A 115343-nucleotide genomic window follows, 5' to 3' on the forward strand; every position below is an offset into this window, starting at 1 on the left:
GCTCGATGGCCAATCGTTCGCATCGCGCCTTGACTTTATCGAACGCGTCGCCTCATTTGAAGCCGGCGATGAAGTCTCTGTCACGCTTGAACGTGACGGTCGCGAACGTGAGGTCGATACGCTGATTCAACCGATTGACCGGAGCGGGGACCGGGTCGGGCTTGGGATTTATGAGCCGCTGCCCGTCCAGGACGTGCGCACGGACCCGGACGTCTCGTTCGAACTGACGAACGTCGGCGGACCGTCGGCCGGCCTCATGTTCACGCTCGAGATTTTTGATCAGTTGACGCCGGGCGATTTGACGGGCGGTGCCGTCATTGCCGGAACGGGAACGGTCGATGAGTTAGGGAACGTCGGGCCGATTGGCGGGGCATGGCAAAAAATCGTAGCTGCGGACGAGGCTGGGGCATCCGTGTTCTTCGTGCCGGCCGGGTCGAACTACGACGAGGCGATGGAGTCGCTCGACCGACTTGAGAGCGACATTGAAGTCGTTCCCGTCAAGACGGTCGAGGAAGCCATCGATTATTTAGAATCGATGAATTGAGGAGTTTGCATATGTTCGACGAGTGACCGATTTCCGAGCGGAAGGCGATACGCCTCGGTCACTCGAGCCTCGAACGCAAGATTGGGATGGTACTTGCTGAGGAGCGGTACGTCTTTTTTTATGTCCTTTAACACAGTGCGCCCGATCGTGTTGAACGCGAGCGGACGGATATACGGTACGTCGTCGAACCGTTCCGGCAACTCGTCCTGTCGCCAATGGATGAGGATGGCGACGAGCGCGCGTTGGATGGACGTCCGGGTATAACGTCTCGTCAATAAGCGGGCGAGCGCCTGTTCGAACGTCGGCTCGAGCCCGGCTTGAATCAAGCGGGGCGACAGCGAGCTGTCGATACCGACGAGTTGCTCAAGTACGTCTTTCGGGGTCGTCCGCAACTTATATTGAAGGACGGGCCAATAAAGTGACCAATGCGCCATCGGATTGTCCTGAAACAGCGTTCTCGTGGCGTCAGGGACGGCCCGGACCATACCTGACTCTAAGTAGTGGGCGCGCACGCCCGTGGCCGACATGACGTCTGAGACGCTCGGGTCATGGTATCCGGCCCCGAGACGGCGAATCGTGTGCAGTTCGATGGACGTCGCCGCTTTCGCGTAGTGATAGGCGAGAATGTTGTTCGGGAGCGTCAAATCAAAGTCGGGATAGAGTGACCCGAACGCCTCGCTCGACGCCTTGGCGGAAGAACGTCCATTGTCCAACGCTTCTTTGAACGCCGTCTGATAGGCTGGAGTCGCTTCGATGTTGGCCGCCGCCGCCTGGGTAACGGCGCTGATGTCGCCGCTCTCGCTACCGAAGGACAGCGTTTGACAACGTACGCGCTCGGCGATGGCGACCGCGGCGCTCGCGAACCGGTCGGCCCGGTGCACGCCGAAACGCGTCGGGAGTTCGATGACGAGGTCGATCGCGCCCGTTTGGACGGCGGCGCGGGCCCGGCTCCATTTGTCGAAAGCTGCCGGCTCGCCGCGCTGGGTGAACTGGGCACTCATGACGGCGATGACAGCGTCAGCGTCGGTTTCGATCCGGGCTCGTTCCGCCTGATGGAGGTGCCCGTTATGGAACGGATTGTACTCGGCAATGATGGCCGTTTTTCGCATAAAATTACTCCTTTGCATTGTCGATTGGATTGGTGTAAGATGGATAAGTACGCTTTGGCAAAGCGCCGTCGTCAACTGATTTTAGTGTAAAGAAAAAACATTGACAAAACAAGTTGGCCTATCTATAATTCATATTGTTGCAATTGAGGTGATTCGGATGAAGTGGTCTATTGCACAGCTACTTAAGCTACGAAACCAGGGTGACAGTTTTACCATCGATGAGATGGTCGAACTACCAGAGCTTACTCAGCTCCATCCGGATATCCGTTCGATTCGTCCGGTGCATGTGCACGGGAATGCGTCGTTCACATCTAATCAAGTTACATTCAATCTGAAGATTCAAGGTGACCTGACGTTGCCAGATGCGCGTACGTTGGATGATGTCATTTATGAATTCGATATTGAATCGCTCGAGCCTTTCTTTTTGGAGAATGGGCGTTATACGGAGCAATTCGATGATGTCAATTTGCCAGAAGGAAATACGATTGATCTGCGACCGATCGTAAAAGAGCTCATCATGTTAGACGTCCCAATGCAAATCTTTGGGAACGAAACAGACAAAACTCAGGTTGAAGGGGAAGGCTGGTCCGTCATTGACGAGCAGCCGGACGACCAACCAAAAATTGACCCGCGCCTCGCGGGGCTCGCTGACTTGTTCTCTAAAAAAGAGGACGAGAACGGCTAACTTTTCAAGGAGGTGGACAACGATGGCAGTACCATTCCGTAGAACGTCGAAAACTCGCAAACGTCTTCGTCGTACTCACTTCAAACTCAACGTACCTGGTATGAACGAGTGCCCGAACTGTGGCGAAATGAAGCTTTCTCACCGTGTATGCAAATCTTGCGGACACTACAACGGTAAAGAAGTAACAAGCAAATAATGCGAAAAGAAGCGGTCTCCTCGGAGGCCGCTTCTTTTTTTATTTTTGGGTCGTGGAAACAGATTGTGGTAAACTTTTCAGTGCAGACTAGACGTGGAGGGATGGCCAATGAAGCCGATTAAACGAATTGGGATTATCGGGAACGGCGCCGTCGGCATGTTGATGGCTTCGCTGTTCGAACCGGACTATACGGTGACGCTCTATGGCCGTGTCGACGAGGCATCGACTGTGACGATCGAACGTACCGGCGTCACGCAGGGAACGGTTCAGGTTCGCCTCTGTCCGGTGACGAAAATCATTGAGACGGAGCAGGACGTGTTCTTTGTGACGACGAAAGCGCATCAGGTCGAGGTGGCGACGGAACGATTGTCCGGCGACGTACCCGTATTCATCTGTTCGAACGGAATCGCGCATCTCGACTATGCACGTACGAAAGGATTCCACCTCGGTGTGGTCGAACATGGTGTGAGCCGCGATGGCCATCGGCTTCAGCATACCGGGCTCGGGCGCATCCGCATCGGCAGCCTCGGCTCGCTCGAAGAGATGTCGTTCAACGCGTCACCGCTCACTGTCGTCTGGGAGACGGATATCGAACAAGTCGTCACCGAGAAACTATTCGCCAACGCAATCATCAATCCGATTACGGCGCTCTGCCGTGTCGAGAACGGCGCGGTCGCCATACCGCCTTGCCGCGATATCGCGACGGCGATTTACGAAGAACTGACGATGTTGTTCGACCGTCACGTCCCGTATACATATATCGACACGATTATCGACAAGACGGCACACAATCGTTCTTCGATGCTACGTGACATCGAGGCGGGGCGCCAGACCGAGGTCGACGCCATCTTGACGCCGCTCTTGAAACGGGCCGACGAACGAGGCGTCACATTGACCGTCATTCCGGTCATGCAAAAATTAATTTTAGGAGCGAGCGTATCGTGCTAGTGTATATCGTTTCATTTCCACTCGTCATTTGGTTTATGGTGTATATGATACTTAGAAAAATTATGCCGAAATCGGTTAATACGTTCAAACTCGCCTGTGACGCCGGCGTGATCCTTTGGTTTTATGCATGTGCGGTTCTGCTCGAAGCGATTGTCGGGATCGATTTGATCTGGCTGTTGCTTGCGGTCTGTGCCGCCATCTTCCCGGCCAACGCGATTTGGCAACGGATTCGCCATGAGGATGTCGTCTATTCGAAGATGTTCGTGCACGGGTGGCGTTTGTTGTTTTTAGTGCTCGTCCCGGCCCACATCGTCTTGTTTACGATCGGCATCGCACGAGAGATGATGTATTAATCGTTTGAAAGGAAGTCGTTATACGTGAGGATAGAGTCGCTAGACGCCATGTACGCCCCGTCGTCTCCGATGATGCAAGTGGAGACGGGCTATTCGAAATGGTTGGACTATACAGGGATGGATGAGCTCGAGGTGAGGGCGGATGAACTGATGAACCGTTCCTTCACGCATTTGCCCGCGCTCGTCGACATTTTGCGAGACCAACAAACAGTCCACGGTCCGATTTCTCCCGAGCTCGAATCAAAACTCGAAGCGTTGGCCGCCGGTGAGGCGTTCACGATGGTGACCGGGCAACAAGTCGGGGTGTTCGGCGGTCCGTTGTTCGCGGTGTATAAACTGTTGACCGTGCTGAAGAAGGCCAAACAGGCGGAAGCGAAATTGAATAAACCGGTCCTCCCGATTTTTTGGATGGCGACGGAGGATCACGACTATGCAGAAATTAACCACGTCTTCGTGAGCCAGCCGCTGTCGCGTCAATTGCGCAAAGAAGCGTTGTCGACCGTCCCGCTCGCCGGAAAGGCGTCGGTCGGGGAATTGGAGTTCGATCGCCTTAAAATCGAACTCGTGCAAATGTTGCAACGCCTCTTGTTATCTGAGACGGAGACGCGTTACACGACGACGCTCTATCATGAGCTCGTCGATGTGATTCAAGCGAGCCACTCGTTCGCCCAATTCTTCGGTCAGATGATGCGACGGTTTGTCGGTAAAGACTTCATCCTGTTCGACCCGCACCAACCGGAAGTCCGGGCCCTCGAGCGCGACGCGTTCAAACGCTTGATCACGGAACACGACCGCCTGCATGCGGCGTTGCACGATTCGTTCGAGGATGGGATGCCGACCGTCGAGTTGAATCGCGAAGCGGCCCATTTGTTCTATCACGATGGGACACGCGAACTGTTGACGAAGCAGGACGGGCTCTTTACGACGAAGCGGGGACACCGCTTCACGGAGGCCGAGCTAATCCAACAAGTGGAAACGCACCCGGAGCGGTTCTCGAATAACGTCGTGTCCCGCCCGCTCATGCAGGACCACTTGTTCCCGACACTCGCCTATATTGCGGGTCCCGGTGAAATCGCCTATTGGCTTCAACTTCGGCCCTTGTTCCACGTCCTCGATTGGAAGATGCCACTTTTGCTTCCGCGGCTCGGGGCCGTGCTCGTTTCGACGAACGATGAGAAGAAGCTCGCCCAAGAAGGCGTGACGCTCGTCGACTATTTGGCGGACCCGTTACCGGACCATACGTTCGACGACGAAGCGTTCGACCAAAACCTGTACGCGTATCGGACGCTCACGGAAGCGATCGGACGCGAGGCAGGCAAGCACGGGCACCGGTTTGATGCGAAGGCACGTCACGTGCTTGAACGTCTCGGCGACGAGATGCGAGCCGAAGCGAAACGCGACCAATACCGCTTGAATAGTCGACGGATTCATCTATCGACACGGCTCTTGCCGATGGACGCCCCGCAAGAACGGATTTGGTCGATGGTCCCGTTGTTGAACCGTCACGGTCTCGATTTATTCGAGCGCTTGCGACGGTATTATGAACAAGCTGATTTCGAGCGATGTTTGGTCAAATTGTAACCGAAATGAGTTCGATGGAGATGGTTCCCAGAAATTTGTGGGAACCATTTTTTGTTTGTTACCTTTTTGTTTCCTCTTTTCACTAAAAAGCTATGCGGCGCTTGACATTTTTATGATAAAGTAAACGTAATAAAATAGTTGAAAAATGTAGGTTGAGAGGGTTTTTGTATGTTTGAGCATGAAACGGTATTAAAAATGGAGTCCATTGAGGGATTAAATATTAAGCCAGACGGGATTTATGTCGATTGTACGTTAGGAGGAGCCGGTCACAGCGAAGAAATCGTCAAGCGTTTGACGACAGGCCATCTATACGCCTTCGACCAAGACGACGTCGCGCTCAAGCACGCGAGTGAGCGGCTGGCTCCATATGAGGACCGGGTTACGTTCATTAAAAGCAACTTCGTCCATTTGAAAGACGAACTGTTGGCGCGGGGAATCACTCAGGTCGATGGGGTATTGTTCGACCTTGGCGTGTCGTCGCCGCAGCTCGATGAGGCCGAACGTGGCTTTAGCTACAATTACGATGCACCGCTCGATATGCGGATGGACCGTTCACGCGAGCTGTCCGCGTATCACGTCGTCAACGAATGGCCGTTCGGAGATCTTGCCCGCATCTTCTTTACATACGGGGAAGAAAAATTCTCCAAACAGATTGCGCGCAAGATTGAGCAGGCCCGTGCCGTCAAACCGATTGAGACGACGTTCGAACTCGTCGAATTGATTAAAGACGCGATTCCGGCGCCGGCCCGACGAAAAGGCGGTCATCCTGCGAAGCGGACGTTCCAAGCCATTCGCATCGCCGTCAACGATGAGTTGAACGTGTTCGACCGTGCCGTCCAAGACGCAATCGACATGCTCGCCATCAACGGACGCATTTGCGTCATCACGTTCCACTCGTTAGAAGATCGAATTTGTAAGCAAGTATTTAAAGAGAAAAGCCAGCATCCGCCGTTACCACCCGGATTGCCGGTCATCCCGAAAGAGTTTGAACCCGAACTGAAATTGATCACGCGCAAGCCGATCACAGCCGGGGACGACGAGCTCGAAGGCAACCGCCGGGCCCGTTCTGCCAAACTCCGGGTCGCAGAAAAACAAAAATAGACTGTACGTAGGAGGGATACCTGATGCCAGAAGCTGCTCGCAAGGCTCTGCAGCCTCAAGTTACGCCGAATCGAAATCCGATTCCGCAAGAACGACCAATACCAGCTCCAAAACGACGTACGTTGACTTTGTTCGAATCCATCCTGTACCCGACCATGATTGGTTCAGTTGTCCTGTTCGGTGGCATCACGGTATCGAAACATAATGAAGCGTACAACATCATGCGCGATACGGCTCTGATCACACAAGAGACGAACACGATCGCCAAAGAGAATGAAGAATTGAAGTATGAGATCGCCCAACTAAGCTCACCTGAGAGAATCTATGCGATTGCTGAAAAGCTCGGAATGCAATTCAATGAGAACAACGTCAAGGTGATTGACTGATGAATTCTCTACAACAGAGTAAAAAAAGAGTGGCGTGGGTGGCGATTGTTTGCTTCACACCACTCTTTTTATTTTTTGTCGGTTGGTTCTTCTATTTGTCCGTCTTCCAGACGTACAAAGGAGAGAACATGCTCGCGTTCGCCGAGGAAGAGCGTTGGAAAGCGGTCAGTACGCTAAAAGCGGAGCGGGGCGAGATTTATGACCGGTTCGGACAACCGATCGCCATCAATATCCCTTCGTACCGAATCGTGGCCGTGTTGAAACTCGGCGGCGAGCGGGTCGAGGACAAGACGCTCATGCCCGATGAGTTCGCCGAGGCTGCGAAGCAGCTCGCGACCGTCATACCGATGGCCGAAGCCGACATTTTAAAGCGACTCGAGCAGAACAAAGATCGCGGTCAAATCGAGTTCGGTGTTCCAGGGCGCGATTTGACGGTCGATCAAAAAGAAGAGATTGAAGCGTTCGAGATTCCAGGGGTCACGTTCGTGGAAGAACCGAAGCGCTACTATCCGAACAAAGTGTTCGCTTCAAGCGTCGTCGGCTACGCCCAGAAAATCGACCAGAACGGACGGATCGAACTCGTCGGTGAGCTCGGCATCGAAAAATCACTCAACGACGTCTTAAGTGAGTCGTACGGGTTGTATCGGTTCGAGAAAGACTTGGCTGGACGCCAAATCGTCTCGAGCGACGAGCAATTGAAGATCGACCCAGAAGACGGGGCCGACGTGCAACTCACGCTCGACCACCGGATTCAACAGCTGCTCGATACGAAAATGGAAGAGCTGTATCAAGAATACAAGCCGAAGAATGCGACGGCGATTATCATGGACCCGAAGACCGGCGAAATCATCGCCTTGTCGGACCGCCCTTCGTTCGACCCGAACACACGCGAAATCAGCTCGTATAGCAACTTCTCGGTGTCATCCCGCTTCGAGCCGGGATCGACGATGAAAATCTTCACGTTGGCCGCCGCCATCAACGAAGGCGTTTATAATCCGAATGAACTGTATAAATCGGGATCGTACAAGTATGGCAAGACCGTATTCAATGATTACAACATTACCGGATGGGGTACGATTCCTATGGTAGAAGGCGTCTGGCACTCGTCGAACGTCGCGTTCTCGATTCTCGCGAACGAGCGTCTCGGCTTGAGCCGCTACGAGGACTATTTCAACGCCTTCAAGTTCGATCAACGCACGGGCGTCGATTTACCGGGTGAGGTCAACAGCCAATTCGATTTCGAGAGCCCGTTGAACGTCTTGATCACGGCATGGGGCCAATCGACGGCCGTCACGCCGATGCAGATATTACAAGCGACGTCGGCCATCGCGACCGATGGGACGATGAAGCAACCCCATGTCATCAAGAAAGTCGTCAACCGTGAGACCGGTGAAACGATTCGGACGACGAATCCAAAAATCGTCGGACAACCGATCACGGCCGAGGCGGCCAAACAGACGCGGGAAGCGCTCGATGGCGTCGTCAACAGCGATGTCGGGACGGGGCAATTGTACGCCCTCGACAACTATCGCGTCGTCGGTAAGACCGGAACGGCGCAAATCGCCGAGAACGGGAAGTACTTGAGTGGACAATACATCCATTCGTTCGTCGGCATGGCGCCGGAAGACGACCCGGAACTCGTCATGTATATCGCCGTCGACCGTCCGAACGGTGACTCATCAACGACGGGACCACGCATCATGGCACCGCTGTTCAAAGATGTGATGGACGTCGCGCTCCGCTATCGGAGCGTCGAGCCAGACAAGCAAGCGAAATCGATTGACGCCTCGACGAAAACGACGGCATCGTTCGTCGACCAAGGTCGTGACGACGCTGTGAAGGAAGCCAAAGCGGCCGCGTTCACACCGGTGGCACTCGGTAACGGTGAGACGGTCACGGCGCAAAGTCCGGTCGAAGGCCAACCGTACGTCGTCGGTGAGCGGTTGCTGTTAAAGACGGCGGAGTCGTTCGCGATGCCGACGCTCAAGGGCTGGTCACTTCGTGACGTGAAGCGGTTAGCTACGCTTTATCAATTGAATTTAGAAATAGACGGCACCGGCTTCGTCACGTCCCAATCGATTGGGAAAGGCAAGCCCGTCAAGACGGGGGCGACGCTGAAAGTGAAGCTCGCGTCACCGTCGAACTAACGCAAAGGGATGAAGAGGGCCTCGGCTCTCTTTTCCTTTGTCACAGGAGGAAATGGTTATGGAACAGTTGACGATTCAAACACTCGCATCTTGGTTTGGGATGGAAATAAATGATTCGCGCGAGGTCCGCCACGTCGCGACCGACTCGCGAGACGACAATGCCGACGGCTTGTTCGTCCCGATTATCGGGGCGCGCGTCGATGGCCATGATTACATCGAGGCTGCCATCAAGCAAGGGGCGATCGTGACGTTTTGGGAACAAGACCGTCCGTTGCCGGAAGGGATTATCGCCATCCCGGTCGCTTCACCGTTAACAGCACTTCAAGAAGCGGCTGCCCGCTATTTGGCGGAAATCAATCCGAAAGTCGTCGCCATCACCGGGTCGAACGGGAAGACGTCAACGAAAGACATGATTGCCGTCGTGCTCGGCGAGACGTTCAAGACACATAAGACGGCCGGAAACTTTAACTCGGACGTCGGGTTGCCGCTCACCGTGCTCCGGATGCCACGCGACACCGAAGTCGCTGTCCTCGAGATGGGTATGAACGGGTTCGGGCAAATCGAGTTGCTTTCGAAGCTCGCTAAACCGGACATCGCTTTCGTCACGAATATCGGCGAGTCACATGGCGAACAAGTCGGGGGGCGCGAGGGGATTGCCAAGGCGAAGCTCGAGATTAAAGCCGGGTTGAAACCGGATGGCGTCTTAATCGTCGATGCCGACGAGCCGCTCCTCCGTGAGGCAGGCGGTTACCGCGTCGGATACGATTCGACCGCGGACGGAAAGCTCGAAGTCGTAGAGGCGACGTTTGACGCCTCGATTTTCCGCTACAATAATGAGCTGTATGAGTTGAAAGTGCTTGGGGCCCATCAAATCCGTAACGCCGCCTATGCGATTGCCTGCGGTCTCAAGTTCGGATTGGGGCATGATACGATTCAACGCGGCCTCGACCGCGTCCAGCTGACGTCGATGCGGATGGAGAAACGGATGTTCGGCGATGCCCACTTGGTCAATGACGCCTATAACGCGAGCCCGACCTCGATGGTTGCCGCCGTCGAGACGATTAAAACGCTAGAAGGGTTCTCACGCCGCGTCCTCGTCCTCGGGGACATGTATGAACTCGGGACGGACGAGATCGCCCAGCACGAACAAGTCGGTCACGCCATCACGGCCCCGGTCACCGATTGCGTGCTCATCGGAGAGAAAGCAAAATGGATTGCGGCAGGCATCACCGACCCGCGTGTGAACGTGACAATGGTGCCGACGGTCGAGGAAGCGAAAGTCCTCCTCGGCAGTTATCAACGCCCCCAGACTGTGATATTGTTAAAAGCATCGCGAGGACTGGCGCTCGAGCGTCTAGTTCAATAAACAGAGTAGTGAGGTACGAACATGTTAATCAGTTTAATCGTCTTAATCAGTTCATTATTGACCGTATTGGTCGTCATGCCGCGGGCCATCCCGGCACTTCGTAACTTAAAGTTTGGCCAAGAAATCCGTGACGAAGGTCCAGGTTGGCACCAAAAGAAATCAGGCACGCCGACGATGGGCGGAATCGTCATCTTGCTCGCCCTCATCATCGGATTCCTTGTCTCAGTCGTCTTCGGTGAAGCCGTCGCTGGGTTTGGCACGCTCTTGTTCGTGACCCTCGCCTTCGGAGTGATCGGCTTCCTCGACGACTACATTAAAGTCGTCAATAAACGCAACCTCGGTTTGACGTCGCTTCAGAAATTGATCGGTCAAATCGTCGTCTCAGTCTTGTTCGTTTGGTTCCTCTCACTCGGTGGGGCACTCGATACGACAATTCAAATCCCGTTCACTTCGATTGCGTTTGATACGGGCTGGTTCTACGTCGCCATCGTCATCTTCTGGCTCGTCGGCTTCTCGAACGCGGTCAACTTGACAGACGGCCTCGACGGTCTCGTCTCGTTCTCGGCCATCCCGACGTTCGCCTTCTTCGGCATCTATGCGCTCGGACAAGACGAAGCGGGCATCGCTTGGTTCGCCTTCAGTGCGGTCGGCGCCTTGCTCGGCTTCCTCGTCTTCAATAAATACCCGGCGAAAATCTTTATGGGTGACACGGGATCGCTCGCCCTCGGTGGTGCGGTCGCCGGCCTCGCTCTCATGCTCAAGCTCGAGCTGTTGCTCGTCTTCGTCGGAATCATCTTTGTCATCGAGACGCTTAGCGTCATCTTGCAAGTGCTCTCGTTCAAGACGACGGGCAAACGAATCTTTAAGATGAGCCCGATTCATCACCATTTCGAAATGGTCGGTTGGTCAGAATGGCGCATCGTCTTGACGTTCGGTGGAATTAGTTTGATCACGGCAGTCTTGTCGTTACTACTCATGTAATGGATGGTGGAAGACATGCAACAACAGTGGAACGATAAACGAGTCCTCGTACTCGGCGCGGCACGGAGCGGCATCGCCGCAGCCGCTTACTTAAGAAATGTCGGCGCGGACGTGACCCTCAATACCGGGAGCGAACCGTCAACGGAAGAACGGATGAAAATTGAAGCGCTCGGCATCAACGGCGTTTTCGGTGCCCATCCGCTCGAATTGCTCGACACGACGGACATGATTGTCAAAAACCCGGGAATCCCGTATCACATCCCGCTCCTTCAAGCAGCGCTTGAGCGGAACATCCCGATTTATACAGAAGTGGAACTCGCCTACTTGGCGACCGATGCCACGTTCGTCGCCATCACCGGCTCGAACGGGAAAACGACGACGACCACGCTCGTTCATGAATTGCTCAAAGGGGGAAGTCGTCCTGTCCATGTGGCAGGGAATATCGGTTTCCCGGCAATCGAAGTCGCATCGAAAGCGAAGCAGGGCGACATCATCGTCATCGAACTATCGAGCTTCCAACTGATGGGCGTTGAGCAGTTCCATCCGCAAGCGGCGGCACTGTTGAACTTGTCACCGGCGCATTTGGATTATCATGGTGACTTCGAATCGTATGCCGACGCCAAAGGGAACTTGTTCCGGAACATGACGGCATCAGACCGTGTCGTCGTCAAGGGCAGTGACACCGAAGTGATGAAACGCGTCCCGGCCGATCTCGATGCTTCGACGTTCGGTTACGACAGCGGGGATGCTCATGTCACCGACGGCTGGATTACGTTGCACGGCAAGCGGGTCATCCGGGTCGAGGATCTCGCCCTCGGCGGGGCCCATAACGTGGAGAACGTGTTGGCAGCCTTGTTGCTCGTCGAACCGTTCGATATCCCGGCCGAACATATCGATCGTGTGTTGCGCACGTTCGGTGGCGTGGCCCACCGAACGGAAAGTCTTGGCCAAGTGCTCGGACGCCGGGTTTATAACGACTCGAAAGCGACGAACAACGTGGCGGCCGAAGCGGCATTGAGCGGATTCGATGCCCCAATCATTTGGGTGTGCGGGGGACTTGAACGTGGAGCCGAATTGGATTCACTCATTCCGGCGCTCGGACGCGTCAAAGCCATCGTCTCGTACGGTGAGACGGCAGGGCGTTTCCAAGCACTCGGTGAAGCCGAGCAGATTCCATCGTTCGCGGTCGATACGCTCGACGCAGCCGTCCCGCTCGCATTTGAACAGTCAGCCCCAGACGACGTGATTTTATTGTCACCGGCCTGTGCGAGCTGGGACCAATATAAGACGTTTGAAGAGCGCGGCGAACATTTTGTCCGCCTCGTCCATGCATATGAGGAGGCCAATCGATGAAAATCATGATTTCTGGTGGAGGAACGGGTGGCCATATCTACCCGGCACTCGCTCTCCTTGATACGCTCAAACAGCGCCATCCGAACCTCGAGGTGCTCTACATCGGCACTGAGAACGGTCTCGAGGCCGATCTCGTCCCACGCGCTGGTGTGCCGTTCAAATCGATTCGAATCGCCGGGCTCAAACGGTCGTTGTCGCTAGACAACGTCAAGACGGCCTATTGGTTTGTCCAATCCGTCCTGACGTTGCGTAAAGAGATGAAGACGTTCCGTCCGGACGTCGTCATCGGCACGGGCGGATTCGTCTCAGGTCCGGTCGTCTTCACCGCACAACAACTCGGCATCCCGACGATTCTGCATGAACAGAACAGCATCCCAGGCTTGACGAACAAGTTCTTGTCGAAGAAAGCCGACCGGGTCGCCTTGTCGTTCGCCGGTTCGGAATCACAGTTCCCTGATGCGAACGTCCGCGTCATCGGTAACCCGCGCGGGAGCGAAGTGTTGAAGACAACGGTGAACGAAACGTCCGTCCGGGCCGAATATGGTATCGATGAACGTCCAATCGTCTTGATTTACGGCGGCAGCCGTGGAGCCGAGGCCATCAACCGGGCCGTCATCGAGGCCATCCCGGAACTTGCGAGCGAACAGGTGAACGTGCTCTACGTGACCGGGAACGTCCATTATGACAACGTCGTGGCGAAGGCGCCAAAAGCTGATAACGTCCATGTGTTGCCATACGTTTACGACATGCCTGAACTGCTCGCGTGTGCGAGTCTCGTCGTGTCGCGGGCCGGTGCCTCGACCATCTCGGAATTGACGGCGCTCGGTTTGCCGAGCATCTTGATTCCGAGTCCGTACGTGACGGCCGACCATCAGACGAAAAACGCCTCGGCGCTCGTCGAAAGCGGCGCGGCCGAACTGATTAAAGAAGGGGATTTGTCGGGCGAGACGCTCGTTCGCTCGATCCGACACGTATTGGCCCATCATGATGAGATGGCCGCAGCCTCGAAACGGTTAGGATTCCCGCACGCCGCGGAGTCGCTCGCCGACCTCGTCGAAGAAGTCCGCGCTTGAAAGGAGAGTAGCCATGGAGACACGTCAGAATACCGTTCGTAGTTTGGAAGACCGAATCCCGTATATGAAAGATCAACGTCGTAAGAAAGCGAACCGACGTTTGTCGACGATCCTGTTGTTGTTCGCGGTGTTGATTGCGCTCGTCGTATATATGCAGACATCGGTGTCTGACGTGAAAGCGGTGAACGTGAACGGCCTGTCCTGGTTGACAGAAGCGTATGTGCTCGCCGAAACGGATATCGACACGTCCACGAAAATCGTTCAAGTGTCGCCGAACGGGATTGAACGGGAACTTCGTAAAGTGCCTGGCGTGAAAGACGTCTCGGTCGATCGCTCCTGGTATAACGTCGTGACGATTGACGTCGAAGAAGAGAAAATGATCGCCTATTCACGAACGGACGACGAGGAAGTCGTCGTCCTCGCTGACGGTTCTTTGCACCCGACTGGATCGATTACGGATCCAGAGAAGCTAAAAGACGGTCCGTTGTTGCGTGAATTCACCGATGCGGCGGAACTCGAGAAAATCGCGACTGAACTCGAGCAAGTCGACGACGCGATGCGGGCCAGGATGTCAGAGATTGTCTTCTCGAAACAGAAAGGCGAACCGACACGATATGAGATTTATATGAACGACGGCAACACGATTCAAACGCCGACGTTCAAGCTCAGTCAAACGGTATCCAAGTACGGCGAAATCTATGAGAACATTCCAAAAGGGCAGCGGGGAACCGTCGTCATGGATGGCGGATATTACTTCGTCCCGTACGAAAAACCGAAAGAATAATCTGAATTTTTACAGCCCTTAGACACATAAGGGCTGTTTTTTTATCGATTGTAATCGAATTGACACCCCAAAACCGCGTAATTTGTAGGATTCTACCTTTTCTCACTATCTTATTTGTTGTAAACTTAGACGTGAGATATCTTGCCGGACCTAACAATATTTTTGGATATCTGTAACAATGTAACGGAATTCAAGCACAGAAATTAAAGCGCGGAGGTGTTTCCCTTTTGGAAGCGAATGGTTATGTGGCCGCATTGGATATAGGAACGTCAGAAATTAAGCTCGTCGTGGGTGAATTACTCGGGGGAACGCTTAACATTTTGGCGGAGGGGTGTGCCCCGTCTGCAGGAGTAAAACGTGGCGCCGTCGTCGACATCGATAAGACGGTTCAAGCCATCAAGCAAGCCGTCGAACATGCCGAAGCGGCGCTCGGTGATCAAATTCGGTCGGTATACGTTGCCATCGAAGGGGAACATATCCAAATCGCCCCATGTCATGGAATTGCATCAGTTAAACGAGAAGACCAAGAAATTACGGACACAGACGTCATCGAAGTCATCAATTCGGCACAAGTTATGCGCTTGCCGGATGAGATGAGCGTCATCGATGTGATTCCTTCTTCTTTCACGGTCGATCAACAGACAGGTGTCGTCGATCCCCGCGGAATGCTCGGTTACCGTTTAGAGATGCACGGTAAGATGGTGACCGGTTCGAAGACGATTTTACATAGCATTCGTCGTTCCATCGAACGGGCAGGATTGAAACTAGAAGGTTTCGTCCTCGGCAACTTGGCGCTCGGCATGAGTGCGGCTTCGGTCGATGAAATCGATTTAGGCATCGGCTTGGTCGATATCGGTCATGAAAAAACGACCGTCTCGGTCTTTTATCGAGGCGACCTCGTCTACTCATATATCCTTCCGGTCGGAGGCGATCATATGACGCGCGACTTGGTGTACAAGCTCAATTGTAAATACCAAGACGCCAAAGTGGCGAAAGAAGAATACGGACTTGCCCTCGAAGAGATGGCGGACGCCTCAGAAGGGTTCTCGTTCACGAACATCAACGGGGAAGTCACGTTCGAACCGCAGTCAGAAATTAGTTACGTTTTAGAGGCAAGAATAGAGGAAATGTTCACGCTTGTGTTGAATAGAGTGCAAAAGGTAGGCGTTCCAACGCTCAGCGGAGGTTATCTCCTCTGTGGTGGGGCCGCTGCTTTACCTGGCATCCAAGAACTAGCGACTCGTGTCATGGGTCAAAAGACGAGACTGTATCAGCCATCGTCGATTGGCGTCAGACATCCGAAATACGCGACCGCGGTCGGCGTCCTCAAGTATGTACTTATGAGCGATCACCACGTCTCGAAGTCACGACTTGAAAAGCCGGATGACCGTGTGGCCGTCGCAAATCCAGACGGCACGTCTCAAACTGGGAACGTCCAAGACCACGACGATGATGTGGTACGGGACGACCGCGAGACGAAAAACGGTTTCGGTCGATTAATGGAAAAATTATTTGGCGTGTAAATTTGACGTTGTGTTAACAATTGGAAATTACGTAGGGGGATACCTGAAATGATGTACTTTGATGAGGCGATTGACGCCGTAGCAAAAATTAAAGTAATTGGAGTCGGGGGCGGCGGGTCAAACGCTGTCAACCGCATGATCGAGCACGGAGTACAAGGTGTCGAGTTCATCGCCGTCAACACGGACGCGCAAGCACTCAACATGTCGAAAGCGGACGTGAAGCTTCAACTCGGCGCGAAATTGACGCGTGGCCTCGGTGCCGGCGCAAATCCGGATATCGGTAAAAAAGCGGCAGAAGAGAGCCGCGAACAGTTGATTGAAGCGCTCGATGGCGCGGATATGGTCTTCGTCACAGCAGGTATGGGCGGAGGAACTGGAACGGGGGCAGCACCTGTCATCGCCGAGATTTCAAAAGAAATCGGAGCGCTTACGGTCGGTGTCGTCACGAAACCGTTCATGTTCGAAGGACGCAAACGCATGCAACACGCCCAACACGGGATTCAAGCGTTCAAAGAAAAAGTCGATACACTCATCGTCATTCCAAACGACAAGTTGCTTGAAATCGTCGAGCGCAACACGCCGATGATCGAAGCGTTCCGCGAAGCGGATAACGTCCTTCGCCAAGGTGTCCAAGGAATCACGGACTTGATCGCCATTCCTGGTCTCATCAACCTTGACTTCGCTGACGTCAAGACAATCATGACTGAAAAAGGTTCGGCGCTCATGGGTGTCGGTGTCGCCACTGGCGAGAACCGTGCCGTTGAAGCAGCGAAGAAAGCCATCTCATCTCCACTTCTCGAGTCTTCAATCGAAGGCGCGAAAGGTGTCTTGATGAACATCACAGGCGGACTTAGCCTCAGCTTGTACGAAGTCACGGAAGCTGCCCAAATCGTTCAAAGTGCCGCTGATGAAGAAGTGAACTTGATTTTCGGTTCGGTCATCAATGAAAACTTGAACGACGAGATTATCGTTACCGTGATTGCAACTGAATTCGCAGAAGAAGCGCAAGGGACGAACCCGTTCCTTCAGCAACCGAAGAAACAACCGGAAGCTGAAGTGAACCGTGAGGCTCAACCGAAAGCGCAAGAAGCTGCGCCACAAGATGAAGGGAACTTCCATAGACCGGTCTATGGTGGGGACGTCCCAGACGAGACGATCAACATCCCAGCGTTCGTAAGACAACGCCGTAACTAAACAACAGGGGGTGCCGGTTCTCGGCATCCCCTTTTTCTAAAAAAGGAGAATCATATGCGACTGTTACATACATGGGAAACCGAGACGTATCGCTATCAGGCTTATGTGACGACCCGGACGGACGGACATAATGAAGGCAACGTCGGACTCCACGTTGGCGATGACGCAGAACAGGTCGTCGCCAATCGGGAGTACTTCTTTGACGCGGCGGGTCTCGCCCTCGCGGATTCGGTCTGGGCTGACCAAGTTCATCAGACGAACGTTGAAGTCGTCGGCGACGCCGACCGCGGCAGAGGCGCATATCGCTATGACGAGACGATTCCGGCGACAGACGGTCTCATCACGACGGCCGACGCGTTGCCACTCGCCCTCGTCTTTGCCGACTGCGTCCCGCTGTTCTTCTGTGCCGAGGACCACGGCGTCATCGGTGTGGCGCATGCCGGTTGGAAAGGGACGGTCGGGAACATTGTCGCCGCGATGACGGATGCGTTCGCCACGCTCGGTGTTCCGGCCGAAGCGATTGACATGTTCGTCGGGCCAGCCATCACAGCCGAGCATTATGAGGTCGACCGCCGCGTCCTGGATGCGGTCGAAGCGGTCTCACCGGCTGCATATACGTCATCGGTCATGGACGAACGAGCAGGCCACGCCCGTCTATCCCTGCAACGAGTGAATGAGACGCTCGCTGTGGAACGAAATATCGAGGTCACCCAATCGAACTTGTCGACCGTTTCTGATCAAACCTTTTTCTCGTATCGGAACGGAGACGCCAAGCGTCGCTTTGCGGCCGTCCTCGTCAAGGAGAAGAAATCGTGAGTATAGCCAACAATGTGAATCAAGTCAGACAGACGATTGACGCGCATCGGACCGATCAAGCGGTGACGCTCATCGCGGTCACGAAATCGGTCGGTCCCGACGTGGCGAACGCCCTCTATGCAGAAGGCATCCGCGACTTCGGCGAAAATCGTCCTGAAGGATTGCTTGAAAAAGTCGAGCAGTTGCCGCCTGATGCCAAGTTTCATTTCATCGGCAGCCTGCAGACACGTAAAGTGAGACAAATTATCGACCATGTGGCAGCGATTCATTCGCTCGACCGTCTCTCGCTCGCCGAAGAGATCGATAAACGCGCCCAAGGCGTGATCGATTGTTTCGTGCAAGTGAACGTATCGGGCGAAGCATCAAAACATGGTCTCGAAAAAGAGGAAGTCATCCCGTTCATCGAGAACTGTAAACAGTATCCTCACGTGCGGATCATCGGATTGATGACGATGGCCCCGTTCACAGAGGACGAGACGGTGATTCGGGAGACGTTCCGAAACTTGAGACAATTGCGCGATGACGTCGCGCGTCATGCTTATCCGCATGCACCGTGTACCGAACTGTCAATGGGTATGTCGAATGACTACACGTTGGCGATTGAAGAAGGCGCATCGTTTGTTCGTATTGGAACCGTACTTGTGCAATAATATATTTTAAGGAGGAATCCGTTATGTCAATCAAAAACAAAATGAAGGACTTCTTTGGACTCGAGGAAGATCCGAACAACCAGTTCGAAGGAGACGAGTATGCTGTCGCCGAAACGAAGACACAACCGATGACGGAGGCAATCGTCAAAATTGAGGACCGTCCGAAAACATCGAACAATATCGTCGCGTTGAACACGAAGAAGAAAGAACGTTCAAAAGTCGTCTTGGCCGAGCCGCGTGTATTCGCCGAAGCCCAAGATATCAGCGACCAGTTGAAAGAAAACCGGGCCGTCATCGTCAACCTTCAACGGATGTCGAAAGAGCAGTCTCGTCAAGTCGTCAACTTCTTGTCAGGTGTCGTCTATGCGTTAGAAGGGACGATGACGTCGATTGGACATAACACGATTCTATGTACTCCGAACAACATCGAGTTGACGGGGTCGATCTCGAACTTGATTTCGGAGGACGAACTCAATAGTAAAGGGTGGTAACTGAATGGAAAATGCTATACCTGCGTTAGGCAACACGATCGTTACATTACTTGGATATTATAGTTGGGTCTTGATTGCCTATATTTTATTATCGTGGTTCCCAAATGCGCGTGAATCAAAGTTTGGTCAAATCTTGTCGTATCTTTGCGAACCGTTTTTGAATCCGTTTCGTCGCATCATCCCACCAATCGGCGGGATGCTCGACATCTCCCCAATCGTCGCTTTATTTGTGCTACGGATGGCGCAATTTGGAGTGCGTGCGATTTTCGGTATTTAAATGAGCGTCTTCGATCATTATCGACCGAACGAACGGGCATTTATCGAGCAAGTGCTTGATTGGGTTCAACAAGTCGAGGACAACTATATGTTGAAAGTGACGGACTTTTTAGATCCACGCGAGCAACAAATCGTCCGGCAACTCGTCGGAAAGCAGCTCGCGATTTACGAGGATGGCGGATTTGTCGGCGCGGAACGGCGTCGTCTCATCCTGGCTCCGGATTATTACGAGCTCGACCCGAACGATTTCGAGATTGCGATTCGTCAAATTGACTATCCGACCAAGTTCGTCGAATTGACGCACCGTCAAGTGACGGGAACGCTCTTGAACGCCGGGTTGAAGCGGCAGAAATTTGGCGACGTCGTCCTCGATGATGGCATCGCCCAGTTCGCCACGACGCGTGACGCGGCCGGTTTCATCGAGATGAACGTCGATCGGGTCGGCAAGGCCCGGATTCGCATCTCCGAAGTGGCGCCCGAGGCTGTGCTCGTCGTACCTGAAGTCAAATGGAGCGATGAGTTCGGTATCGTCTCATCACTCCGATTTGACACGGTCGTCAGCGAAGTGCTCGGTTTATCTCGGCAAAAAGCGCAGGCGCTCGTCAAACATGGAGACTGTAAAGTGAATCATAAACCGATTGATGATCCGAGCTTCATCCTTGAACCAGACGATTTGGTCTCGATCCGAGGGTATGGCCGTGTCAAACTGACGGCGATTCTCGGCTCGACAAAGCGTGAGAAAATAAAAATCCAGTATGGCATCATACGTTGAACTTAGGAGGAAAGTCGAATGGCGTTGACACCGATTGATATTCATAATAAAGAGTTCTCGACTCGTTTTCGCGGGTACGATATCGATGAGGTCAATGAATTTTTAGATCAAATCATTAAAGAATTTGAACTATTGATTCGTGAGAATAGAAGGTACGAAGAGCTCGTCAACGATATGCAAGCCCGTATCGACTACTTCTCCTCGATGGAAGACACGTTGAACAAATCGATTATCGTCGCCCAAGAAGCAGCTGAAGAAGTGAAGACGAACGCGGCTAAGGAAGCGAGTCTCATTTTGAAGCAAGCCGAACGCGAGGCGCTCGCCCGTGAGGAAGAAGCGTCACGCAAAGAGCAGCTCGCTGAACGTGAAGTCATTCAAATGCTCAAGAAAGTCGAATTGTACCGGACCCGGTTCCGCGTCCTCGTCGATGCTCAGATGGAGCTCTTGAACAGCACGGAATGGGACACGATTGTCGGGGAGCCGCCGGTCCAGACGGTTCTTGACGATACGACCGAACTTGCGTATAATGACGACGAAGTCATACCAACAAAACATCACGGATAATACACAATACGTCGATTAGGACACGTCGATAAAGTCATACCTACGAAGCGACTTAGGGAAGGTGCAAGCCTAAGAGAAAGACTTTATCGGTATCCCCTATGAGTGTCGGGCTGAAGTTAGTAAGCGCGACCGCCTGACCTCGTTATCGGTTACCAAGAGCGGTCTCGGGGTTTTTCCTGAGATTAGTAGGGTGGTACCGCGAGTCGACCAACTCGTCCCTATTAGGGGCGGGTTTTTTTGTTGTCAAAAAAAGATGCAGGAGGAGTTTCAATGAACTACAAAGACACACTATTGATGCCTGACACAGAATTCGCGATGCGCGGAAATCTGCCGAAACGTGAGCCAGCGATGCATGAGGCTTGGGAACAGATGGACCTATACAACCGCGTCCAAGAGAAAAACGCTGGGAAACCGCAATACATCCTTCACGACGGACCTCCGTACGCGAATGGTGACATCCATATGGGCCACGCGCTCAACAAAGTATTGAAAGACATCATCGTCCGTTTCAAATCATTGAACGGCTACCAGTCACCGATGATTCCGGGCTGGGACACACATGGTCTCCCAATCGAGAACGCGCTTCAAAAAGCGGGTGTCAACCGCAAAGAAATGACGGTCGCCGAGTTCCGTGAGAAGTGTGCAGCGTATGCGATGGAACAAGTGAACTCGCAACGTGAACAGTTCAAACGCCTCGGGTTGCTCGCTGATTTTGACAACCCGTACATTACGCTCCTCCCAGAATACGAAGCGGCTCAAATCCGTCTCTTCGGGACGATGGCCGAAAAGGGCTACATCTATAAAGGGAAGAAACCGGTCTATTGGTCACCTTCTTCTGAATCGGCGCTCGCTGAAGCAGAAATCGAATACTATGACAAGAAGTCACCGGCCATTTACGTGGCTTTCCAAGTCGTCGACGGGAAAGACGTTCTTCAGACGACCGATCATTTCGTCATCTGGACGACGACACCGTGGACAATTCCAGCCAACCTCGGGATCGCGGTCAGCGACGAGTTGACGTACACGCGTATCGAGCATGACGAAAAAGGCTATATCGTCGCCGAATCGCTCGTGGAAGAAGTGACGACGGCACTCAAGTGGACGGATTACACGGTGAGCGGTTCTTGGAACGGACGTGAGTTCGAGTACATGACGGCGCAACACCCGCTCTACGACCGGACCTCGCTCGTCATGATCGGCGATCACGTCACGGCTGACGCGACAGGTCTCGTCCATACGGCACCTGGGCACGGGGAAGACGACTATCGTGTCGGACAAGCGTACGGACTCGACGTCTTGTGCCCGGTCGACGACCGTGGTTATATGACGGATGAGGCGCCAGGTTTCGAAGGCTTGTTCTATGAAGACGCGAACAAACAAATCGGGATGAAGCTCGAAGAGAACGGCTATCTCCTCAACTTGAAATTCATCAAACACTCGTACCCGCACGACTGGCGTACGAAGAAACCGGTCATCTTCCGCGCGACACCGCAATGGTTCGCCTCAATCAAAGACTTCCGTGCCGATATGCTCCGTGAAATCGAAGAAGTGAACTGGGTGCCGGAATGGGGCATGACACGTCTTTACAACATGGTCCGTGACCGTGGGGACTGGGTCATCAGCCGTCAACGTGCCTGGGGTGTTCCAATCCCGATCTTCTATGCCGAAGACGGAACGGAGATCATCACGAACGAGACGATCGAACATATCGCCAACTTGTTCCACGAACACGGATCGAACGTCTGGTATGAGCGCGAAGCGAAAGACTTGTTGCCAGCAGGCTTCACACACCCGAACAGCCCGAACGGCGAGTTCCGTAAAGAGCTCGACATCATGGACGTTTGGTTCGACTCAGGTTCATCACATGCGGGCGTACTCGAACAGCGCGACAACTTGCGCCGCCCGGCCGACTTGTACCTTGAAGGATCGGACCAATACCGCGGCTGGTTCAACTCGTCACTCTCGACGGCTGTCGCGACGACTGGCAAAGCGCCGTATCGCAACGTGCTCAGCCACGGTTTCGTTCTCGACGGAGACGGACGCAAGATGTCGAAGTCACTCGGTAACACGATTGCACCGAACGACCTCGTCAAACAGTACGGAGCAGAAATCGTCCGTCTTTGGGTGTCGTCGGTCGACTATCAGTCAGATGTCCGCGCGTCACACGATAACTTTAAACAAGTGTCGGAAGTATACCGGAAAATCCGCAACACGTTGCGCTTCTTGCTCGGTAACTTGAACGGATTCGACCCGTCGATGCGTGTCGCGTTCGAAGACATGCCGGAAGCGGACCGCTTCATGGCGACAAAACTCAAACAGCTTCAAGCGAAAGTCGTCAAAGCATACGACACGTTCGACTTCATGGCCGTCTATCACTTGAGCCATAACTTCTGTGTCAACGAGTTGTCGTCATTCTATCTCGACTTCACGAAAGATATCTTGTATATCGAGCGCGAAGATGACGCGCGTCGTCGTGCCGTTCAAACGGTCATGTATGACACGGTCGTCACGCTCACGAAATTGCTCGCCCCAATCCTTCCGCACACGGCGGATGAGGTATGGCAAGAAGTGCCGGCGAAACAAGCAGATAGCGTCTTCTTGACGGACCTTGACGAAGTAGCGGCATTGTCGGAAGACGAGAAGGCGTTGCTTGCGAAATGGTCGAAGTTCCTCACGTTCCGTGACGACGTCTTGAAAGCAATCGAGATTGCCCGTGGTGAGAAATTGATCGGGAAACCGCTCGAAGCGAAGTTGCTCGTCGCGCCGAAAGGTGAGACGAAACAGTTGCTCGAGACGATCGACAACGTGCGCCAATTGCTACAAGTGTCACAGCTTGATTACGTCGACTCGGCTGATGTCGATTATGCGACAGCCGAAATCAGCGTCTTGAAAGCTGATGGTGCCGCTTGTGCCCGCTGCTGGACGTACTCGACTGAACTTGGTCAAGACGAACAGCACCCAGAGCTTTGCCCGCGTTGTACAGAAGTCATCGCATAAGCCGGACCGGAGTGGCGATCGTCCACTCCGGTTTCTTATGACTTGAAAGGAGAATCTGATGAAACGTTACTACGGATTAGCACTTTTCCTCATTTTGCTCGACCAAGTGACCAAATGGATCGTCGTCCAGACGATGACGATCGGACAGTCGATTGAACTCATCCCTGGGTTGCTTTATTTGACGTCTTACCGTAATAAAGGTGCGGCTTGGGGCATGCTCGAAGGGCAGATGGTGTTCTTCTTTATCGTCACGGCCATCGTCGTCGTCGGTTTGATTTACTTCTTGCATAAAGAAGTGAACGGGTTCGATTTGCTCGGTTATAGCGTCGGGTTACTACTCGCCGGTGCCATCGGGAACTTTATCGACCGTCTCTTCCGCGGAGAAGTCGTCGACTTTGTCGACACGTACCCGTTCGGATACAACTTCCCCATTTTTAATGTCGCCGATATGGCGCTCACGTTCGGGGTCATCTTTATGATCATCGGCGTCTTGTTCGAAGAAAAATTAAACAAAGAAAGGGGACAATCGTAATGGAAACTTACACATTTGTCGCCGAAGAAAAGGCTCGTATCGATAAATGGATGAGCGAACAAAGTGATTGGTCACGTTCGCAAATCCAAGACTGGATCAAGGCGGGAGACCTGCTCGTCAATGGACAGATCGTCAAGCCGAACTATAAATTGCAAGAAGGCGACGAAATCGTCGTGACGGTCCCAGATGCCGTCGAACTCGAAGTGTTACCTGAGGATATCCCGCTCGACGTCGTCTATGAGGACGAGGATGTCATCGTCGTCAATAAGGCACGCGGCATGGTCGTCCATCCGGCGGCCGGCCATACGTCAGGGACGCTCGTCAACGCGCTCCTTTACCACTGTGACGATTTGTCAGGCATCAATGGCGTCAAACGTCCAGGCATCGTCCACCGCATCGACAAAGACACGACCGGTCTTCTCATGGTCGCGAAAAATGATGTGGCCCACGAATCGCTCGCGAGCCAGTTGAAGGATCGTAAAATCAAGCGTGAATATATCGCCCTCGTCCACGGCGAAGTCGCCCATGAACTTGGGACAATCGAAGCGCCAATCGGGCGTGACACGAACGACCGTCAACGGATGACGGTGACCGACAAGAACGCGAAAGAAGCGATCACGCACTTCCGTCTGCTCGAGCGATACAAAGATTTCACGCTCGTCGAGTGTAAATTGGAGACGGGACGGACGCACCAAATCCGCGTTCACATGCGTTATATCGGCCATCCGCTTGCTGGTGACCCGAAATACGGTCCACGCCGTACGATTCAATTGAACGGTCAGGCGCTCCACGCGGCGACGCTCGGTTTCTTCCATCCGCGCACGAACGAATGGCTTGAATTCGAGGCGAAACTCCCAGCCGACTTCGAGGCGGAGCTTGCCAAATTAGACAAAATCGAGAAAACGCGTTGACTTTCAACCGATTCCGATTTATAGTCTAGGAAGCATAACACCTTTAAACCCAGTCCAGAGAGGCTGTGAAAGGATTGTGGCCGCGGCCACGACACGTCGATTATTTGAGGCAGAGGTCTGCCCTCACATATGAAGACTTCCTTTTCCAGCCGGATGAGGAAGTCTTCTTTTTTTATATAATTTGTGAGAGGGGGGAACTAGTTGAAACGTTCCACCATTTTAGACGAAGCGGCCATCCGCCGCGCACTTACCCGAATCGCCCATGAGATTATCGAGCGAAACAAAGGGACGGACAACGTCGTACTCGTCGGGATTAAAACCAGAGGCGAGACGCTCGCCGACCGGCTCGCCCGCCGAATCGAAGAAATCGAAGGCAAACCGATTGCCCTCGGCAACTTAGACATCACGCTCTACCGGGATGACTTATCAAAGAAATCACTCGACCCGGAAGTGAAAGCGACCGAGTTACCGCATGATATCAACGGCAAGACGGTCGTCTTGATTGACGACGTCCTTTATACAGGCCGGACAGTGCGGGCTGCCATGGACGCACTCGTCGACCACGGTCGGCCGGATTATATCCAGCTCGCGGTCTTGATCGACCGCGGACACCGCGAGTTACCGATTCGCCCCGACTTTGTCGGCAAGAACGTCCCGACGTCGAAGTCGGAACAAGTCGTCGTCAGACTCAGTGAAGTCGATGCGACCGACGAAGTATTCATCAAACAGCAATAATCAAAAAACCTTTAAGGTGGTCCAGAGAGGCCAGGAAGGAGAACCACATATGAAACCCATCCTCAACATCCACGAGCGTCCCGCTCACTTACCGCAATGGCTGCTCTTCAGCCTGCAACACGTCTTCGCCATGTTCGGAGCGACGATTTTAGTCCCGATTTTGACGGGCCTAAGCACGTCCGTCGCCCTCGTCGCTTCCGGTGTGGCCACGCTCTCATTCCTAGCAATCACACGTTTCAAAGTCCCAACTTATCTCGGATCGAGCTTCGCGTACATCGCGCCGATTATCGCCGTCAGTCAACAATGGGGTGTCGAAGCCGCCTTGTTCGGAGGCATCATCGCCGGTTCCGTCTACGGCGTCGTCTCGCTCGTCATCTATAAGACAGGCGTGAACTGGTTGCTACGCTTGCTGCCGCCGGTCGTCGTCGGTCCGGTCATCATGGTCATCGGCTTATCGCTCGCACCGGTCGCCATCGACATGTCGATGAATAAGGACGGGGCATACAACGGAACGTTCATCACCGTCGCGTTGCTCACGCTCGGTGTTACGATTCTCGCCATGACGACGCTCAAAGGAGTATGGGGCGCTGTTCCGATCTTGTTCGGAATCATCGGCGGTTACTTCATCGCCGCACTGTTCGGAATCATCGACTACTCGGCGCTCGGACAAGCGAGCTTGTTCCAACTGCCTGACTTCACGATGGTGTTCGTCGACTACATGCCGATGTGGCAAGTCGGGGCACTCCTCGCCATCGTCCCAGTCGCACTCGTCACGATGACGGAACATATCGGCGACCAGATGGTCACGTCGAAAATCATCGGCCGCGAGACGATGAAAGACCCAGGTCTCCATCGGACCCTCCTCGGCGACGGGGTCGGGAAAGCGGTCGCCTCGGCACTCGGTGGTCCACCGTGTACGACTTACGGTGAGAACAACGGGGTCATGGCTATCACGAAAGTGTATAGCGTCTACGTCATCGCCGGAGCGGCGCTCATGGCCATCAGTTTCGGATTCCTCGGACACGTCGAAGCGTTCATCTCGACGATTCCGAACCCGGTCAAAGGCGGCATCTCGATCCTCTTGTTCGGGGTCATCGCCTCGAACGGTCTCCGGACGATGGTCGAGAGCAACGTCGATCTCGCCGAGAAACGCAACCTCATCATCGCCTCGGTCATCCTCGTCATCGGACTCGGTGGGGCGATGGTCCAACTCGGCAGCTTCCCGGTCCAAGGGATGGCGCTCGCAACGGTCGTCGGGATTCTCTTGAACGCCTTCTTGCCAAAAGCGGAAAGCGTGGAAGAACCTGCTGCCGAAACAACTGAAGACACACGACAAGCAAGTAACTTTTAATTCGATCCCGTGAGGTCGGCAAAGTGAAGGCTCGTTTATTTGGGTGTGTTCTGCCCAGATAAAGGCGTCCCTTCACGTAGGTGAAGAGACGCCTTTTCTCTTTGCCTTCACATAAAAGGAGGAGACGAACATGAACATCATCAAACAACAACCGAAGCATTTTGTCAGCCTGGACACGCTATCCCTCGACGAGATTATGGGTTTGATCGAGGAGTCGCTCCGCTATAAACAAGGGAACATGCCCCCATTGTTCGATGGGAAGACGGTCGCGAATTTATTCTTTGAAAACTCGACGCGAACGAAAAATTCGTTTCAAATGGCCGAACGGCACTTGAAGGTCCAGGAGATCCCGTTCGACGTGGCGACGTCATCGGTGACGAAAGGTGAGACGCTCTACGACACGTGCAAGACGCTCGAGGCGATCGGGGTCGATGCCCTCGTCATCCGCCATCCGGAGTCGGGCTACTACCATGAACTCGTCGAAACATTGAATATCCCGGTGTTGAACGGCGGTGACGGGAGCGGGGAACATCCGTCCCAGTCACTCCTCGACCTCGTCACGATCTTTGAAGAGTTCAAGACGTTCGAAGGATTGAATATCGCCATCTGCGGTGACCTCGTTCATAGCCGTGTCGCCCGCTCGAACGCCTCGGTGCTCAAGCGGCTCGGCGCGAACGTCGTCGGCTGTAGTCCCGCCTCCTGGTGGGACGAGTCGATGGGGCTCGAGCATCGTGACCTCGACGACGTGTTGGCCGACTGTGACGTCATCATGTTGCTGCGCGTCCAGCACGAACGCCACATCATGGGCGATATCTTCTCGAAAGAAGATTACCATGTACGCTACGGCTTGACGCCGGAACGCGTCGAGCGGATGAAACCGCAAGCGATCATCATGCATCCGGCCCCGGTCAATCGGGACGTCGAGATTGCCGGCAGTTTAATCGAGCATCCACAGTCGCGTATCTTTCCACAGATGACGAACGGTGTTTACGCCCGGATGGCCATCTTAAATCGAGCATTAGGGGGACAATTATGATACTTCAACACGCAACTTGGTATGACGGGAATACGAAACGGACGACGACGCTATTGATTGAAGACGGCGAGATCCGCTCAGTCGACTATAACGGCACGACTGAAGGACACGAAGTGATTGATGCGACAGGGATGCTACTCATCCCAGGACTCGTCGATGTCCACGTCCACTTGCGCGAACCGGGTGGGGAGAAGAAAGAGACAATCAAGACCGGGACAGAGGCGGCTGCAGCCGGCGGATTCACCACAATCTGTGCGATGCCGAACACGCGTCCGGTCCCAGACGACCGCGCCACGATGGACCAGCTGTTGGCTAAAATCGAGCAAGACGCCATCGTGCGTGTCCTGCCATACGCCGCCATCACGAAACGACAGCTCGGTACCGAGCAAGTCGACATGGCCTCGCTCGCAGATTCGTTCGCCTTCACCGACGACGGAGTTGGCGTCCAATCGGCAGCGATGATGCGCGCGGCGATGCGGGAAGCGAAACGACTCGACAAGGCGATTGTCGCCCATTGCGAGGACAATACGCTCAAGGCCGGTTCGGTCCACGAAGGCCGGTTCAGTGAAGAACATGACATCCAAGGCATCCCGAGCCTCGCCGAGAGCATCCATATCGCCCGGGACGTTTTGATCGCCGAAGAGACAGGCTGTCACTATCACGTCTGCCACGTCTCGTCACGACAGTCGGTGCGCGTCATCCGCGACGCCAAACGAGCCGGCATCCGGGTCACGGCCGAAGTGACACCGCATCACCTCATCCTCTGTGAAGACGATATCCCAGGCCTCGACCCGAACTTTAAAATGAATCCGCCGCTCCGGAGCGCGGACGACCGGGAGGCGCTACTCGAGGGCTTGTTCGATGGCACGATCGATATGATCGCGACCGACCACGCCCCGCACACGGCCGAGGAGAAGGCGGCCGGCATGGAACGGGCCCCGTTCGGGATCACCGGTTTCGAGACGGCGTTCCCGCTCCTGTACACGACGTTCGTCAAAACGGGACAGATGGAAGAGGCGGCGCTCATCGAGTGGATGACGAAACGACCGAGCGACGTGTTCGGGTTGCCGTACGGTGTGATTGAAGTCGGCCGGGCGGCGGACCTCGCCCTCATCGACCCGGAGACGGAGCGGGTCGTCAATCCGACGACGTTCCGCTCGAAAGGGAAGAACACACCGTTTGCTGGGAAGAAACTAGTTGGCTGGCCGGTGATGACCATCGTGGCTGGAAAAATCGTATATAAGGGGAGATTCGATGAAACGAACATTATGGCTTGAGGACGGTACTTCATTTGTAGGAACAGCGTTTGGTGCAAGTGTGGAGACGATCGGGGAAGTCGTCTTCCAGACTGGGATGACCGGATATCAAGAGATGTTGTCTGACCCGTCTTACTGTGACCAACTCATCGTGTTGACGAATCCGTTGATCGGGAACTATGGCGTCAACCGCGAAGATTTCGAGACGACCGTTCCGATGGCGAAAGGGCTCATCGTCAAAGAAGTGTGCGACACACCGTCGAACTTCCGCTCGACCGCGACGCTTCATGATACGCTCAAACGCTTCAACATCCCGGGGCTAGCAGGAGTCGACACACGCATGTTGACGCGTCACTTGCGCTCACTCGGCGTCATGCGCGGTGTCTTGGTCGACGGCGACTCGACGTGGGAGACGGTCCAACATCGCTTCGATGTTCTCCTGCCGACCAATCAAGTCGAGCGTGTCTCGACGAAGCGGGCGTATGTCAGCACCGGCAGCGGTCCACGGATTGCCCTCATCGATTTCGGCGCGAAGCTCGGCATCATGCGTGAACTCGTGAAGCGCGACTGTGAAGTCGTCGTCTTGCCGCACGACGTGACGGCAGAAGAAGTGATGCGCTATGAGCCGGACGGCGTCATGCTGTCGAACGGACCTGGGGACCCAAAAGACGTCCCGACGGCGTTACCGCTCATCGAGCGCCTCATGCCGACACTCCCGATTTTCGGGATCTGTCTCGGTCATCAGTTGATCGCACTCGCGAGCGGTGCCAACACGTTCAAACTCCCGTTCGGTCATCGCGGTGCCAACCATCCCGTGGTCGAACTTGAGACGGGAGCGGTGACAATCACGTCCCAAAACCACGGCTACGCAGTCGATGAAGCATCACTCGCGACGACAGGACTCGTCGTCACGCATCGCGCCGTCAACGATGGTACGGTCGAAGGTGTGAAGCATCTGCATCATCCGACGTTCTCGGTCCAATACCATCCCGAGGCGGCACCGGGTCCATACGACGCCAACGATTTATTTGACCGTTTCATGCAACTCGTTCAAGAAAACAAACAGAAAGTAGGAATGTGACATGCCCAAACGACCAGATATTCAGAAAATCCTTGTAATCGGATCCGGCCCAATCGTCATCGGACAGGCGGCAGAATTTGACTATGCTGGTACCCAGGCGTGTCTTGCCTTGAAAGAAGAAGGATATGAAGTCATCCTCGTCAACTCGAACCCGGCGACAATCATGACCGACCCGACGACGGCGGACCGTGTCTATATCGAACCGCTCGAACCGGAGTTCGTCGAACGGATTATCCGTCAAGAGCGACCGGACGCGCTCCTGGCCACACTCGGCGGCCAGACCGGTCTCAACTTGGCGATGGAACTCGATCGTCGCGGCGTGCTTGAAGATTGCGGCGTCGAATTGCTCGGGACAAAATTATCGGCCATCGAACAAGCTGAGGACCGGGAACAGTTCCGCGACCTCATGTATAAGCTCGGCCACGGGGTCCCGGAAAGTGAGATCGTGCAGTCGCTCGAGTCGGCTTGGGGCTTTGCCGACCGGATCGGCTATCCGATTATCATCCGTCCGGCGTACACGCTCGGAGGAACCGGTGGCGGGATTGCCCATGACCGGAATGAATTCGAACAGTTCGTCGAATCAGGACTGAAAGCGAGTCCAGTGACACAAGTGTTGCTCGAGAAATCGATTGCCGGCATGAAAGAAGTCGAGTATGAAGTGATGCGCGATTCGAGCGACCAGGCCATCATCGTCTGTGCGATGGAAAACTTTGATCCGGTCGGGGTCCATACGGGCGACTCGATCGTCTTCGCTCCGACGCAGACACTGTCGGACCGCGACTATCAGATGCTCCGCAGCGTCTCACTCGACATCATCCGCGCTCTCGGCATCGAAGGGGGATGCAACATCCAGTTCGCCCTTGACCCGGACAGTTTCACGTACTACGTCATCGAGGTCAACCCACGTGTCTCCCGCAGTTCGGCGCTCGCCTCGAAAGCGACGGGATATCCGATCGCCAAGTTGGCTGCGAAAGTAGCGGTCGGATACAAGTTGTCAGAATTGAAGAACCCGGTGACGGAGACGAGTTACGCCTCGTTCGAACCGGCGCTCGACTATGTCGTCGCTAAGATTCCGCGCTTCGCTTTCGATAAGTTCGAGACGGCTGACCGCCGGCTCGGCACTCAGATGAAAGCGACCGGGGAAGTGATGGCGATCGGCCGCAACTTGGAGGAAGCGCTCCTTAAGGCTGTCCGTTCGCTTGAACTCGGGACAGAAGACTTGGCCGTACCACGGCTCGCACAATTGACGACGGATGAGCTCGATCGCGAGTTGACGACGCCGACGGATGAGCGACTCTGGATGCTTTATGAGGCACTCCGTCGCGGTTATTCGACGGAACAGTTGCATGAGCTGACCAAAATCGACCGTTTCTTCTTATCGAAACTCGCACGGATTTGGCAACATGAAGAGACGCTCCGGCTTGAGCCGCTCACGAAAGAACGACTCGTCGAAACGAAGCGTCTCGGGTTCAGCGATAAGATGATCGCCCGCATCGTAAACGAGAACGTGGAGACTGTGACGACGCTTCGGAACGACTGGGGCATCCGTCCGGTGTACAAGATGGTCGACACGTGTGCGGCTGAGTTCGCCTCGGAGACGCCATACTTTTACGGGACGTACGAAGTTGAGAACGAGGCCGTGAAGACGGACAAGCCGTCGATTCTCGTCCTCGGTTCGGGCCCGATCCGCATCGGTCAAGGTGTCGAGTTCGACTACGCGACCGTCCACTCGATTCAGACGATTCGTGACGCAGGTTATGAAGCGATCATCATTAACAACAACCCGGAGACGGTGTCGACCGACTTCTCAATCTCAGACCGACTCTACTTCGAACCGCTTACGACCGAGGACGTACTCGAGGTCATCCGCAACGAACAGCCACTCGGCGTCATCGTCCAGTTCGGTGGCCAGACGGCCATCAACTTGGCAGCCTCGCTCGAAGCAGAAGGGGTCCAGATTTTAGGGACATCGCTTGAAGACATCGACCGCGCCGAAGACCGGAAAGCGTTCGAAGCGACGCTCTCGGCCGAACAGCTCGCCCAGCCTCCAGGCAAGACGGCGGTCACGGTAGAAGAGGCCGTCGCGTGTGCCGACATGCTTGGCTATCCGGTACTCGTCCGCCCATCATACGTCCTCGGCGGCCGGGCGATGGAAATCGTTTATGAGCGCTCGGAGCTCGAGCGGTATATGCGCCACGCCGTCGTCGCCTCGAAAGACCGTCCCGTTCTGATCGACCGCTACTTGACGGGCATCGAGATTGAAGTCGACGCCATTTGTGACGGGACGGACGTCTACATCCCGGGCATCATGGAACATATTGAACGGGCCGGGGTCCACTCGGGCGACTCGATTGCCGTGTACCCGCCGCAGCGGTTGAGCGAAGCGTTAAAACAGAAAGTCGTCGATTACACGATTAAACTCGCCAAAGCGTTCCGGATCAAAGGATTGCTCAATATCCAGTTCGTCTACGCGGACGACTTATACGTCATCGAGGTCAACCCGCGGGCGAGCCGGACCGTCCCGTTCATCTCGAAAGTGACGGGCCTTCCGGTTGCACGCATCGCCACGCAGACGATTCTCGGAACGAGTTTGAAAGACCTCGGGTTAGGGACCGGCTTGCATCCGGAAGCGGACGCGATTTCGGTCAAAGTCCCGGTATTCAGTTTCGCGAAACTGAAAGAAGTCGACCCATCACTTGGGCCGGAGATGAAATCGACCGGTGAAGTCATGGCGACAGACCGCACGCTCGAAAAGGCATTATATAAAGGACTCGTCGCCGCCGGCATGACGATCGCCTTGAAAGGGAACGTCCTGTTGACGGTCGCCGACCAAGACAAGGAAGAGGCGCTCGACATCGCCCGCCGTTTCAACCGACTCGGATTCCGCCTGATGGCCACGTCTGGCACGGCGCATGCGCTTTCGACAGATGGCTTGCCGGTCCACCCGGTCGGGAAAATCAATGAGGCCGGAGAGACGATGCTGAGCGTCATCGAACGAGGGGAAGTCGATATCGTCTTGAACACGACGACGCGTGACGCCCTTGCGACGAAAGACGGGTTCATCATCCGTCGGGCCGCGGCCGAGCAAGGGGTGCTCTGCCTGACGTCGCTCGACACGGTCGAGGCGCTGCTCCAAGTCATCGAGAGCCTGTCGTTCCAAACGACGAGTTTACCGGCCTTCACGACATTCGGGGTGACCGTATGAGACAACTCGCGACCATTTTATCGAACCGATTGATTGCGACGGCGACGATGGAGATGAAAATCGAGATCGCACCGCAGGCCGTTGCGCCGGGCACGTTCTTCCATGTGAAGACGTCAGAGCTGTTGCGCCGGCCGCTCTCGGTCGCGAACGTCGAAGACAACGTCGTCACATTCCTGTATAAAGTGATCGGCAGCGGGACGGCAGATTTGGCCGCGCGTCGGACGGGAGACGTCTTAGACGTCCTCGGACCGCTCGGCAACGGTTTCCCGCTCGAACAGACGGGTAAACGGGTCGTGCTCGTCGGTGGGGGCATCGGGGTGCCGCCGCTCTACTACACGCGGCGCCTGCTCGCTGCCCGTGGCATCGAGACGGTAGCAATTCTCGGGTTTGATACGAAAACGAGCATTTTTTATGAAGACGCGTTCCGTGAACTTGGGGAGACGATCATCACGACGGTCGATGGAACGTATGGAGAAATGGGATTTGTGACAGGTCCGCTCGCGCGGGTCGACGCCGATGTCTTATTCAGCTGCGGGCCGGAACCGATGCTGAAGGCGGTCGCCGCGTCACATATCGAAGAGCGATATATCTCGATTGAGAATCGGATGGGGTGCGGCATCGGCGCTTGTTTCGCTTGCGTGTGCGAAGCGCCAGGCGGTTACGTCAAAGTGTGCAGTGACGGACCGGTATTTCGGGCAGAAGAGGTGACGCTATGAGACTACACGTCGATTTGCCAGGCTTACAGTTAAAGAATCCGATTATGCCGGCATCAGGCTGTTTCGGATTCGGGGAAGAGTTCGCCAAACTCTATGACTTATCGATGTTAGGCGGTATCATGATTAAGGCGGCGACAGGCGAGTCGCGATTCGGCAACGGGACGCCGCGGGTCGCCGAGACGGCACAAGGCATGTTGAACGCCATCGGCCTCCAAAACCCGGGTGTCGACGCCATCATCGAACACAAACTACCGTTCTTGTCCGCGTTCGATACCGAGATTATCGCCAATGTGGCCGGTTCGACGCCCGAAGAGTACATTCATGTCGCGCGAGAGCTCAGTGCCGACCCGACCATCAAGGCGCTCGAACTGAACATCTCGTGCCCGAACGTGAAGTGCGGCGGGATGCAGTTCGGGACCGATCCCGACATGGCGGCGGAATTGACCCGACTCGTCAAAGCAGCGTCAACAAAACCGGTATACGTCAAACTGTCACCGAACGTCACGTCAATCACAGCGATGGCGAAAGCGGTCGAAGCGGCTGGGGCCGATGGCATCACGATGATCAACACGCTCGTCGGGATGCGCATCGACGTCACGACCGGGCAGCCGATTCTCGCCAACCGCATCGGTGGTTTGTCTGGACCGGCCGTCAAACCGGTCGCCATTCGGATGGTCTATGAGGTCGCCCAGGCCGTCGAGATCCCCATTATCGGGATGGGCGGCGTGCGGACGGTCGACGACGTCTTGGAGTTCATTTATGCGGGTGCTTCGGCAGTCGCGGTCGGAACGGCCAATTTTGAAAATCCTTACGTCTGTCAGGAAATCATCGAAGCGTTGCCAGGGCGGCTCGACGAACTTGGGATTGATCACATTTTAGACATCAGGGGGAAAGCTTATGAACAGACTGTATCTCGCGCTTGATGTCGAAACTGGCGCCGACGCGTTCCGTTTATTGGAACGAATCGAACAAAAACCGGCCGTCAAAGTCGGGATGGAACTGTTCTATCGTGAAGGGGGCCGCTTTGTCGAGCAACTCGTCGACAGCGGGTACCCGGTCTTCTTAGACGTCAAAGTTCATGACATCCCGGAGACGGCACGGCGGACACTCCGTCAAATCGGGCGCCTCGGCGTCGAGTTGACGAACGTCCATACGTTCGGCGGCGAGACGATGATGCGTTACGCCTTGGACGGCTTACGTGAGGTGACCGATACGACGAAATTGATTGGGGTCACCCAGTTGACGTCGACCGATGAACGAATGCTCGCCGAAGAGCTACACATCGAAGGGGGATTGGAACAGGCCGTCCTTCGCCAGGCTGCCATGGCCGACCAAGCCGGGCTCGACGGAGTCGTCGCGTCCGTGCATGAGGCCCACTCGATTCGCCAAGCGCTCGGCTCGTCATTTTTGACCGTGACGCCCGGTATCCGCATGAACGAGACAGCGGACGATCAAGTCCGGATCGCCACGCCGAAAGCGGCTCGTGACGCAGGTGTGTCGGCCATCGTCGTCGGCCGACCCATCACCCGGGCCGAAGATCCGAACGCTGCCTATGCATACTACTTACAAGAATGGAGTCGAACTTATGAGACAAATCGCTGAAGCTTTATTACAAATCGAGGCCGTGACCCTGTCACCGGAAAACCCGTATACGTGGTCGAGCGGGATGAAGAGTCCGATTTATTGTGACAATCGCTTGACGCTCAGCTATCCTGACGTCCGCAACCTCATCATCGACGCGATCGTTGAGGTGGTCCGTCCGCTCGATGTCGACGTCATCGCCGGGACAGCGACAGCGGGAATTCCCCATGCGACGCTTGTCGCCGACCGGCTCGGGTTGCCGCTCGTCTATGTCCGTTCGAGTGCGAAAGGACATGGGAAAGGGAATCAAATCGAGGGCCGGTTTGAACCGGGGGCTCGTGTCGTCGTGATTGAAGACTTGTTGTCGACCGGCTCGTCGAGCATCGAGGCCGCCAAAGCGATTCAGGAAGCCGGCGGGGAAGTCGTCAAGATTCAAGCGATTTTCTCCTATAGTCTGAGCCGCCTCGCCATCAATCTGTTAGACTCGGGCTTCACTGCGCATGCACTGATTACACTTTCGGATTTGCTCGACGTTGCCGTCAAGAAGCGAATCATCAGTAAAGAAGAATATGCTTCCTTACGGGACTGGCGAAACGATCCGACAGGTTGGAGCGAACGTGTCTTATCTTCATAATCTGTAACGAGAATCCACCTCCGGGCGGATTCTTTTTCTATTCGGTACATGGCATACTGAACATGTTAGAATAGGGAAAGCAGTCAATAAAGGAGATGTGTATGGCGTATTCTAGAATGAAGGGAAAATCCTTGAAAGTCCGTTTTCAAGCGATCCCGAAACATCGTAAACTTGCGTTCGGACTCGTCCTCACCGTCTTGCCCCTCATTTTCTTCTTGAATTTATTCATATTCAGTCACGTGTTGGCACTTGGGGACACGTACGAGGACCGCTATCAAATGAAGAAACTTCGGCTCGAGACGGCGCACGGCAATGTCGAATTCGTTCGTAGCACGAATGAGAAAGTCCACATTGATGTGTTACAGACGAACTCGAAAGAGCGTCGCATCAAAGTCAAATCGGTCGGCGATACGATTTCGGTCGTCGAGCGCTACGGCCAATTCAGTCAATTCGGTAGTCGGGCGAGTGATGAACCATCCCGTTATAAAATCCGAGTCGCCTTGCCGAGCTCGATGACATCGATTGAAGTCGAGGCCGAGCAAGTGACCGGCCAAGGATTGATTGCCAAGACGATTGTCTTGGAGGCGAACGCCGTTAATGTAAAAAAACTCGAAAGTGATCGGCTTCGCGTCGAAACACGGAGTGATACGACACTCGAAACCGTCCGTGTCGTCACGGGAGATATCCGTTCATATCGGAACGCGACCGTGAGCGACATCGTCGTCAATCAAAGCATGACGATTCAGACGGAGGCGGGGACGCTCGCGTACGCGCCGCGTAATGCGACCGGACAAGTGAACGTCACGACCACAGGCAACGTGACGGCGTCGGAACGGTTCAACGAAATCGGGGGCGGCGTGTACCATCTGTCGAACTCGAACCGACCAAACATCGAACTCATTTCCGAGACAGGAAAGGTCGAGCTTAAATGATGAACAAACGTTACATCCCAAAAGTCGGACTTCGAACTTTGAAAACCGGCATCGCCGTCGCCATCACCATCGCTTTGTCCTGGTACGTGTTCGGCATCTATTCAGGCATGGGGGCCATCGCGGCCGTCGTCGCGATGCAACCGACCGTGAAGCGGTCATCGAAAATCGTCTTCAGCCGCATCTTCGGAACGATGGTCGGGCTCATGTGCGGTCTCCTGATCGTCTATGCGTTCGGGGTCAACCCGATTTCAATCGGGCTCGCCGTCATCGTCGCGCTCACGCTCAATACGACGTTCGATAAGACGCACATGTCGACGTATGCGGCGTTCGCGATCGTGCTCATGCTCGAGAACCCGACGACCGACTTCTTCCACTATGCGTGGACCCGTTCATTGTTGACGGCCGTCGGTGTCTTCGTCTCGCTCGGTGTCAACTATGCGTTCATGCCGCCTCGTTACGAGGAGCGGTTGCTCAGTGAGATTCGGAAGACGTCGGCGTATATGTTCCAGCACTGGCGCGAGCTCGTCGGGTCCCCGTCCGAGTTGCTCGAGACGCGGGCCCGTATCCTCGGCCATCAGGAGCTGCACATGATGCTCCAAGAGGATATGAAAGTGACGAACGTGAAATTGAAGCATTTGACGATGAAGCAATACCGGTTATTGATTCACCTTGAGGACAAGCTCGTCTTGTTGCTCGAGAGTCTCGCTGAACATCGGGAGGCGCTATTGGTCATGGACGAGGAAGAACGCCGGGTGTTCGAGTCCGAGTTTTTATACCTCCTCGCGCATCATCACGATATCCTTTATACGTGTGACAAGCCGCATGCGCTGTTCACGTTGCCGCATGAGGATTTATCCGTTTCTGAAATTTTACACGGGCACTTGCTCGACTATCATGAACAGCTCGAAGCGTTCAAACATAATCCGAAATAAACGAAGGCCCCGTTTTAGCGACGGGGCCTTTACTTGTTGTCAATGTAAGTGGACATGTCATATTTACACATGCCTTTGGCGACACCCTCCGTTCCTGGGGCGATGCGGATGTCTCCGCAGTGCGTGCCGCACTTTACAGGGTCATCCTTGCATCGCTATCCCCTAGGAGTTCGGGTGCCGGCCTTGGCATGTGTCTGCTCGCCTGTCGATCAGACGTGTACCAATCCTTTCGTTCGTCCGCCGGCGTCCCGACTCCTGCAGGAAAGCAACCCAACGGAGACCCAGCAGCGACATTGAGTCGCGATGCGGCTCCGGGGTTGCCTGCGGAAAGCGTAGGCGCCGAGAGGACGAGTGACCATGGGCTAACAAGAAAAAGCCACGTCATGTGACGTGGCCAGAACTCATTGCTGGAGTGATTTGACGAGCCGCTCATCCGGCGTGACGTACACCGTCTGCTGGTCCGTATAGATGACGAATCCAGGCTTGGCACCGCTCGGCTTTTTCACGTAACGTGCTTTCGTGTAATCGACCGGCACACCGCTCGAGGCACGGGCCTTCGAGAAATAAGCGGCGACGGTCGCCGCCTCGAGCAACGTCGTCTCATCGGGTTCGCTCGAACGGATGATGACGTGGGATCCGGGTATGTCTTTCACATGCAGCCAAATCTCGTCGCGACGGGCGAACTTGAACGTCAAATGATCGTTTTGCGTATTGTTCTTCCCGACGAAGAACTCTGTCCCCGTTGACGATGTATACGCTTCGAGCGAAATTTTCTTCGTCTGTTTCTTCTTTTGATTCCGTTGCTTCATGTAGCCGCCTTCGGCCAACTCTTCTCGAATCTCGACGATATCGGCCGGTGAGGCGACGTCGAGCTGGGCGACGAGCGTCTCTAAATACTCAATTTCGGCGTCGTTCAATTCGATTTGTTTCTGCACTTCGACTTTGGCGACTTTCAACTTGTTGTATTTCTTGTAGTACGCTTGTGCGTTCTCGTTCGGTGTCTTGAGCTTGTTGAGCGGGATGTCGATCATGCCGCCTTCCTCGTCGTAATAATCGACGACGTGGGCGACGGTCATGCCTTTCTCGAGCTGGAACAAGTACGTTGTCAACAGCTCCCCGTATTTCTGAAGTTCGTCGGACCGTTCCGTCGCCTTCAAATCGTCAAGCAGTCGCTTACGCTTCAACAGGTTTTTCTCAAGCTCGGACTTGAGCAGACGCTCGACATCGTGGGCTTGTTGTTTGACACGGTCGCGGTTCGCTTTCTCATAGAAGAAACGGTCGAGCACGTCTTTGCTCGTCTCATAGCGCTCTTCAGAGGTGACCTCACCGGACGTGAGCACGATCGGACTGAAGCGCTCTTTGCCCGACGCGAGCTGTTGGAAGACGTAAGGGCCTTCGAGGTCGCTCATCACGCTGACGAACGACTCCTCGATGCTGGCCCGGTTCGGGAGTTTGGCCCGGTGGACGATCTCTTGGGCGATTTGCGGGCTAAGCCCGGCGAAACTGGCCACGAGCTGCTTGTCGAGCGAGCCGGCGTTCCAGTCGATACGTTTCAAACCGGCTTCACGCTCCGTCAACGGATCGCACTTGTCTTGGGCCGGTGGCAGTAAGTACTCGCTGCCCGGCATGATTGTCCGGTACGTGTTTTGTGACGGCGGGAGATGTTTGATGGCGTCTAAAATCTTGCCGTCCTCGTTCGTCAAGACGACGTTCGAGTGACGCCCCATCAGTTCGATATACACTTTCTTATTCTCTTCGTCGCCGAGCTCGTTTCGTGAACGGATCGACAGGACGATGACACGGTCACGTCCGACTTGTTCGATTGCCGTGATGAAGCCGCCTTCGATGTGTTTGCGGAGCATCATACAAAACATCGGCGGTTCTTGCGGGTTCTTGGTCGGGTTGTCGGTCAGTTGGAGCCGCGCGTACATCGCATTTGCCGAAACGAGCAATTGGACGCTTTGGCGGTTCGAGCGGACTTGAATCATCAAATCGAGCGAATACGGTTGGTGCACGCGATTGATGCGCCCCCCGACGAGCGCTTGTAATTCTGTTACAACACGATATGTCATTAATCCATCATATGCCACTAGTCTCATCACCTTTGTTCTTTTTCTGTCTCTACGTTATCAGATTCACGGAAAATATGGTACGATGAAGTAGGAAATCCGAACTTCTTCTTGCCGGAACAATTGATTGACTGCTATTATAATTAAATGTGATGTTAGAAGATGGAGGTCTTGCAGTGAATTTTAAAGAACGAGGATTATTAATCGTCTTGTCTGGCCCGAGCGGCGTCGGGAAAGGTACCGTTTGTCGAGTACTCCGTGAAGAGAAGGACAACAACCTTCAATATTCGGTCTCGGCGACGACCCGCAAACCGCGCGAAGGAGAAGTAGAAGGCGTACACTACTTTTTTAAGACGAGAGAACAATTTGAACACATGATCGAGCATAAACAATTGCTCGAGCACGCTGAATTTGTCGGCAACTATTATGGGACACCGGTTGAATGGGTTCGTGAGACACTCGAAAGCGGGAAGGACGTCATCCTCGAGATTGAAGTCCAGGGCGCTTTCCAAGTGAAAGAGCGTTTCCCGGAAGCGGTCTTTTTATTCTTGGCTCCGCCAAGCCTGCAAGAACTACGTAACCGCTTAGTCGGTCGAGGCACGGAATCGGAAGACGTGATCAAGCAACGCTTGCTCGTCGCCCGGGAAGAAATTGAATTGATGGATGCATACGATTACGTCGTTACGAATGATGAAGTGGATAAAGCGATCGATCGTATCAAAGCGATCGTGACGGCCGAACATTGTAAACGTGAACGTGTCGCGTCTCTCTATAAAAAAGCCATGATGGAGGTCATTTAATGTTATACCCTTCGATTGATGCCTTACAACGTATCATCCCGTCGAAATACACAATCGTCACGGTGGCCGCGAAGCGGGCCCGCCAAATCCAGGACGGAAAAGCAACAAAAATCGCCGCGCCAAAATCGTATAAGCCGGTCGGTCAAGCGCTTGAAGAATTGTATTCGGGTGACACGACAATCATCACGAACGAAAAAAACAACGGATGAAGTGTGACCCAAGTCGGATACGACTTGGGTCTCATTGTCTATAAGGGGGAGAATTGTGAATGTTGAACGATCGGAATATCTTGCTTTGTGTGAGCGGCGGTATCGCGGCGTATAAGGCGTGCGCGCTCACGTCGAAACTCGTCCAGGCCGGTGCGAACGTTCGAGTGGCGATGACCGCGTCAGCCGAAGAATTCGTCGGCAAAGCGACGTTTCAGGCGCTCAGCCGAAATCCGGTATACACCGACGTGTTCGAGGAACACGATCCGACCAAAATCGCCCACATCGACGTCGTCGATACGAGTGACTTGATCGTCGTTGCACCCGCCACGGCGAACATGATTGCGAAACTCGCAGCCGGTATTGCCGATGACTTCATCACGACCTCGATTTTAGCGGCCAAATGTCCCGTCATCGTCTCACCGGCGATGAACGTCAATATGCTCGAACATCCGGCCACGCGCCGCAATATCGAGACGCTCAAAACGTTCGGCTATCAAATCATCGAACCGGGCGTCGGCAATCTCGCGTGCGGGTGGATCGGTGGCGGACGCCTTCCGGAACCGGAAGACCTCGTCCGTATCGTCGAGAGCCAGTTCGTCCCGAAACATCTGCTCGGGAAACGCGTGCTAATCACGGCCGGTCCGACGGTCGAACGCATCGACCCGGTCCGCTTTTTATCGAACGACTCCTCTGGCAAGATGGGCGTCGCGCTCGCCGCGGCTGCCCGCGATATGGGCGCACACGTCACGCTCGTCCACGGACCGCTGCAAGTACCCGTACCGGACGGCGTGACCGCCATCGCCGTCGAATCAGGCACGGATATGCTCGAGACGGTGCTCGCGCGTTTCGATGACCAAGACCTCGTCATCAAATCGGCCGCCGTCGCCGACTATCGCCCGAAGACGGTCCATAGCGAGAAACATAAAAAAGTGCACGGCCCGTTGACGATCGAACTCGAAGAGACGACCGATATCTTGAAGACGCTCGGGGAGAAGAAGACGCATCAGCTCCTCGTCGGTTTTGCGGCCGAGACGGAGAATCTCGAGCAACACGCCCGCGATAAAATCGCCCGTAAACGGGTTGACTATCTCGTCGCCAACGATGTGTCCCAGCCAGATATCGGCTTCCGCGCCGATGACAACGAAGTCACGTTGTTTCGGGCGGACGGGGCTCATGTCCGCTTACCGCGACAGAGCAAACGTGAACTCGCTGTCGAGTTGCTCACACATTTTAAGGAAGATTTGCGATGATCGCCCACGTCCATGTCGATGCGCCCGTCATCACGATCGACCGTCCGTTCGATTATGAAGTGCCGCCCCAGTTCGAGACGTTAATCGAACCGGGCATGCGTGTCTCGGTCCCGTTCGGCTCACGACGCCTGCTCGGAATCGTCACCGGTGTCTCTGAAGGGACGCGCGAAGGATTGAAACCACTTGAGGCCCTATTAGATGAAGAATCATCTTTGACGGACGAATTGCTCGATTTATCGACCCATGTGAAAGAGACGACACTCTGCTTCCGGTCGTCGGCACTCCTCGCCATGTTGCCGGCAGCGCTGAAAGTGAGTTACGACAAAGAGATTAAAGGCGAGACGCTCCCGGACGGCGTTCGAGCCGGGACCCATCTTTCGGAGTATCCGAAAGAGACGCAGTCCATCATCTTGGCGCTCGCCAAAAAAGGGGACATCTTGCTCGCGCCGGTGTTAAAAGAGAAACGGACGGTGAAGACGGACCTCGTCATCGAGCTCATCGATGCGACGCTCATCCCGGCCCGGGCGAAAAAACAACAAGAAGCGATTAAGTTGCTAAAGGACGTCCCGCGGATGTATTGGTCGTCGTTACGTCAAATCGGCTTGTCGCGCGCACAACTGCAAAAGATGGAGTCGCTCCGTGCCGTCAAAGTGACCGAGGTCGAACTGAACCGCGACCCGTACGCCACGATTGAACAGGTCATCGAGACGGTCGAACTGAATGAAAGTCAAGCCAAGGCCGTCCATGCCATCCGCGATGCGGAAGCCGGGGAGACGTTACTCTTGCACGGTGTCACCGGCAGTGGGAAGACCGAGGTCTATTTAGAAGCGATCGGTCAAGTCGTCGATGACGGCAAGCAGGCGATTTTGCTCGTCCCGGAAATCTCGCTCACGCCGATGATGGTCAAACGATTCAAACGTCGCTTCGGAGACCGGGTCGCCGTGCTCCATAGCGCCTTGTCACAAGGAGAGAAATATGACGAGTGGCGCAAAATCAAACGACGTGAAGTCGATGTCGTCGTCGGGGCACGCTCGGCGATTTTCGCACCGCTCGAAAACATCGGCCTCATCATCTTGGACGAAGAGCATGAGACGACGTACAAGCAAGAAGAGAACCCGCGCTATCACGCGCGTGACGTCGCGATCTGGCGGGCCGAGTACCACGAGTGCCCGGTCGTCCTCGGAAGTGCGACCCCGTCACTCGAGTCTTACGCCCGCGCCCAAAAAGGCGTCTATCGCTATTTGCAACTGAGCGAACGGTACGGTGGCGAGATGCCGCCTGTCCATATTATCGACATGCGGCGTGAGCTCGCCAAAGGCAACACGACGATGTTTTCAGAAGATTTATTTGTCGCCATCAACGACCGCATCGCGAAAAAAGAACAGTGCGTCATCTTGCTCAACCGTCGTGGTTTCACGACGTTCGTCATGTGTCGCGACTGTGGGGAAGGGCTTACCTGTCCGCACTGCGCCGTCAACTTGACGTATCACCAACACGGCGACCGGCTCAAATGCCACTACTGCGGCTATGAGATCGGTATGCCGTCGAAGTGCCCGACGTGTGACAGCAAGAAAATCAAACAGTTCGGCACCGGGACGCAAAAGATCGAGACCGAGCTGTTGAATCGCATCCCTGAGGCGCGGATCATTCGGATGGACCAAGACACGACGTCACGCAAAGGGTCGCACGAACAACTGTTGAAACGCTTTGAGGATGGGGAGGCCGACATTTTGCTCGGTACCCAGATGATCGCCAAAGGACTCGATTTCCCGAACGTCACGCTCGTCGGCGTGCTCGCGGCGGATGCGACGCTCGGCATGCCCGATTTCCGGGCGACCGAGCGTACGTTCCAACTCGTGACCCAAGTCGCTGGTCGGGCCGGACGCGGTAGTCTGCCGGGTGAGGCGTACGTTCAGACGTACAACCCGGACCATTATGTCATCGAGACGGCGAGTGAACACGATTATGAATCGTTTTACGCCCGGGAGATGCAACTGCGCCAAGTCGGTAATCATCCCCCATATTGGTACGTCACGCTCGTCACGTTCGCGGCGGAAAGTCCGCTCGTCGCCCAAGCCGAGGCCGAGCTGTTCGCCGCCGATTTCGTCGAGGCGCACGTGGCCCAGTCGCGACTGAACGGGCCGATGCCGGCACCGTTGTCGAAACTGAAGAACTTGTTCCGCTATCAGTTGTTCATCAAGACGAAACATCCGGAAGCGTTATATCCGGTCCTCGCCACGCTGCAACAGGCACGGGCGAAGGCGATTAGCAAAAAAGAATATCAATTGAGTATCGACGTAAACCCATACGTATTCATGTGAGGTGGAACCAGATGTATAAAGTAGTAGAGATTCCAAATGAGATTTTACGGGTCACGTGTGATCCGGTGACAAAGTTTGATAAAAAATTGCGTCAGACGGTCGATCGACTGTTCGACACGATGTATGAATATGATGGGGTCGGTGTGGCCGCCCCACAGGTCAATTTGAATCAACGGCTCGCTGTCGTCCATACGGATGATGAGACGGGACCGCTCGTGTTGATCAATCCGGAAATCATCGAGACGTCCGGGACCGAGGTCGGTCTTGAAGGTTGCTTGAGTATCCCGGGTGAGTTCGGTTTCGTCGAACGGCATGAGACGATCGTCGTCAAGACGCAGGATTTGAAAGGCCGCACCCAACAAGTGAAGGCGAGCGGATTCTTCGCTCGGGCGATTCAACATGAGATCGACCATTTGGACGGAGTATTGTTCACGGACAAGCTCGCCGTGCCGGACAAAGGGACGGATCAGCGTATCGTCTTCATGGGGACGCCGACATTTGCCGTATCCGTACTTGAGCGCTTGCTCGAAGAAGGATACAATGTCGTAGGTGTCGTCTCGCAACCGGACAAACCGGTCGGCCGTAAACGCGAACTGAAACCGACGCCGGTGAAAGAGTGTGCCCTGCGCCACAATATCCCGGTGTTACAGCCTGAAAAGGTGCGGACCGATTACGCGGATATCTTGGCACTCGAACCGGACTTGATTGTGACGGCGGCGTACGGACAAATCGTCCCGACCGAACTGTTAGAAGCACCGAAACATGGCGCCATCAACGTCCATGCCTCGCTGTTGCCGAAACATCGAGGTGGCGCGCCGATTCATCAAGCCATCCTCGATGGGGACAAAGAGACGGGTGTCACCATCATGTATATGGTCGATAAGCTCGATGCTGGCGACATGATTGCCAACACGGTCGTCCCGATTGAAGAATTGGACACGGTCGGTACGTTGTTCGACAAGCTCGCGGTCGCAGGGTCAGACTTGTTGCTCAAGACGCTTCCTGCCTTCCTCGCTGGTTGGATTGAAGCCGTACCGCAAGACGAGCGTGACGTCACGTTCGCACCGAACATTAGCCGAGAGCGGGAACAGATTGACTGGACCCGTGCCGGTGCAGACATTTATAACCACATCAGAGGGATGAATCCGTTCCCGACGGCGTATACGACGATTGCCGGGGAACGGGTCAAACTGTTCTTCGGGTCGAAAACGACAGGGACGGGTGAACCGGGAACGATTGTACGACTTGAAGAGGATGGATTTGTCGTCGCGACAGGCGACGCGGTCGCCATTAAAGTGGTCGACTTGCAACCATCTGGTAAAAAACGAATGGACGGGGCCACATTTATGCGTGGGGCCGGCCAAAAGTTACAAGTCGGCGATCGACTAGGAGGATAATATGAACGTACGAGTTGCAGCACTGGATACGCTAATCAAAATCGAACAAGGCGGCGCCTATTCGACGATTGCGGTCAACGATTTATTGAAACAGAAGAAATTGGCGACGAAAGATGTCGGCCTATACACAGAGCTCGTCTATGGGACGCTCGGCCGGAAACGGACGCTCGATTATATTTTAGAGAAGCGGGTTCAAAACCCGAAAAAATTGGACCGTTTCGTCTTGCCGCTCTTACGGATGAGTGTCTATCAACTGTTTTACCTCGACAAGATTCCGGATCGGGCCGTCTTGCACGAAGCGGTCGAGATTGCGAAAAAACGGGGCCATTCGGGTACCGGTAAGTTCGTCAACGGCGTGTTGCGCAACGTCATTCGGGACGGGTTCCCGGATTTGAGCACGCTTCCGGACGCTGAACGGATTGCCATCGAACATAGCCATCCCGATTGGCTCGTCGCCGAATGGGTGGAAACGTACGGTGTCGAAGCGACCGAGGCGATGTGTAAATTAAACAATGAGCCGGCTCCGGTCACGGTTCGGGTCAACCGCCAGCGCGTCACGGTCGAAGAGATGATTGAACGGCTCGCCGAAGTCGATGTCGTCGCGACACGTTCGGAGCTGTCAGCGGACGGACTCATCATCGAATCCGGAAACGTTCACTCGACAGCGTTCATCGATATGGGCTTGTTGTCGATTCAAGATGAGAGCTCGATGATCGTCGCCGATGCGCTTCAAGCCGGGAAAATGGAACGCGTCCTCGATGCGTGTGCCGCACCAGGTGGAAAAGCGATGCATACGGCAGAACGCATGGACGGTGGAACGCTCGTCGCCCTCGACTTGCATCCGCATAAAGCGAAGTTGATTGAACGTCAAGCGAAGCGTCTGCATATCGATGGAGTGACCGCACTTGCCCTCGATGCCCGCCAGGCCGGGGATAAATTTGAACCGGAGAGCTTCGACCGGATTTTACTCGACGTCCCATGCTCGGGACTCGGTGTCATCCGTCGCAAGCCCGATATCAAATGGACGAAAGACAAGTCCGCCCTCGCCGGACTGCCGAAAGTCCAACGTGAAATCATTGACGCCGTCTTGCCACTGCTTAAACGAGGTGGTACGCTAGTGTACTCGACATGTACCATCGACCCTACTGAGAATGAACAGCAGGCCGATTACATTTTGTCGAACGGATTGACGTGGGATGAGACACTCCAAGACCGTCTTCCACAAGTATTGCACCCGATGATGTCATCGGACCGCGCTGAACTCAAATTACTCCCGACGTCGTTCGGGACGGACGGTTTCTATATCGCCGCATTCAAGAAAGAGGTATAAACATGAATCCAAAAGCAGTTGAAAAAAATCCATTAGTCGGTGCCAAGCCGTCACTCTATTCCCTCACGTACTCAGAGCTCGAACAATGGCTGATTGAGGCAGGAGAAAAATCGTTCCGCGCGAAACAGTTATATGACTGGATGTACGTCAAGCGTGTGACATCGTTCGACGATATGACGAACGTCTCGAAACCGCTCCGCGAGAAATTAGACGCAGCGTTCCAATTGACGACGTTGAAAGAACTCGTCCGTCAAGAATCAAAGGACGGGACGATCAAGTTCTTGTTCGAGCTTCAAGACGGTTATTCCATCGAGACGGTACTCATGCGCCATGAGTACGGAAACTCGGTCTGTGTCACGACGCAAGTCGGCTGCCGCATCGGTTGCACGTTCTGTGCTTCGACGCTCGGTGGTTTGAAACGTAACTTAGAGGCCGGTGAAATCACGGCCCAAGTCCTCGACGTCCAGCGCGCGCTCGACGCGAGCGAAGAGCGGGTCGACTCGGTCGTCGTCATGGGAATCGGCGAACCGTTCGATAACTACGACGAATTAATGCGCTTCTTGCGCACGGTCAACCACGATGACGGCTTGAACATCGGTTCACGTCACATCACCGTGTCGACGAGTGGGATCGTACCGAAGATTTACAAGTTTGCCGATGAAGGCATGCGCATCAACTTCGCGATCTCGCTTCACGCGCCGACGACGGAGATTCGGACACGCCTTATGCCGATCAACCGTGCTTACAACTTGGACAAGTTGATGGAAGCCGTCAACTACTATACAGAGAAGAGCGGTCGCCGCATCACGTTCGAATACGGTTTATTCGGCGGGGTTAACGACACGGAAGAACACGCGCATCAACTCGCTGACTTGTTGAAAGGCGTCAAATGCCACGTCAACTTGATTCCAGTCAACCACGTGCTCGAGCGCGATTACGTCCGCACACCACGTAAACAAATTTTTGCCTTTGAAAAAGTGCTCAAAGATCGAAAAGTGAACGTGACGATTCGTCGCGAACAAGGTTCGGATATCGATGCGGCTTGTGGGCAGCTTCGAGCGAAGGAGCGCGAACAAGAAACGAGGTAATCACGAAGATGGAATTAGCATACCGAACCGACCGGGGCCAAGTGAGAGCACAGAACGAGGATGCCGTCTTGATTTTAGGGGACGAACATGCCGGAATTGCTCTCGTGGCCGACGGGATGGGGGGGCATGAAGCCGGGGAGGTCGCGAGTCAGCTCGTCATCGAGCAGTTTCGCCGTGCCTTCTCGACGCTTCCGGCCTCGCCGATGGAGATGGAGAATTGGTTCCGCCAAAACGTGGAACTGGCCAATGATCAAGTGCTCGATTTCTCGAAACAAGCCAACCTCCTCATGATGGGGACGACGATTGCCGGTGTCTGTTGGCACGACGAGACGATCGTCATCGTCCACGTCGGGGATAGTCGTGTGTATGCCTTGCGAGATGATAAGCTGCAGCAATTGACGGAAGATCATTCCTACGTGAACGTGTTGAAACAACTCGGCGAATTGACCGAGGAAGAGATGCGCGTCCATCCGAAACGTAACATTATCACCCGTTCAATCGGCTCGAATGAGCATGTCGAACCTGATCTGCAAGTGTTTGCCGAACCCGAGTTTGACACGATTTTAATCTGTACGGACGGCTTGACGACTCATTTGACTGATGAGGAAATCAAGCAAGTCTTGAAACGTCCCGTCTCGGCGGACGTCAAGGCGGATCAATTGATCGATCAAGCCAACCGTTTGGGTGGGAGTGACAACATCACCGTTGCCCTCGTCCAGTTCACAGATAGAAAGAGAGGATGAATCCGATGCGAAGTGGAGAACGAATCAACGATCGTTATCGGATCGAACAGCAAATCGGCAGCGGCGGCATGGCAAATGTCTACCGGGCTCACGATGAGATTTTAAACCGAACCGTCGCCATCAAGGTGTTGCGATCTGAATTCTCGCATAACGAACAATTTATACGCCGGTTCGAACGGGAAGCCCACGCGGCGACTAGTCTGAACCATCCGAATATCGTCGCCATCTACGACGTCGGAGACGAGCGTGACATCTATTACATCGTCATGGAACACGTCGATGGGATGACGCTCAAACAATATTTGCAAGAAGAGTACATATCTGTCGACGAGGCGCTCCGTATCATGGGACAGATTTGTGATGCCATCGACCATGCCCATGCGAATCGAATCATTCATCGGGACATCAAACCGCAAAACATGATGATCGATCAGAGCGGCAACGTCAAAGTGACGGACTTTGGGATTGCGGTGGCCATGTCGAACGCGACGCTGACCCATACGATGTCAGTGCTCGGCTCGGTCCATTACTTTTCTCCAGAACAGGCGCGCGGAAAGTTCGCCGATGAGAAGTCAGATATTTATTCACTCGGTGCCGTCCTGTATGAACTCGTGACCGGACGCGTTCCGTTCATCGGGGAGACGCCAGTCGCCGTCGCACTTCAACATTTGCAAGACGACCCGATTCGACCGATGGATTTGAACCCGAACATCCCGCAAGCGCTTGAGAACTGCATCATGCAGGCGCTGGCGAAATCACCGGGCGCCCGTCACACATCGGTCGCCGCCTTTAAGAAGGATTGCATGACGGCGCTCGACCCGGAACGTGCGAACGAACCGAAACGCCTCAGTACGGAACAGGACGCATTCGATCAGACGCTCGTCATGTCACCGGTCGTCCCGGACGAACCGAACGTCAAAGAGACACCGGAACAACCGGTCGCACCGAGCGAACCTGAGACAGCGAACCCGAAGCCGAAACGGAAGAAGAAGTGGTGGCTTTGGCTCCTACTCCTCTTCTTGTTGATTGGCGGCGGAATCGGGGCATATGTCATCGCCGATGAGATGTCCCGTGCCGTCGTGCCAGACGTCGTCGGGATGACGAACGACGAAGCGACGACCGAACTCGAAACAGCCGGTTTTGTCGTCGAAGCGACAGAGCGGGCGAGCGATAACATCGCCGCTGGCGACGTCATTTCGCAGACACCGCAAGCCGGTCGGAAACCGAAACGCGGAACGACCGTGACGATTGTCGTGTCGGCCGGGAAAGAGACGGTCGCGATGCCGGACGTCGAAGGATTGTCTCAGTCGGCGGCCGAGCGGACGCTCAAAGACCTCGACTTTGCGGATATCGAAATTCAATCCGAGGCGTCGGAGACGGTCGACAGCGGCGATGTCATCTCCCAGTCGATTGCTCCGGACAACGAGGTCGTCCCGTCTGAAGAGACGGTGACGCTCGTCGTCTCGACCGGTAGCAATAAAGTCGAACTCGCCAATTTAGCCGGGTATACGTTTGAGGAAGCGACGACGTACGCCGAACAGAATAGCTTGAAAATCGTCAAACGAGACGAGTATTCAACGAGCGTGCCCGCCAACCAAATCATTCGTCAGTTACCGACGGCCGGAACAGCCGTCGACCCGGGGACGGAATTGACCGTCATCGTGTCGCAAGGGGTCGAACCGACCGACGTCTCGATTGAACGGGAAGTCAACGTCGAAATCGATCCGCCTGCTGAAGGCGAAGAACCTGTGGCACTCGAGGTCGTCATTCGGACGGTAGACGCCCGTGGCGAAGTCGAAGTGTTGCGTGATAAGATAACGGAGACGACGACTTACTCGTATACACTCGTCATTGCACCGGACGAAGTCGGAACCGCGACGATCGAAGTCGACGGGGAAGTCGTCCGGACGGATACGGTGACGTACGCACAAGCAAAAGATTCACAATGAAGAGGTGGCGCGCGCGTCGCCTCTTTTTCTAAGGAGGTCATAGGATGAAAGGTACGATTATTCGATTACAAGGCGGGTTTTATGATGTCATGACGGAAGAGAAACAAGAAATCCGTTGTCGCGCCCGCGGCAATTTCCGCAACCGGAACATCTCGCCGGTCGTCGGCGACGATGTCGATATTCAAGACCAAGGGGACGGCACAGGCTATATCTTGGCCGTCGATGAGCGGTCGAACCATCTCGTCCGCCCGCCGATCGCTAACATCGATCAAGCGTTCTTGCTGTTCTCGGTCAAGGAACCGGCATTCTCGTTCCATCTGCTCGACCGTTTCCTCGTCTTAATCGAATCGAAGCAAGTCCATCCGATTATTGTCTTAACGAAAATGGACTTGTTGACGGAGTCGGAACTCGAAACGATTCAAGCGGCAGCGGCCTTATATCGGTCAATCGGCTATGAAGTCATCGAGACGTCGACGGAGACCGGGTCGGGGATTGAACAAATTCGTGGGTCGTTTAAAGAGAAGACGAGCGTGTTTGCCGGACAGACCGGTGTCGGCAAGAGTTCGCTCTTGAACGCGGTCGCGCCGGAACTAGAACTCGCGACCGGGAAAATCTCGAAGTCGCTCGGGCGAGGTAAGCACACGACACGTCACGTCACGCTCATCACGCTCGCTGACGGGCTCGTCGCTGACACGCCTGGTTTCTCAAGCCTCGAGTTCCCAGAAGAGCTCGAAGTCGAGGAGATGCGCTGGTGCTTCCCTGAGTTCGTCGAGCGGCACGACGACTGTAAGTTCCGAGGCTGTGCCCATTTGAACGAACCGGGTTGTGCCGTCAAAGCGGCCGTCGAGGCGGGAGAAATCGCTTCCACCCGTTACGAGAATTATGTTACGTTTATGGCAGAGTTAAACGATAGACAACGGAGGTACTGACATGATTAAAATTGCACCCTCGATTTTAGCGGCGGACTTCGCCAACCTAGAGGCAGAAGTGAAGGCGGTCCAAGAGGCCGGCGCGGATTATATCCATTTTGACGTCATGGACGGTCAATTCGTCCCGAACATCTCGATTGGTCTCCCGGTGCTCGCGAGCTTACGGAAGAAGTCGGACATGGTGTTAGACGTCCATTTGATGATTGACCAACCGGAGCGCTACGTCGAAGACTTCATCAAGGCGGGAGCGGACATCGTCACCGTCCACGTCGAAGCGACGAACCATTTGCATCGCGTGCTTCAACAAATCAAGGCGGCCGGAGCCAAGTGTGGCGTCGTTCTCAACCCGCATACGCCGCTATCATTGATTGAACACGTGCTCGGTGACGTCGACATGGTCCTTCTCATGACGGTGAACCCTGGCTTTGGGGGGCAGAAGTTCATTGAATCGGTCGTGCCGAAAATCGCGGCGTTGAACGAGATGCGCCAAGCGCGCCGTCTCGACTTTGAAATCGAGATTGACGGCGGCGTCAACGCGGAGACGGCGAAATTATGTATCGATGCCGGTGCTGACGTGCTCGTGGCCGGCTCGGCCATCTATAATGAGCCGAGCTATAAAGACGCAATCGATAGCATTCGCAACGCATCTCGTGTATAATCGTCCATAGAACAACAAATATTGTCGCAAGGGGTGTCACATTCTGTGGCTGAGAGGCATACGCTAACCCTTTGAACCTGTTCCGTTCACACGGACGTAGGGATGTGGCGAAAATGCACGTTGCTACTCGATAGCAGCATGGCGTTTACGTCATGCTGCTTTTTGTCGTTCGCTCATATTTTAAGGAGGGAAATAGATGAAACAACGTTTAAAATTACAGGCGCTCATTGAAATCTCATTGTTCGCCGCACTCGGTTTGATTTTTGATTTGCTCATCCCGTTCCGGATGCCGCAAGGCGGGTCAATCAGCTTGGCGATGTTGCCGATTTTCGTCATGGCATATCGTCACGGTTTGAAAGGCGGACTTGCGACCGGTGCACTTGTCGGAACGCTGCAACTGCTGTTCGGGGCCTACATCTTCACGCCGGTCCAGTTCCTGCTCGACTACACGTTCGCTTACGGTGTCGTCGGGATGGCGGGGCTGTTCGCGGGTCAAGTGAAACGAGCCGCCAAGGATGAGGCGAAAAAGACGCTCGTCGTCTATTTGGTGCTCGGCGCGCTCCTGGGCTCACTGCTTCGTTACGGCGCCCACGTCTTGTCGGGGATCGTCTTCTTCGCCGAATACGCGGAAGGTCCGGTCGTCGCCTACTCGTTCGCCTATAACATGACGTACATGCTCCCGTCCTTCCTCGTGTCGGCCGTCGTCCTCGTCCTCTTGTTCGTCTCGGCGCCGCGCTTCGCGACGCTCGCGACCCGGGACGTCCGCTAATGCGGGTGTTGATTGTGGCGGCCAGCCCGGAACCAATCTCGGGACTCCCTTGTGACGTCGATTACATCATCGGCGTCGATGGGGGATACGAGACACTGTTGAACCACGGGCTGAACCCAGATCTCGTCGTCGGCGATTTCGACTCCTTCACGGGCGAAGTGCCGATCGACGCCATCCGCTATCCATCTGAGAAAGATGTGACCGACCTCGAGATCGCTCTCGAGGCGGCACGGGGGCATGGCGCGACGGAGATGCTCGTCTACGGTGCGCTCGGCGGCCGGCTCGATATGACGCTCAGCAATATCGGTCTGCTCGAGGCGTATCCGGAGATGCGTCTCGCCACGGCAGGGCAGACGGTACGACTCGTCGGGGCGGGACGCTATGAACTCCCGCGTCAAGACGATCACTATTTGTCGCTCATCCCATGGAAGCAGGCGAACGTGACCATCCGCGGTGTCAAATATCCGCTCGACCGTCACGATGTCGTCAGCCATGAGGCGCTCACCATCTCGAATGAATGGGACGGTGAAGTGGCGGACTTGATCGTGCACGACGGTATGGTGCTCGTGCTGTATGTCAAAAAATGAACACAAAAAAATCCCATCGGCGAATGCCGCTGGGATTTATTTCGTTCGTGTATAAAAATTATACGCGTTCAACGAGACCTGATTTAAGAGCGCGAGCTGAAACCCAAACTCGTTTAGGTTTACCGTCAACGAGAATACGAACTTTTTGTACGTTTACACCCCAAGTGCGTTTTGTCTTGTTGAGTGCGTGCGAACGGTTGTTACCTGATTTAGGTGATTTACCTGTTACGTAGCATTTACGTGCCATGCGTTTCCCCTCCTTTTTTATGTGGGTTCGTCCTAATAGACACTCGTTTATATTAGCACGGGTTTTTTCACGATGCAACTAGAAAATCATAGGATGACAAGAAAAAAACTTGACATTACTGGAAAGGATTTTAATAATGAATGAGGGTTACGGCTACAATTGACCGAGTTTATGGAGCAGGTTCTTTTAATAACTAGGTACTTATTGTAGAATGTAGTGAAGGAATCATTCCGAATAAAGGAGGCTACTCCATATGGCAATTGAAATGAAGACAACATATGGCAATATTGACATCACGAACGACGTGGTCGCGACACTCGCAGGCGGTGCGGCGATGGAATGTTTCGGCGTTGTGGGAATGGCGTCTCAAGCTCAATTGAAAGACGGGATCGCAGAACTATTGAAACGTGAAAACTACGCCCGAGGCGTGGTCGTACGTCAAGATGGAGAAGACGTACATATCGACATGCACATCATTGTAAGCTACGGGACGAAAGTGTCGGAAGTCGCATACAACGTGCAAAGCCGTGTAAAATACACGCTCGGTGAAACTTTAGGATTAAACGTTTCGTCGGTAAACATATTCGTACAAGGCGTTCGTCTGACGAATGACTGACGAGAACGAAGGAGGATTTGGTGTGGGTTTAAAACGTTTAGATGGATTGGTGTTCGCGAACATGGTCGCGAACGGTGCAGCCAACTTGAGCCAGAATGCGGATTATGTAGATTCGCTTAACGTCTTCCCGGTGCCGGACGGCGACACGGGGACGAACATGAATTTGACGATGACATCGGGTGCGAAAGAAGTGGCCGCACTCAACTCGGCGAATATCGCTGACGTCTCATCGAAGTTTGCACGCGGTCTCTTGATGGGGGCACGTGGGAACTCGGGCGTTATTTTGAGCCAGTTGTTCCGTGGTTTCGGTAAAGCAATCGAAGGCAAGACAGAAGTGTCGACAGTCGATTTCGCCGAAGCGTTGAAACGTGGCGTCGATACGGCATACAAGGCGGTTATGAAACCGGTTGAAGGAACGATTTTGACGGTTGCTCGTGAAGCGGCCGACGAAGCGCTCCGTGCTTCAGAGTCGACGAGCGACTTCAACGAGTTCATGGAACTCGTGATTGTCGAAGCGAAAGCTTCACTCGAACGGACACCGGACTTATTGCCGGTCTTAAAAGAAGTCGGCGTCGTCGATTCAGGCGGCCAAGGCTTGCTCGTCATTTATGAAGGGTTCCTCGCTAGCCTCGAAGGCAAAGAACTTGAGAAACCACATGCACCGGTCATGGATGCGCTCATTGAAGCTGAACATCATGCCCACGCTGCGCAAGGATTCATGTCGACGGAAGACATCGAGTTCGGCTATTGCACGGAAATCATGGTCCGGTTCCAAGACGAGAAATTGAAGGACGCGCCGTTCAACGAGGACGCGTTCCGCAATGAATTGTCTGAACTCGGTGACTCGCTCCTCGTCGTCGCAGACGAAGAGTTGCTCAAAGTTCACGTTCACGTCGAGACGCCAGGTGACGTCATCACGAAAGGACAGCGTTACGGGGAACTCGTCGCTGTCAAAATCGAGAACATGCGTCAACAGCACTCGACTATCTTAGAAGAAGAGCATGGCGCCAACCAGCACGGCGTTCAAACGGCTGCTCCGACGGCTCCGAAGGCGAAAGCGCCGTTCGCGATCGTTACGGTCGCGATGGGCGAAGGTGTCAGCGAATTGTTCCGTTCACTCGGGGCGGCCCACGTCATCGAGGGCGGTCAGACGATGAACCCATCGACGGAAGATATCGTCAAGGCGATTGAAGCGGCCAACGCGGATCACGTCTTCATCTTCCCGAACAACTCGAACATCATCATGGCTGCTGAACAAGCGGCCTCGGTCGCACCTTGCGGCGTCTCGGTCATTCCGACGAAGACGGTGCCACAAGGACTCGCGGCAGCGATCGCCTTCAATCCGGAAGCGGATGTGGAAACGAACGAGAGCGTCATGAAGGCTGCGGCAAGCGCCGTCAAGTCTGGTCAAGTGACGTATGCGGTTCGTGATACGAGCATCGACGGTGTCGAGATTCGTAAAGACGACCACATGGCGATTGCCGAGAAGAAAATCGTCGCCTCATCGGCTTCGAGCCTCGAAGCGGCGAAAGCGCTTGTCGACGCGCTCGTGGATGCCGATGACGAAATCATCACGATTTTGACGGGCGAAGGTTCGTCAGCGGAAGACGTCGTAGCACTCTCGGCGTATATCGAGTCGAAGAACGACGAGATTGAAATCGAGGTTCATGACGGGAAACAACCGCTCTACTCCTACATTTTTAGTGTGGAATAAGCTGTAACTCAGCCCTACCTTCTGTATAATGAAGGTAGGGTTTTTTTGAAAGGGGGAAATGCGATGAAATATCGCAGTGTGTTTGATATCATCGGTCCGGTCATGGTCGGTCCATCGAGTTCGCATACGGCCGGAGCCGCGCGCATCGGCCTCATGGCTGGGAAGTTGTTCGGGCGTACGCCACGGCTCGCGCACATCACGTTTTATGGGTCGTTCGCCGATACGTATCGGGGGCACGGTACCGATGTCGCCATCGTCGGCGGCATCATGGGCTTCGATACGTTCGATTTGCGCATCCCGCAAGCACTCGATATCGCCAAAGAGCGCGGCATCGAGGTCGTCTTTGAGACGAGCGATGCGTTGACAGACCATCCGAACACGGCCCGGGTCCACCTCGAAGACGAGGATGGCACGTTCGAAATCGTCGGGATTTCAATCGGCGGCGGGACGATCGAGATTACCGAGTTGAACGGATTCCCGCTCAAACTGTCAGGCGGCGGTCCGGCACTCGTCGTGTTGCACCATGATCGCTTCGGGGCGATCGCGGCCGTGACCGGCATCTTGGCCCGGCATGAGTTGAATATTGGGCATATGGAAGTGAGTCGTCACGAGAAAGGCAAGCAAGCGCTTATGGCGATTGAGATTGATGAACATCTGTCAAAAGACGTGTTAGCGGAAATTGAGCGGTTACCTCAAATCGAGCGGGTAGCCATCTTTGGGGAATAAGGAGAAACCAATATGTTTAAATCAGTAGAAGAATTAGTCAGAACGGCAACAGAGCGAGGCATTCCGATTTCAGAAGTGATGATCGAGCAAGAAGTGCACGTCAGACGCTCGACGCGGGAAGAAGTCGTCGGTATGATGGAGCGCAATCTAGAAGTGATGGAAGAAGCGGTCGCCCGGGCACTCGAAGGCGTGACGTCCGTGACGGGTCTCACGGGGAACGATGCCGTGCTCATGACCGACTATATCCGTTCCGGCAAATCGCTCGCCGGAGACTTGATTTTAGATGCGGTCGCAAAAGCGATCGGCACGAATGAAGTGAACGCGGCGATGGGACGCATCTGCGCGACCCCGACCGCCGGAAGCGCCGGCGTCGTACCGGGTACGTTGTTTGCGGTCAAAGAACGTCTGGAGATGGACCGTGACGCGATGGTCCGCTACTTGTTCACGTCAGGAGCGTTCGGCTTCGTCGTCGCAAACAACGCTTCGATTTCAGGAGCGGCTGGTGGTTGTCAGGCGGAAGTCGGCTCAGCGACCGGGATGGCCGCCGCGGCCATCGTCGAAGCGGCCGGCGGGACGCCGGAACAATCGGCGACGGCGTTTGCAATCGCACTGAAAAACATGCTCGGTCTCGTCTGTGACCCGGTTGCGGGGCTCGTCGAGGTGCCGTGCGTCAAACGGAACGCCATGGGCGGGGCGAACGCCATCGTTGCGGCCGATATGGCACTCGCCGGGATCACGTCACGGATCCCTTGCGACGAGGTCATTTCCGCGATGCATGAGATTGGCCAGATGATGCCGACCGCGTTGAAAGAGACAGCGCGTGGTGGTCTCGCCAATACGCCGACGGCACGCCGTCTCGAACGAAACATCTTTGGAGAGAAAGAAAATGTCCAGAAGTGAGGCGTTGACGACGCTGAAAGGGGTCGGGCCAGAAATGGCCAAAAAATTAGAGACGATGGGTCTCGAACGAATCGAGGACGTGCTGGAGCACGTCCCGTTTCGTTATGAAAATTATAATAGCGGCACGGTGACGACGGCCATTCACGGCGACCTCGTCAAATGGAGCGGCACCGTCCAGGCGGCACCGCTCGTACGCTATTACAGTAAAGGCAAGAACCGTCTCCAATTCCGCTTGTTGCTCGAGGAGCGCTACGTCGTCCACGTGACGATGTTCAACCGGGCCTTTTATAAAGACAAGCTCGCGCTCGGCGCCACGGTGACGGTCAAAGGGAAATGGGATATGAACCGGATGACGATCAGTGCGACCGACCTCGAGTTCGGTGAGCTCTCGGATGGGTTGCAACCGATTTATTCGCTCCGGGCCGGACTGACCCAAAAGAATTTCGGACGCATCGTCAAACTCGCATTCGAACAGACGACCTCGTTCGAGAATCGCCTGCCCGAATCGATTCGGCAACGTTATCGTCTCGAGGACCGGGAGACGATGTTGAAAGGGATGCATTTCCCTGATTCGGTCGAGACGTATAAACAGGCACGCCGAAGTTACGTCTATGAAGAGTGTCTGCTCTATCAATTGAAACTCCAGGCGTTCCGTAAGATGGAGCGGGCGGGGAAAGGGCGCGCGCTCACGCTCGACAAGCAGCGGTTGAACGAGTTCGTCAAACAGCTCGCGTTCCCGTTGACAGGGGCACAGACACGTGTCATCCGGGAGATTGTCGGCGACTTAGAAAAGCCAGAACGGATGAATCGGTTGTTACAAGGGGATGTCGGGAGCGGAAAGACAGTCGTTGCCGCGATCGCCTTGTATGCGACGGTGTGCGCCGGCTATCAAGGGGCGCTCATGGTCCCGACGGAGATTTTGGCCGAACAGCATCTCGCCTCGTTACAGGCGCTGTTCGAACCTTACGGCATGCGCGTCGGGCTACTGACGAGTTCGGTCAAAGGAAAGGCTAGGAACGAATTGCTCCAGGCGATTAAAGACGGCGACGTCGATATCATCGTCGGGACGCACGCCTTGATTCAAGGGCCGGTCGAGTTTTCGCGTCTGCATCTGGCCATCACCGATGAGCAACACCGGTTCGGGGTCGAACAGCGGAAAATGCTCCGTGACAAGGCGGAACTCGCCGACGTGCTCTATATGACAGCGACGCCGATTCCACGGACGCTCGCCATCAGCGCTTTCGGGGAGATGGACGTCTCGACGATTGATGAGATGCCGGCCGGGCGGAAGCCGATTGAGACGTATTGGGCCAAGACCGATCAAATTGACCGGGTCCATGCGATGGTGAACCGTGAGCTCGCCCTCGGACGTCAAGCGTACGTCATCGCGCCGCTCATCGAGGAATCGGACACGCTCGAAGTCGAGAGCGCGACCGCGCTCTACGACATGTTACGGGAGCGCTTCCCGAATTATGCGGTCGGTCTCATGCACGGTAAACTGTCGAGCACCGAGAAAGACGAGGTCATGAAGGCTTTCGCTAGCAACGCCCTCCAAATCCTCGTCTCGACGACGGTCGTCGAGGTCGGGGTGAACGTGCCGAACGCCTCGCTCATCATCATCCACGACGCCGAACGATTCGGCTTGGCGCAACTGCACCAGCTGCGTGGGCGTGTCGGTCGAGGCGCCGATCAATCTTATTGTATATTGGTAGGGGATCCAAAGTCCGACGTCGGGAAACTTCGTTTAAAGACGATGACCGAGACGAATGACGGATTCGTGCTCGCCGAGAAAGACTTGGAACTCCGCGGGGCCGGTGACTTCTTTGGGACGGCCCAGAGCGGTCTGCCAAGCTTCCGCGTCGCTGATCCAGTACTCGATTTAAAAGTGATGGAAGTGGCGATGCAAGACGCCGTCCGGCTGCTCGGGAGCGAGGCGTTTTGGAACGAGGCGACGTATGCCCCGCTCCGACACTATTTGAAACGACTCGACTTACTCGTCGGAGAACGATTGGAATGACAAACAACACTTGAAAATAAAATCTAAAGAATATATACTGCTATTAGTACCAGGTATTAAGTTCTTTAGCATAGAGTTTAGGAGGGAACTGAATGCGGGTACCTAAGAAAGAGCGGCAACGCTTATTGCAAGAAACGATTGATCGCAACCCGTTCATCAAAGACGAAGAGCTGTCGAAACAGTTTGCAGTCAGTATTCAAACGATTCGACTCGATCGGATGGAGTTAAAGATTCCGGAAGTGAGAGAACGGATCAAGCACGTTGCCTCAGAACACCTCGATGAAGTGAAGTCGCTCGCCATGAGCGAGGTCATCGGTGATATGATTGACTTGAAGCTCGATGAATCGGCCATCTCGGTTCTCGACATTGAGAGAGAACACGTCTTTAGCCGCAACGAGATCGCCCGGGGACACGTATTGTTCGCCCAGGCCAACTCGTTAGCGGTGGCGCTCATCAATGATGAATTGGCGTTGACCACTAAAGCGGACATCCGGTTTAGTCGCCAGGTCCATCTTGGAGAGCGAGTCGTTGCCAAGGCTCGTGTAATCAAACTACGTCGGGACGGAAGAACGGACGTCACAGTGGATAGTTATGTCGGCGAAGAGTGTGTCTTTAGCGGAGACTTCACGATCTATCGTCGCGGTGAGGAGGAACAGGCATGAAATTAGCAATCGATGCAATGGGCGGGGATCATGCCCCGAAAGCAATCGTGGAAGGCGTCAAACAGTTTGCCGACGCGTTCCCGAATGAGCAGATGGAACTGTTTTTAGTCGGAGATGAGGTCAAACTCGCCTCTTATGGGTTGACCGACCCGCGAATCAAAATCGTTCCGGCAAGTGAAGTCATCACCGGAGACGATGAGCCGGTCCGGGCCGTCCGCCGTAAAAAGGACAGCTCGCTCGTCGTGGCGGCCAAACTCGTCAAAGACGGAGAGGCCGACGCCCTCGTCTCGGCTGGGAATACCGGCGCCCTCATGGCGGCGTCACTATTCGTCATCGGACGGATTCCCGGCATCGAGCGTCCCGCGTTGTCACCTACGTTCCCTACATATACGGGTAGCGGTGTCGTCATTTTAGACGTCGGGGCCAACCCGGACGCTAAGCCTGAGCACTTGGTCGACTATGCGATCATGGGCTCGCTCTACGCTGAGCACGTCCGCGGCGTCAAGCGCCCGCGCGTCGCGCTACTGAACATCGGGACCGAGGCTGGGAAAGGAAACGCCCTCACGAAAGAGGCGTACCCCCTCCTTGAACAAGCACCGGTCCACTTTGTCGGCAACGTGGAAGCACGTGAGGCGATGTCCGGTGACGTGGACGTCATCGTCACCGAAGGGTTCGCCGGAAACATTTTGCTCAAAGGTGTCGAAGGCTCGTCATCGATGCTCATGAAGATGATGAAAGAGCAGTTCACGAGCGATTTCGTCTCGAAGCTCGCCGCTCTCGTCTTAAAACCGAAGTTGAAACGATTGAAACAAACATTAGATTATCGGGAACACGGTGGAGCCGGGTTATTCGGCATCAACGCCCCGGTCATTAAAGCGCACGGTTCGAGCGATGCGCTCGCCATCATGAGCGCGCTCAAACAGGCGAAAATCATGGTTGATCACGACGTCGTCGCGAAGATCAAGCAAGCCAAAGCCACAAACTAATTCAAAGAAGGTGAGTACATGGGGAAAACAGCATGGGTATTTCCAGGACAAGGGTCACAAGCCGTCGGCATGGGCCAAACGTTCCTCGACAATCCTGAACAACTGCACGCGATCGGCCGTCGCCTCGGATTTGATTTACTCGACGCCATGGCGGCAGGATCAAAAGAAGAGCTTCAACGGACAGAACTGGCCCAACCGGCCATCGTGGCGCATGCGGCATCACTCGCACAAGCTCACGCCAAAACAGGAGCCGCGCCAGACATGGTGATCGGTCACAGCGTCGGAGAATATGCGGCACTCGTCATCGCCGGCGTCATCGATTTGGAAGAGGCGAGCGTGCTCGTCCACGAACGCGGTAAGCTCATGTCAGAAGTGAAGGATGGGGCGATGGCAGCCGTCATCGGGATGACCGATGTCGACGAGGCGTTCCATGTGACGGAGAAAATCAGTGCTAGCGGGAACCTTGTACAAATCGCCAACTACAACTGTCCGGGTCAGTTCGTCATCTCGGGACACGTCGACGCGGTCAAACAAGCCGAGACGGACTTGAAACAGGCCGGCGCGAAACGCGTCTTACCGCTCAACGTCTCTGGTGCGTTCCACAGCTCGTACATGATGCCAGCCGCGACGCGGTTCAAAGACGTGCTCGCTTCGTCACCGTTTAAACCGGCGGCGATCGGGATTATCTCGAACGTCGATGCCGAGGTCCATACCGACCCGGAGAAATTGAAAGCACTCCTCACCGAGCAACTGTACGCATCGGTCCGATTCGAGGCGTGTGTCCGCAAAGCGATCGACGCTGGCGTCGACACGTTCATCGAATTCGGTCCGACGTCGCCATTGTCGGGTCTCATCAAGCGAATCGACGCGAACGTGACGATCAAACAGGCGACGACGCTCGAAGAGGTGGCCGCGTTAGGAGGAGAAGTACGTGCATGACCAAGTAGCAATCGTGACAGGCGCGTCCCGGGGGATCGGGGCCGCCATCGCGAAGCGTTTAGGGGAAGACGGCTTTCGGGTCGTCGTGAATTACTCGGGTAGTGTTGAGAAAGCAAAGGCTGTCGTCAGTGAGATTGAAGCGAACGGGGGCGAGGCCATCGCCGTCAAAGCGGACGTCTCAAACGCGGATGACGTGAAGGCGCTCATCAAGACGACGGTCGACACGTTCGGCCGCATCGATTGCCTCGTCAACAATGCGGGCATCACGCGTGACGGTCTGCTCATGCGCATGAAAGAGGCTGACTTTGACGATGTCTTGTCGACAAACTTGAAAGGTGCGTTCTTGACGTCGCAAGCTGCGACGCGGACGCTCTTGAAATCGAAGTCGGGCCGCATCATCAATATCGCCTCGGTCGTTGGCATCACGGGCAACGCCGGACAGGCCAACTATGCGGCGGCGAAAGCCGGGCTAATCGGCCTGACCAAATCAGTCGCGCGTGAACTCGCCGGACGCCATGTCACGGTGAACGCCGTCTGTCCTGGATTTATCCAGACGGACATGACCGATGCCTTGACCGACGCCCAGCGTGAGGCGACGCTCGGACAAATCCCGTTCAACCGCTTCGGCCAAGTCGAAGACGTGGCGAACGTCGTCTCATTCCTCGCTTCACACCAGGCGGCTTACGTGACGGGTCAGACGATCGCCGTTGACGGCGGGATGACGATGGCTTAAAATCAGAACTTTACCAATCGAATCACATTTTATATACTTTAATTTGGAGGGATTTTATCATGACAACAGAACAAATCTTAGTAGACGTACAAGCAGCAGTGGCAGAGAAACTCGGGAAAGATGTATCTGAGATCACAGCCGACAAATCATTCAAAGACGACCTCGGTGCGGATTCGCTCGAAGTTATGGAAATGGTCATGGACCTTGAAGACAAATTCGATATCACAATCGAAGATGAAGATGCAGAGAAACTTGCAACTGTCGGCGACGTTGTCGCTTACATCGAAACTAAATTGTAATCAAGCCTCCCACCGCTCGTCATGAGCGGTGGGCTTGTGCTTATTCACGGAGGGAATTATGACAAAGGACAAGCGACGGTTTGACCGTCAAGGGTCGGCGCAACGACGCCGACGAAATGAGCTCGAACGGTCTCGGATTCTCGAGCAGTTCAAGACACTTGAAGAACGGCTATCCGTTCGATTCACGAATCAAGATTTATTGATGCAAGCGTTCACCCACTCCTCATACGTCAACGAACAACGCGGTCTGAAAAAAGACAATGAGCGCTTAGAGTTTCTAGGCGACGCGGTGCTCGAGTTGACGGTGTCTCGGTTTTTGTATGAGACGTATCCGGAGCGCTCCGAGGGGGAATTAACGAAGTTGCGGGCGGCCATCGTCTGTGAGCCGTCACTCGTCAACTTCGCGGAAGCCTATGCTTTCTCTGATTTTATCTTGCTTGGGAAAGGCGAAGAGTTGACCGGCGGTCGCAAGCGTCCGGCGTTACTCGCCGATGTGTTCGAATCCTACATCGGTGCGCTCTATCTGGACCAAGGGATTGAACCAGTCGAACAGTTCCTCGCCGAAGCGGTTTTTCCGAAAGTCTTAGCCGGTGTGTTTGAAGAACAGACCGATTATAAGAGCCAGCTCCAAGAGAGCGTGCAACGCGAAGGGCTCGGCCCCGTCTCGTACACGATTATCGAAGAGCGTGGTCCGGCCCATAGTCGGGAGTTCGTCGCCCACGCCCGTCTGTCTGACGACATCGTCGGGGAAGGCATTGGCCGATCGAAGAAAGAAGCCGAGCAGCTTGCGGCGAAAGAAGCGTTAATCGAATTCAATCGGCAATACGCCGGCCTCTAACAAAAAAAGGAGTGGACCTCTCAACGGGTCCACTCCTTTTTGTATCATCTAGTTACGTCAATTGCCCGAGTTCTTCGACGATTCCATCCACTTCAGAAATCGACAACGATGAACGATTCATCACGTAGTCGTAAATCTCTTTGACGGCCGAGGCGTCGGCACGGTTATATTCTTCCGCTTTGATGGCGCCGCGGTTGATGATGTTCATTTTGTCGAGAATTTCCTCAATCATTTGTTCGTTAGTCATCGGTCGTACCCCTTTCTACAGTTCTTTTTAGAATAGCATGATTCTAGCATTTTGACGAACTGGCAACTGTGGTAAAATAAACAAATGAATGCTTACTGAGGATAGGATGGTCACGATGCACTTAAAACGAATCGAACTCGCTGGCTTTAAATCGTTTGCCAAGCGGATTGAACTGGATTTTCGTCCCGGCGTCACAGCCGTGGTTGGACCGAACGGGAGCGGAAAATCAAATATATCGGACGCTGTTCGCTGGGTACTCGGTGAGCAGTCGGCCAAATCGCTCCGCGGAGCGAAAATGGAAGATGTTATCTTTGCCGGCAGTGAAGGGGAGAACCATCGTAACGTCGCCGAAGTGACGCTCGTGTTGGACAATACGGACGCCCATTTGCGGCTGCCGTATGAAGAAGTGAGCGTCACGCGTCGTGTCACGCGGAGCGGCGACAGCGACTACTTTATGAACAAGAAGCCGTGCCGTCTCAAAGATGTGATTGACCTGTTCATGGATACGGGTCTGTCACGTGATGCGTTTGCCATCATCGGCCAAGGCCGGGTCGAGCAGGTCATCTCCGGGAAACCGGAAGACCGCCGGGCCGTCATCGAAGAAGCGGCCGGTGTCTTGAAATACCGCCAGCGTAAAAAACAAGCGGAACGGAAACTGCAGGACACTGAATTGAACTTGTCCCGCGTCGACGATATCTTGTATGAACTCGCCGACCGGGTCGAACCGCTCCGTGAACAAGCCGCGCTCGCCCGTGAGTATCAAGTCGCAAAAGCTCGGCACGATGAGCTCGAGACAGGTATTCTCGGTGCCGAGATTACGGAACTCGGAACAGGAATCACCCGTACGAACGAACAACTCGGGACGGCGTCCGCCCATCTCGCCGAGCAAGACGGCGCGTTGAACGCGATTGTGGCGGAACGGACGGAGCTCGAGGCGACACTCGCCGTCGATCGGGAAACGCTCGATACGCTCCACCAGGACGAACGGACGCAGGCGACCGAACTGGAACGATTGACCGGCGAAATCAAGCTCGCGAAAGCCCGGGAAGAGCACGGGGCGGAAACGAAAGAACGTCTCGAGCGCCAGCGGGTCGAGTTGGCCGAAGAGGCCGAACAGTTGACGCAGAAATTGCACGTGGCCGAGGCGGATTTGGCGTCTAAAACCGAGGCGTTACATACCGTCGAATCGGCACGCGTCAAACTCGACACACAATTGACGGCAGCGACACGCGATTTTAACGCGGAAATCGAACAGCTCCAAGGCGAGGCGTTCGAACTGGCGACGACTCGCGCCACGCTCAGCAATCAACAGAAGCGGGAACGCCGGGATATCGAACAAGCCGAGGAAGCGAAAGCCCGCCTCCTGCGTGAGAATAAGGATCGCCTCGATGTGCGGACCGAACAGACGGCTTCGCTCGAGGCCGAGCAGGCTCGTCTCGACGAAGCGCGGACGACGTGGGAGACGCTGCTCGCGCAAGAAGCCGATTTGACCGAACAAGAGACGACACTGCGGGACAAGCTGGCCCGGGCCGAGCAGTCGTACCACGACCTCGACCGCCGGCGTCAAAAGACCGAGGACCGCATCGAATTGCTCGAGCGGATGAAGCAGTCATATGAAGGCTATTTCCATGCCGTTAAATTCGTGTTGAAAGAACGGGGGCCGGGCGTGCTCGGTGCGGTCGCGGAATTGATTCGCGTCCTCCCGTCCTACGAGGCCGCCATCGAGACGGCGCTCGGTCAGACGCAACAACACATCGTCGTCGAGACGGATGTGGTCGGTCGCCGAGAAATCGACCGGCTACGGAAGGCGAATGCTGGACGGGCCACGTTTGTGCCGATGACGAGCGTGAAGGAACGTTACGTCCCGAGTGAAGTCGCGCACCGGCTCGAATCGCTCGACGGATTCGTCGGCATCGCCGCCGACCTCGTCGAGACGGACCCGGCCTATGACAAATTGAAACGGTCCCTTCTCGGTGCCGTCATCGTCGCCAGCTCACTCGAAGTCGCCAACCGGATCGCCCAGACGACCGGGTATCGCTATCGCATCGTCACGCTCGACGGGGACATCGTCAACGTCGGCGGTTCGATGACCGGGGGTAGCCGGAAGCAAGGCGTCGCCTTGTTCACGCAATCGCGTGAACTCGATGACTTGAAGCACGGATTGACGCAAGGGCTGGCCATGCTCCATGAGCAACAGTTGCGCGTGACGACGTATACCGATGAGATGTCCCGGTTGCGGGAGTCGCTCCAGTCAATCAGACTCAAGAAGCGCGAGGCCGAAGAGACGCTCCGGTCGACGGAACAGGCGTACCGAAGCTTGGAGAGGGTGTCACAAGACGCCAAGGCGCAACTTGAACTGTTCGATCATGAAATGGCCCGCTATGCCCATACGATTGAAGCCGCAACGAACGAATTGACGCGGCTCGCACAAGAGCTCGAGGCGACCGATGCGTTGCAAGCCTCGATTCGGACCGAGCTCGAGGCGCTCCGCGGTGAGCAGGCGAAAGGTGCCGCGACGACGGGGCAACTGCAAGAAGCCATCCGTCAAAACGAACTCGATCGCCAACGGCACACGCTCGACCTCGACCGGGTCCGCTCGGAAGTCGAACGGCTCGAGGCCGAGGTCGCCAAACAGACGGCACGCCTTCATCAAATCGAACGTGAGCTCGAACATGTGGCGAGCGGCCGGGTCGTCTCTTCAGCCGAACTCGAGCTCGAACATGTCGAGGCGGTCAAACAGATGGATGCGCTCAAAGCGCGCCTGACGCAACAGTTGAACCAGCTCCATGCCGAAGAAGAATCATACCGAATTCTAAGGCAGCGCGAACAACAGGCGACGGACGTGCGTCGTCGACTCGATGCGGACGTCCGTAAACTCGAGACCGACGTGAACGAACTGGAGTTGAAACGGAAGTGGAAACTCGATGCGCTCGACGAACGTGGACTCGTCTTCGATTTGCTGCCGACGCTCACGATCCCGCTCGATGAGGCGAAAGAGGAGTTCAAACTGCTCGTCCGCCAAATCGAGGAGATCGGTCCGGTCAATTTGAATGCGATTGAAGAGTTCGACCTCGTCAATGAGCGGTTCATGTTCTTGTCTGAACAGCGGGACGACCTCGTCAGCGCCAAAGAGGATTTGTACGACATCATCAACGAGATGGACCGCGAAGTGACACGATTGTTCAAAGAGACGTATACGCTCGTCCGCGGTCATTTCAAACAGACATTCCAGGAATTGTTCGGTGGCGGCGAGGCCGATTTGAAATTGGTCGATGAATCCGACTTGCTCAATACGGGCATCGATATCGTCGCCAAACCACCCGGGAAGAAACTGCAGACGCTCAGTCTGCTCTCGGGGGGAGAACGGGCCTTGACGGCGATCGCGCTCTTATTCGCGATTTTGAAGACGCGTCCGGTGCCGTTCTGTGTGCTCGATGAAGTCGAGGCAGCGCTCGATGAGGCGAACGTCCATCGGTTCGGGGAGTATATCCGGACGCTGTCGATTGATACGCAGTTCGTCATCATCACGCACCGGAAAGGGACGATGGAGGCGGCGGATACGCTCTACGGCGTGACGATGCAACAAAACGGGGTCTCCGAGGTGCTTTCGGTCGAACTATCTGAAGCGAAGCGCGTCGTTGAGACGGAAGAAGAGATGGAGGAATTAAGTTGAGTTTTTTTAAGAAGCTAAAAGATAAATTGACGACCTCGACGCAAGAAGCGTCACAAAAGTTTACCGATGGATTGACAAAGACCCGCGACGGGTTCGCGAATGCCGTCAACGATCTCGTCTATCGGTTCCGCGAAGTCGATGAGGATTTCTTCGATGAACTCGAGGATCTGCTCATCCAGGCGGACGTCGGGGTGACGACGACGATGGACCTCGTCGAAGATTTGAAAGAAGAAGTGAAGCGCCGCAACTTGAAAGATCCGGTCGCTGTCCGCGATGCGCTCGTCGAAGTCGTGGCGAAGCGACTCCAAGAGGACGAGTCGGACCGTGAGTTGAACATGCAAGACGGATTGACGGTCATCTTGTTCGTGGGCGTCAACGGCGTCGGCAAGACGACGACGATCGGCAAGCTCGCCCATCAATTGAAGTCGGAAGGCCGTTCGGTCATGCTTGCGGCGGGCGACACGTTCCGGGCAGGTGCCATCGACCAGCTCCAAGTATGGGGCGAACGCGTCGGAGTCCCGGTCATCCGTCAAGCCGAAGGTTCGGACCCGGCCGCGGTCGTGTTCGACGCCGTCCAGGCAGCGAAATCACGCGGTGTCGACGTCTTGATTTGTGACACGGCCGGACGTTTGCAAAACAAGGTCAACTTGATGAACGAGCTTGAAAAAGTGAAGCGGGTCATCGAGCGTGAAGTGCCGAACGGACCGCATGAAGTGTTGCTCGCGCTTGACGCGACAACAGGGCAGAACGCGATGGTCCAGGCGAAAGCGTTCAAACAAGCGACGAACGTGAGCGGCATCGTCTTGACGAAGCTCGACGGCACGGCCAAAGGTGGTATCGTGCTCGCGATTCGAAACGAGCTCGATATTCCAGTCAAATATGTCGGGCTCGGCGAGAAAATCGATGATTTACAAGCGTTCGACCCGGAACAGTTCGTATACGGATTATTCGGGGACATCTTCGAAGAAAAACAACAGACAAACGATGACCTCGCCTAAGTTTCTCTGTTAAGAAAAAAACTTGACAAGAGCTAGGGACGGCTGTACTATTGGTAGTTGTAAAGGGATTTCACTTAACATGTGGAGGTGGAGGTCATGTCGCTCGAAAAGACGAATCGAATGAACTACTTGTTCGATTTTTATCAAGCACTACTCACACCGAAACAGCGCAACTATATGTCTCTTTATTACCTAGATGACTACTCGCTCGGAGAGATTGCGGAAGAGTTTGAAGTCAGCCGTCAAGCGGTCTACGATAACATAAAGCGTACCGAAGCGATGCTTGAGCAGTATGAGGAGAAGCTGGCCTTGTTCGAGAAATTCGAACAGCGGCAACAACTGCTTCAGACGCTCAAACGTCAAGTCGAGCATTCGCCCGACGCGACGGAAACGATTTCGGCGCTTGAGAATTTAGAGTAGGGGGCTGAAGCATGGCATTTGAAGGATTATCCGAACGGTTGCAATCGACACTGGCGAAAATGCGGGGGAAAGGTAAAATTTCCGAAGCAGATGTCAAAGAGATGATGAGAGAAGTTCGTCTCGCTCTCCTTGAAGCCGATGTCAACTTCAAAGTGGTCAAACAGTTCGTCAACGACGTGAAAGAACGGGCCATCGGCCAAGACGTCATGAAATCGTTGACACCGGGCCAACAAGTTGTCAAAATCGTTCATGAAGAGCTAACGACTTTGATGGGGAGCGACGTCGTCCCAATCACATTTAACCCAAAACCACCGACAGTCGTCATGATGGTCGGGTTACAAGGTGCGGGGAAAACGACGACGACCGGGAAGCTCGCGAACTTGATTCGCAAAAAGCATAACCGGAGTCCACTTCTCGTCGCGGCGGATATTTATCGGCCCGCGGCCATCAAACAGCTCGAGACACTCGGCAAGCAACTCGATTTACCGGTGTTCTCACTTGGCGACCAAGTGAAGCCGGAAGAAATCGTCACAAAAGCGCTCGAGTACGCCAAAACCAATCATCACGATTTCGTGTTGATCGATACGGCCGGTCGCCTTCACATCGACGAGACGCTCATGGGCGAACTCGAAAACGTGAAGACGATTGCCAAACCAAATGAAATCTTCCTCGTCGTCGATGCGATGACGGGTCAAGATGCGGTCAATGTGGCCGACAGCTTCAATGAGAAACTCGGAATCACCGGCGTCGTGCTCACAAAGCTCGACGGTGATACACGTGGTGGGGCAGCCCTTTCAATCAAGGCAGTCACGGGAGCGCCGATTAAGTTCGTCGGTCTCGGTGAAAAGTTGGATGCCCTCGAACCATTCCACCCGGAACGCATGGCGTCACGGATTCTTGGGATGGGGGACGTGCTCACACTCATTGAAAAAGCCGAGTCACAGATGGACCAAGATGCTGCGAAGGAGCTTGAAAGCAAAATTCGCGATGCATCGTTCACGTTCGATGATTTTATCGAGCAGTTGGGTCAAGTGAAAAACATGGGCCCAATTGATGAATTGCTCTCGATGTTACCTGGTGCAGGTAAGATGAAAGGGTTGAAGAACGTCCAAATCGACGAGAAGCAACTCGATCATGTCGAGGCGATCATTCGCTCGATGACAAAGCATGAGCGCTCCAATCCTGAAGTGCTCAACGCGAGTCGTCGCAAGCGGATCGCAAAAGGGAGCGGTCGTTCCATCCAGGAAGTGAACCGTCTCATCAAACAGTTCGATGACATGAAGAAGCTCATGAAGCAGATGTCAGGACAAATGAAAGGGAAGAAAAAAGGTCTCGGCCTTCCGTTCTTCTAAGAAAACTTTTGTCAGTCGGGCAAAAAAACAGTATACTATTAAAGTTGTCAATTCTTAAACACATGATGGAGGTATATTACCATGGCAGTTAAAATTCGTCTCAAGCGCATGGGCGCAAACAAATCACCTTTCTACCGGATCGTTGTAGCTGATTCACGTTCACCACGTGATGGCCGTTTCATCGAGCAACTCGGTCACTACAACCCGGTTGCAAAACCAGAAGCAGAAGTTCGCATCAACGAAGAACTCGCTCTCAAATGGTTGGCAGACGGCGCGAAGCCATCTGACACAGTACGTAACTTGTTCTCTAAAGCAGGGATCATGGAGAAATTCCACAACGCGAAAAACGCGAAGTAAGGATGTGGCCGACCTTTTATGAGGTCGGCCCATTTTTTTGAGGAGGCATAACAATGGAATGGTTATACGTAGGTAAGATCGCCAATACCCACGGCTTGAAAGGGGAACTGAAGTTGCTCGCCGCGACCGATTTCCCGGCCGAACGCTTCAAGAAAGGCGAGACGCTCTATTTGGACGTCGATGGCAAGAAGCTCCCGTTCGAGGTGACGACGTATCGTCCGCATAAGCAGTTCCATCTCGTGACGTTCAAAGGGCTTGAGAATATCAATCTCGTCGAGAAGTATAAAGGGATGAAACTATACGTTCACGTCGAGCACGTTCACGAGTTACCGGAGCATGAGTTTTACTATCATGAGATTATCGGTTGCGAGGCCGTCGTCGACGGTGAGGTCATCGGTGTCGTCGACGATATCTTCGAGACTGGTGCCAACGACGTCTGGGTCATCAAACGCCCTGGCAAGTCGGACGCCCTCATCCCGTACATCGAATCGGTCGTGAGCGACATCGATGTCGAGGCGAAACGTGTCGTCATCACCCCGATTCCGGGAATGATTGACGATGAAGATTGATGTTTTAACGTTATTCCCCGAGATGTTCGCCCCGCTCGATCATTCAATCGTCGGACGGGCCCGTACCCTCGGACAAGTCGAGATGGCGTTCACGAACTTCCGTGACTTCTCGACGAACAAACACCATAAGGTCGACGACTACCCGTACGGAGGCGGGGCGGGCATGTTGCTCACCCCGCAGCCGATCTTTGACGCCTTCGACGCCATCGACAAGAAGCGTCCCCGCGTCATCGTCACGACGCCGACCGGACGCCGTTTCGACCAACAGATGGCGGAAGCATGGGCGTCCGAGGAACACTTGATCTTTTTATGCGGCCATTATGAAGGGTTCGACCAACGGATTCATGATGAGCTCGCGACGGACGAAGTGTCAATCGGTGACTTCGTCATGACCGGCGGTGAGCTCGCCGCGATGGTCATGATCGATGCGACGGTCCGTCTCATCCCGGAAGTGCTCGGCGATCAGGCGAGCCATGAAGATGACTCGTTCTCGACAGGGCTACTCGAGTATCCGCACTATACACGCCCAGCGGAGTTCCGTGGTCTGAAAGTGCCTGACGTGCTCTTGTCGGGCAATCACGCCAAAATCGAAGCGTGGCGCCGAGAGCAGTCGCTCCTGCGCACGTATCGCCGGCGACCGGACCTGCTCGAGCGCATCGAACTGTCGAAGGCAGATAAAAAATTCATTGAATCGTTGCGCGATTGACCGAATTGTGCTATGTTTGAGCATGTGGGTTAACCCCACCAATTACCGATGTTCCGCTGTTGGATGCTTGGGCAGATGAAGATATGAACATTGAAGAAAAAGGAGAACTATTCATGAACACACAAAAACTGTTCCGTGAAATCACAGAAGAACAATTCAAATCAGACGTACCTGCTTTCCGTCCTGGTGACACAGTACGTGTCCACGTTAAAGTCGTAGAGGGAACGCGCGAGCGTATCCAGATCTTCGAAGGCGTAGTCATCAAGCGTAAGGGTGGCGGCATCGGCGAAACATTCACAGTTCGTAAGATTTCTTACGGCGTAGGTGTTGAGCGTGCATTCCCGCTTCACTCACCACGTGTCGCGCAAATCGAAGTCGTTCGTTACGGTAAAGTCCGTCGTGCGAAACTCTACTACCTCCGCAACCTTCGCGGTAAAGCAGCACGTATTAAAGAAATCCGTCGTTAAGATGGGGATTAAGCTTGTCGCTTGCGACAAGCTTCTTTTTTTCTAGTACAATAAGTTCAAACGGACAGAGGAGTGAGGCAAGTTGAAAGAAGTGTTCAGTTGGCTTAAGGCGATCGTCGTTGCGCTCGTCATCGCGTTCGTGATCCGGACGTTCATCTTTGTACCTGTTATCGTCGAAGGAGAGTCGATGATGCCGACGCTCCAAAATGCCGATCGCATGATCGTCAGCAAAATCTCGAACTACGTCGGTGAGCTCGACCGGGGCGATATTATCGTCTTCCACGCGACAGAATCGAAAGACTATATCAAACGCGTCATCGCCATTCCTGGCGACACGCTCGAATATCGGGACGACACGCTTTATTTGAACGATGAGGCGGTCGAAGAACCGTATTTAGAGGATTTCCAGGCACAGATGAACGGCTTTCCTCTTACCGAAAACTTTACGCTCGAACAAGTGACGGGCGAGACGGTCGTCCCTGAAGGCTCGTACTTCGTCATGGGTGACAATCGTCAAAACTCGAAAGACAGCCGTGAAATCGGCTTTGTCCCGAAAGAGGACGTCGTCGGCAAAACGAACTTCGTGTTCTGGCCGCTCGGTGATTTCGGGACCGTACAAGAATAAGGTGGTGTTTGTTTGGCAATTCAATGGTTCCCTGGCCACATGGCCAAGGCACGAAGACAAGTAACAGAAAAGTTAAAGCTCATCGATGTCGTCATCGAACTCGTCGATGCACGTGTTCCACAATCGAGCCGTAACCCGATGGTCGATGAGATCACGGAAGGCAAACCGCGTCTCATCGTCTTGAATAAAGCCGATATGGCCGATCCGGTCGTCACTGACGCCTGGCTCCGCGCCTTGAAGCGCGATGACATCGAGGTCGTCGCCGTCGACGCGAAACATAGCAAAGGCTTGAAACAGCTCATGTCGGGCGCCGAGAAGCTCATGCAAGAGAAGCATGACCGCATGCGTGAGAAAGGCCGGAACCCCGGCCCGATCCGCGCGCTCATCATCGGCATCCCGAACGTCGGCAAGTCGACGCTCATCAACCGTCTCGCCGGACGTAACATCGCTGTCACCGGCGACCGTCCGGGTGTCACGAAGCGTCAGCAATGGATCAAGATGAAGGGCGGCGAGATGGAATTGCTCGATACGCCAGGGATTCTTTGGCCGAAGTTCGAGGATCAGATGGTCGGCTATCGCTTGGCGGCGACCGGTGCCATCAAGGATGATATCTTGAACCTTGATGATATCGCGCTCTATACGGCCCGCGAGCTGTCGGCCCGCTATCCGGACCAGTTGAAAGAGCGATTCAAAATCGATCAACTGCCGGAAGATGCCGTCGAACTGCTCGAATTGATCGGGAAGAAACGTGGACTCGTCAGCGGTGGTTACGTCGATTTCGAGAAAGCGAGCGAATTACTATTGAACGAACTGCGTCATGAGAAAATCGGACGCGTCTCCCTCGAGACGCCGGCCGACCATGACATGGCGTGAAGTCCTGTGCAAACAGGGCTTTTTTGAATAGGAGGAACGGAATGACGATTCAAGCGATTAAACAACGGCTACAGACGGTCCGATATGAAGAGTGGGAGCAGGTACGGGCCGAGTTGAAAGACGACCCGCGGACGGGCGTCCAGACGCTCATCCGGCAACGGGAGCGACAGTTCGCACAAGAACATGCCCTCCGTGCCGACTATACGGCCCGTCAGGCGTTCGAAGACGATTGGAAGGCCCAAGGGTTCTGTCTCATCGGCGGCGTCGACGAGGTCGGTCGAGGGCCGCTCGCGGGACCAGTCGTCGCGGCGGCTGTCATCTTGCCCGAAGGGTTTTATCATCCCGGCCTGAACGATTCGAAAAAGATGTCGAAACGGGCGCGGGAATTGGCATACCGCATCCTCATGGACGAGGCATCGGTCGGTGTCGGCATCGTCGACGCTGACGTGATCGACCAGGTCAATATTTATGAGGCGACGAAACTGGCGATGGTGGAAGCGGTCCGGCAGCTCGGAACGGTCGATGCGCTGTTGATTGACGCGATGCGCCTCGACCTCGACATCCCGCAGCAGTCGCTCATCAAAGGGGATGCCCGGAGTGTCTCGATTGCGGCGGCGAGCGTCGTCGCCAAAGTCGTGCGCGACAACATGATGGAGGATTACGCTATTCTCTATCCCGGGTACGGGTTCGAGCGGAATGCGGGTTATGGCACGAAAGACCATTTGACCGGCCTCGCGGAACACGGCATCACACCGATTCACCGGAAGTCGTTCGCACCGATTAAACAGATGTAGGAGGGGAAACGATGCGCATCGATCACCAAGGCGTCCTGCCGTTCAAGGTCACCGAACAAAATTCACGGCAACTGCTCGTCGGCAATACGGTCGTCGGCCGGGTGCTCCAACTGTTGCCGGGAGGCGAGGCGGTCATGCAGCTGCCGCAAGGCATGTTCCGGGTCGGGGTGAACGCCGACGTCAAAGAGAACGTGACGTACAAGATGGTCGTCACCGAGCTCGAACCGAAACTCGTCTTGAAGGTCGTGCCGCAACAAATCGAGGCGCAGCAGGCCCAACGGTCACCGCTCGCCCAGCTCGGCAGCGAGCTCGGGCGCCTGGCTCGCCAACCACTCGCTACGCCCGAGCCGCTCCAGGCGCAAGGCCGGCAACTGCTCGAGAGCGGGGCCGGGGCTGACGTGAAGCAACTCGTCGGCGAGCTGTTCAAAGCGAAAGGCGACCCGAAGTTCGAACAGTTCGTCCGGGCCCAGGAGACGTTCAACGCCGTTCAGGCCCCGCCGTTCGTCGTTCAAGCATTTCACATACCGCATTTAGGACCATTTGAACAAGTGCGGTTCCGTCTCGAGGCGCCGAAAGGCGAGGTCATCGACTCCGACCACGCCCGTATCGTTCTATTCCTCGAGACCCCGAAGTATGGAGAGACGGGCATCGATTTGCTCGTCCAGAAGCGGCACGTGTCGGTTAAAGTGTTCAACGAGCAACATGACTTGAGTCCGTTCGTCAACGCCTACGAGCCGTTGCTCGGTCGGGCACTCGAAGCGAGCGGCTATGAGCTGTCCCGCTTTTCGTTCGAAGCAAAGCGGGAAACGGTGCCGGACACGTTCGCCCCACTCGGAAAGGTGGACCAACGCGTATGACCGATCGCAAACAAGCCATCGCCTTGTCCTATGAGCAATCGATGGAGTCACCGCGCGTCGTCGCCAAAGGGGGCGGACTCGTCGCCGAGCGCATGCTCGCGCTCGCGCAAGCGAACGGTGTGCCGATTCATGAGGACCCGGCCTTACTGTCACTCTTGTCCGCGCTACAGATTGAAGAGCAGATTCCAGACGACCTGTACCAGGTCATCGCCGAGCTTTTCGTGTTTCTTTATCAGATGGAACAAGGAAAAATCGAGGATGTCTAGGGGTAGATGTGAAAAAAAGATGAAAACTTAAAGCAAGAACGATAGACAGCGCTTTCAGTTTTTCGTTACAATAGACGTGCCGATATTAAAGGGGACTAAGGGGGAAACGAAATGAATATCCATGAGTATCAGGCGAAAGAATTGCTTCGAGCGTTTGGAGTGGCCGTACCTACGGGCTATCCAGCGTTCACGGTTGAAGAAGCAGTCTCAGCCGCCGCCAAGTTAGACGGTGAACTAAAAGTTGTCAAAGCTCAGATTCACGCAGGAGGCCGCGGTAAAGCCGGCGGTGTCAAACTTGCGAAGTCAGATGAAGAAGTCAAACAGTACGCGTCAGAGATTCTCGGCAAGACGCTCGTCACGCATCAGACTGGACCAGAAGGAAAAGTCGTGCAACGCCTTTACATTGAAGAAGGCTCTGCCATTGACCAAGAATTTTACTTAGGACTTGTGCTTGACCGTTCGATCGGCCGAATTGTCATCATGGGTTCATCAGAAGGCGGTATGGACATCGAGGAAGTCGCTGAACATACACCTGAAAAGATTCATAAAGAAGTCGTCGACCCAGTCGTCGGACTCCGTCCGTTCCAAGCACGCCGTCTCGCGTTCAAGATGGAAGTGCCGACCAAACTCGTCAACAAATTCAGCGACATGGTCATGAAATTGTATAAAGTGTACGTCGAGACAGATTGCACGATCGCGGAAATCAACCCGCTCGTCACGACGAAAGACGGCAACGTCATCGCACTCGATGCGAAGCTCAACTTCGACAGCAACGCGCTTTATCGTCATAAAGACATCGTCGACCTTCGCGACACGACAGAAGAAGATCCGCGTGAAGTCGAGGCGTCAAAACACGATCTTAGCTATATCGCGCTCGACGGCAACATCGGTTGCCTCGTTAACGGGGCTGGCTTGGCCATGGCGACGATGGATATCATCAAGCATTACGGCGCCGAACCCGCTAACTTCCTCGATGTAGGCGGCGGTGCAACGAAAGAAAAAGTAACGGAAGCGTTCAAATTGATTTTGTCAGACGACCAAGTCAAAGGAATCTTCGTTAACATCTTTGGTGGCATCATGAAGTGTGACATCATTGCTGAAGGTATCGTCGCGGCGACGAAAGAAATCGGTCTCGATTTGCCACTCGTCGTCCGGTTAGAAGGCACGAACGTGGATGCGGGACGACGCATTCTCGATGAATCTGGACTTGCGATCACTTCGGCGAGCTCGATGGCTGACGGTGCAGAAAAAATCGCGGCACTCGTTCGATAAGGGGGAAACGACATGAGTATTTGGGCGAATCAAGATACAAAAGTGATCATTCAAGGGATCACGGGGAAACAAGGTCTGTTCCACGGCGAACAGATGCTGGCATATAACACGAAATTGGTCGGAGGGGTGACACCTGGTAAAGGTGGCACGACCGTCCTTGACGGCGTACCGGTCTTCAACACCGTATCCGAAGCAGTCGAAGCGACTGGCGCGAACGCGTCAATCATCTACGTGCCACCTGCGTTCGCAGCCGATTCGATTATGGAAGCGGCCGATAGCGGCATCGAGTTGATCATCTGTATCACAGAAGGTATCCCGGTCATCGACATGATTCAAGTGAAGCGTTACCTCGAGGACAAACCAGCCCGTCTCATCGGACCGAACTGCCCGGGGATCATCACGCCAGGGGAAGCGAAACTTGGCATCATGCCAGGCTATATCCACACGAAAGGCCACGTCGGCATCGTCTCGCGCTCAGGGACGCTCACATACGAAGCGGTCCATCAGTTGACGACTGCCGGAATCGGACAATCGACAGCTGTCGGGATCGGTGGAGACCCGGTCAACGGAACGAACTTCATCGACACGCTCCAAGCGTTCAATGAAGACGAGGATACGAAAGCGGTCATCATGATCGGTGAAATCGGTGGAACGGCTGAAGAAGAAGCTGCTGAATGGGTGAAAGCGAACATGACGAAACCGGTCATCGGTTTCATCGGTGGACAAACAGCCCCTGAAGGCAAGCGGATGGGCCATGCCGGCGCCATCATCTCAGGCGGAAAAGGTACAGCTGCTGAGAAAATTAAGACGTTGAACGCCAACGGGATTGAAGTCGCCGAGACGCCTGCCGTCATCGGAGAGACGCTCATCCGGGTGTTGAAACAACAAGGTTTGTATGAAGCTTGCGTGACGGGTCAACCGACAACGTAAACCATTCGGAATGAGGGATGCGCGGCATCCCTCATTTTTTTAGAGGTGATTGTGATGAATCAAACAATCGCTCGATTCGCAGCCGAACGGTTGCCGGTCGAGTTCGTCCATCATTACTTGTCGCACGCGCATATGAACATGCAGCAGTTCCATCCGAGCGTCCGAAGCAAAGCAGAACGGGCGCTTCGTTCCACGGTCACGTACGACCGTTTTTTGACGTGGGAGGATGAATTGTTCCCGTCCGCGCTGCTCCATATCCCGAATCCGCCATATTGTTTGTTTTATCGAGGTGATTTAGAGGTACTACATCAACAAACGACCGCATTGGTCGGAAGCCGTGAATTGAATCGTATCAGCCGACGACTCGTCGAACATTTCCGTCCTTTAATAGAAGAAACTGTCTCCGTCTCGGGTGGGGCGCTCGGCATCGACGGTCTCGTCCATGAGCTGTCGCTCGATCATGACCGGCCGACCATCGCCATCCTCGGAGCGGGCTTTTCGCACTTGTATCCACAGGTCCATTCGCCCTTGTTCGAGCGGATTTCGCGACACGGGTTACTCCTCACGGAATACACACCGGAAACACCTGTCAAAAAATTTCAATTTTTAGAACGAAATCGTCTCGTCAGCGGACTTGCCGATCGTCTCGTCGTCATCCAGGCTCGTCAAAAGAGCGGGACGATGAACACGGTCGGACATGCCCTCGAGCAAGGAAAGACGGTATTCGCGGTGCCTGGAAGCCCGCTCGATCCGCTCGCGGCTGGTCCGAATCAATTGATTGAAGACGGGGCGATTCCATTGACGACTGCCGATCAAATTCTAACATGTTCAAGGATTGGACGTTGACAAACCATCGACAACATGAATATTATGGTAGGGATTTAAATGACCTCTAAAAGGGGAGCAGATGTATGGCAAAATACTTGGTGATCGTCGAATCACCCGCGAAAGCGAAAACAATTAAACGTTATTTAGGATCGAATTACACGGTCAAGGCATCTATGGGTCACGTCATCGATTTACCGAAGAGTCAACTCGGTGTCGACGTGGAACATGACTTCGAACCGAAGTACATCACGATCCGTGGCAAAGGCCCAGTTTTGAAAGAATTGAAGACGGCAGCCAAAAAAGCGACGAAAATCTTTCTCGCGGCTGACCCGGATCGCGAAGGGGAAGCGATTGCTTGGCATTTAGCACGTGCCCTCGGTGTCGACGAAACGACGGAATGTCGCGTCGTCTTTAACGAGATCACGAAAGATGCGATTAAAGAGTCGTTCAAACACCCGCGTAAAATCAACCATGACCTCGTCGACGCCCAGCAGGCGCGTCGAATTTTGGACCGTCTCGTCGGATACGGGATGAGCCCATTACTATGGAAGAAAGTCAAAAAAGGATTATCGGCCGGACGCGTTCAATCCGTGGCCGTTAAAATGATTATCGACCGGGAGCGGGAGATCAATGCCTTCGACCCAGAAGAGTATTGGACCATCAAACTCACCCTCAACCATGAAGGCGAATCGTTCGAGACTTCGTTTTATGGTAAAGACGGGAAAAAAATGGAGCTCAAGAGCGAGGCAGATGCCGACGCGGTGCTCAAAGCGATTGACGACTCATTCAAAGTCATCGACGTCACGAAGAAAGAGCGGAAGCGCAACGCGTCGCTCCCGTTCACGACGAGCTCGCTCCAGCAAGATGCGGCTCGTAAATTGAACTTCCGTGCCAAGAAGACGATGATGCTCGCGCAACAGCTATACGAAGGGATCGACCTCGGGAAGAAAGAAGGCACCGTCGGTTTGATCACGTATATGCGTACCGACTCGACGCGTATCTCAGATTTGGCGAAAGCGGAAGCGAAAGAGTATATCGAATCCACATTCGGAGAAGAGTACGTCGCGTTGCAGAAGCAAAAAGAGAAGAAAGCCGCGAACGCCCAGGACGCCCACGAAGCGATTCGTCCGACTTCGGCGTTACGCGACCCGGCCTCGGTGAAAGCGTACTTGTCGCGTGACCAGCTCCGCTTGTACAAGTTGATTTGGGAGCGCCTCGTCGCGAGCCAAATGGCGCCGGCCATCCTCGACACGGTGAAAATCGACGTCGAGTCGAACGGCATGATTTTCCGTGCCAACGGGTCGACCGTCAAATTCCCTGGATTCATGAAAGTGTATATCGAATCGAAAGATGAAGATATCGAAGACACGAACCCGGAGAAAGAAGGGTTGCTCCCACCGCTCGAAGTGGATGACCTCGTCAAGTTCGAGACAATCGAACCGAAGCAGCACTTCACACAGCCGCCGCCACGTTACAGTGAGGCGCGTCTCGTTCGGGCGATGGAAGAACTCGGAATCGGTCGTCCGTCGACGTATGCACCGACGCTCGATACGATTCAAAAACGCGGATATGTCGTCCTTGAAGAGAAGAAGTTCGTCCCGACAGAACTTGGCGAACTCGTCATCGAGATGATCGATGAGTACTTCAACGACTTTATCACCGTCCAGTTCACGGCCGACATGGAGACGCTCCTCGACTCGATTGAGAACGAGGAAGTCGAATGGACGGAAGTCGTCGCTCCAATCTATCGCAGTTTCGAGAAACGTCTGAAACGAGCCGAGTCAGAGATTGAGAAAATCGAAGTGAAAGATGAACCGGCCGGTATCGACTGCGAAGTGTGCGGTTCGCCGATGGTCATCAAGATGGGCCGTTACGGGAAATTCATGGCATGCTCGAACTTCCCGAACTGTACGAACACGAAACCGGTACAAGTCGAAATCGGCGTCCCGTGTCCGAGCTGCAAAGACGGACAAGTCGTCGAACGACGCAGTAAGAAGGGTCGTTTGTTCTACGGTTGCTCGAACTATCCAGACTGTGAGTTCGTCTCATGGGACAAGCCGGTCGCGAAACCGTGTCCGGAATGTGGTAAGATGATGGTCGAGAAAAAAATTAAAGACGGTGTGAAATATCAATGTACGAACTGTACCCATGCCGAGGTACATCAGTTAGAGGAGGATTAACTTTGCAGCAACGTGTAACTGTGATTGGAGCGGGCCTCGCCGGCTCCGAGGCGGCTTGGCAACTCGCGAAACGCGGAATTCAAGTCGATTTGTATGAAATGAGACCGGTCCGAAAAACTCCGGCACACCATACGGACCAATTCGCTGAACTGGTCTGCTCGAACTCGCTTCGAGCGAACGGGCTACAAAACGCGGTCGGCGTCTTGAAAGAAGAGATGCGCACGCTCGACTCGCTCATCTTGAAAGCGGCCGACACGGCAAGTGTACCGGCCGGCGGCGCTCTCGCCGTCGACCGTCATGACTTCGCCGGATTCGTGACGGACACGTTGAAGAACCATCCGAACGTGACCGTGCACAACGAAGAGATCACGGCGATTCCGGACGGGATCGTCATCATGGCGACCGGTCCGCTCACGTCACCGGACCTCTCGGCTTCGCTCAAAGCGTTCACAGGTGAAGATTACCTTTACTTCTACGACGCCGCGGCGCCGATTTTGGACGGCGAGACGATCGACCGGGACAAGGTCTACTTGAAATCACGTTACGACAAAGGTGAGGCGGCGTACCTCAACTGTCCGATGACGGAAGAAGAGTTCGACTTGTTCTACGACGAGCTCGTCAAAGCAGAGGTCGTCCCGCTCAAAGAGTTCGAGAAAGAGATTTACTTCGAAGGCTGCATGCCATTTGAAGTTCTCGCCCAACGCGGCAAGAAGACGCTCTTGTTCGGACCGATGAAACCCGTCGGCCTCGAAGACCCGAAGACGGGCAAACGTCCGCACGCGGTCGTGCAGTTACGGCAAGATAACTCGGCCGGCACGCTGTTCAACTTGGTCGGTTTTCAAACCCACCTCAAATGGGGGGAACAGAAACGAATCCTTCAACTCATCCCGGGTCTCGAGAACGCGGAAATCGTGCGCTACGGTGTCATGCACCGGAACACGTTCATCAACTCACCGAGCCTGTTAAAACCGACGTATCAGGCGCGGACACGCGACACGTTGTTCTTCGCCGGGCAGATGACCGGTGTGGAAGGGTACGTCGAATCGGCGGCGTCAGGACTTCTCGCTGGGATTAACGCAGCGAAACTGATTGCCGGTGAAGACCTCGTCGTCTTGCCACGCGAGACGATGCTCGGTTCGATGGCGCACTATATCACGACGACGGACGGCAAGCACTTCCAACCGATGAACGCAAACTTCGGTCTCGTGCCGTCGCTCGAGGATGCACCGCAGAAGATGAAGAAACAAGAACGGTACGAACGTTACGCGAACCGTGCCCTTGAAACGATTCAGCAATATAAAGAGATTTAAGGGAAAGGAGCCATTTTTTGGCTCCTTTTTTGTGAATTTAAATTTCAATTGTGTAATTTGTACAACACTTTGAAAATTTTCAGATTATTGAGGGGCTATCTATTGTCACCTCTGACGGGGTATGCTATGCTAATTTCGATTTGACGAGAACATGCGTTTTTAAGTTGAAAACGAGGGGGCGAGAGAATGGGATTCGGTGACGATCAACAGTCATTTTTGCGCTATTGCCAAGTCGAACGCCGGCTGTCTCCTCACACGAAACGCTCTTACGAGCAGACGCTCGACCAGTACGCCGCTTATTGCCAATCGACACATCAAGATCCGTATGATGTGCAGTCGGCGCGGCGTTATTTATATGCCCTTTATGAGACCGACAGCGCCACGACGACGGTCGCCCAAAAAGTATCGTGCCTCAAGCAATTCGGGAAATTTGTGGCACGTGAGACGGGTGTCGAGCCTCTGTTCCACGGACTAACGTCTCCGAAACGGCGCAAGACGCTGCCGACGTTCGCCGTGCCTAGCGAAGTCGAACAGCTCATCGCGACCGCGGACGGACAAGATGATCCGTTCCTGCGGGCCCGTGACGTCGCCATCGTCGAGATGTTGTACGGGACGGGCATGCGCGTCGCCGAGTTGTGCGGGATGGACGTGTCGTCCTACGATGCCGACCTCGCCTTCGTGCATGTCGTCGGGAAAGGGAAGAAAGAACGCTACATCCCAATCGGACAGTTCGCCATCGCGGCGCTCGATCGTTACCTCGACGTGCGCCAAACATGCGCTTCCCCCCAAGAAACGGCATTATTCCTCAGTCAAAAAGGGAATCGAGTGACAACAGACCAAATTCGCTACGTCATGAAGCGTCTGAGGAAGCAAGGCGGCCTGCATAAGCCGTTGACGCCTCACTCGCTCCGTCATAGTTTTGCGACGGACCTGCTCGAGCGCGGGGCTGACCTCCGTGCCGTCCAAGAGTTGCTCGGTCACGAGTCACTCTCGACGACGGGTCGTTACACTCACGTCTCGACGGAGCGCTTGCGAGCGGTCTATCAAGCCACACATCCGAGAAAGTAGGAGGTCATCAGATGTTTCACGCAACCACGATTTTCGCAGTCCGCCACAACGGGCATGGTGCCATGAGCGGGGATGGACAAGTCACGTTCGGAAACGCCGTCATCATGAAAAACAAGGCCAAAAAAGTACGACGTCTCTACGGCGGTAAAGTCGTCGCCGGGTTCGCCGGAAGCGTGGCCGACGCATTCACGCTCTTCGAGAAGTTTGAATCGAAGCTAGAGATGTACAACGGGAACTTGCCGCGTGCGGCCGTCGAGCTGGCCAAAGAGTGGCGCGGGGATAAGATGCTCCGTCAACTCGAAGCGCTCTTGATCGTCATGGACCGTGAGCACCTACTGCTCGTGTCTGGGAACGGCGAAGTGATCGAACCGGATGATGGCATTTTAGCGATCGGTTCGGGCGGGAACTATGCGCTCGCTGCCGGGCGCGCCCTCGTACGCCATTCGCCTGAGAAATCAGCGGAAGACATAGCCCGCGCCGCTCTCGAGATTGCCGGAGAGTTGTGCGTCTATACAAACGACCAAGTCATCGTAGAAACGATCGGAGGCGATTCTGAATGAAACGTGAACTGACACCACGCCAAATCGTAGCGGAACTAGACCGCTTCGTCATCGGACAAAAGGATGCCAAGCGCGCCGTCGCGATCGCACTCCGCAACCGTTATCGTCGCCAAAAATTGAGTGCCGACCTGCGTGATGAAGTGACACCGAAGAACATCTTGATGATCGGCCCGACCGGTGTCGGGAAGACGGAAATCGCACGCCGCTTGGCCAAACTCGTCGGCGCGCCGTTCGTCAAAGTCGAGGCTACCAAATTCACTGAAGTCGGCTACGTCGGCCGCGATGTCGAATCGATGGTCCGTGACCTTGTCGAGGCGTCGGTCCGTCTCGTGAAGGAAGAGAAGAAAGAAGGCGTGAAAGAGCAAGCGGAAGTCGCTGCGACAGAACGCATCCTTGACGCTTTGCAAGGCAAGGCCAAAGTCGAACCGACCGCATCGAACCCGTTCGAGGCGTTGTTCGGCGGCCAAGCCCAAAAGACCGAGGAGCCGGCGAACACGCAGTCGTCCGACCGCGCACAGTTGCGTCGCTTGCTCGAGCTCGGTGAACTCGAAGAACGATTAATCGAGGTCAATCTCGAAGAAAAGCAGACCGTCGACTTGTTCCAAGGACAAGGCATGGAAGGTTTATCGAACTTGCAGGACATGCTCGGTCAAATCGTGCCGAAGAAACGGAAGAAACGCAAGTTGCCGGTCCGCGAAGCACGTCCGCTCATCGTCGCCGAGGAAGCGGAGAGTTTGCTCGATATGAACGAAGTTCATGACGAGGCCGTGCGCCGTAGTGAGCAGATGGGTATCATCTTCGTCGATGAGATCGACAAGATTGCGACGAAGTCGCAAGATCATGCCGGCGTCTCACGAGAGGGCGTCCAACGTGACATCTTGCCAATCGTCGAAGGATCGACCGTCGTCACGAAGTATGGACCGGTCAAGACGGACCACGTGCTCTTTATCGCCGCCGGAGCATTCCATATGGCGAAGCCGTCCGACTTGATTCCTGAGCTACAAGGACGTTTCCCGATTCGCGTTGAACTGAGCAGCCTGACCGAAGAGGACTTCGTCAAGATTTTGACGGAGCCGTCCCAGGCGCTCATCAAGCAGTACACGGCACTCCTCGAGTCGGAGGAGATCAGCGTCGAGTTCACGCATCCAGCCATCGAAGAGATTGCGCGCATCGCGACGCACGTCAACCGAGAGACGGATGACATCGGGGCCCGCCGTCTGTATACGATTATGGAGCGCGTCCTCGAGGACTTGTCGTTCGAGGCGGCCGACATGCCGCAAACGCATGTTCAAATCACACCGGCCTATGTGAAAGAGAAAGTCGGCTCGATTGCGGAAGATCGAGACCTTAGCCAATTTATACTATAAGATTCTGTATGCACATACAGGGAGGAAAATAAGAATTATGAACTTACTAGACAAAACACGCCAATTGAACACGATGCTTCAACAAGAGGCAAGCGCGCACGTAGACTTTAAAGAAATGGCGGATAAGATGCGCGAAGTACTCGAAGCAAACACGTTCATCGTCAGTCGTCGGGGCCGTTTGCTCGGCTTTGCCATTAAACAACAAATCGAGAACGAACGCATGAAGGCGTTCTTGGTCGACCGTCAATTCCCGGAGCCATACGCCTCAAACTTGTTCAACGTCAAAGAGACGACGGAAAATATCGGCATCGACAGTGAGTATACGGCGTTCCCGGTCGAGAACCGTGAGTTGTTCCTCGACTCGATGACGACGATTGTTCCAATCATCGGTGGCGGCGAGCGTCTCGGTACACTCGTGCTCGGTCGGCTCAACAACGAGTTCACGGAAGATGACCTCGTCTTGGCCGAATATAGCGCGACCGTCGTAGGGATGGAGATTCTTCGTGAGAAAGCGGCCGAAGCGGAGGCGTCAGCCCGTAAAAAAGCGGTCGTCCAAATGGCGATCAACTCGCTCTCGTATTCTGAGCTTGAAGCGATCGAGCACATCTTCGAAGAGCTTGGTGGCAACGAAGGTTTACTAGTTGCTTCCAAAATTGCCGACCGTGTGGGAATCACTCGTTCGGTCATCGTTAACGCACTCCGTAAATTGGAAAGTGCGGGTGTCATCGAGTCACGTTCTCTCGGTATGAAAGGAACGTATATTAAGATACTGAATGACAACTTCTTGTTCGAATTACAAAAGTTGAAATCGAATTGAAATAAACTAGATTCAACTGACGAATACTAGAAAGTCTATCGAATTAGGACTTTAGACTTACAAAGTCGCTCCCGACGTAATGGGAGCGACTTTTTTTAGTGCAAAAGTAATTATTTTCAGAATTCGTCGTAAATTCGACAAAAACAGAAGACAGCATTTACCTGTTTTAATAAAAATATCTTTCAACACTGTTACAGATTTGTTTCAATGAAATAGTGGATTTTCCAAATAAGGTATATACATGCATTCTTTTAGTGAAAGCGAGTGAAACGCATGAACTGGATCGGTAGCGACTATCAATTAATGAAGCAAGCAATCAATCATTCGGTCGTAAATCAAAAAGTCATCAGCCATAACCTATCGAATATCGATACCCCGAACTTCCGGGCGAAGCAGGCCGTGTTTGAACAGACGCTGAACAACGAGATGCGTCTCAAGCTGGCAGGCGGTCGTCCGAGTGAGCGCTCGGCGACGACGATCACGGACCGGGCCGGAGGCGCGATGCGAAGTGACGGCAATAACGTTGATCTCGATTACGAGATGAGCGAGTTGGCACGGAACCAGCTTCAATACGAAGCGATGATGGAACAGTTGAACCGCCGGCTCGGCGGACTCAAAACCGTCATTAGAGGAGGACGTTGACGATGGGCATGTTTGATAGTTTTCATATCTCGGCGACGGCACTGACGTCGCAGCGGTTACGGATGGACACGGTGTCCGCGAACATCGCGAACGCCCAGACGACACGCGGCAAGTTAGTCGACGGGGAGTGGCAACCGTACACGCGAAAGATGACCGTGATGCAGGAAGCACCGTTTCGCCAACAGCTGTCCGCTGTCAGCGGCGGGGTCGAAGTCTCACAGATTGTGGAAGATGAGAGCCCGTACAAGCTCGTCTATGACCCGAGCCATCCTGATTCGGATGACCGGGGCTATGTCCAGATGCCAAACGTCGACTTGTTGAAAGAAATGGTCGATTTGATGGGAGCGACACGGTCGTACGAGGCGAACATCGCCGCGATGAACGCCACGAAGGCGATGCTCGTCAAAGCGATGGAAATTGGTAAAGGATAAGGAGTGATCGAGGATGCAGATTAACCCCATTCAATTGATTGGCACACAACCCACAGTCGCGCCGGCTGTGAAAGAGACGCCATCCCAGTTCGGAACGTATTTGAACGAGGCGATGCGCTCATTAAATGACGTCCAACAAGCGACGAGCTCGGCCCGAGCCGATCTCGCCGTCGGCAAAGCCGATTTACATCAAGTCATGATTCAAAGCGAAGAGTCATCGATTGCGATGCAGCTCGCCATAGAGGTGCGGAACAAAGCGGTCGAGGCCTATCAAGAAATGATGCGAATGCAAGTTTAAAGTAGAGGATGACGAGTAGCGATGAATGAAAAGTTAAAAGAACGATTCGGTTCACTGACCGGTTCGCTTCAAACGATGAAAACGAACCGAAAAATCATTTGGGGTCTCGTCATCGTCGGCGTGATTCTTGTCGCGGTGCTCTTGACCGTCTGGCTGTCGCGCCCGAACATGGCCCCGCTCTATACGAACCTGTCCGCTCAAGAAGCGGGCGAGGTGACGGAACAGTTGACGGCCGACGGAGTAAAGGCTGAGATTAAAGCGACTTCGAACGGTGTCAGTGTATACGTACCGAGTGAGCAAGTCGACCAACTGAAAGTCAGTCTGGCGGCAGCAGGCATCCCGAAGTCGGGTGCGATCGATTATAGCTTCTTTAGCGAGAACGCTGGCTTCGGAACGACGGACCGTGAGATGGCCGTCATCGAGCGGAGCGCGATGCAGACCGAGCTCGAACGGTTGATCACGCAAATCGAAGGGATCAACCAGGCGAAAGTCATCATCTCGATTCCAGAAAAATCGGTCTTCTTGGCCGAAGATCAAGGTGAACCGACGGCCTCCATCGTCTTAAATTTAGGAGCTGGTACGAATCTCGAGCCGGCGACGGTGAAAGGGCTCTATCATTTAATCAGTAAGAGCGTACCGAACTTGAAACCTGAAAACATATCGGTCATGGACCAATATTTCACGTATTACGATTTAGACCAGACGACGACGGCCGGTGGATCATCGACCGACCCGCTCGTCTTGAAACGCCAAGTCGAAAAAGATGTCCGTCAACAGATTCAACAAATGTTGTCGGTGTTGCTCGGCGAACGAAGCGTGCTCGTCTCGGTCACGGCCGATATCGACACGACGCAAGCGGCTGAAGAGCAAAACCTCGTGACACCTGTCAATGAGGACAGCATGGAAGGCATCGTCACTTCGGCCGAGCGGATTGCTGAAGCGTATACAGGCGGAACCGGCGCAGCAACTGCTGCCGGGACGGCCGAGAACGATACGGTCAATTTCCCGGCCGCCACGGGCACCGGGGAAGAAGAGAGCGAAAAGAATCATGAAATCATCAATTATGAAGTCAACCGAATCACGAAACAGATTCAGAACGCACCGTACTCGATTCGTGACCTCGGCGTCCAATTGATCGTCGAACCACCGAACGGGGCGACGACAATCGACCCTCAACTCGAGGGTGACCTCGAGACGATGATGTACTCGATTATCCGGACGTCACTCGCCAAGACCGGAGAGGCACTCACTGAGGCGGAACTTGAACAGAAAGTCGTTGTCGTCTCACGTCCGTTCGCAGAAACGGAAGAAGCGGCCGTGGTCGAACAACCGACCCAATGGTGGATGTATGCCGCCGCAGCCGGTGCCGTCGTCTTGCTCGCGCTCTTGTTCTTCGCGATGCGCAAGCGCAACCGCGAACCAGTCGCCGAGTCGAACGAGTGGGAAGTCCCATATGAAGACGAAGTGCCGGACCTCGACCTCGAAGAACGGGGCGAAGGGGCCGTCAAGAAGAAACAGTTGGAGAAATTGGCAGAGAGCAACCCTGAAGAGTTCGCCAAACTTCTCCGTACATGGATGTCTGAGGAGTGAGTACTGTGAATTACGCCAAACAACCGAACCGAGAAAAAGCGGCCATGCTCATGATCTCGCTTGGACCTGAAGTGGCAGCGAGCGTCTACAAGCATCTGTCCGAAGAAGAGATGGAGCAATTGACGCTACAAATTTCGGCGTTGAAAAAAGTATCATCCGAACAAAAAGAAGCCATCATGGGTGAGTTCCACGAGCTCGCCATGGCGCAGAGCTATATCACGCAAGGGGGCATCGGATTCGCGAAAACGGTGCTCGAGAAAGCGGTCGGAGAAGAGAAAGCGATGGCTCTCATCCATCGGCTCACCTCGACGCTTCAAGTCCGACCGTTCGAGTTCGCCCGCAAGGCCGACCCGAAACAGCTGTTGAACTTTATCCAAAACGAGCATCCGCAAACGATCGCCTTGATTTTGGCGCATCTCGAACCGGTCAAGTCAGGACAAATTTTGTCTGAGCTCCCGCCTGAGATTCAGTCGGAAGTAGCCAAGCGGATCGCGACGATGGACCGACTCAACCCGGACGTGATTCATGAGATTGAACAGATTCTCGAGAAGAACTTGTCCCAAACGGATATGCAAGATTATGCCCAGTCTGGTGGCATCGAGGCGGTCGTCGAAGTGCTCAACGGCGTCGACCGTACGACCGAGCGCACGATTCTCGATGCGCTTGAAATCGAAGACCCGGAATTGGCCGAAGAAATCAAAAAACGGATGTTCGTCTTCGAGGATATCGTTACACTCGATTCGCGGGCGATTCAGCGGATTATCCGCGAAGTGGCGAACGACGATCTCTTGCTCGCCCTCAAAGTCTCGTCCGACGAAGTCAAACAGATCATCTTCAAAAACATGTCGCAACGAATGGTCGAAACGTTCAAAGAAGACATGGAATTCATGGGGCCTGTCCGGTTGCGTGACGTCGAAGAGGCACAAAGCCGTATCGTCGGCATCATCCGTCGCCTAGAAGACGTCGGAGAAATCGTGATTAGCCGCGGTGGAGGAGATGACATCGTTGTCTAACGTAATCAAACGCCATTATGCCACACCACTTGAGCCGCAACGGATTGATTCAAAGCCGTTCCTCGAGCCGGTGAGTATGCTACACCACGATGAAGAGCGGGAGCGGTTGGCTCAAACGCGTGCGCAGCTAGACGAGCAAGCAGCCACACTCGAAGCGCGCCGCACGGCGATGGAACAAGAACTCGCCGACTTACGGAAAGAAGTGCTCGTGTCGGCTAGACAAGAAGGCTACGACGCAGGCTTTGAGCAAGGAAGACGGGACGGCAAGGCCGAGTATGAGGAATTGACGACCCGCTTAAACACGGTCAGCGTCGAACTCGAGCAGTTGTTTGACACGAAATGGCGGGACGCCGAGCAACAGCTCGTCGCCCTCGCCGTCGAGGTCAGCGCTCGCGTGACGACAGAACTCGTCCGAAACGATGAGGCGTTGTTCGCCGATCGTGTCCGTGAACAGTTGCTCCGTCAACTCGATGCGGAATCATTGACGGTGTACGTCCATCCAACGCGACTCGCCTCGATTCAACGCTTTGAAGCGGACTGGGTCATCCCAGACGGCCCGGGCATCAAATACCGGGCGGATGCAGGCTTGGATGAGACGAGCGTAAGGATTGAGACCCCGCATCACGGGGATGAGCTCGATTTGAGCTATAGCTTTGATCGCGTACGTTCCAAAATCGAGGAGGTCCTGGCCGATGGCGCTTATTGACCGCGTGCTCGAGTCGATTGTGTCCTCGCCCGATGACGAGTACGTCCGAAAAGTCGGACGCGTCTGTCGGGTCGTCGGTCTGATGATCGAGTCGAATGGACCGAGTGCTTTTATCGGAGAACGTTGTTTGATCGAGCTACCATCCGGTCAACACGTCGAAGCCGAAGTTGTCGGATTCAATGAGGCACGCGTCCTCCTCATGCCTTACGGCGAAACGACCCAAATCGCACCGGGATGTATGGTCAAAGGGACAGGCCGTATGCTTCAAGTGCCGGTCGGCGACGAGTTGATTGGCCAAGTGCTCGACGGTCTCGGCCGTCCTTTGTCCGGTGAGGGTGCAATGCCTGGCGCACGTTACGACGTGCTTCGTAAGCCGCCGAACCCGCTTGAGCGGCCCCGCATTTTAGACGTCCTCTCGACAGGCGTTCGCGTCATCGACGGTCTCTTGACGGTCGGGAAAGGACAGCGGGTCGGATTGTTCGCAGGTTCCGGCGTCGGGAAGTCGACATTGCTCGGCATGATCGCCAAACGATCATCGGCCGACATCAACGTCATCGCCTTAATCGGAGAGCGTGGCCGAGAAGTGAAAGAGTTCATCGAGAAAGAACTCGGACCAGAAGGGATGGCCCGCTCGGTCGTCATCGTGGCGACGAGCGACCAACCTCCGCTCGTGCGGTTGAAAGGAGCTTATACGGCGACAGCCATCGCCGAATACTTCCGCGACCAAGGCAAAGAAGTCGTCCTCATGATGGATTCGGTGACCCGGTTCGCCATGGCGCAACGGGAAATCGGACTCGCCACAGGGGAACCACCGACGTCTAAAGGGTATACGCCTTCCGTCTTCGCGATGTTGCCGCAACTGTTAGAACGAAGCGGGACCGCCGTGACAGGATCGATTACGGCGTTCTATACCGTCCTCGTCGACGGGGACGATATGAACGAGCCGATTGCGGATGCGGTGCGCGGGATTTTAGACGGACACTTCGTCATGGACCGCTCGCTCGCGAACCGTGGGCAGTTCCCGGCGATACACGTCTTGAAGTCGATCAGCCGCGTCATGAACCAAATTGCCACGCCGATGCATCGGGAGGTCGCGCAGACGTTCCGGGGGTGGCTGGCCACGTATTTGGATGCCGAAGACTTAATCAATATAGGTGCTTATAAAAAAGGGACGAACCCGGCCATCGATACCGCCATCGAGCAGTATCCGAACTTGTTGACGTTTTTAAAGCAATCCATCGAAGAAGAGGCCCCGCTCGAGGAATCGTTAGAGCGCCTGGCCCAAATCGTGCGAGGTGAACGATGAACAGATTATTGTTAGAGCGCATCATGCCGATCGCAGAACACGAGAAAGAAGAGTCGGCGACGGAGATGAGACAACATAAAGCGCGGTTCGAGACAGAGATGGAGACGCTGTATCGGCTCGTGTTGACGTACGAGTCGCTCATGAAGAGTCAAGACGAACAAGCTGGCGTCATTGATTTGCTCATGTCGCAATACCGTGAACAGACACGCGAACGGTTGAAACGCCAAATCGAGACACAACAACTCGTCGTCCAGCAGGCGCGTAACCGCTACCATTTGTCGCAGGAACGTCTGCTCGGAAAAGTCGTCGAGGAAAAGAAATATGTAACGTTGCATGAAAAAGTCAGTCAAGATGAAGTGGCCGCGACAAAGCTCATCGAACAGCATTTCATCGATGAGTTGGCAGTGATTCATCACGGGAAAGGGAAGTAAACCGATGGAAAAAGACAACACGAAGCGAGGCAGACAGCTATTGGTCGCGCTCGTTCTCGTCCCGGCCATCTTTCTACTCGTTGGAGGGATTGTCGTCATGAACTATGCGATGGACCGTCCGTTGTTATCGGTCCCGTTTCTAGAGACCGGTTCAAAACAAGAGCCGGAAGAAAAAGTGAAGACGAACGTGAACGTGACCGGTGTGGATACTGATGCCGCGAATCGCTTGAAAGTGGCGAATGCCGAGATTGAGAAGCTTCGGGCCGATAACGCCGAGTTGACGAACGAAGTGAAGGCTAGACAAGAAGAAGTCTCGAAGTTGATTCAGGAACGTGACCGACTCGTCGCGGAGTTGGCGACGGCCAGTGCGGTCGAAGAAGAAACCTCGGACGTGTCTCGTGTCTATGAGGAGATGTCAGCGAAACAAGCCGCTGCCATCATGAACGAACTCGAGAGTCCGCAAGTGGCGAACCTATTGAAGGAATTGTCGCCGAAGCAACAAGCCGACATATTGGGACGGATGGATGCCCAACAGGCCGCCGTCGTCACCCAGTTGCTCCAGTGACTGGAAAGGAGGACATGATGATGAATATCGCCTTACTGGCCCAATCGATGCAAGGGGCACCACAAAAAGGCGGGGACGCGAGTGCGACCCCGACCGGACAGTTTTTAGAATTGCTCTCGGCCATGCTCGGAACGACGCCGACCTCGTCGCCTGAAGCTATGGCTGTTCCGGAAGACGAAGCATCGCTCCCGCTCGAGAACGTATCGAATCGGTTAGAGCAGTGGCTGCAACAGCCGGATAGCCTGCAATGGTTGAAGTCATTGCCGGCCGATGCGTATCGCAAGTTCATGGATGCCTATATCGGAATTTTGAATCAAGTCGCCCCGGAACCTGCAACGGCCAAGGCCCCGGACGCAATCCCTGCACTGATCACAAGCCAAGCGGCAGCGCCGACGCTCTCGTTTACGCTCACGAAGAAAGAGACGGACACACTCGTCCAAACGGTGCCGGTCGATCAAGTAGAGGAGAACGTGCGCATCATCCAGCAAGTCGTTGCGCAGTTTAAAGGGACGCTCGGACAGACCCCAAAACCTTTACCCGGTGTGACACAAACTGAAACGCAACCCGCACAGATGCAACAGCCGATCAAAGAAACCGACTGGATGCCGAAAAGCATGACGTGGTCGAAACCGAATATCGATTCTGAGATGGTGATGTACGCCTCGAAAGGCTCATTATCTGAAAACATGCAGGCCCGCATCGAAGCGGCCTTGCACCGGGCACCGTTCAAGAGCGGGGCCGATGGGTCGAAAGTGTTCACGGTCCGTCTTTATCCGGAACAGTTAGGGGAACTCGTCGTCAAACTCGAACGGCAGAACGGAGAACTCGTCGTCAAGCTGTTTGCGAGTAACCAAGAGGCGAAGCAGTTATTGCAATCACAACTAGGACAGTTGCAACAGACGCTCCAGCCCGCGAACCCGAACGTCCGCGTCGAGGTCAACTTGACCCAACAAGCGCTAGAGACGAAAAACTCGAGCTTCAATGAGTTCGACCAACCTGAACCGGAACACCATGAACAACCGAAAGGAGACCCTGACGATGACGACAATCCAGCCGAAGACGAATGACTATACGCTACCGGATCAATCGATGCCGAAAGCGACGAACCAATACGATCAAAGCATGTTCTTGAAACTGTTGCTCGCCCAACTCGCCAACCAAGACCCGATGTCACCGATGGAAGACCGTGAGTTCATCTCTCAGATGGCTCAGTTCTCTTCTCTCGAACAGATGCAGACGATTTCGAAACAACTCGATTCCGCGCTCGTCGATCGACAAATGGCCTCGATTTCGGAGTTCAGCAATATGATCGGGCAAACGGTCGCTTATACAAACGAAACGGAAACCGAGACGATTAAAGGCTCGGGACGTGTTCTCTCGATTTCGAAGACCGAAGCCGGCTATGTGGCCGACCTTGAAGACGGAACGTCCGTCAACGTGTACAACATCACTTCCATCAAACAAGCATAGGAGGATTCATCATGTTAAGAGCAATGTACTCAGGAATCAGTGGTTTAAAGAACTTCCAATCGAAGCTTGACGTCGTCGGGAACAACATCGCCAACGTCAACACGTTCGGCTATAAAAAGGGCCGGGTCACGTTCAAAGACCTCGTTAGTCAGCAAGTTGGTAGTGCGACAGCGGCAAACGGTGTCAGCGGCGGGGTCAACCCGAAAGAAGTCGGTCTCGGGGGTACGATGGCGACTGTCGATAACGTCTATAACCAAGGCGCCATGCAAAACTCAGGGAGAGCGCTTGATGTCGGGATCTCAGGAGAAGGATTCTTCGCCTTGGACGTGAACGGTCAAACACAATACACGCGGGCCGGTAACTTCTACACGGATAACACAGGAGACCTCGTCAACGGAGACGGTGCGTACGTCCTCAGCATGACAGGAGACCGAATTAACATCCCTGCCGGTGCGAAGTCGCTCTCAATCGGGAAAGACGGACAAGTCAGCTACGTCGATAACGCCGGAGCTTCGACAGTCGTCGGCCAAATCCAAGTCGTCACGTTCGCCAACAACGCCGGATTGTCAAAAGTCGGCGCGAACAACTTCATTCAATCGCAAAACTCAGGTGAGCCGAACATTGGTATCCCTGGACAAGATGGACGTGGCGAACTCGTCTCGGGTGCCCTCGAGATGTCGAACGTCGACTTGTCGGAAGAGTTCACAGAAATGATTGTCGCGCAGCGTGGTTTTCAAGCGAACACACGAATCATCACAACATCGGACGAGATTCTCCAAGAACTCGTCAACTTGAAACGCTGATGATTCGCGTCACGACGCTCCGGGGTGAAGAACTTGTGCTGAATGCCTTGTTCATCGAGACGGTCAAAGCCGAGCCCGATACGATCATTCACTTGTATAACGGAAAGACGTATATCGTCCGCGAGACGAAACAACAAATCATCGACCGGACGACGGCGTTCTATGCCTCGGTCGGTCTGGTTGGAACGATAGGCATACGAGGTGAAGAAGATGAGTGAAGAAAAACAAAAAGGCGGCGCCATGAAGATGGTGCTCATCCTGCTAGTCGTCCTGCTCGTCATGGGCGGGGCCGGATTCATGACTTATAAATACTTGTTCGGGGACAACGTGACGGCGAAGACGAAACCTGTCACCGCCGAAGAATTGGCCGAACGCAGCTTCACGACGGACGATATGACGACGAACATCCAAGATGAGCGTTTCATCAACGTCCAGTTCACAATCGTGACGGATGCTGCGGAGACGAAAGAAGATCTCGAACTTCGAAAGTTCCAAGTGCATAACGTCATCCTCGGCGATTTGGCCGGCATGACGAAAGCGAAGCTCACGACGAAAGAAGACATGCAGAAGTTTGAGCAGTCGCTCCGCAAACAATTAAACGGACTGTTGGAGTCAGGCGAGGTCCAACGAGTCTACATGACGAAGAAAATCATACAGTGAGGTGGCATCATGGGAGAAGTCTTATCTCAACAAGAAATTGATGCCTTGCTATCGGCGTTAAGCAGTGGCGACGTCGAAGCCGACTCCTTTTTGGCCCAGGAAGAAGAGCGGAAAGTCCGGCAGTATGACTTTAAACGGGCGGTCCGCTTCTCGAAAGACCAAATCCGAAGCTTGACCCGGATTCATGAGCATTTCACACGGATGCTGACCACGTTCTTCTCGGCCCAGCTCCGGACGTACGTCCAGTTCACGGTCAACTCGGTCGAACAGCTTCCTTATGACGAATTCATTCATTCCATTCCGAGCATGACGATGATCAACTTGATTGAAGCGCCGCCGCTCAACGGCCGTTTCATCATCGAAGTGAATCCGAACATCTCGTACGCGATGCTCGATCGCCTACTCGGCGGTCCCGGGGTCGAGATTGAAAAAGTCGAGAGCTTCACGGAAATCGAGATGCGCATCTTGACGCAATTATATAAACGAGCGTTTGCAGGATACGGAGACGCCTGGGAATCGATTGCCGAGATCAAGTCAGAGATGACAGCGGTCGAGGTCAATCCCCAGTTCCTCCAACTCGTCTCGCCAAACGAGACGGTCGTCCTCGTCTCAATCGGTGTCACCATCGGCGAAGTGAGCGGGACAATCAACGTCTGCTTACCGTTCGTGACGATTGAGCCGGTGTTATCGAAACTGTCGAGTCATTACTGGATGCAAGAGGCCAATCGCCGCAATGCGAGCGGGAACAGCAAAGAACCGCTCAAAGCCCAGTTGATGAACTCGTCGGTCGAGGTCGTGTCCCTGCTCGGGGAGACGACGATCACGTTCGGTGACTTGTTGCATTTAGAGGTCGGGGACTGTTTGACCCTCGATCAATTGGTGAAAGACCCGTTATCGATCATGGTAGGGGAAAATAAAGTGTTCAGAGGGCAAGTCGGTGTGAGCGGGAAGCGGATGGCGGTCCAAGTGCTCCACCGGGTGAAGGAGGAAGAGCAATGAGTGAGATGTTGTCACAAGATGAAATAGACGCGTTATTGCGCGGGACGAGCGAGTCGTCAAAACCGGAGGCGAATCCTGAAGAACATCTTGATTCGATGGAAAGCGACGCCTTAGGGGAAATCGGAAATATCTCGTTCGGTAACTCGGCGACGGCGCTATCGACGTTACTGCAACAAAAAGTAGAAATCACGACTCCAATCGTCAGTGAGGTCACAATCGATGCGCTCCGTGAGCGTTATCCGACGCCGCACGTGGCACTTCGAGTCGGCTATACAGAAGGCTTGAAAGGCGAGAACGTGCTCGTATTGACACGGGAAGACGCCGCCATCATCTCAGACTTGATGCTCGGTGGAACAGGGATTGGCGTCGATCCGGAAGGACTCGATGAAATTCGTCTTTCAGCCGTCCAAGAGGCGATGAACCAAATGATGGGTGCGGCAGCGACATCATTGTCGACCGTATTCTCGAAAAAGATTGATATTTCACCACCGCTCGTCGAAGTGTTCGATGCGACGAAGAACCAGACGATTATCGACCGCCTCGAGCTTTGGGAGACGATGGTCTTAATCGAGTTCAACTTGAAGGTCGGTACGTTAATCGATTCGAAAATCGTTCAAATTGCCCCGGTCCAGTTCGGGAAACAACTTGTCAACGAACTGATGGCCGCCACATCGCCAGCCCCTGTCGCACCAGCTCCGGCAGCTGCCCCGGTCGCGCCGAAGCAGGAAGCGCCGAAGGCACCGGCTCCCGCCGCCCAACAACCGGTTCGTCCGGCAGCGAAGTCGGTACCGGAAGTCGCGGTCAGCCAGGCCGAGTTCATGCCGCTCCACGCACCGGCGACGAACGACTCGATTCCAGCGAATCTGGGATTGTTGTATGACGTGCCGCTCAACGTGACGGTCGAACTCGGACGGACGAAACGTTCGGTCCGAGAAGTGCTTGAGCTGTCACAAGGTTCGATTATCGAACTCGATAAGTTGGCCGGTGAGCCGGTCGATATTTATGTGAACCAACAACGGATCGCCCGGGGCGAAGTCGTCGTCATCGAAGAGAACTTCGGCGTCCGTGTAACAGAAATTATCCAACCGCACGAGCGGATTGGCATCGTTTAAGGAGGAAGAACAATGAGTGCAAAAATTTTAGTGGTAGATGATGCGGCGTTCATGCGTATGATGATTAAGGATATCTTGACAAAGAATGGATTTGAAGTCGTCGGAGAAGCGGAGAACGGTGTCGATGCAGTCGCGAAATATCGTGAGCTCATGCCCGATCTCGTCACGCTCGACATCACGATGCCAGAAATGGACGGCTTGGCAGCCTTGAAGGAAATCCGCGGGTTCGATTCGAACGCGAAAGTAATCATGTGTTCGGCGATGGGACAACAAGCGATGGTCATCGATGCGATTCAAGCAGGAGCAAAAGACTTTATCGTCAAACCGTTCAACGCTGAACGCGTCGTCGAGGCAGTCTCAAAAACGGTCGCACAATGAACAAGTGGTGGTTGATTATCCTTCTCGTGGCTGGGTTATTCGTCCCGGCCACGGTCGAGGCCGCCACCGTCGACCAACAGTTCGAACAGCAACAACCAGACACGAAAGAGGAACCGGTCACATCGGCCGTCTCATCGGTCGGCACGGCCATCAAGCTCATCTTGAGCCTGGTCGTCGTCATCGGTGGGTTCCTCGTCCTCGTGCGATGGTTGAACGCACGGACACAAGGCGTGAAGTCGGCTCAGCATTTGACCCATCTCGGTGGTGTCCCGCTCGGCAAAGACCGTTCGGTGCAACTCGTCAAGCTCGGTGAACAAGTGTACGTGCTCGGTGTCGGCGACTCAATTCAATTGCTCGACCGGATTGATGCCGAAGCGATGGACGAGGCGGCGCTCGATGCCCCGACCTTGAACCAGTCGAACTCGTCGGCTTTCCTCGACACGTTTAAACAACAGTTGGCCCAGATTGAAGAAGTGAGGAAGAAACGATGACGACGATTGAACAATTAATCAACTTGGAGACGCCAGACAGTACATCGACCTCGATCAAATTGTTGGTCGTGCTCACCTTGCTCACGCTCGCGCCATCGTTTTTAATCTTGATGACTTGTTTCACACGAGTCGTCGTCGTGCTTTCGTTCATCCGCCCGGCACTCGGGACGCAGCAGACGCCACCGAACCAGCTGATTATCGGGCTCGCCCTGTTCATCACGTTGTTCGTCATGTCGCCTGTACTATCGGAGTTGAATGATCAGGCGTTGTCGCCATATATGGACGACGAAATCAGCCAAGACGAGGCGTTCGAAGAGGCGGGGAATACGATGAAGCGGTTCATGGCCCAATATACGCGCCAAGAGGATTTGCAATTATTTATTAAATATGGGAACTATGAGCAACCTGAGTCGGTCGAAGATGTCCCGCTGCTCGCGATGGTCCCGGCCTATGCGATTAGCGAGTTAAAAACGGCGTTCCAAATCGGGTTCATGATCTTCTTGCCATTTTTGATTATCGATATGGTCGTGGCGAGTGTCCTCATGTCAATGGGGATGATGATGCTTCCGCCGGTCATGATCGCATTGCCGTTCAAATTGTTACTGTTTGTGTTGGTGGATGGATGGCACTTGATTGTGGAGTCCTTGCTTAGAAGTATGTAGGAGGAACGAATATGACGCAGGAAATGGTCATTTATTTGGCGACGGAGAGTGTGTGGACGTTATTGAAAATCTCGATGCCGCTCTTATTGATCTCGCTCGTCGTCGGTCTCGTCATTTCGATTTTACAGGCGACGACACAAATTCAAGAGCAGACGCTATCGTTCGTCCCAAAGATCGTCTCGGTCTTTATCGGGCTCGTCGTCTTTGGGCCTTGGATGCTGCAACAGATTGAAGGGTTCACCCGTTTGATTTTTGAACTGATGGTCGAGGTCGCCTCGAAATGAACGCGGTCGATTTCATCAGTCTCTATGGATTGACGTTTGCCCGTCTTTCCGGCTTCTTCGTGAGCGTCCCGTTATTTTCATCCCGGCAACTGCCGGTCATGCACCGCGTCGCGTTCAGTGCCTTTTTAGCGTATTATGCGATGTTCACGGTGACAGAGCCGCTCGATCTCGGTCAAGCCTATATTTTACAGGTGTTGTACGAGGTGTTGATCGGGTTAGTGCTCGGTATTTTGATTAACATTTTATTCTTTGCGCCTCAGATTGCGGGTGGCGTCATCGATTTACAGCTCGGACTCGCGATGGCATCGGCCTATGACCCGATGTTCGGAGGCCAGTCGCCGCTGATCGGTCGATTCTATTATATTTTTACGTTGTTTATCATGCTGTCGAGCAACTTACATCTGTTGCTGATTGATGGCATCTATTATAGCTTTCAAATTTATCCGCCGGGTCAGCCGATCATCGACTTTAGCGAAGCGTCACTCATGATGGCCGTCAAGGTCGTCACAATGACGATGATGGTCGCCTTGCAGCTTGCCTTTCCGCTCATGGCATCGCTCTTGCTCGTCGACATGGCGCTCGGGTTCTTGGCGAAATCGGCGCCGCAGTTCAATATTTTTGCAATCGGATTTTCATTCAAGCTGATTGCGGGATTTTCGGTCATGGTCGTCATGATGGGCTTGACCTTGAACGGCATCAGCCAATTCATCCCGATTCTACAAGAAGTGTTACGTGATTTTATGACTGTGCTAGGAGACGCCTCATGAAGCCTCTATATACCTTATCGGTCGATCTTCAATTTTTTGCAGGAGAAAAAACCGAAAAAGCAACACCACGTAAACGAGAGGATTCGCGCAAGAAAGGCCAAGTGGCCAAGTCAGCCGATTTGACCGGTGCCTTTGCCTTGTTCGCGATGTTTCTCATGTTATCGTTCTTAGGACCGTATCTCGGCAAACAGTTGTTCAGTGTGACGAAAGAGTTGCTCGGTCCGAGCTACTTACTGTTCGATCTGTCCAACGGATTGTCCGGCATGCTCACCGACTTGTTGCTTCGGGTCGGACTGATCGTAGGCCCGTTCTTCGCGGTCGCCGTCGTGTTCGGGATTTTAATCAACTACCTTCAAATCGGGACGTTGTTCTCGGCGGAAGCGATTCAACCGAAACTCGAACGAATCGATCCGATTAAAGGGGTCAAACGGATTATCAGTATGAAAGCGGTCGTCGAATTTTTAAAGTCCTTATTCAAATTATTGATTATCCTGACGACTGCCGTCGCCGTGCTCTGGCAGAATCAAAAAGAGCTGTCCCGCATGGCGGTCGAACATATCCGTGAATCGGTCATCGCGCTCGCCCATATCACGATCGAACTCGGACTATGGGTGAGTGTGGCCTTGCTCGCGCTCGCGTTGCTCGACTTCTTCTATCAACGATTCGATTTTGAGAAATCGATTCGCATGTCGAAGCAAGATATCAAAGACGAGTATAAGAATAGTGAGGGTGACCCGCTCATTAAATCGAAAATCAAACAACAACAACGGGAGATGGCGATGCGCCGTATGATGCAAGAAATTCCGAACGCGGATGTCGTCATCACCAACCCGACCCACTATGCCGTCGTCATCCGGTACGATGACACGAAAGACTTCGCGCCGCTCGTCGTCGCCAAAGGGGTCGATCGTGTCGCCTTCAATATCCGTGACGTGGCCAAAGAACATGACATCCCGATTGTCGAAAACAAACCGTTGGCCCGTGCGCTGTACGCCCAAATGGATATCGGGGAAGTCGTTGACGAGTCGTTTTATCAGGCGATCGCCGAAGTGCTCGCATTCGTCTATCAATTGAAACAACCGTCTTGAGGAGGAGTATGTATTGGCAGTAAAAGCTAAAGATTTTGCGGTATTGATCGGCGTTCTGTTAATCGTCGTCATGCTCGTCATCCCGTTACCGGGGTTCATGTTAGATTTCTTAATCATTGTCAATATACTGATTGCGTTGCTCATTTTGCTCGTCGCGATGAATGCTCGTGAAGCACTCGACTTCTCGGTCTTTCCGTCGCTCTTGCTGATCGTGACGTTGTTCCGGCTCGGATTGAACGTGTCGACGACCCGTTCGATCTTATCGACCGGGTACGGCGGAGAAGTCATCGAGACGTTCGGTCACTTCGTCGTCGGCGGGAACATACTTGTCGGGTTCGTCGTCTTCCTCATCCTCGTCATCATCCAGTTCGTCGTCATCACGAAAGGGGCCGAGCGTGTGTCTGAAGTATCGGCGCGTTTCACCCTCGACGCGATGCCAGGGAAACAGATGGCCATCGATGCCGATTTGAATTCGGGCTTGATTGATGACAAAGACGCGCAAATCCGTCGGAAAAAGATTCAAAGCGAAGCCGACTTTTATGGATCGATGGATGGGGCCTCGAAATTCGTCAAAGGGGACGCCATCGCCGGGATTATCATCGTCGCCATCAACTTGATTTTTGGGATCATCATCGGTACCGTCCAAATGGGACTTCCGGTCGGTGAGGCGTTCCAGACGTTCTCCCTCATGACGATCGGGGACGGGCTCGTCGGTCAAATCCCGGCGCTCCTCATCTCGACGGCAACCGGGATTATCGTCACGCGTGCCGTCTCGGACGGGAATCTCGGCGAGGACGTCGTCGATCAGCTCGGTCAAAACCCGACGCTGCTCTATATCGCCGGCTCCATCGTCATCATGCTCGGCTTTATTTCGCCGAGTCTGCTCCCCGTGACGCTCATCATTGCCGGCGCCACGTTCTATGGCGCCTATACGATGCGTCGCAATTTGAAACGGGTCATCGATACGCCGTTACCGGAAGAAGAACCGTCGGCACCGACGGAGACGGTCGTTTCGCTGTTACAGATTGATGCTATCGAGTTCGAGTTCGGTTACGGACTCATTCCGCTCGCCGATGAATCGCAAGGCGGCGACTTGCTCGACCGAGTCGTCATGATCCGTCGTCAGCTCGCGCTCGAACTCGGGTTCATCTTGCCGACGGTACGGATTCGTGATCATCTGCAACTGTCACCGAACGCATATCGCATCAAAGTGAAAGGCAACGTCGTCGCTGAAGGCGAACTCTTGCTCGATCATTACTTGGCGATGAGTCCTGGGATTGAAGATCCAGAAGTATATGGGATTGAAACGACGGAGCCGGCGTTCGGTCTCCCGGCGCTATGGATTGATGAAGAGACGCGCACCCGCGCCGAAATGAGCGGGTATACCGTCGTCGATCCGCCGTCCGTCGTGGCGACACATTTGACGGAGACGCTCAAGAAACACGCTGCCGACCTGCTCGGCCGTGAAGAGACGAAACAGCTCGTCGAGCATTTGAAAGAGACACATCCGGTGCTCGTCGAAGACGTGACACCATCCGTCTTGTCGATTGGAGACATTCAAAAAGTGCTCCGTCATCTGTTGAAAGAACACGTCTCGATTCGCAATTTACCGCTCTTGTTCGAGACGATGGCCGACTATGGCAAAGTGACGAAAGACGCGGATATCCTCGGCGAATACTGCCGGCAAGGTCTGTCGCGTCAATTGACGGATCAAGTCAGTCCGCCCGACGGACCACTCTACGTGGTCACGCTCGGCGGTCAGACCGAACAGCTGATTCAAGACGCCGTTCAAAAGACGGAGTTCGGCAACTATTTGGCGCTCGACCCGGAACAAGCGCGCGAGATTATCGAACGCTCGGGCGAGCAGCTGTCGATGTTCGAACGCTACGGGGCATCGGCCGTCATTCTTTGTTCGCCGACAATCCGCCTGTTCGTGAGACAATTGCTCGAACGGTATTATCCGGATGTGCCGGTCCTCGCCTACAACGAACTGCTCAGCTCGATTGAAGTGAAAAGTATTGGGGTGATTTAAGTGCAAATCAAAAAATATACAGGCAAGACGATGGCGGAAGCGATGGCGAAAGTCAAACAAGAGTTTGGCGACGACGCCGTCATCTTGAATTCGCGCCAAGTGAAGAAAGGATGGCTCGGCTTGTTCGCCTCACAACACGTCGAGGTCATCGCCGCGCTCGAGAAGGCGCCGCTCGCCGTCAAACCACGTACGGTTGCGAAGCCGGTCGCGGCAACGAAACCTGAGGCAACGCAAAAACGTCAACCGCAACCACGGAACGTCGCGTATGCTGCGCCTGAAATCTCGGGAGCGAGACGGTTGCCGGCACCATTGGCACACGTCGAAGCGCTGCTCGCGTCCGAATCGTTTCAAGGTGAAGCGTGGGACGAAGCGATTCAGGAACTGTATTACACGACAAAATCGGTCGACGCCGTCGAACGTTACGTCCGCGATCAAATCCAAAATTCTTTCTTGCCTGTACCGGAACCGAAGCGGTACATGATGCTCGTCGGTCCGACCGGTGTCGGCAAGACGACGACGCTCGCGAAACTAGCCGCCCACTATAAGCTCGAGCATGGACTCTCGGTCGGCCTCATCACGACGGATACGTATCGAATCGCTGCCATCGAGCAGTTGAAGACGTACGCCGAGATTCTAGACATCCCGGTCGAGGTCGCCTACGATTTTGATGATTTCAAGCGGGCGAAGCAGCTGTTCGCTCGAAAAGACATCATTTTGATTGATACGGCTGGCCGCAATTTCCGCGACGAGGCGTATGTTGAGCAGTTCGAGCGGCATCATGACTTTTCGGAGACGAGTCTCTCGCTCGTCCTCAGCTTGACGTCAAAGATGCGGGACATGGAAATGATATATCGTCAGTTCGAGCCGTTGCCGCTCGGGTCGCTGATCTTCACGAAAGCGGACGAGACGAGCGACATCCATGCGATGTATCGGATGGTTCGCGAAAGTGGGCTGCCGGTCGCTTGGCTGACGGATGGACAAGAAGTGCCTGACGACCTCGTCAACGGGGACCCTTCCCGGCTGACGGATCGGTTGCTTGAGAAAGAAGGGTGGACCCAATGGACCAAGCAAGACGTCTAAGGGCGAAAACAGAGACCCCACCGACGACGATCGCTTTCGCGAGCGGGAAAGGCGGGGTCGGCAAGACGAACGTCTGTGTCAATACGGCCATCGGCCTCGTCGAGCTTGGGAAGCGCGTGTTAATCGTCGATCTCGACATCGGGATGGCGAACGTGCATATCTTGTTGAACGCCTCGAGATCACGGACGATGATGGATTCGGTCAAAGCCCGAATTCCGCTGGCCGCCTCGGTTCAGAAAGGTGTGCATGGTGTCGATATATTACATGGGGGGAGTGGACTTGATGAACTAGTCCAATTCTCACATGCCGATATGCAATTTTTTATGCGTGAACTCGAAGTGCTCACTGAATACGATTATGTCCTGTTCGACATGGGGGCCGGAGCGACCGACACATCACTTCAATTCATTGAAGGATGCGATGAGATGTTTCTCATCTTGACGCCTGAACCGACCTCGCTCATGGATGGGTACGCCTATACGAAGCTGGTGCATCGACAAAGCCCAGACTTACCGCTCGGCGTCATCGTCAATCGGGCCCAATCGGGTGAGGAAGCGCTGCAATGTTTTGAACGAATGGAAGTTGCGTGTGAGCAGTTTTTAAAGAAATCGATTCGATTCCTCGGGTATTTACCAGATGACGCCACGGTCAGAAGAGCGGTCATCGCCCAAGTCCCGTTTTACCATTTGGACCGAAAAAGTGATATCAGTTGGCGGTTAGAGCGGATTTTAACGACATTGACCGGGACACCGCCGAAACCGCGTCATTTTATGGATCGCTTGATGGGGAACTTGAAACGTCAGTGGAACCGAGTCTAACGACAGGGAGGCATTATAGATGGACGTGAACGAATACTTAGGATTGTTTTTAGATGAGTCGCAAGAACATATTCAATCGGTGAACACCCAACTGTTAAAACTTGAACAGACGGGCAGCCAAGAGGCGATTCAAGAGATTTTCCGCTCCGCGCATACGCTCAAAGGAATGTCGGCGACGATGGGTTACGAGAGTGTGGCCAACTTGACACATGAGATGGAGAGCGCGCTCGACTTGGTTCGGGCCGGTAAGAAAGAGAGCAACCAGCTGTTGCTTGATACGATGTTCTCAGCGATGGAACAAATCGAAGAGATGATTGCCAATATCGAGACCGGCGGCCGAGGCGCGAACGTCGATGTCGCTGCGACGGTGTCTGCGTTCCAGTCGTTCATCGGCAGCTCGCCAAAGGCGGCTCCGACGGTCGAAGCCAACGTCTTCACGGCCGACCTTTATACGGATTCGGTCATCACCCAAGCGAAGGAGACGGGCTTCGAGGCGTTCCAATTGCACGTGAAACTATCCGATGCCGTCGTTTTGAAAGCGGCGCGTGCTTATATGGTATTCGATCGCCTGCAAGAACTCGGCGAGGTCGTCCGGACGTTACCGGAAACCGAGGCCATCGAACAAGAGCAGTTCGACCTCTCGTTTGACGTCTTGTTTGTGTCACAAGAGACGGCAGATGTGATTGAACACGCCGTGTCCCAAGTGTCAGAAGTCGAGCACGTCCTCGTGACGGTGTATACGAGTGCATCGAGTGAACCGGAAGTCGCCGTCAGTGCCGAGACCGTCGCCGTCGCTGAAGCGAAACCGAAAGTCGAGGCGGACGAGCCGAAAGAACAGGCTGTCGCCCAGGCGAAGACGATTCGCGTCAACTTGGAACGGATTGATCGTTTAATGAACTTATTCGAAGAGTTCATTATCGACCGCGGTCGTCTCGAGCGGCTCGCCGACGAAGTCGGACAGCCTGAATTGAACGAGACGGTCGAGAAAATCAAACGCGGGACGAACGAACTCCAATCACTCGTGCTGACGCTCCGGATGATGCCGATCGAGCAAGTGTTCAACCGCTTCCCACGCATGGTACGTTCGGTCGCGAAAGACATCCATAAAAAAGTCCAGCTTGAGATCACAGGCGCGGAGACGGAACTCGATCGGACGGTCATCGATGAGATTGGCGACCCGCTCGTTCACTTGATTCGCAATGCCATCGATCACGGCATCGAACTACCAGAAGTCCGTGTCGCAGCCGGGAAACCGGAGCAAGGGAGTCTTGCACTCCGGGCTTACCATGGCGGCAACCGTGTCTTCATTGAAATCGAGGACGACGGGGCTGGGATCCATGTCGATAAAGTCCGGTCGAAAGCGCTCGAGCGCGGCGTCATCACGCCGGAAGAAGCGACAGCGATGACCGATAACGAAGTCGCTATGCTCATCTTTGCCCCAGGCTTCTCGACGGCAGACGTCGTCACTGATTTGTCTGGTCGCGGTGTCGGTCTTGACGTCGTGAAAAACAAAATTGAATCACTCGGTGGGGTCGTCACGCTCGAGACGGTCGTCGGACAAGGGACGAAATTCCAAGTCAGCCTTCCGCTCACGCTGTCCATCATCTCGGCGATGCTCGTTCAAGCCGGTGAGGAGACGTACGCCATCCCGTTGTCATCGATTCTTGAGACGACACTTCTTGACGAGGCTGACATTTTGACGGCCCATCGCGAACGTGTCTTCGATTTCCGAGGTCAGCTCGTCCCGCTCGTCTATTTAAAAGAAATGTTTGCGATTGAGACGGAAACGAAGACGCAATTCCCGGTCGTCGTCGTCCGTAAAGGAAATAAACTCGTCGGCGTGGTCGTCAACGATTTGATTGGCCAACAAGAGATTGTCATGAAGCCGCTCGGTACGTATCTCGAGGGCATTCCGGCCATCTCTGGTGCGACGATACTCGGAGACGGGCGTGTCGCCTTGATTGTCGACAGCAACGATCTGTTCTAAGGAGGAAGAAGGATGGAACAAAAATGGGTAGTCTTTTCACTGGGAACGAACACATACGGGATCGATGTCCAGTCGGTCCGCTCGATTGAACGGGTACAACCGGTCACACGCGTCCCGAACGCACCAACTCACGTCAAGGGCGTCATCAATTTGCGTGGTGTCGTCACGCCGGTCATCGACCTTCGCCTCCGCCTCGGGTATGAGGCGATTGAACCGACCGACGAGACTCGAATTTTAATCGCCTCGCTCAATCAAGGCGATGCCGGTTTTATCGTCGATCGCGCCAACGAGGTCGTGGAAAGCGAGGACGTTCGTCTCGAGCCGATTCCTGAATCGAGTCGAGACATGTTGTCGGCTCATTTGACGGCGATTGCGAAAGGGGAGGACAAACTGTTCTCGCTTCTCGACGCCAACGCGTTGTTCGAGGAACAACATGCTGAGTGAGTTCGAGCAAGATTTATTGAAAGAACTTGGCAATATCGGATCAGGCCACGCAGCGACGGCATTGTCGACGCTCTTGGCCAAGCCGGTCAACATTACCGTCTCCTCGGCCGAGATGGAACCGATCACGTATCTGCCGGAACGGGTCGGCGGTCCTGAGCGTCATGTGGCATCCGTGCTATTAGAGCTCGGAGGCGACATCAGCGGCATGATCCTCATCTTATTCCCGGTCGACGACGCCGAGATGATGGTCTCATCACTCATCGGGAGCGGGTTCACGTTCCAAGCGGCCGATGAACTCGGTCAGTCGGCATGGGAAGAGATTGGGAATATCATGAGCGGGGCCTACGCCCGGGCGCTCGGCGATTGGTTGAATACACCGATTCCGATTCACGTCCCGGCGACAGCGGTCGACATGGCCGGTTCGATCGTCGAATTCGTCGTCACATCGGTCCAGCCCGAAGAAGATGCGGCGCTCTATATCGATACGACGTTCCGCATCGACGGAAAAGTAAGTGCTGGACATGTGTTGTTCCTACCGACGCATGGCTCGCTCGAACGGATTAAGCAGCGGTTGATGGGCCATGGCTGAAGTACTCAAAATTGGGATTGCAGAATGGAAGCAGACGACGGCGCCGAACAAGTTGCGGACGGCCGGGCTCGGTTCGTGTGTCGGGGTTATCCTGTACGACGTCCGGCTTCAAGTCGCGGCGATGGCCCACGTCATGTTGCCGGATTCGGCGATTGCCCGCAAACATCAAACGATCGAAGTAGGGAAATATGCGGATACGGCCATCGACGCTCTCGTCGCTTCATTGAAACGGGCCGGGGCCGGTCGGTTGCAAGCAAAGATGGCCGGCGGCGCCCAAATGTTTCAATTTAAATATGAGAATGAGGCGATGCGCATCGGTGAACGAAATGCCGAGGCCGTCCGCAATGCGTTGAAAGCGCACCGGATCCCGCTCATCGCCGAGGACTGTGGCGGACATAATGGGCGGACGATTGAATTTGATGTGGCGACTTGCGTCCTCTCGATTCGAACGGTCAGCGTAGGAACAAAGGAAATTTAGGGGGGATCGACATGACGACTCAACTTACCGAGTTGTGGGATCGTTGGAATACTGACCGCGATATGGATACGGCGAATGAACTATTGACGCACTATGAGTTCCTGATCCATTATCACGTGCAACGAATGATCGTGACGCTCCCGAAGAGCGTCGAACGCGACGAATTGAAAAGTTTGGGTTACATGGGATTGTACGATGCCCTCATGAAATATGATCCAGAACACAACAACAAGTTTGACACGTACGCGGCGTTTCGGATTCGGGGCGCCATCATCGACGGATTACGGAAAATCGATTGGTTGCCGCGATCGGTGCGTGAACGGGTGAAGAAGATTGACCATGTCGCCGAACAGCTCGAACAGAAGTTGCATCGGGCCCCGACGAAAGAAGAACTGGCGCACGCGTGCGAGCTGCCGGTCTCAGAAATCGAGAAAGCGATGGCGGAAGGGTACTTTGCGAACATGTTATCAATTGATGAGGCGGTGACGCTTCAAGAGGAAGGCAAGGTCATGTCCGTCACGTATTTTGACCCCGACTCCGAAAAACCGGAAGACACGCTCCTGCAGCGCGAGTTGCTCGATGTGTTGACGAACGAGATTGAGCATTTATCTGAGAAAGAACGGCTCGTCGTGTCGTTATTCTATTTTGACGAGTTGACGTTGACGGAGATCGGTGAAGTGTTGGAACTCTCGACGTCCCGCATCTCACAAATTCATTCCAAGGCGCTGAAGACGTTGAAGCTTGCGCTCGGACGTTCCTATTTAGAAGAAAAGACATCGTGAAGGAGGGATGGAGATGACCGTCGTCTATATCGGAATCGCCTGTATCGTCGCGTACGGACTGTTGATTTTGTTTCGTCAAGTCCAGGCGCTGACGGCTCGTGTCACGCGGCTCGAACAGGAGAAGCGTGAGACAGAGGCCCTCCTGTTGTCGTTCATGGAATCGATGAACGATGTCGTGAAACACCCTGCACCATCGAGCGAGGAATCGGCTGTGGAACCTGCACTTGAGGATTCGCCGATGGAGGCACCGTCGTCCCGTGAGCGCCAACAGGCACCGCACGTCGAGGACGTTTTACTGAACCATTCGGTCCGAGAGACGGCCCGACTGCTCGGAAAAGGTGAGGGAGAAGTCGCCCTTTATGCCAAACTTCGCAAAAAGTGAGAGTTGCCGGATTGGCTGACATATGCTATAGTAATTTTCGGTGTTAAACACATCACACACGTCTCGGGATGGTATTCCTCGGTGCCGAAAGGTCGGAATACAACGATGAACGAGGCGGAGGACTTTTTTAAACCACAAGGAGGAAATTTATCATGGCAGTAATCTCAATGAAGCAATTGCTCGAAGCTGGTGTACACTTCGGTCACCAGACACGCCGTTGGAACCCAAAAATGGCGAAATACATCTTCACGGAGCGTAACGGAATCTACATCATCGACCTTCAAAAAACGGTCAAAAAAGTAGACGAAGCTTACAACTTCGTTCGTGAACTCGCGGCAGAAGGCGGAAACGTCCTCTTCGTAGGTACGAAAAAACAAGCTCAAGACACGATCAAAGAAGAAGCACTCCGTTCAGGTATGTACTTCATCAACGAGCGTTGGTTGGGTGGAACACTCACAAACTTCTCAACAATCAAAAAGCGTATCAACCGCTTGAAGCAGCTTGAGAAAATGGAAGCTGACGGTACGTTCGAAGTACTTCCTAAGAAAGAAGTCATCATCTTGAAAAAAGAAATGACACGTCTTGAGAAGTTCCTCGGCGGAATCAAGGACATGCCAGGTGTTCCTGATGCCCTCTTCATCGTTGACCCACGTAAAGAGCGTATTGCGATTGCAGAAGCTCACAAATTGAACATCCCAATCGTTGCGATTGTCGACACAAACTGTGACCCAGACGAAATCGACTACGTCATCCCAGCGAACGACGATGCGATTCGTGCGGTTAAATTGCTCACTTCTAAGATGGCAGACGCGATCATCGAAGCGAAGCAAGGCGAAGAAGAAGTAGCTGAAGAAGCAGTAGCTCCAGAAGCTGAAGCGACAGAAGCTGAGTAATCGGTCAGACAACAGGTGATAAAGGGAAAGCCTTTTATCACCTTTTTTTAGGACACGTATATAAAGCCTTAGTGCTTTTTCTTAAAAATTCGTAAGTTTTACAAGGAGGAATTTCCGATGGCAGTTACAGCAGCAATGGTAAAAGAACTTCGTGAAAAAACAGGCGCAGGTATGCTCGATTGCAAAAAAGCACTCACTGAAACAAATGGTGACATGCAAGCGGCAATCGACTTCCTTCGTGAAAAAGGGATCGCTAAAGCAGCAGCTAAAGGCGACCGCATCGCAGCAGAAGGTTTGACGGCAGTAGCGGTTGACGGCAACAAAGCTGCGCTCGTCGAAGTTAACTCAGAAACAGACTTCGTTGCGAAAAACGAGAAGTTCCAAACACTCGTTTCAGACGTGGCGAATGCAGTTCTCACTTCAGGCGCGACTTCAGTAGAAGCGGCACTTGCTTCTGAATTCGTAGCAGGTAAAACACTTGAGACGCACATCCAAGAAGAAGCTTCGACAATTGGAGAGAAAATCTCACTCCGTCGTATCGCTGTTCTTCAAAAAGCTGACGATGCAGTCTTCGGCACGTACCTTCACATGGGTGGACGCATCGGTTCGGTCGTCATCATCGACGGTACAACGGACGAGACAGTTGCGAAAGACGTAGCTATGCACGTCGCAGCAGCACGTCCACTTTACGCGACACGCGACGAAGTATCGGCTGAAGAAGCAGATCGTGAGAAGAAAGTCTTGACTGAGCAAGCCCTCAACGAAGGCAAGCCTGCCAACATCGTCGAGAAGATGATTGCGGGACGTATGAACAAGTACTTCGAGGAAATCTGCCTCGTCGACCAAACATTCGTTAAAGACGCTGACTTCAAAGTTGGGAAATACGTAGAGTCTAAAGGCGGCCGTGTCAACTCATTCGTACGTTTCGAAGTTGGAGAAGGTATGGAAAAACGCGAAGAAAACTTTGCTGAAGAAGTAATGAACCAACTTAAAAAATAATCTGCATCACGCGTGATGCAATCAAAATTGGGAACACGTCTGTATAACCTTGAGTTAGTTCGTTAAGGGAGCGTGTTCCCTTTTTTCAAGCAAGAGGAGGCAAAGTATGGAACCGAAATATAAGCGAATTGTGTTAAAATTGAGTGGAGAAGCGCTCGCAGGAGATCAAGGGTACGGGATTGACCCGGCCATCGTCAACTCGATCTCTGGACAAATCAAAGAGTTGGTCGCCTTGGGCGTCGAAGTAGCCGTCGTCGTCGGAGCCGGAAACATCTGGCGCGGGAAGACGGGCAGCGAACTCGGCATGGACCGGGCGAATGCCGATTATATGGGCATGCTTGCCACGGTGTTGAACTCGCTCGCACTTCAAGATAGCCTTGAATCGAACGGTGTCCAGACGCGCGTCCAAACCTCAATCGAAATGCGCCAAGTGGCTGAACCGTACATCCGTCGTCGGGCGATGCGTCACCTTGAAAAAGGTCGAGTCGTCATCTTCGCGGCAGGGACGGGGAACCCGTACTTCTCAACAGATACGACAGCAGCACTCCGCGCAGCGGAAATTGAAGCTGACGTCATCCTGATGGGTAAAAACAACGTCGATGGTGTCTATTCGGCGGATCCGAAACTCGTTCCGGATGCGGTCAAATACGACACGCTCACGTACTTGGACGTCTTAAAAGACGGACTCCAAGTGATGGATTCGACAGCCACATCACTATGTATGGACAACCATATCCCACTGATTGTATTCTCATTGCTTGAAGAAGGAAACATCAAACGTGTCGTACTCGGGGAACATATCGGGACGGTAGTAGGAGGAATCAATTCATGAGTGTTAATGACGTATTGAAAACTGCTGAAGAAAAGATGGAGAAAGCCCATTCTGCCTTGAAACGTGATTTCGGGACACTTCGTACGGGACGCGCTAGCGCGTCAATCTTGGACCCGGTCCAAGTCGACTACTACGGCGTACCGACTCCGCTCAACCAAGTGGCAAACATCAACACTCCGGAAGCGCGTCTACTCTTGATTCAACCATGGGACAAATCGATGGTGTCA

122 protein-coding genes, 1 pseudogene and 1 riboswitch (2 of these 124 only partly in view) are annotated in these 115343 nt (G+C 54.2%); of the genes and pseudogenes, 119 read left to right on the plus strand and 4 right to left on the minus strand.

All coding sequences use genetic code 11. The features are described 5' to 3' along the window. Positions 1-544, plus strand: partial view of a SepM family pheromone-processing serine protease gene (locus M467_RS25580; RefSeq protein WP_021067032.1) — the 3' portion only. 449 nt of this gene lie to the left of the window's left edge; 544 of the gene's 993 nt are visible here — the last part of the coding sequence; its start codon lies off the left edge, out of view; it ends in the stop codon at positions 542-544. Here the strand turns inward: M467_RS25580 and M467_RS25585 are convergent. Beyond that, on the minus strand, positions 523-1653 hold the full coding sequence (locus M467_RS25585; protein WP_021067033.1) for a tRNA(Met) cytidine acetate ligase: 1131 nt from the start codon (positions 1651-1653) through the stop codon (positions 523-525). The two genes, M467_RS25580 and M467_RS25585, sit on opposite strands and share 22 nt — an antisense overlap. Positions 1654-1810: 157 nt before the next feature. Here M467_RS25585 and M467_RS25590 point away from each other — a divergent pair, with 157 nt between their 5' ends. From M467_RS25590 to M467_RS25760, 36 genes are all read left to right on the plus strand, one after another. After that, a complete protein-coding gene (locus M467_RS25590; RefSeq protein ID WP_029595742.1) occupies positions 1811-2338 on the plus strand; it encodes a YceD family protein in 528 nt (175 codons plus the stop codon). 22 nt (positions 2339-2360) lie between these two features. Then, positions 2361-2534 carry a 50S ribosomal protein L32 gene (rpmF, locus tag M467_RS31635; RefSeq protein ID WP_015881300.1) on the plus strand — a complete coding sequence of 58 codons (174 nt, stop codon included), beginning with the start codon at positions 2361-2363 and terminating at the stop codon, positions 2532-2534. A 108-nt stretch (positions 2535-2642) separates the two neighbouring features. Further along, positions 2643-3482, plus strand: coding sequence for a ketopantoate reductase C-terminal domain-containing protein (locus tag M467_RS25595; RefSeq protein WP_021067035.1), 840 nt, complete (start codon positions 2643-2645; stop codon positions 3480-3482). After that, positions 3482-3835, plus strand: coding sequence for a DUF3397 domain-containing protein (locus M467_RS25600; protein WP_255569715.1), 354 nt, complete (start codon positions 3482-3484; stop codon positions 3833-3835). The genes M467_RS25595 and M467_RS25600 overlap by 1 nt, the downstream gene beginning before the upstream one ends. Before the next feature lie 24 nt (positions 3836-3859). Beyond that, the gene (gene bshC / locus M467_RS25605; RefSeq protein WP_031200163.1) at positions 3860-5416 is read left to right on the plus strand and encodes a bacillithiol biosynthesis cysteine-adding enzyme BshC; all 1557 of its coding nucleotides are present in this window, start codon (positions 3860-3862) and stop codon (positions 5414-5416) included. A 168-nt stretch (positions 5417-5584) separates the two neighbouring features. Continuing rightward, positions 5585-6517, plus strand: a complete 933-nt coding sequence (gene rsmH, locus M467_RS25610) for a 16S rRNA (cytosine(1402)-N(4))-methyltransferase RsmH (protein ID WP_021067038.1) — start codon at positions 5585-5587, stop codon at positions 6515-6517. 23 nt (positions 6518-6540) lie between these two features. Then, positions 6541-6903: a cell division protein FtsL gene (ftsL, locus tag M467_RS25615; RefSeq protein WP_021067039.1), complete on the plus strand. Its 363-nt coding sequence runs from the start codon at positions 6541-6543 to the stop codon at positions 6901-6903. Between the two features lie 38 nt (positions 6904-6941). Continuing rightward, the gene (locus M467_RS25620) at positions 6942-9050 is read left to right on the plus strand and encodes a penicillin-binding protein (RefSeq protein WP_021067040.1); all 2109 of its coding nucleotides are present in this window, start codon (positions 6942-6944) and stop codon (positions 9048-9050) included. 58 nt (positions 9051-9108) lie between these two features. Then, positions 9109-10416: a UDP-N-acetylmuramoyl-tripeptide--D-alanyl-D-alanine ligase gene (locus M467_RS25625; protein WP_021067041.1), complete on the plus strand. Its 1308-nt coding sequence runs from the start codon at positions 9109-9111 to the stop codon at positions 10414-10416. A 21-nt stretch (positions 10417-10437) separates the two neighbouring features. Then, the gene (mraY, locus tag M467_RS25630) at positions 10438-11397 is read left to right on the plus strand and encodes a phospho-N-acetylmuramoyl-pentapeptide-transferase (protein WP_021067042.1); all 960 of its coding nucleotides are present in this window, start codon (positions 10438-10440) and stop codon (positions 11395-11397) included. Between the two features lie 15 nt (positions 11398-11412). Beyond that, positions 11413-12750 (plus strand): UDP-N-acetylmuramoyl-L-alanine--D-glutamate ligase, encoded by a 1338-nt coding sequence (gene murD, locus M467_RS25635; RefSeq protein WP_021067043.1) that lies wholly within the window; start codon positions 11413-11415, stop codon positions 12748-12750. Beyond that, complete coding sequence (gene murG / locus M467_RS25640; protein ID WP_021067044.1) at positions 12747-13823, plus strand: undecaprenyldiphospho-muramoylpentapeptide beta-N-acetylglucosaminyltransferase; 1077 nt, start codon at positions 12747-12749, stop codon at positions 13821-13823. Before murD ends, murG begins: the two co-directional genes overlap by 4 nt. Positions 13824-13836: 13 nt before the next feature. Beyond that, entirely contained in the window at positions 13837-14607 is a 771-nt protein-coding gene (locus M467_RS25645) for a cell division protein FtsQ/DivIB (RefSeq protein WP_021067045.1), read from the plus strand. 227 nt (positions 14608-14834) lie between these two features. Then, entirely contained in the window at positions 14835-16130 is a 1296-nt protein-coding gene (gene ftsA, locus M467_RS25650) for a cell division protein FtsA (RefSeq protein WP_021067046.1), read from the plus strand. A 48-nt stretch (positions 16131-16178) separates the two neighbouring features. Next, the gene (gene ftsZ, locus M467_RS25655; protein ID WP_021067047.1) at positions 16179-17324 is read left to right on the plus strand and encodes a cell division protein FtsZ; all 1146 of its coding nucleotides are present in this window, start codon (positions 16179-16181) and stop codon (positions 17322-17324) included. 54 nt (positions 17325-17378) lie between these two features. Further along, the gene (gene pgeF, locus M467_RS25660) at positions 17379-18140 is read left to right on the plus strand and encodes a peptidoglycan editing factor PgeF (RefSeq protein ID WP_021067048.1); all 762 of its coding nucleotides are present in this window, start codon (positions 17379-17381) and stop codon (positions 18138-18140) included. Further along, positions 18137-18790, plus strand: coding sequence for a YggS family pyridoxal phosphate-dependent enzyme (locus M467_RS25665; RefSeq protein WP_021067049.1), 654 nt, complete (start codon positions 18137-18139; stop codon positions 18788-18790). The genes pgeF and M467_RS25665 overlap by 4 nt, the downstream gene beginning before the upstream one ends. Before the next feature lie 23 nt (positions 18791-18813). Continuing rightward, on the plus strand, positions 18814-19281 hold the full coding sequence (locus tag M467_RS25670; RefSeq protein WP_021067050.1) for a cell division protein SepF: 468 nt from the start codon (positions 18814-18816) through the stop codon (positions 19279-19281). Between the two features lie 4 nt (positions 19282-19285). After that, entirely contained in the window at positions 19286-19558 is a 273-nt protein-coding gene (locus M467_RS25675; RefSeq protein WP_021067051.1) for a YggT family protein, read from the plus strand. Continuing rightward, positions 19559-20329 carry a YlmH family RNA-binding protein gene (locus M467_RS25680; protein WP_021067052.1) on the plus strand — a complete coding sequence of 257 codons (771 nt, stop codon included), beginning with the start codon at positions 19559-19561 and terminating at the stop codon, positions 20327-20329. 18 nt (positions 20330-20347) lie between these two features. Then, positions 20348-20893: a DivIVA domain-containing protein gene (locus M467_RS25685; RefSeq protein WP_021067053.1), complete on the plus strand. Its 546-nt coding sequence runs from the start codon at positions 20348-20350 to the stop codon at positions 20891-20893. Between the two features lie 270 nt (positions 20894-21163). Further along, on the plus strand, positions 21164-23890 hold the full coding sequence (gene ileS, locus M467_RS25690) for an isoleucine--tRNA ligase (RefSeq protein ID WP_021067054.1): 2727 nt from the start codon (positions 21164-21166) through the stop codon (positions 23888-23890). Between the two features lie 58 nt (positions 23891-23948). Continuing rightward, entirely contained in the window at positions 23949-24422 is a 474-nt protein-coding gene (lspA, locus tag M467_RS25695) for a signal peptidase II (RefSeq protein WP_021067055.1), read from the plus strand. Further along, positions 24422-25333: an RluA family pseudouridine synthase gene (locus M467_RS25700; RefSeq protein WP_021067056.1), complete on the plus strand. Its 912-nt coding sequence runs from the start codon at positions 24422-24424 to the stop codon at positions 25331-25333. The genes lspA and M467_RS25700 overlap by 1 nt, the downstream gene beginning before the upstream one ends. Before the next feature lie 201 nt (positions 25334-25534). Further along, a complete protein-coding gene (gene pyrR, locus M467_RS25705) occupies positions 25535-26068 on the plus strand; it encodes a bifunctional pyr operon transcriptional regulator/uracil phosphoribosyltransferase PyrR (protein ID WP_021067057.1) in 534 nt (177 codons plus the stop codon). A 49-nt stretch (positions 26069-26117) separates the two neighbouring features. Beyond that, positions 26118-27419, plus strand: a complete 1302-nt coding sequence (locus tag M467_RS25710; RefSeq protein ID WP_021067058.1) for a uracil-xanthine permease family protein — start codon at positions 26118-26120, stop codon at positions 27417-27419. 130 nt (positions 27420-27549) lie between these two features. Beyond that, positions 27550-28455 (plus strand): aspartate carbamoyltransferase catalytic subunit, encoded by a 906-nt coding sequence (locus M467_RS25715; RefSeq protein ID WP_021067059.1) that lies wholly within the window; start codon positions 27550-27552, stop codon positions 28453-28455. Further along, positions 28452-29732, plus strand: coding sequence for a dihydroorotase (locus M467_RS25720; protein WP_021067060.1), 1281 nt, complete (start codon positions 28452-28454; stop codon positions 29730-29732). Before M467_RS25715 ends, M467_RS25720 begins: the two co-directional genes overlap by 4 nt. After that, a complete protein-coding gene (locus M467_RS25725) occupies positions 29710-30792 on the plus strand; it encodes a carbamoyl phosphate synthase small subunit (protein ID WP_021067061.1) in 1083 nt (360 codons plus the stop codon). Before M467_RS25720 ends, M467_RS25725 begins: the two co-directional genes overlap by 23 nt. A 1-nt stretch (position 30793) precedes the next feature. Then, the gene (carB, locus tag M467_RS25730; RefSeq protein ID WP_021067062.1) at positions 30794-33997 is read left to right on the plus strand and encodes a carbamoyl-phosphate synthase large subunit; all 3204 of its coding nucleotides are present in this window, start codon (positions 30794-30796) and stop codon (positions 33995-33997) included. Then, positions 33994-34713 carry a dihydroorotate dehydrogenase electron transfer subunit gene (locus M467_RS25735; protein ID WP_021067063.1) on the plus strand — a complete coding sequence of 240 codons (720 nt, stop codon included), beginning with the start codon at positions 33994-33996 and terminating at the stop codon, positions 34711-34713. Before carB ends, M467_RS25735 begins: the two co-directional genes overlap by 4 nt. Then, a complete protein-coding gene (locus M467_RS25740; protein WP_021067064.1) occupies positions 34710-35636 on the plus strand; it encodes a dihydroorotate dehydrogenase in 927 nt (308 codons plus the stop codon). Before M467_RS25735 ends, M467_RS25740 begins: the two co-directional genes overlap by 4 nt. Then, positions 35611-36315, plus strand: a complete 705-nt coding sequence (gene pyrF, locus M467_RS25745; protein WP_021067065.1) for an orotidine-5'-phosphate decarboxylase — start codon at positions 35611-35613, stop codon at positions 36313-36315. Before M467_RS25740 ends, pyrF begins: the two co-directional genes overlap by 26 nt. Beyond that, positions 36299-36928, plus strand: a complete 630-nt coding sequence (pyrE, locus tag M467_RS25750) for an orotate phosphoribosyltransferase (protein ID WP_021067066.1) — start codon at positions 36299-36301, stop codon at positions 36926-36928. The genes pyrF and pyrE overlap by 17 nt, the downstream gene beginning before the upstream one ends. Positions 36929-37059: 131 nt before the next feature. Beyond that, complete coding sequence (locus tag M467_RS25755; protein ID WP_235045182.1) at positions 37060-37860, plus strand: hypothetical protein; 801 nt, start codon at positions 37060-37062, stop codon at positions 37858-37860. Then, complete coding sequence (locus M467_RS25760) at positions 37860-38792, plus strand: FUSC family protein (protein WP_235045183.1); 933 nt, start codon at positions 37860-37862, stop codon at positions 38790-38792. Before M467_RS25755 ends, M467_RS25760 begins: the two co-directional genes overlap by 1 nt. A 401-nt stretch (positions 38793-39193) precedes the next feature. Here M467_RS25760 and M467_RS25765 read toward each other — a convergent pair whose 3' ends face one another. Beyond that, complete coding sequence (locus tag M467_RS25765) at positions 39194-40882, minus strand: Rqc2 family fibronectin-binding protein (protein ID WP_021067069.1); 1689 nt, start codon at positions 40880-40882, stop codon at positions 39194-39196. A 131-nt stretch (positions 40883-41013) separates the two neighbouring features. On the opposite strand from M467_RS25765, the gene gmk reads away from it, so the two are divergent. The 14 genes and pseudogenes from gmk to M467_RS25825 all read left to right on the plus strand — a co-directional run bounded on the left by gmk (position 41014) and on the right by M467_RS25825 (position 54891). Further along, a complete protein-coding gene (gene gmk, locus M467_RS25770) occupies positions 41014-41661 on the plus strand; it encodes a guanylate kinase (protein WP_029595720.1) in 648 nt (215 codons plus the stop codon). Then, a complete protein-coding gene (gene rpoZ, locus M467_RS25775; protein ID WP_021067071.1) occupies positions 41661-41870 on the plus strand; it encodes a DNA-directed RNA polymerase subunit omega in 210 nt (69 codons plus the stop codon). Before gmk ends, rpoZ begins: the two co-directional genes overlap by 1 nt. 59 nt (positions 41871-41929) lie before the next feature. Beyond that, positions 41930-43120 (plus strand): bifunctional phosphopantothenoylcysteine decarboxylase/phosphopantothenate--cysteine ligase CoaBC, encoded by a 1191-nt coding sequence (gene coaBC / locus M467_RS25780; protein WP_021067072.1) that lies wholly within the window; start codon positions 41930-41932, stop codon positions 43118-43120. Beyond that, positions 43117-45441, plus strand: coding sequence for a primosomal protein N' (gene priA / locus M467_RS25785; protein WP_021067073.1), 2325 nt, complete (start codon positions 43117-43119; stop codon positions 45439-45441). Before coaBC ends, priA begins: the two co-directional genes overlap by 4 nt. 11 nt (positions 45442-45452) lie before the next feature. Continuing rightward, positions 45453-45878 (plus strand): annotated as a pseudogene (gene def / locus M467_RS31870) (peptide deformylase); the annotation flags it as partial. A gap of 45 nt (positions 45879-45923) precedes the next feature. Continuing rightward, entirely contained in the window at positions 45924-46838 is a 915-nt protein-coding gene (gene fmt / locus M467_RS0115985) for a methionyl-tRNA formyltransferase (protein ID WP_031200317.1), read from the plus strand. Position 46839: 1 nt separating this feature from the next. Next, complete coding sequence (rsmB, locus tag M467_RS25790; RefSeq protein ID WP_021067075.1) at positions 46840-48168, plus strand: 16S rRNA (cytosine(967)-C(5))-methyltransferase RsmB; 1329 nt, start codon at positions 46840-46842, stop codon at positions 48166-48168. Positions 48169-48170: 2 nt separating this feature from the next. Further along, the gene (gene rlmN, locus M467_RS25795; protein ID WP_021067076.1) at positions 48171-49256 is read left to right on the plus strand and encodes a dual-specificity RNA methyltransferase RlmN; all 1086 of its coding nucleotides are present in this window, start codon (positions 48171-48173) and stop codon (positions 49254-49256) included. Positions 49257-49264: 8 nt separating this feature from the next. Further along, complete coding sequence (locus M467_RS25800; protein ID WP_021067077.1) at positions 49265-49999, plus strand: Stp1/IreP family PP2C-type Ser/Thr phosphatase; 735 nt, start codon at positions 49265-49267, stop codon at positions 49997-49999. Between the two features lie 5 nt (positions 50000-50004). Next, positions 50005-51948 carry a Stk1 family PASTA domain-containing Ser/Thr kinase gene (pknB, locus tag M467_RS25805; protein WP_021067078.1) on the plus strand — a complete coding sequence of 648 codons (1944 nt, stop codon included), beginning with the start codon at positions 50005-50007 and terminating at the stop codon, positions 51946-51948. 44 nt (positions 51949-51992) lie between these two features. Further along, positions 51993-52877: a ribosome small subunit-dependent GTPase A gene (gene rsgA, locus M467_RS25810; protein ID WP_021067079.1), complete on the plus strand. Its 885-nt coding sequence runs from the start codon at positions 51993-51995 to the stop codon at positions 52875-52877. Between the two features lies 1 nt (position 52878). Then, positions 52879-53535 (plus strand): ribulose-phosphate 3-epimerase, encoded by a 657-nt coding sequence (rpe, locus tag M467_RS25815; RefSeq protein WP_021067080.1) that lies wholly within the window; start codon positions 52879-52881, stop codon positions 53533-53535. 19 nt (positions 53536-53554) lie between these two features. Continuing rightward, positions 53555-53655, plus strand: a riboswitch (TPP riboswitch). A 76-nt stretch (positions 53656-53731) separates the two neighbouring features. Next, a complete protein-coding gene (thiT, locus tag M467_RS25820) occupies positions 53732-54304 on the plus strand; it encodes an energy-coupled thiamine transporter ThiT (RefSeq protein ID WP_021067081.1) in 573 nt (190 codons plus the stop codon). Next, positions 54304-54891, plus strand: a complete 588-nt coding sequence (locus tag M467_RS25825; protein WP_021067082.1) for a thiamine diphosphokinase — start codon at positions 54304-54306, stop codon at positions 54889-54891. Before thiT ends, M467_RS25825 begins: the two co-directional genes overlap by 1 nt. A 58-nt stretch (positions 54892-54949) precedes the next feature. Here the strand turns inward: M467_RS25825 and rpmB are convergent, their stop codons facing one another. Further along, entirely contained in the window at positions 54950-55138 is a 189-nt protein-coding gene (gene rpmB / locus M467_RS31640) for a 50S ribosomal protein L28 (RefSeq protein WP_015881349.1), read from the minus strand. A 253-nt stretch (positions 55139-55391) separates the two neighbouring features. On the opposite strand from rpmB, the gene M467_RS25830 reads away from it, so the two are divergent. The 11 genes from M467_RS25830 to rnc all read left to right on the plus strand — a co-directional run bounded on the left by M467_RS25830 (position 55392) and on the right by rnc (position 65568). Then, positions 55392-55754, plus strand: coding sequence for an Asp23/Gls24 family envelope stress response protein (locus M467_RS25830; protein ID WP_016509701.1), 363 nt, complete (start codon positions 55392-55394; stop codon positions 55752-55754). Between the two features lie 22 nt (positions 55755-55776). After that, entirely contained in the window at positions 55777-57468 is a 1692-nt protein-coding gene (locus M467_RS25835; RefSeq protein WP_021067083.1) for a DAK2 domain-containing protein, read from the plus strand. 63 nt (positions 57469-57531) lie between these two features. Next, a complete protein-coding gene (sdaAB, locus tag M467_RS25840; RefSeq protein ID WP_021067084.1) occupies positions 57532-58194 on the plus strand; it encodes an L-serine ammonia-lyase, iron-sulfur-dependent subunit beta in 663 nt (220 codons plus the stop codon). A gap of 12 nt (positions 58195-58206) precedes the next feature. Beyond that, positions 58207-59094 carry an L-serine ammonia-lyase, iron-sulfur-dependent, subunit alpha gene (gene sdaAA / locus M467_RS25845; RefSeq protein WP_021067085.1) on the plus strand — a complete coding sequence of 296 codons (888 nt, stop codon included), beginning with the start codon at positions 58207-58209 and terminating at the stop codon, positions 59092-59094. Next, positions 59081-61111, plus strand: coding sequence for an ATP-dependent DNA helicase RecG (gene recG, locus M467_RS25850; protein ID WP_021067086.1), 2031 nt, complete (start codon positions 59081-59083; stop codon positions 61109-61111). The genes sdaAA and recG overlap by 14 nt, the downstream gene beginning before the upstream one ends. Before the next feature lie 92 nt (positions 61112-61203). After that, positions 61204-61773 carry a transcription factor FapR gene (gene fapR / locus M467_RS25855; RefSeq protein WP_021067087.1) on the plus strand — a complete coding sequence of 190 codons (570 nt, stop codon included), beginning with the start codon at positions 61204-61206 and terminating at the stop codon, positions 61771-61773. Then, the gene (gene plsX, locus M467_RS25860) at positions 61770-62759 is read left to right on the plus strand and encodes a phosphate acyltransferase PlsX (protein WP_021067088.1); all 990 of its coding nucleotides are present in this window, start codon (positions 61770-61772) and stop codon (positions 62757-62759) included. Before fapR ends, plsX begins: the two co-directional genes overlap by 4 nt. Positions 62760-62777: 18 nt before the next feature. After that, the gene (gene fabD / locus M467_RS25865; RefSeq protein WP_021067089.1) at positions 62778-63698 is read left to right on the plus strand and encodes an ACP S-malonyltransferase; all 921 of its coding nucleotides are present in this window, start codon (positions 62778-62780) and stop codon (positions 63696-63698) included. Then, positions 63691-64431 (plus strand): 3-oxoacyl-[acyl-carrier-protein] reductase, encoded by a 741-nt coding sequence (gene fabG / locus M467_RS25870; protein WP_021067090.1) that lies wholly within the window; start codon positions 63691-63693, stop codon positions 64429-64431. Before fabD ends, fabG begins: the two co-directional genes overlap by 8 nt. 59 nt (positions 64432-64490) lie before the next feature. Further along, on the plus strand, positions 64491-64730 hold the full coding sequence (gene acpP / locus M467_RS25875; RefSeq protein WP_021067091.1) for an acyl carrier protein: 240 nt from the start codon (positions 64491-64493) through the stop codon (positions 64728-64730). A gap of 58 nt (positions 64731-64788) precedes the next feature. Continuing rightward, on the plus strand, positions 64789-65568 hold the full coding sequence (rnc, locus tag M467_RS25880; protein WP_021067092.1) for a ribonuclease III: 780 nt from the start codon (positions 64789-64791) through the stop codon (positions 65566-65568). A gap of 52 nt (positions 65569-65620) precedes the next feature. Here rnc and M467_RS25885 read toward each other — a convergent pair whose 3' ends face one another. Continuing rightward, positions 65621-65815, minus strand: coding sequence for a DUF1128 family protein (locus tag M467_RS25885; protein ID WP_021067093.1), 195 nt, complete (start codon positions 65813-65815; stop codon positions 65621-65623). A 115-nt stretch (positions 65816-65930) separates the two neighbouring features. On the opposite strand from M467_RS25885, the gene smc reads away from it, so the two are divergent. The 57 genes from smc to frr all read left to right on the plus strand — a co-directional run. Then, entirely contained in the window at positions 65931-69488 is a 3558-nt protein-coding gene (gene smc / locus M467_RS25890) for a chromosome segregation protein SMC (RefSeq protein WP_021067094.1), read from the plus strand. Then, positions 69485-70486 (plus strand): signal recognition particle-docking protein FtsY, encoded by a 1002-nt coding sequence (ftsY, locus tag M467_RS25895; RefSeq protein ID WP_021067095.1) that lies wholly within the window; start codon positions 69485-69487, stop codon positions 70484-70486. Before smc ends, ftsY begins: the two co-directional genes overlap by 4 nt. 96 nt (positions 70487-70582) lie before the next feature. Further along, a complete protein-coding gene (locus M467_RS25900; RefSeq protein ID WP_021067096.1) occupies positions 70583-70906 on the plus strand; it encodes a putative DNA-binding protein in 324 nt (107 codons plus the stop codon). An 11-nt stretch (positions 70907-70917) separates the two neighbouring features. Continuing rightward, entirely contained in the window at positions 70918-72258 is a 1341-nt protein-coding gene (gene ffh, locus M467_RS25905; RefSeq protein WP_021067097.1) for a signal recognition particle protein, read from the plus strand. A gap of 81 nt (positions 72259-72339) precedes the next feature. Then, positions 72340-72615, plus strand: a complete 276-nt coding sequence (rpsP, locus tag M467_RS25910) for a 30S ribosomal protein S16 (protein WP_021067098.1) — start codon at positions 72340-72342, stop codon at positions 72613-72615. 53 nt (positions 72616-72668) lie between these two features. Continuing rightward, positions 72669-73184 (plus strand): ribosome maturation factor RimM, encoded by a 516-nt coding sequence (gene rimM, locus M467_RS25915; RefSeq protein ID WP_021067099.1) that lies wholly within the window; start codon positions 72669-72671, stop codon positions 73182-73184. Further along, entirely contained in the window at positions 73174-73890 is a 717-nt protein-coding gene (gene trmD / locus M467_RS25920; protein WP_021067100.1) for a tRNA (guanosine(37)-N1)-methyltransferase TrmD, read from the plus strand. The genes rimM and trmD overlap by 11 nt, the downstream gene beginning before the upstream one ends. A 113-nt stretch (positions 73891-74003) precedes the next feature. Next, positions 74004-74357, plus strand: coding sequence for a 50S ribosomal protein L19 (gene rplS, locus M467_RS25925; RefSeq protein WP_021067101.1), 354 nt, complete (start codon positions 74004-74006; stop codon positions 74355-74357). An 82-nt stretch (positions 74358-74439) separates the two neighbouring features. Continuing rightward, positions 74440-74982 carry a signal peptidase I gene (gene lepB, locus M467_RS25930; RefSeq protein ID WP_021067102.1) on the plus strand — a complete coding sequence of 181 codons (543 nt, stop codon included), beginning with the start codon at positions 74440-74442 and terminating at the stop codon, positions 74980-74982. Positions 74983-74994: 12 nt separating this feature from the next. After that, on the plus strand, positions 74995-75855 hold the full coding sequence (ylqF, locus tag M467_RS25935) for a ribosome biogenesis GTPase YlqF (protein WP_021067103.1): 861 nt from the start codon (positions 74995-74997) through the stop codon (positions 75853-75855). 41 nt (positions 75856-75896) lie between these two features. Next, positions 75897-76649 (plus strand): ribonuclease HII, encoded by a 753-nt coding sequence (locus tag M467_RS25940; protein WP_021067104.1) that lies wholly within the window; start codon positions 75897-75899, stop codon positions 76647-76649. A gap of 11 nt (positions 76650-76660) precedes the next feature. Then, positions 76661-77506, plus strand: coding sequence for a hypothetical protein (locus M467_RS25945; RefSeq protein WP_021067105.1), 846 nt, complete (start codon positions 76661-76663; stop codon positions 77504-77506). Continuing rightward, positions 77503-77772, plus strand: coding sequence for an EscU/YscU/HrcU family type III secretion system export apparatus switch protein (locus M467_RS25950; protein ID WP_021067106.1), 270 nt, complete (start codon positions 77503-77505; stop codon positions 77770-77772). Before M467_RS25945 ends, M467_RS25950 begins: the two co-directional genes overlap by 4 nt. 111 nt (positions 77773-77883) lie before the next feature. Then, positions 77884-79044 carry an ADP-forming succinate--CoA ligase subunit beta gene (gene sucC / locus M467_RS25955; protein ID WP_021067107.1) on the plus strand — a complete coding sequence of 387 codons (1161 nt, stop codon included), beginning with the start codon at positions 77884-77886 and terminating at the stop codon, positions 79042-79044. 12 nt (positions 79045-79056) lie between these two features. Then, positions 79057-79974, plus strand: a complete 918-nt coding sequence (gene sucD, locus M467_RS25960; RefSeq protein WP_021067108.1) for a succinate--CoA ligase subunit alpha — start codon at positions 79057-79059, stop codon at positions 79972-79974. Positions 79975-80028: 54 nt separating this feature from the next. Continuing rightward, positions 80029-80820 carry a DNA-processing protein DprA gene (gene dprA / locus M467_RS25965; RefSeq protein WP_021067109.1) on the plus strand — a complete coding sequence of 264 codons (792 nt, stop codon included), beginning with the start codon at positions 80029-80031 and terminating at the stop codon, positions 80818-80820. 65 nt (positions 80821-80885) lie between these two features. Further along, a complete protein-coding gene (gene topA / locus M467_RS25970) occupies positions 80886-82982 on the plus strand; it encodes a type I DNA topoisomerase (RefSeq protein WP_021067110.1) in 2097 nt (698 codons plus the stop codon). Beyond that, positions 82934-84292, plus strand: a complete 1359-nt coding sequence (gene trmFO / locus M467_RS25975) for an FADH(2)-oxidizing methylenetetrahydrofolate--tRNA-(uracil(54)-C(5))-methyltransferase TrmFO (protein ID WP_051627734.1) — start codon at positions 82934-82936, stop codon at positions 84290-84292. The genes topA and trmFO overlap by 49 nt, the downstream gene beginning before the upstream one ends. Before the next feature lie 186 nt (positions 84293-84478). After that, the gene (locus M467_RS25980; RefSeq protein WP_021067112.1) at positions 84479-85360 is read left to right on the plus strand and encodes a tyrosine-type recombinase/integrase; all 882 of its coding nucleotides are present in this window, start codon (positions 84479-84481) and stop codon (positions 85358-85360) included. An 11-nt stretch (positions 85361-85371) separates the two neighbouring features. Continuing rightward, complete coding sequence (gene hslV / locus M467_RS25985) at positions 85372-85920, plus strand: ATP-dependent protease subunit HslV (RefSeq protein ID WP_021067113.1); 549 nt, start codon at positions 85372-85374, stop codon at positions 85918-85920. After that, positions 85917-87287, plus strand: coding sequence for an ATP-dependent protease ATPase subunit HslU (gene hslU, locus M467_RS25990; protein WP_021067114.1), 1371 nt, complete (start codon positions 85917-85919; stop codon positions 87285-87287). The genes hslV and hslU overlap by 4 nt, the downstream gene beginning before the upstream one ends. Positions 87288-87324: 37 nt before the next feature. After that, positions 87325-88104: a GTP-sensing pleiotropic transcriptional regulator CodY gene (codY, locus tag M467_RS25995; protein ID WP_016508279.1), complete on the plus strand. Its 780-nt coding sequence runs from the start codon at positions 87325-87327 to the stop codon at positions 88102-88104. A 273-nt stretch (positions 88105-88377) separates the two neighbouring features. Then, on the plus strand, positions 88378-88746 hold the full coding sequence (gene flgB, locus M467_RS26000) for a flagellar basal body rod protein FlgB (protein WP_021067115.1): 369 nt from the start codon (positions 88378-88380) through the stop codon (positions 88744-88746). A 2-nt stretch (positions 88747-88748) separates the two neighbouring features. Continuing rightward, positions 88749-89177 (plus strand): flagellar basal body rod protein FlgC, encoded by a 429-nt coding sequence (gene flgC, locus M467_RS26005; RefSeq protein WP_021067116.1) that lies wholly within the window; start codon positions 88749-88751, stop codon positions 89175-89177. Positions 89178-89190: 13 nt separating this feature from the next. Further along, positions 89191-89475 carry a flagellar hook-basal body complex protein FliE gene (gene fliE / locus M467_RS26010; protein WP_021067117.1) on the plus strand — a complete coding sequence of 95 codons (285 nt, stop codon included), beginning with the start codon at positions 89191-89193 and terminating at the stop codon, positions 89473-89475. 21 nt (positions 89476-89496) lie between these two features. Further along, a complete protein-coding gene (gene fliF / locus M467_RS26015) occupies positions 89497-91065 on the plus strand; it encodes a flagellar basal-body MS-ring/collar protein FliF (protein WP_021067118.1) in 1569 nt (522 codons plus the stop codon). A gap of 5 nt (positions 91066-91070) precedes the next feature. Further along, the gene (gene fliG / locus M467_RS26020) at positions 91071-92078 is read left to right on the plus strand and encodes a flagellar motor switch protein FliG (protein ID WP_021067119.1); all 1008 of its coding nucleotides are present in this window, start codon (positions 91071-91073) and stop codon (positions 92076-92078) included. Continuing rightward, positions 92062-92784: a FliH/SctL family protein gene (locus M467_RS26025; protein WP_031200177.1), complete on the plus strand. Its 723-nt coding sequence runs from the start codon at positions 92062-92064 to the stop codon at positions 92782-92784. Before fliG ends, M467_RS26025 begins: the two co-directional genes overlap by 17 nt. Further along, positions 92771-94090 (plus strand): flagellar protein export ATPase FliI, encoded by a 1320-nt coding sequence (fliI, locus tag M467_RS26030; RefSeq protein ID WP_021067121.1) that lies wholly within the window; start codon positions 92771-92773, stop codon positions 94088-94090. Before M467_RS26025 ends, fliI begins: the two co-directional genes overlap by 14 nt. Next, positions 94087-94521 carry a flagellar FliJ family protein gene (locus M467_RS26035; protein WP_021067122.1) on the plus strand — a complete coding sequence of 145 codons (435 nt, stop codon included), beginning with the start codon at positions 94087-94089 and terminating at the stop codon, positions 94519-94521. The genes fliI and M467_RS26035 overlap by 4 nt, the downstream gene beginning before the upstream one ends. Positions 94522-94525: 4 nt before the next feature. Then, a complete protein-coding gene (locus M467_RS26040) occupies positions 94526-95086 on the plus strand; it encodes a MotE family protein (RefSeq protein ID WP_021067123.1) in 561 nt (186 codons plus the stop codon). 20 nt (positions 95087-95106) lie between these two features. Continuing rightward, positions 95107-96153 (plus strand): flagellar hook-length control protein FliK, encoded by a 1047-nt coding sequence (locus tag M467_RS26045; RefSeq protein ID WP_021067124.1) that lies wholly within the window; start codon positions 95107-95109, stop codon positions 96151-96153. After that, complete coding sequence (locus M467_RS26050; RefSeq protein ID WP_021067125.1) at positions 96125-96556, plus strand: flagellar hook capping FlgD N-terminal domain-containing protein; 432 nt, start codon at positions 96125-96127, stop codon at positions 96554-96556. The genes M467_RS26045 and M467_RS26050 overlap by 29 nt, the downstream gene beginning before the upstream one ends. An 11-nt stretch (positions 96557-96567) precedes the next feature. Then, positions 96568-97359, plus strand: coding sequence for a flagellar basal body rod protein FlgG (flgG, locus tag M467_RS26055; protein WP_021067126.1), 792 nt, complete (start codon positions 96568-96570; stop codon positions 97357-97359). Beyond that, positions 97359-97577 carry a flagellar FlbD family protein gene (locus tag M467_RS26060; protein WP_021067127.1) on the plus strand — a complete coding sequence of 73 codons (219 nt, stop codon included), beginning with the start codon at positions 97359-97361 and terminating at the stop codon, positions 97575-97577. The genes flgG and M467_RS26060 overlap by 1 nt, the downstream gene beginning before the upstream one ends. Further along, positions 97570-98019 (plus strand): flagellar basal body-associated FliL family protein, encoded by a 450-nt coding sequence (locus M467_RS26065; protein WP_021067128.1) that lies wholly within the window; start codon positions 97570-97572, stop codon positions 98017-98019. The genes M467_RS26060 and M467_RS26065 overlap by 8 nt, the downstream gene beginning before the upstream one ends. Positions 98020-98028: 9 nt before the next feature. Then, on the plus strand, positions 98029-99018 hold the full coding sequence (fliM, locus tag M467_RS26070) for a flagellar motor switch protein FliM (RefSeq protein WP_021067129.1): 990 nt from the start codon (positions 98029-98031) through the stop codon (positions 99016-99018). Next, the gene (gene fliY / locus M467_RS26075; protein ID WP_021067130.1) at positions 99015-100130 is read left to right on the plus strand and encodes a flagellar motor switch phosphatase FliY; all 1116 of its coding nucleotides are present in this window, start codon (positions 99015-99017) and stop codon (positions 100128-100130) included. The genes fliM and fliY overlap by 4 nt, the downstream gene beginning before the upstream one ends. A gap of 12 nt (positions 100131-100142) precedes the next feature. Continuing rightward, positions 100143-100508, plus strand: a complete 366-nt coding sequence (locus M467_RS26080) for a response regulator (protein ID WP_021067131.1) — start codon at positions 100143-100145, stop codon at positions 100506-100508. Continuing rightward, positions 100505-100999 (plus strand): flagellar biosynthetic protein FliO, encoded by a 495-nt coding sequence (locus M467_RS26085; RefSeq protein WP_021067132.1) that lies wholly within the window; start codon positions 100505-100507, stop codon positions 100997-100999. Before M467_RS26080 ends, M467_RS26085 begins: the two co-directional genes overlap by 4 nt. Beyond that, a complete protein-coding gene (fliP, locus tag M467_RS26090; RefSeq protein WP_021067133.1) occupies positions 100996-101661 on the plus strand; it encodes a flagellar type III secretion system pore protein FliP in 666 nt (221 codons plus the stop codon). Before M467_RS26085 ends, fliP begins: the two co-directional genes overlap by 4 nt. 11 nt (positions 101662-101672) lie before the next feature. Beyond that, the gene (gene fliQ, locus M467_RS26095) at positions 101673-101945 is read left to right on the plus strand and encodes a flagellar biosynthesis protein FliQ (protein WP_021067134.1); all 273 of its coding nucleotides are present in this window, start codon (positions 101673-101675) and stop codon (positions 101943-101945) included. Next, a complete protein-coding gene (gene fliR, locus M467_RS26100; protein WP_021067135.1) occupies positions 101942-102712 on the plus strand; it encodes a flagellar biosynthetic protein FliR in 771 nt (256 codons plus the stop codon). The genes fliQ and fliR overlap by 4 nt, the downstream gene beginning before the upstream one ends. Continuing rightward, on the plus strand, positions 102709-103800 hold the full coding sequence (gene flhB / locus M467_RS26105) for a flagellar biosynthesis protein FlhB (RefSeq protein WP_021067136.1): 1092 nt from the start codon (positions 102709-102711) through the stop codon (positions 103798-103800). The genes fliR and flhB overlap by 4 nt, the downstream gene beginning before the upstream one ends. Positions 103801-103813: 13 nt before the next feature. Continuing rightward, a complete protein-coding gene (gene flhA / locus M467_RS26110; protein WP_021067137.1) occupies positions 103814-105832 on the plus strand; it encodes a flagellar biosynthesis protein FlhA in 2019 nt (672 codons plus the stop codon). After that, positions 105833-106912, plus strand: a complete 1080-nt coding sequence (locus tag M467_RS26115) for a flagellar biosynthesis protein FlhF (RefSeq protein ID WP_021067138.1) — start codon at positions 105833-105835, stop codon at positions 106910-106912. Beyond that, positions 106891-107730, plus strand: coding sequence for a MinD/ParA family protein (locus M467_RS26120; RefSeq protein WP_021067139.1), 840 nt, complete (start codon positions 106891-106893; stop codon positions 107728-107730). The genes M467_RS26115 and M467_RS26120 overlap by 22 nt, the downstream gene beginning before the upstream one ends. 19 nt (positions 107731-107749) lie before the next feature. After that, positions 107750-109717, plus strand: coding sequence for a chemotaxis protein CheA (locus M467_RS26125; protein WP_021067140.1), 1968 nt, complete (start codon positions 107750-107752; stop codon positions 109715-109717). 12 nt (positions 109718-109729) lie between these two features. After that, positions 109730-110161, plus strand: a complete 432-nt coding sequence (locus M467_RS26130) for a chemotaxis protein CheW (RefSeq protein ID WP_021067141.1) — start codon at positions 109730-109732, stop codon at positions 110159-110161. Next, the gene (locus tag M467_RS26135; RefSeq protein ID WP_021067142.1) at positions 110151-110750 is read left to right on the plus strand and encodes a chemotaxis protein CheC; all 600 of its coding nucleotides are present in this window, start codon (positions 110151-110153) and stop codon (positions 110748-110750) included. The genes M467_RS26130 and M467_RS26135 overlap by 11 nt, the downstream gene beginning before the upstream one ends. Further along, positions 110743-111228, plus strand: a complete 486-nt coding sequence (locus tag M467_RS26140) for a chemotaxis protein CheD (RefSeq protein ID WP_021067143.1) — start codon at positions 110743-110745, stop codon at positions 111226-111228. Before M467_RS26135 ends, M467_RS26140 begins: the two co-directional genes overlap by 8 nt. Before the next feature lie 11 nt (positions 111229-111239). Next, positions 111240-112010: a FliA/WhiG family RNA polymerase sigma factor gene (locus tag M467_RS26145; RefSeq protein ID WP_021067144.1), complete on the plus strand. Its 771-nt coding sequence runs from the start codon at positions 111240-111242 to the stop codon at positions 112008-112010. 13 nt (positions 112011-112023) lie between these two features. Further along, positions 112024-112392, plus strand: a complete 369-nt coding sequence (locus M467_RS26150; RefSeq protein ID WP_021067145.1) for a hypothetical protein — start codon at positions 112024-112026, stop codon at positions 112390-112392. Between the two features lie 152 nt (positions 112393-112544). Further along, positions 112545-113285: a 30S ribosomal protein S2 gene (gene rpsB / locus M467_RS26155; RefSeq protein WP_021067146.1), complete on the plus strand. Its 741-nt coding sequence runs from the start codon at positions 112545-112547 to the stop codon at positions 113283-113285. A 117-nt stretch (positions 113286-113402) separates the two neighbouring features. Then, positions 113403-114284, plus strand: coding sequence for a translation elongation factor Ts (gene tsf, locus M467_RS26160; protein WP_029595690.1), 882 nt, complete (start codon positions 113403-113405; stop codon positions 114282-114284). A gap of 106 nt (positions 114285-114390) precedes the next feature. Next, complete coding sequence (gene pyrH / locus M467_RS26165) at positions 114391-115116, plus strand: UMP kinase (protein ID WP_021067148.1); 726 nt, start codon at positions 114391-114393, stop codon at positions 115114-115116. Then, positions 115113-115343 carry the 5' portion of a ribosome recycling factor gene (gene frr, locus M467_RS26170; protein ID WP_021067149.1) on the plus strand. Its footprint extends 330 nt past the window's final position, so 231 of the gene's 561 nt are visible here — the first part of the coding sequence; the start codon lies at positions 115113-115115; its stop codon lies beyond the right edge, outside the window. The genes pyrH and frr overlap by 4 nt, the downstream gene beginning before the upstream one ends.

Source organism: Exiguobacterium chiriqhucha RW-2 (assembly GCF_000416965.1).
GTDB lineage: Bacteria > Bacillota > Bacilli > Exiguobacteriales > Exiguobacteriaceae > Exiguobacterium > Exiguobacterium chiriqhucha.

Bases quoted from the DNA above. Each gene is read 5' to 3' on its own strand.
- smc (WP_021067094.1), top strand. From the start codon at position 65,931: ATGCACTTAAAACGAATCGAACTCGCTGGCTTTAAATCGTTTGCCAAG.
- rpmB (WP_015881349.1), bottom strand. From the start codon at position 55,138: ATGGCACGTAAATGCTACGTAACAGGTAAATCACCTAAATCAGGTAAC.
- rpmF (WP_015881300.1), top strand. From the start codon at position 2,361: ATGGCAGTACCATTCCGTAGAACGTCGAAAACTCGCAAACGTCTTCGT.
- rsmB (WP_021067075.1), top strand. From the start codon at position 46,840: ATGAACGTACGAGTTGCAGCACTGGATACGCTAATCAAAATCGAACAA.
- fmt (WP_031200317.1), top strand. From the start codon at position 45,924: ATGGGGACGCCGACATTTGCCGTATCCGTACTTGAGCGCTTGCTCGAA.
- tsf (WP_029595690.1), top strand. From the start codon at position 113,403: ATGGCAGTTACAGCAGCAATGGTAAAAGAACTTCGTGAAAAAACAGGC.
- sucC (WP_021067107.1), top strand. From the start codon at position 77,884: ATGAATATCCATGAGTATCAGGCGAAAGAATTGCTTCGAGCGTTTGGA.
- fliM (WP_021067129.1), top strand. From the start codon at position 98,029: ATGGGAGAAGTCTTATCTCAACAAGAAATTGATGCCTTGCTATCGGCG.
- rpsB (WP_021067146.1), top strand. From the start codon at position 112,545: ATGGCAGTAATCTCAATGAAGCAATTGCTCGAAGCTGGTGTACACTTC.
- M467_RS25945 (WP_021067105.1), top strand. From the start codon at position 76,661: ATGCGCATCGATCACCAAGGCGTCCTGCCGTTCAAGGTCACCGAACAA.
- fliQ (WP_021067134.1), top strand. From the start codon at position 101,673: ATGACGCAGGAAATGGTCATTTATTTGGCGACGGAGAGTGTGTGGACG.
- rpe (WP_021067080.1), top strand. From the start codon at position 52,879: ATGATTAAAATTGCACCCTCGATTTTAGCGGCGGACTTCGCCAACCTA.
- M467_RS26025 (WP_031200177.1), top strand. From the start codon at position 92,062: ATGACATCGTTGTCTAACGTAATCAAACGCCATTATGCCACACCACTT.
- M467_RS25825 (WP_021067082.1), top strand. From the start codon at position 54,304: ATGCGGGTGTTGATTGTGGCGGCCAGCCCGGAACCAATCTCGGGACTC.
- M467_RS25680 (WP_021067052.1), top strand. From the start codon at position 19,559: ATGAGCGTCTTCGATCATTATCGACCGAACGAACGGGCATTTATCGAG.
- fliR (WP_021067135.1), top strand. From the start codon at position 101,942: ATGAACGCGGTCGATTTCATCAGTCTCTATGGATTGACGTTTGCCCGT.
- gmk (WP_029595720.1), top strand. From the start codon at position 41,014: ATGTTAGAAGATGGAGGTCTTGCAGTGAATTTTAAAGAACGAGGATTA.
- sucD (WP_021067108.1), top strand. From the start codon at position 79,057: ATGAGTATTTGGGCGAATCAAGATACAAAAGTGATCATTCAAGGGATC.
- rpsP (WP_021067098.1), top strand. From the start codon at position 72,340: ATGGCAGTTAAAATTCGTCTCAAGCGCATGGGCGCAAACAAATCACCT.
- M467_RS26145 (WP_021067144.1), top strand. From the start codon at position 111,240: ATGACGACTCAACTTACCGAGTTGTGGGATCGTTGGAATACTGACCGC.
- M467_RS26080 (WP_021067131.1), top strand. From the start codon at position 100,143: ATGAGTGCAAAAATTTTAGTGGTAGATGATGCGGCGTTCATGCGTATG.
- M467_RS25670 (WP_021067050.1), top strand. From the start codon at position 18,814: ATGTCAATCAAAAACAAAATGAAGGACTTCTTTGGACTCGAGGAAGAT.
- fliP (WP_021067133.1), top strand. From the start codon at position 100,996: ATGACGACGATTGAACAATTAATCAACTTGGAGACGCCAGACAGTACA.
- pyrH (WP_021067148.1), top strand. From the start codon at position 114,391: ATGGAACCGAAATATAAGCGAATTGTGTTAAAATTGAGTGGAGAAGCG.
- ftsZ (WP_021067047.1), top strand. From the start codon at position 16,179: ATGATGTACTTTGATGAGGCGATTGACGCCGTAGCAAAAATTAAAGTA.
- rsmH (WP_021067038.1), top strand. From the start codon at position 5,585: ATGTTTGAGCATGAAACGGTATTAAAAATGGAGTCCATTGAGGGATTA.
- M467_RS26150 (WP_021067145.1), top strand. From the start codon at position 112,024: ATGACCGTCGTCTATATCGGAATCGCCTGTATCGTCGCGTACGGACTG.
- flgG (WP_021067126.1), top strand. From the start codon at position 96,568: ATGTTAAGAGCAATGTACTCAGGAATCAGTGGTTTAAAGAACTTCCAA.
- pknB (WP_021067078.1), top strand. From the start codon at position 50,005: ATGCGAAGTGGAGAACGAATCAACGATCGTTATCGGATCGAACAGCAA.
- trmFO (WP_051627734.1), top strand. From the start codon at position 82,934: ATGTACGAACTGTACCCATGCCGAGGTACATCAGTTAGAGGAGGATTA.
- murG (WP_021067044.1), top strand. From the start codon at position 12,747: ATGAAAATCATGATTTCTGGTGGAGGAACGGGTGGCCATATCTACCCG.
- dprA (WP_021067109.1), top strand. From the start codon at position 80,029: ATGAATCAAACAATCGCTCGATTCGCAGCCGAACGGTTGCCGGTCGAG.
- fliI (WP_021067121.1), top strand. From the start codon at position 92,771: ATGGCGCTTATTGACCGCGTGCTCGAGTCGATTGTGTCCTCGCCCGAT.
- pgeF (WP_021067048.1), top strand. From the start codon at position 17,379: ATGCGACTGTTACATACATGGGAAACCGAGACGTATCGCTATCAGGCT.
- M467_RS25950 (WP_021067106.1), top strand. From the start codon at position 77,503: ATGACCGATCGCAAACAAGCCATCGCCTTGTCCTATGAGCAATCGATG.
- M467_RS25720 (WP_021067060.1), top strand. From the start codon at position 28,452: ATGATACTTCAACACGCAACTTGGTATGACGGGAATACGAAACGGACG.
- rlmN (WP_021067076.1), top strand. From the start codon at position 48,171: ATGAATCCAAAAGCAGTTGAAAAAAATCCATTAGTCGGTGCCAAGCCG.
- M467_RS26140 (WP_021067143.1), top strand. From the start codon at position 110,743: ATGGCTGAAGTACTCAAAATTGGGATTGCAGAATGGAAGCAGACGACG.
- pyrE (WP_021067066.1), top strand. From the start codon at position 36,299: ATGAGACAAATCGCTGAAGCTTTATTACAAATCGAGGCCGTGACCCTG.
- M467_RS25885 (WP_021067093.1), bottom strand. From the start codon at position 65,815: ATGACTAACGAACAAATGATTGAGGAAATTCTCGACAAAATGAACATC.
- M467_RS25800 (WP_021067077.1), top strand. From the start codon at position 49,265: ATGGAATTAGCATACCGAACCGACCGGGGCCAAGTGAGAGCACAGAAC.
- M467_RS25715 (WP_021067059.1), top strand. From the start codon at position 27,550: ATGAACATCATCAAACAACAACCGAAGCATTTTGTCAGCCTGGACACG.
- M467_RS26065 (WP_021067128.1), top strand. From the start codon at position 97,570: ATGAGTGAAGAAAAACAAAAAGGCGGCGCCATGAAGATGGTGCTCATC.
- M467_RS26035 (WP_021067122.1), top strand. From the start codon at position 94,087: ATGAACAGATTATTGTTAGAGCGCATCATGCCGATCGCAGAACACGAG.
- M467_RS26125 (WP_021067140.1), top strand. From the start codon at position 107,750: ATGGACGTGAACGAATACTTAGGATTGTTTTTAGATGAGTCGCAAGAA.
- fliF (WP_021067118.1), top strand. From the start codon at position 89,497: ATGAATGAAAAGTTAAAAGAACGATTCGGTTCACTGACCGGTTCGCTT.
- M467_RS26050 (WP_021067125.1), top strand. From the start codon at position 96,125: ATGACGACAATCCAGCCGAAGACGAATGACTATACGCTACCGGATCAA.
- M467_RS25980 (WP_021067112.1), top strand. From the start codon at position 84,479: ATGGGATTCGGTGACGATCAACAGTCATTTTTGCGCTATTGCCAAGTC.
- M467_RS25625 (WP_021067041.1), top strand. From the start codon at position 9,109: ATGGAACAGTTGACGATTCAAACACTCGCATCTTGGTTTGGGATGGAA.
- sdaAB (WP_021067084.1), top strand. From the start codon at position 57,532: ATGAAATATCGCAGTGTGTTTGATATCATCGGTCCGGTCATGGTCGGT.
- codY (WP_016508279.1), top strand. From the start codon at position 87,325: ATGAACTTACTAGACAAAACACGCCAATTGAACACGATGCTTCAACAA.
- flgC (WP_021067116.1), top strand. From the start codon at position 88,749: ATGGGCATGTTTGATAGTTTTCATATCTCGGCGACGGCACTGACGTCG.
- rpoZ (WP_021067071.1), top strand. From the start codon at position 41,661: ATGTTATACCCTTCGATTGATGCCTTACAACGTATCATCCCGTCGAAA.
- rnc (WP_021067092.1), top strand. From the start codon at position 64,789: ATGACAAAGGACAAGCGACGGTTTGACCGTCAAGGGTCGGCGCAACGA.
- M467_RS26120 (WP_021067139.1), top strand. From the start codon at position 106,891: ATGGACCAAGCAAGACGTCTAAGGGCGAAAACAGAGACCCCACCGACG.
- M467_RS25595 (WP_021067035.1), top strand. From the start codon at position 2,643: ATGAAGCCGATTAAACGAATTGGGATTATCGGGAACGGCGCCGTCGGC.
- lspA (WP_021067055.1), top strand. From the start codon at position 23,949: ATGAAACGTTACTACGGATTAGCACTTTTCCTCATTTTGCTCGACCAA.
- M467_RS26135 (WP_021067142.1), top strand. From the start codon at position 110,151: ATGCTGAGTGAGTTCGAGCAAGATTTATTGAAAGAACTTGGCAATATC.
- topA (WP_021067110.1), top strand. From the start codon at position 80,886: ATGGCAAAATACTTGGTGATCGTCGAATCACCCGCGAAAGCGAAAACA.
- ffh (WP_021067097.1), top strand. From the start codon at position 70,918: ATGGCATTTGAAGGATTATCCGAACGGTTGCAATCGACACTGGCGAAA.
- M467_RS25830 (WP_016509701.1), top strand. From the start codon at position 55,392: ATGGCAATTGAAATGAAGACAACATATGGCAATATTGACATCACGAAC.
- M467_RS25735 (WP_021067063.1), top strand. From the start codon at position 33,994: ATGAGACAACTCGCGACCATTTTATCGAACCGATTGATTGCGACGGCG.
- rimM (WP_021067099.1), top strand. From the start codon at position 72,669: ATGGAATGGTTATACGTAGGTAAGATCGCCAATACCCACGGCTTGAAA.
- fliE (WP_021067117.1), top strand. From the start codon at position 89,191: ATGCAGATTAACCCCATTCAATTGATTGGCACACAACCCACAGTCGCG.
- fliY (WP_021067130.1), top strand. From the start codon at position 99,015: ATGAGTGAGATGTTGTCACAAGATGAAATAGACGCGTTATTGCGCGGG.
- M467_RS25900 (WP_021067096.1), top strand. From the start codon at position 70,583: ATGTCGCTCGAAAAGACGAATCGAATGAACTACTTGTTCGATTTTTAT.
- fabD (WP_021067089.1), top strand. From the start codon at position 62,778: ATGGGGAAAACAGCATGGGTATTTCCAGGACAAGGGTCACAAGCCGTC.
- thiT (WP_021067081.1), top strand. From the start codon at position 53,732: ATGAAACAACGTTTAAAATTACAGGCGCTCATTGAAATCTCATTGTTC.
- M467_RS26130 (WP_021067141.1), top strand. From the start codon at position 109,730: ATGGAACAAAAATGGGTAGTCTTTTCACTGGGAACGAACACATACGGG.
- recG (WP_021067086.1), top strand. From the start codon at position 59,081: ATGTCCAGAAGTGAGGCGTTGACGACGCTGAAAGGGGTCGGGCCAGAA.
- flhB (WP_021067136.1), top strand. From the start codon at position 102,709: ATGAAGCCTCTATATACCTTATCGGTCGATCTTCAATTTTTTGCAGGA.
- ftsL (WP_021067039.1), top strand. From the start codon at position 6,541: ATGCCAGAAGCTGCTCGCAAGGCTCTGCAGCCTCAAGTTACGCCGAAT.
- M467_RS25645 (WP_021067045.1), top strand. From the start codon at position 13,837: ATGGAGACACGTCAGAATACCGTTCGTAGTTTGGAAGACCGAATCCCG.
- M467_RS25760 (WP_235045183.1), top strand. From the start codon at position 37,860: ATGAACAAACGTTACATCCCAAAAGTCGGACTTCGAACTTTGAAAACC.
- M467_RS25675 (WP_021067051.1), top strand. From the start codon at position 19,286: ATGGAAAATGCTATACCTGCGTTAGGCAACACGATCGTTACATTACTT.
- murD (WP_021067043.1), top strand. From the start codon at position 11,413: ATGCAACAACAGTGGAACGATAAACGAGTCCTCGTACTCGGCGCGGCA.
- M467_RS26085 (WP_021067132.1), top strand. From the start codon at position 100,505: ATGAACAAGTGGTGGTTGATTATCCTTCTCGTGGCTGGGTTATTCGTC.
- M467_RS26040 (WP_021067123.1), top strand. From the start codon at position 94,526: ATGGAAAAAGACAACACGAAGCGAGGCAGACAGCTATTGGTCGCGCTC.
- priA (WP_021067073.1), top strand. From the start codon at position 43,117: ATGATCGCCCACGTCCATGTCGATGCGCCCGTCATCACGATCGACCGT.
- sdaAA (WP_021067085.1), top strand. From the start codon at position 58,207: ATGTTTAAATCAGTAGAAGAATTAGTCAGAACGGCAACAGAGCGAGGC.
- M467_RS25700 (WP_021067056.1), top strand. From the start codon at position 24,422: ATGGAAACTTACACATTTGTCGCCGAAGAAAAGGCTCGTATCGATAAA.
- carB (WP_021067062.1), top strand. From the start codon at position 30,794: ATGCCCAAACGACCAGATATTCAGAAAATCCTTGTAATCGGATCCGGC.
- rplS (WP_021067101.1), top strand. From the start codon at position 74,004: ATGAACACACAAAAACTGTTCCGTGAAATCACAGAAGAACAATTCAAA.
- mraY (WP_021067042.1), top strand. From the start codon at position 10,438: ATGTTAATCAGTTTAATCGTCTTAATCAGTTCATTATTGACCGTATTG.
- M467_RS25585 (WP_021067033.1), bottom strand. From the start codon at position 1,653: ATGCGAAAAACGGCCATCATTGCCGAGTACAATCCGTTCCATAACGGG.
- acpP (WP_021067091.1), top strand. From the start codon at position 64,491: ATGACAACAGAACAAATCTTAGTAGACGTACAAGCAGCAGTGGCAGAG.
- M467_RS25740 (WP_021067064.1), top strand. From the start codon at position 34,710: ATGAGACTACACGTCGATTTGCCAGGCTTACAGTTAAAGAATCCGATT.
- plsX (WP_021067088.1), top strand. From the start codon at position 61,770: ATGAAATTAGCAATCGATGCAATGGGCGGGGATCATGCCCCGAAAGCA.
- M467_RS25590 (WP_029595742.1), top strand. From the start codon at position 1,811: ATGAAGTGGTCTATTGCACAGCTACTTAAGCTACGAAACCAGGGTGAC.
- fapR (WP_021067087.1), top strand. From the start codon at position 61,204: ATGCGGGTACCTAAGAAAGAGCGGCAACGCTTATTGCAAGAAACGATT.
- hslU (WP_021067114.1), top strand. From the start codon at position 85,917: ATGAAACGTGAACTGACACCACGCCAAATCGTAGCGGAACTAGACCGC.
- ileS (WP_021067054.1), top strand. From the start codon at position 21,164: ATGAACTACAAAGACACACTATTGATGCCTGACACAGAATTCGCGATG.
- coaBC (WP_021067072.1), top strand. From the start codon at position 41,930: ATGTTGAACGATCGGAATATCTTGCTTTGTGTGAGCGGCGGTATCGCG.
- M467_RS25685 (WP_021067053.1), top strand. From the start codon at position 20,348: ATGGCGTTGACACCGATTGATATTCATAATAAAGAGTTCTCGACTCGT.
- rsgA (WP_021067079.1), top strand. From the start codon at position 51,993: ATGAAAGGTACGATTATTCGATTACAAGGCGGGTTTTATGATGTCATG.
- flgB (WP_021067115.1), top strand. From the start codon at position 88,378: ATGAACTGGATCGGTAGCGACTATCAATTAATGAAGCAAGCAATCAAT.
- M467_RS25725 (WP_021067061.1), top strand. From the start codon at position 29,710: ATGAAACGAACATTATGGCTTGAGGACGGTACTTCATTTGTAGGAACA.
- M467_RS26060 (WP_021067127.1), top strand. From the start codon at position 97,359: ATGATTCGCGTCACGACGCTCCGGGGTGAAGAACTTGTGCTGAATGCC.
- M467_RS25940 (WP_021067104.1), top strand. From the start codon at position 75,897: ATGACGATTCAAGCGATTAAACAACGGCTACAGACGGTCCGATATGAA.
- trmD (WP_021067100.1), top strand. From the start codon at position 73,174: ATGAAGATTGATGTTTTAACGTTATTCCCCGAGATGTTCGCCCCGCTC.
- pyrF (WP_021067065.1), top strand. From the start codon at position 35,611: ATGAACAGACTGTATCTCGCGCTTGATGTCGAAACTGGCGCCGACGCG.
- M467_RS26045 (WP_021067124.1), top strand. From the start codon at position 95,107: ATGAATATCGCCTTACTGGCCCAATCGATGCAAGGGGCACCACAAAAA.
- hslV (WP_021067113.1), top strand. From the start codon at position 85,372: ATGTTTCACGCAACCACGATTTTCGCAGTCCGCCACAACGGGCATGGT.
- M467_RS25710 (WP_021067058.1), top strand. From the start codon at position 26,118: ATGAAACCCATCCTCAACATCCACGAGCGTCCCGCTCACTTACCGCAA.